The organism is Nocardia sp. NPDC050793 (assembly GCF_040654065.1).
GTDB lineage: Bacteria > Actinomycetota > Actinomycetes > Mycobacteriales > Mycobacteriaceae > Nocardia.
Genome location: NZ_JBFAHG010000001.1, coordinates 230686 through 344622 on the forward strand (window position 1 = coordinate 230686; position 113937 = coordinate 344622).

Genomic DNA, 113937 nt, shown 5'->3' on the forward strand with positions numbered 1-113937 from the left:
TCGCGGTTCTCGACGAGCACGGACACGGGGCCCGGGTCTACGAACTGCACGGCGACCTGTTGTTCGCGGGCGCGGAGAGCGCGGTACGGGCGATCGAGGCCAGGGCCGGGGAGCTGGACGCGCTGGTGATCGACCTGCGCAGAGTCGGTGAGGTCAGCACTATCGCGGTGACCATGCTCGACGATCTGCACCGCGAGCTCGCCGCGACCGCGTGCCGGGTCGCACTGGTGGACCCGGACGCCAAGCTCGGGCGCCTGGCGTCGAGCCTGGACCCGGCGGACCCGCGCGGGCGGATCTTCATCGACCGCGACACCGCCACCGAGTGGTGCGAGGACATCGTGCTGGCCCGGCACCGGCCGGCAGGCGAACCGGCGTGCACATCGATCTCGATCGAGGAGCACCCCGTGCTGGCCGCGCTCACCCCCGAGGACAGAGCCCGGCTGGCGAAGGAGTTCGAGGGGCGCACCATCGCCCGCGGCGAGGTGATCGCCCGCCACGGCAGCAGCCGTTCCGGGCTGTATCTGATCTTGGAGGGGCGGGTGCGGCTCACCTTCTACGGCGCCGACGGACGCGCCCACCGGTTGATCACGCTGTCGGCGGGGATGTCGTTCGGGGAGATGCCGATGCTGGTCGACGCGCCGTTCGTGAACGAGGTGCGCGCCGAGACCGGCGTCAGGGTCGCGGTGCTCGACCCCGAGCGCTTCGACATGCTCGCCGATCGCGCGCCACAACTGAAGATGGCGCTGCTGAAACGGCTCGCGGCGAGCGCGTACGCGCAGGTGGACACCGCCGTGCGCACCATCGTGGTACGTGGCGGGGACGAGTGAGCCGTGGCATCCATCCCGCCGACGACGAGGATCGACAATCGAACGAGGAGTGCAGCGACGTGAGCAAGAAGAACTCCGGCACAGGCACGGTAACCACCTTCGGCCAAGGCAGCGTGCGCGCGACTCCGGATCTGATGCGGGTGACCCTCTCCGTCGAGATCAGGGCGAGCAAGGTCGCGCTGGCCTACGGGCAGGCGGGTGAGCGCGTCTCGGCGGTCACCTCGGCGCTGCGCGGCAACGGCGTCGCCGACGCCGACATCGCTACCAGCGGGCTGTCGGTGCGCACCGAGACCGTATGGACCGAGGGACAGGGCAACCGCATCACGGGTTATCTCGCGACCGCCGACCTCACCGTCGCGCTGCGCGACATCGACGCCGACGCTTTCCCCGGCCCCGCCACGATCATCGCCGACGCGGTCGAGGCGGGCGGCGACGACGTCCGCCTGGGCGGGCTCGTCCTCACCTTCGCCGACCAGGCCGGCCTGCTCGCGCGGGCCCGCGACGCGGCGTGGGACAACGCGCTGGCCAAGGCCGAGCAGTACGCCGCACGCGCGGGCCGCTCGCTGGGCGCGGTGTTGGAGATCACCGAGAACGCCGCGTCCGCACCGCCTTTCGCGCCGAAGATGCGCGCGATGTCGGCGCCGGTGGGTGAGGTGGCGTTCGCCGCCGCGGTTCCGGTGGAACTCGGCGAATCGGAGATCTCGGCGAGCGTGCGCGCCACCTGGACATTGGACTGACGGGGCGCGGATTTCGCCGCGATCGGCGCGCGGGCAACCCTATAGTGAAGGCGCGCGGCGGACCCGGCGCCGCGGGTCAGGAGTCGCCATGTCCTTCGTGCTGATCGATCGACCGCGGCCGCAGATCGCGCTGGTGACGCTGAACCGGCCGGAGCGGATGAACGCCATGGCCTTCGACGTGATGATCCCGCTGCGCGAGGCGCTGGAGCAGGTGAGCGCCGACAACGACGTCCGCGTGGTGGTGCTGACCGGCGCCGGGCACGGATTCTGTTCCGGCGCCGACCTCCAGGGCGCGGGACGGGTGCCGAACACGACGGGGCTCACCACCACCACGGTGGCGCGGCGTTCGATGGACCTGCTCAACGACGTGATGATCACGCTGCGCCGCATGCACCAACCGGTGATCGCCGCCATCAACGGCGCGGCCATCGGCGGCGGGTTCTGTCTGGCCGTTGGCGCCGACATCCGCATCGCGGGCGAGGACGCCTACTTCCGCGCCGCGGGCATCAACAACGGGCTCACCTCGACCGAACTCGGCATGAGCTTCCTGCTGCCGCGCGCCATCGGCTCGGCGCGCGCCTTCGAGATCATGCTCTCCGGACGCGACGTCGACGCGGTCGAGGCCGAGCGGATCGGCCTGGTCTCCCGCACCGTGCCCACCGCGAAGCTCCTCGACACCTGCTACGACCTGGCGGAACGCATCATCGGCTTCAGCAGGGTCGGCACCGAGCTCACCAAGCGCATGCTGTGGAGCGGACTGGAGGCGAGCAGCTTCGAATCGCACCTGCAGCAGGAGGGCCTCGCCCAGCTCTACGTCCGCCTCACCACCGACAACTTCGACGAAGCCATCCGCGCCCGGCGCGACCGCCGCCCGCCGCACTACGAACACTGATCGCGCCCACCGGACTTCAGTGCCGTTGTGCCGGTCGGCGGCCGTCCGGCGCGCGGCGCATGCGCATCAGCTCGGGCGGTGGTCGAGGCCCTTCGCCAGCAGGATCACGCCGTCGGCGCCCGCCTGCCGGTCCTTCGAGATCTCCTGGTACTCAGGGGATTGCGACCACGCGGTGACCGCGGCCTCCCGGCTCTCACCGTTCCAGCAGCGCCAGGCACTCCACGTGGTGCGTCGCCGGGAAGGCGTCGAAAGCGCGCAGGCCGGTGAGGCGATAGCCGTGCGACCGGTAGAGACCGAGATCGCGGGCGAAAGCGGCCGGGTCGCAACCGATGTGGACGATGCGGGACGGATTCGCCGTCGCCACCGCCGCGACGACGTCCTTTCCTGCGCCCGCGCGCGGCGGATCCAGCACCACCGCCCGCGGCGGGGCGCCACCGACGTGCTCGGCCACCCAGCGCTCGACGCGTTCGGCGCGCAACTCCACCCACGGCAGGTCGCGCAGCGCGGCCTGGCCGTCGGCCACCGCGGAACGCGCGGATTCCACCGCGAGCACCACGCCCTCCGCTCCGACCCGATCGGCGAGCCGCGCCGCGAAGACTCCAGCACCGCTGTACAAGTCCCAGGCCAGATCGCCGGCGGCGAGGTCGGACCATTCCGCGACGACATCCGAATAACACTGCGCCGCAAGGCGATGCGCCTGCCAGAAGCCGGTCGCGGCGATCTCCCAGCGTCGTCCGGCCACGTATTCCACGGCCCGCCCGCTGCCGTCGATCACCCATTCGTCGCGCGCGGCGCGCGTCGCCGCCCGTCGTGCGGCCGCCGCGCGGCGAGCTTCCGCGGGATCCTCGGTGCCGTGCCATCCCGGTGTGCCTTCGGCCGACGGCCCGCCACCCTCCGGCCCTCGGCCCCGGCGATCCTCGCTGTCACGGCCGCGCCGTCCCCGTGGTCCGCCGCCGTGGTGCCTGCCGCGCCGCGGCGGGGCCTGCTCGGCGGGCGGCAGTTCCACGAGGTGCCGCACCCCGTCGCCGTCCACCGTGACGACCAGATCGGCGCCGGGCGCCCAGATGCGGTCGGCGATGCCGTCCATCGCGCCCGGAACCGGTTGCGGGCAGCGCAGATCCGCGATCACCTCGGTGCTGCGATAGCGGTGCACGCCTGCCCGCCCCTCCGGATCGACCGGCAGCCGGATCCTGGTGCGCCAGCCGCCGGACGCGTCGTCCGGGTATCCGGCGATCGGTTCGACGGTCACCTCGCGCTCGATGCCCGCCAGCCTGCGCAGCTGCTCGGCGACCACCGCGGCCTTCAGCCCGCGCTGGGCGGCGGGGGTGGCGTGCGAGAAATCGCAGCAGCCGGCGCCGCCCGGCCCGGAGACCGGGCAGGTGGCGGGGACCCGATCCGGCGAAGGCTCCAGGATTCGCACGGCGTCGGCGCGGCAGAACGAACCGCCGCGATCCTCGGTGACCGTGGCGCGCACCAGCTCACCGGGCAGCCCGTGCCGCACGAACACGACCCGGCCCTCGTGCCTGCCGACGCAGAACCCGCCGTGCCCTGGCGGGCCGAGCCGCAGGTCGAAGGTCCGGCCGAACCAGTCGGTCATCGCGGGGTCCCGCTCACGGCGCGCCGATGCCGCGCGTTCATACCCGGTCCTCGTAGCCGCGCCGCACCGCGCCGGGCGCGTTGATCTCGCCCGCCTGCTTGGCCCGCGTCGTCGACGAGCTCAACTGCCACGGCACCGAGGTCACCATGACGCCCGGCTCGAACAGCAGTCTGCCCTTGAGCCGCAGCGCGCTCTGGTTGTGCAGCACCGTCTCCCACCAGTGGCCGACCACGTACTCGGGGATGAACACCGTCACCACGTCGCGCGGCGCGTCGCGACGCACCCGCTTGACATAGTCCAGCACCGGCTTGGTGATCTCGCGGTAGGGCGATTCGATCACCTTCAGCGGCACGCTGATGTCGCTGTTCTCCCACTCCCGCACCAGCCCCCTGGTGTCGGCCTCGTCGACGTTCACCGTGATCGCCTCCAGTGTGTCCGGCCGGGTGGCGCGGGCGTAGGCCAGCGCCCGGCGGGTGGGCAGGTGCAGCCGCGAGACCAGCACGATCGAATGCGAGCGGCTCGGCAGCACGCCGTCCCACTCGTGCTCGTCGAGCTCCCTGGCGACCGAGTCGTAGTGGCGGCGGATCATCTTCATCACCACGAAGATCGACACCATGGTCAGGATCGCGATCCACGCGCCCGCGAAGAACTTGGTGATGAGCACGATGATCAGCACCGCGCCGGTGGCGGTGAGGCCGATCGCGTTGATCACCCGGGAACGGTGCATCCTTGACCGCTGCGCCGGGTCGGTCTCGGTGCGCAGCAACCGCGTCCAGTGCCGAAGCATGCCGGTCTGGCTGAGCACGAACGAGACGAACACACCGACGATGTAGAGCTGGATTAGCTTGGTGACCTCGGCGCCGAAGACGACGACGAACGCGATCGCGGCCCCGGAAAGGAACAGGATGCCGTTGCTGAAGGCCAGCCGGTCGCCGCGGGTGTGCAGCTGGCGCGGCAGGTAACGGTCCTGGGCCAGAATCGAACCAAGCACGGGGAAGCCGTTGAAGGCCGTGTTGGCGGCCAGCACCAGGATCAGCGCGGTGACGGTGGTGATGAAGAAGAATCCGATCGGGAAGCCCTGGAACACCGTCTGGGCGATCTGGGCGATCAGCGTCTTCTGCTGATAGTCGTCGGGCGCGCCGATCAGGTGGCCGGTGTCGTGGGCGTACACGATGCCGATCTTCTGCGCCAGGATGATGATGCCCATCAGCAGCACGATGGCGATGCCGCCCAGCATCAGCAGCGTGGTCGCGGCGTTTCGCGACTTGGGCTTACGGAACGCGGGCACGCCGTTGCTGATCGCCTCGACACCGGTCAGCGCGGCGCAGCCCGAGGAGAACGCGCGCGCGATCAGGAAGGCGAAGGCCAGGCCGTACAGGTGCTCGTCCTCGGCTTCGAGCTGGAACCCGGCGGACTCGGCTTGCAGGTCCTCACCGAGCACCACGACGCGGAACAGGCCCCAGACCAGCATGACGCCCATGCCGAAGATGAACGCGTAGGTCGGAACCGCGAAGGCCTTGCCCGATTCCCGCACGCCGCGCAGGTTCATCGCGGTGAGCAGCGCGATCGCCACCACCGCGAACAGCACCTTGTGGGTGGCCACGAACGGGATGGCCGAGCCGATGTTGGAGGCGGCCGAGGACATCGACACCGCGACGGTGAGCACGTAGTCCACCAGCAGGGCGCTGCCGACCGTGAGTCCCGCGGTGGGCCCCAGATTGGTGGTCGCCACTTCGTAGTCGCCGCCGCCGGACGGGTAGGCGTGCACGTTCTGGCGGTAACTGGCCACCACGACGGCCATGACGAAGGCGACCGCGAGACCCACCCACGGCGCGTACACGTAGGCCGAGACGCCCGCCACCGAGAGCACGAGGAAGATTTCCTCCGGCGCGTAGGCGACCGACGACATGGCGTCGGAGGCGAAAACCGGCAGCGCGATTCGCTTCGGCAGCAGAGTGTGCCCCAGCGAATCGCTACGGAAGGGCCTACCCAGCAGCATCCGCTTGGCTGCCGTCGTCAACTTGGACACTGGAGCGAGCATAGATCCCCCGGCCGCTGATCGCTTGGGGGGTGTGCCTGCGCGTCTGTGCAGGCACACGTGTCACAAACAGGTTTGCCCGCCCACCGGACGGGGAAAGTGGGCCATGGACACATCCGGCGGGTACGGTTCTGCGGACAGGCAAACAGACCGAACGTCAGTGGTCCAGGAGCGAGGTTGCACGGTGTACGTAGTGATCATGGGATGCGGACGCGTCGGTTCGTCGCTGGCCCGCGCCCTGGTCCGGGTTGGCCACGAGGTCACCGTGATCGACCGGGATCCGAGCGCGTTCCTGCGACTCGGTGACGACTTCCCCGGCGAGCGCTTGGTCGGCGTCGGATTCGACCGGGATGTGCTGACGCGCGCCGGAATCGAGCGGGCCGACGCGTTCGCCGCGGTCTCCTCCGGCGACAACTCCAACATCATCTCGGCCAGGGTGGCCCGCGAGACCTTCGGCGTCGAGCGCGTGGTGGCCCGGATCTACGACGCCAAGCGCGCCGCGGTCTACGAGCGGCTCGGCATCCCGACCATCGCCACCGTGCCGTGGACCACCGACCGCTTCATGCGCACTCTCGTCGGCGATTCCAGCACCACCACGTGGCGCGACCCCACCGGAACGGTCGCGGTGACCCAGCTGACGCTGCACGAGGAGTGGTACGGGCGCACCGTGCGCGATCTGGAACGCGAGGTCGCCGTCCGGGTGGCGTTCATCATCCGGTTCGGGCAGGGTCTGCTTCCCGACAACAAGACCATCGTCCAGGCCGACGACGTCGTCTACGTCGCCGCGAACTCCGGCAACGTCGGCGAGGCCGTCGCGCTGGCCGGCAAGCCCCCTGCTAGCGAGGACTGATCATGAAGGTGGCCATCGCCGGGGCAGGCGCCGTCGGCCGATCGATTGCCCGGGAACTGCTACGCAGCGGACATACGGTGATGCTGCTCGAGCGTCAACTCGACCACATCGACCGGGACGCCATTCCGGGCGCGATCTGGGTGCACGCCGACGCGTGTGAGCTGGCGCTGCTGGAGGACGCCGGGCTGGAGACCTACGAGGTGGTCATCGCCGCCACCGGCGACGACAAGGCGAACCTGGTGCACAGCCTGCTCGCCAAGACCGAGTTCGGCGTCCGCCGGGTGGTCGCCAGGGTCAACGACCCGCGCAACGAATGGCTCTTCGACGGGTCCTGGGGCGTCGACGTGGCGGTCTCGACCCCGCGCCTGCTCGCCTCCCTCGTCGAGGAAGCGGTCTCGGTCGGCGACCTGGTGCGGCTGATGACGCTGCGGCAGGGACAGGCGAACCTGGTCGAGATCACCCTGCCCGCCGACACCGGGCTGGCGGGCAAGCCGGTGCGCACACTGACCCTGCCGCGCGATGCCGCGCTGGTGACGATCCTGCGCGGCGGGCGGGTGATCGTGCCGCAAGGCGACGATCCTTTCGAGGGCGAGGACGAGTTGCTCTTCGTGACCTCGTCGGAGGCCGAGGAAAATCTGCGGGTGGTGCTGGCCCACCACGGCATCAAGCCATAACTCCCCGATACGGTTTGCTGCCGCGGATCGGGCTCAGGAGGCCATTTCGAGCCGCGCCCGCAGCTTGCTGAGGGCGCGATGCTGCATCACCCTGACCACGCCGGGGCTGGTGCCGATGGCCTCGGCGGTCTGCGCGGCCGACCAGCCGAGCACGATCCGCATGACCAGCACCTCGCGGTGCGCGGGGGCCAGTACCTTCATCAATTCCCTTGTGGCCGCGCGGCGTTCGAGCGCGAGCGCCCATTCCTCCGGTCCCGCCGCCGACGACGGGGAGTCCGGCACGTCGGCCACCGGGTAGGTCGGGTGCATCTGCGAGCGCCGGTACGCGTCGGCGATCTTGTTGGACGCGATGCCGTAGACGAAGGCCAGGAAGGACTTGCCCTGATCCTTGTAGCGTGGGATGGCGTTCACGGTGGCCAGCAGGATCTCCTGCACGACGTCGTCGGCGGTGACCTGGAGGTGGGCGGTGTTGCCGAGGCGCGCACCGCAATAGCGGCGGACCAGCGGATGCACCACCCGCACGATCTCCGACACCGCGTTCTTGTCGCCCGCGGCGGCGGGGCCGATCAGCTTGTCCAGTTCGCCCGCCACCCGGCGGCTTTCCGACAGCGCGGGGCTGGTGTGGGCGTGGGTCTTGGTGGTCGAAACCATGTGCTCGGTAGCCACTGTCCGAGTCCTCTCTAGCCGATCGTTGCGTTTTCCGTCTCGCAAACGATCGTCTGACGAACTCGGCGCACCGGCCAGGCACCCCAGGGTGGAGAGTGGCCCACCTCTGCGGTGGGACGGGCCCCACCCTGTTCTGCGTCAGGCGGTTTCGGCGGAGGTGCGCGGCAGATGACCGGCCCGGCGCACGGCCCAGATGGTGACCGCGAAGGCGACGGCGGTCAGCGGCCAGCCCATCCCGATCCGGGCGACGGCGAGCCACCCGGTGCGGTCGGTGTCGTAGAGCTGGGACTGGACCAGGTACCTGGCCGCGAAGACCACCACGAAGGTGGCGGTCGCCAGGTCGTAGAGGCGCACAGCCCTGCGATCGGAACGCCAGTCGGAGCCGTGACCGTTGAGCACGCCCCAGATCACGCCGACCAGCGGACGGCGCACCAGGATCGAGGCGAGGAAGACTCCCGCGTAGATGAGGCTGGTGTAGATGCCGAAGAGGAAGAAGCCCTTGGCCTCACCGACCCGGTAGGCGATCAACGCGCAGACACCGACGCCGAGGAAGCCGGAGATCGCGGGCTGCACCGGGCTGCGCCGCACCAGCCGCCACACCAGCACGGCGGCCGCGACGCCGAGCGCCGTCCAGATCGCGGCGGTGAGCCCGGCGAGGGTATTCACGGGAACGAAGACGAGCACCGGCAGCGTGGAGTAGATCAGGCCGCTGAAGCCGCCCAGCTGCTCGAGCAGCGACGGCCCGGCGGGTTCCTTACGTTCGGACGTCGCCCGGTCGGCCTCGGCGTATCCGCGGCCGGGAACCGCGGCGTCGATCGGTCGCTCGATATCGGTCGGCGTGCCGAGGTCGGCACCGTGGTCGTTGCTCGATGGCATACGTGTCAGCTGTTCCCGCGCAATTCGTAGTAGGGGTTGAAGATCACCTTACGGCCATCGCGGTCGCCGACCCGGCCACGGACCAGGATGCGCCGCCCCGGTTCGATGCCGGGGATGCGCCTGCGGCCGATCCAGACGAGGGTGATGGCGTCGGTGCCGTCGAAGAATTCTGCCTGAACACTGGCGCCCGAGGACTTGGGGCAGGCCTCGACACTCCGTAGCCGACCCAACATCGTCGCCTCGTCACCGCGGCGACACTCGGACGCCCGGCATGCGCCCGACGCCTCGGCGGTCTCGGCCAGCTCCTCGGCATCGAGTTGGTCGATGTCCTCGGTCAGCCTGCGGCCCAGACGTCGAAAATACCCTGAGGCTGCGGATGGCATTGCACGCTCTCCTGCTAGCACAACTGGCGCGGATCACACGCCATCGTGGTTGTTCTGTGACGACCGGCTGTGGCCGTACACCCGCCACTGTAGATGCCCACGGCCGCCCCCGCTACGCTCGACCCGGTGTTCGACACCCCACCTGTCACGAGGGCCACACGACCTGTGGTTCCCCTCGTCGTCGCACTGCCGGGCACCGGCTCGGACGCCGATTTCGCCAGGCGCGCATTCGGTCCCGCGAGCGCGGCCCGCGGGTTCGAGCTGATCGCGGTCGAGCCCGACCCGCGGGCGGTCGTCGCGAGCTGCCACGCCGCGCTGGACGCGGCCGCCGCGCGCGGACCGGTGCTGGCGGCGGGCATCTCGCTGGGCGCGGCGGTCGCGCTCGAATGGGCGGGCGCGCACCCGGAGTCCACCGCAGGCGTGGTCGCCGCGCTGCCCGCGTGGACGGGTTCGGACACCGCCCGCTGTCCTGCCGCACTCTCTGCCGCCGTGACCGCCGAACAACTGCGCGCCGACGGCTTGGAGACGGTCATCGCGCGGATGCGGGCCAGCAGCCCGCGCTGGCTGGCCGACGCGCTGACCCAGTCCTGGCGCTCCCAGTGGCCGCACCTACCGCGGGCGCTGGAGGAGGCCGCCGACTACAAATGGCCGAGCACCGACCGGCTCGCCACCGTGGACGTTCCGGTCGCGGTGGTCACCGCGGTGGACGACCCGGTCCATCCGCTCGCGGTGGCCGAGGAATGGGCGCGGCTGATCCCGCACGCGCGACTGTTCCACACCACACTGGGCGAACTCGGCGCCGATCCGGCGATCCTCGGCCACACCGGATTCACCGCCTTCGACCGACCGGACCCGGGCCTCTGACCGAAAACCGCACTCGCGGCCAACCGCCGCGCCGACCTCTACCCGCCCCGCTTCGAGCGGGACAGCCATCACGAGGCGGGTGAAGCGTCCGCACTGTGTCCGCCGCATGTGCGGCGGACGTCAGTTCAGGCCGAGCTGTTGCATCGCGGAGCCGTCGGCGCCGCGCCGCGGTTGCGGCGGCAGGGTCTGCGGTTGCGCGCGCACCGGAGTCTGGGCCGCGGCGGCCTGCGCGGCCATCTGCTGTTGCTGCGCCTCGACCTGCGCCTGGTGCGCGGCGGCCAGCTGTTCGGCCAGCTGCTGTGGCAGCACGACCGGCAGCGGGTCGCGCACGGGAAGCGGGTCGGAGCCACGCCGGATGACCGTCTCGCTGAGGATCGCGCGTGCCGCGGCCACCAGCGGCGCGCCATCGTTGGCCGCGCCCGAAGGGCCCGCAGCGACCAGGCGCACCATCCAGCGGTAGCCGTCCACGCCGATGAAGCGCAGGTCCGCGCCCTCGGTGATGGCCAAGATCTCGCGGCCCCACGGACCGGTCTCCACCGCGACCCGCGCACCCTCCTTGCGCAACGAGTCGGCCAGGTCGGCCGCCACCGCGCGCCACTGGCCCGGCGATTTGGGCGCCGCGTAGGCGGCCACGGTGATGCGGCCGTGCTCGGTGGCCAGGTGCACCGCCTGCGGGGTGCCGTCGGGGCTCATCTCCACCTGTAGCTGGCCGCCGGGTGGCACCGGCAGAATGACCGAACCCAGGTCGAGACGCTGCTCGACCACCGCGTCCAGCAGCTCGGACACGTCGTCGTAGTCGTAGGGGCCGGTCTGCTCGCCCGCTGGGCGGTCGTCGAAACCGGCTGCGTCCTCGGCGGATTCGACGACGGGCAGCTCGTCGGTGTCGTAATCCTCGTCGTCGTACTCGCCGTACTCGTCGTACTGGTCCTCGGTGAACCGGTCCGACCGCTTGTTTTTCTTTCCGAACATCGTCGCCTCACGCCTCCCGGCCGGTCGCCCGGCCCACCGCGTCGGTCTCCGCGCCCAGGCTGGCGTGACCGCCGCTGGACCCGTAGCCGCCCGCACCCCGCGTCGTCTCGTCGAGCCGGTCGACCTCGACGAAGTCCACCAGCTCCACCCGCTGCACAAGCAGCTGCGCGATCCGGTCGCCACGACGCAGTTCGATGCGCGTGCGCGGATCGTGATTGATCAGGCACACCTTGATCTCGCCCCGGTACCCGGCGTCGACGGTGCCCGGCGTGTTCACCACCGACAGCCCCGTCTTGGCGGCAAGCCCGGACCGGGGATGGATCAGCCCGACCGTGCCGACCGGCAGCGCTACGGCGACACCGGTGCCGACCAGCAGCCGCTCCCCCGGCTCCAGGATGACGTCCTCGGTGGTGCACAGGTCCACGCCCGCGTCGCCCGCATGGGCGCGCGTCGGCACGGGAATGCCAGGATCCAGCCGCAGCAGGGGTATCGGTGAAAGTGCGCTCACGTTGGTCGAGCCTACGCGTACCTCGGCGTTCGCCTGGCGGGACGGTGGCCTACTGTTGAGTCGTGTCGGACAGGCCCAACCCTTCGGTGACGGACAACGAGAAGCGGACTCGCGAGCCAGATCAGGCGCAGCCGGACGGAGTCCGCCGAGAGCCGAGCGAAGGAGAGGCAGCCGCCTACCGTGAGCGCCTCTGGGTTCCGCTGTGGTGGTGGCCGGTCGCGTTCGGCATCGCCGGGCTGCTCGCCGCCGAGATTCACATGGGCGCACCGGGAATCCGGGCCTGGCTGCCCTATGTTCTGCTGTTCCCGATCCCCGCGTGGGTGCTGTTGTGGTTGAGCCGCCATCGCGTGGCGGTGGCCGAGGACGCCAACGGGACGCCGGAGCTGCGCGCCGACCGCGCCCATCTGCCGGTGAATTTCGTCGCTCGTGCCGCGGTGGTCGCTCCCACCGCGAAGAGTGCGGCCCTGGGCCGCCAGCTCGATCCCGCCGCGTATGTGCAACACCGTCCGTGGATCGGCCCGATGGTGTTGCTGGTTCTCGATGATCCGGATGATCCGACGCCTTACTGGTTGATCAGTACCCGCAGGCCGGAAAAGGTCCTTGCCGCGCTCGGGCTGCCGAGCGCGGGCTGACAGTCGTCCTCGGCCGAACCCGGTGGTCCGGCCGCATTCCGAACTCCGCGGACGATCAGGCCGCGCAATCCATGCAGATCATCTGACCGCCGGACTCACTGGCCAGCCTGCTGCGGTGGTGAACAAGGAAGCAGCTGGAACAGGTGAACTCGTCGGCCTGCTTCGGGATCACCCGAACCGAGAGCACTTCCTCGGACAGATCCGCGCCGGGAAGCTCGAACGACTCCGCGGTATCGGATTCGTCGATATCCACGACGGCGGACTGCGCCTCGTTGCGGCGAGCCTTCAGCTCCTCCAGCGAATCTTCCGACACATCGTCGGATTCGGTGCGCCGCGGTGCGTCATAGTCGGTTGCCATGTCGTCTTCCCCTCGTCCTTACTCCGTATATCCCGGACCGGCTGCCGACACTCCGATTCCTCGCAGGAATCGAGCGCCCGCACCGCCCCGCCGGTGGTGCACATCACACGTGCACCGGTCACCTATCAGGGAGGATCACTGAGATCCATACCCCGTAGCGCTCGGTAAACGCAGGACATGCCCTACTTGTTCCCGCGACCGACCACCGATTTCGCCGCTGGTGATTCGATCTGGGCCGCCAGACAATAGCGGACCACGCGACAAAAGTCGCAATCAAAACACAGCCGAGTCGAAACTGTCGGGGAATCGACACCAACGGTCGAACTCGCCGAGACCTTCCGCACCGTCACCGCGACATTTTCGTAGAGTGTGGCTCGTGGTTTCACTGATCACCGAAGGCAGCGCGACGGATTCACAGGGACGACCCTACGCGCGGCGCCACCCCCAGCCCTGGCTCATCATGCTCGGCGTCATGGCGCTGATCTGCGCGATCGTGTGGATCAAGGCGCTGACGACGCAGGACACCGACACCACCGCGATGGCCTGCAACGCGCCGAGCCCGGCCAGCGATACGGGCGCGACGCAAGCGGCTCCCGCCCCGAAACTGGGCCAGCGGGTCGGCCCGTCGCGCTTGGAGGACGTGGAACCCGCGCCGCTCGCGGCCAGCAAGGTGCGCGTGCTCAACGCGAACAACCAGCGTGGCCAGGCCGCGCACGTCGCCGCGCAGCTCGGCGACCTCGGCTTCGCGAGCGCGCCGGGCACGCAGTACGGCAACGATTCCGTATACGTCAACGGCGACCTGGAATGCACCGGCCAGATCCGCTTCGGCGTGAACGGCAGGCCCGCGGCGGCGTCGGTGCAGCTGGTCGCGCCCTGCGCCGAGCTGATCGAGGATCAGCGCGAGGACGACAGCGTCGACCTGGTGCTCGGTTCGCTGTTCCGGGACCTGCGGCCGAGCAACGACGCCGAAGAGGTGCTGCGTTCGCTGAAGAACCCGGCGCCGGGCTCCAGCCCCGCGATCGACACCGACCTGCTCGACGCCGCGCGCACCGCGCACTGCTGACGCCGAACAGCTCGACCATTCGCCCCCGGCGCGTCACCGAGGGTTGACCGTGGCGAGCCGCGCCACCCCGCGGTGGCGCGGCTCGGGATCAGCGATCCGGAATCGGCTCGGTCGCGCCGACGTCCGTCAGCAGCGTGCCGAGCTCCCGTGCGATGCCAGGCGCCGCGGCGACGACGAGATCGCCCGCCGTTCCGCTGGCTGTCGCGGGCGGAAGCGTCAGGCGCGCGCCTGCTTCCGCCGCGATCAACGCGCCCGCACCCCAGTCCCAGGCGTGCAGTCCGTGCTCGTAGTACGCGTCGACCCGTCCGGCGGCCACATGGCACAGATCGAGCGCGGCTGCGCCGAAGCGGCGGATGTCGCGTACCCGCGGCAGCACCAGCGCGACCAGCTCGGCCTGCCGGGCGCGCCGGTGCGTGCCGTAACCGAATCCGGTGGCCACCAACGACATCGAGACGTCCTCGATCGGATTGCAGCGCAGCTGTTCGACCGTGCCGTCGGCCGCCGTGGCCGTCGCTCCGAGGCCGCGCGCGGCGCTGTAGGTCACCGCACGCGCGACGTCGACCACCGCGCCGGCGACGGACCGTCCGTTGCGCATCGCGGCCACCGAGACGGCGTAACCGGGAATGCCGTAGAGAAAGTTGACGGTCCCGTCGATCGGATCGACCACCCAGTGCACCGCGTCGTCGTCGGCGGCCAGACTGCCGCCGCCTTCCTCGCCGACGATCGGGTCGCCGGGCCTGCGTTCGGCGAGCAGCCCGCGGATCAGCTCCTCGCTCTCGGTGTCCACCACGGTCACCGGATCGGTGGCGTGACCTTTGGTCTGCACGGCCCCGTCGGCGGCGACGCCCGCAGGGCCGAACACTTCGGGGCGGCGGGCGCGCACGTGCGCGGCGGCTCGCTCGGCGAGCTCGACCGCGATGCGGCGCAGTTCGGACGCGGTTTCGCGCGGGTCGGCGGCGGAGTCTTCGGCTAAGGGGGTAGTGGATTGCGGCACGCCGCCCATCGCATCACAGATCCTCGGAGGCGCGCAGCATCGATCGCGCATTACTCTTGTCGTGCACGACACAGCGCCGTCGTCGGGCACCCCACCGCATCCGCTCCTGCGGCGTCGTGGGCCCGGTGCGGCGGGCGCTGTCATCTCACCGGCCAGCTACGGGAACGAGGGGTTAGCCATGTCCGCTCGGGGGCACGCATTCGGTATCGACATCGGCGGCAGCGGCGTCAAGGGCGCTGTGGTCGATCTAGCCACCGGCGAGCTGGTGCACGAGCGGATCAAGATCACCACCCCGCATCCTTCGACCCCGGAGGCCGTCGCCGACGCGGTGGCCAAGCTCGTCGCCGAGGCGGACTGGTCAGGTCCGGTCGGCATCACACTGCCTTCCGTGGTGCTCGAGGGCGTGGCGCGCACCGCCGCCAATATCGACAAGACCTGGATCGGCACCGACGCTCGCGGCCTGTTCTCGGCGGCGCTCGGCGGCAGGCCGGTGACGGTGCTCAACGACGCGGACGCGGCCGGACTCGCCGAGGACCGCTACGGCGCGGCGAAGAGCTACGACGGGCTGGTGCTGCTGCTGACCTTCGGCACCGGCATCGGCTCGGCGCTGCTGTACGACGGCACGCTGGTGCCCAACAGCGAACTCGGTCACCTCGAGATCGGCGGCATGGAGACCGAGCACCGCGCCGCGGCATCGATCAAGGATCGCGACGGACTCAGTTACGAGCAGTGGGCCACCGAGGTCAGCACCGTGCTGATCGGTCTGGAGAACCTGTTCTGGCCGCGGGTGTTCGTCGCGGGCGGCGGTATCAGCCGCGACGCCGATCAGTGGATTCCGTTGCTGACCAACCGAACTCCGGTGGTTCCCGCCCATCTGCGGAACACCGCGGGCATCGTCGGCGCGGCCATGGCGATCGATGCGGGCATCCTCCCGTGACCGGCGCGGCGGCGGAGCGCGACGGCGCGCAAAACGCGCCAGGCGGGCGTGCGACAACTGGCATCGTGCCGTGAGTACCCTGGTTGGATCGTTACAATGGAACATGCCCGGCGGTGAGCCGGAGAAACCCGACCGGCCCTCCGCCGGTGAAACCCGACAGACCGCTCCGCCGGAAAACAACTCTGGCGTGACGCCGCACGAGACCGTCACGAAAGGGCGTACGTGGTAGCCACGACCCGTCAGACCGCCGAATCGGCCGATGCCGACTCCACAGATGTAACCGCAGCACGGCCGGTCCGCAAGGCTGCCGCCAAGAAGGCACCGGCCAAGAAGGCCGCTGCCAAGAAGGCGCCCGCGAAGAAGGCCGCGGCCAAGAAGGCCCCCGCGAAGAAGGCCGCCACCAAGAAGGCGGGCCCCGACGGCGAGCCCGCCGCCGAGGAGGCGCTGGAGGACGAGGCTCTCGATCTCGAGGATCTGGACGACCTGGAGGTCGACGAAGGCGAGCTCGCCGACGACGCGGACTTGGCGGACGACACGGCCGAGGACGCCGCCGAGGAGGAAGAGGAAGCCGAGGGCGCCGAGGAGCCGTCGGAGAAGGACAAGGCTTCCGGCGATTTCGTCTGGGACGAGGAGGAGTCCGAGGCGCTGCGGCAGGCCCGCAAGGACGCCGAGCTCACCGCCTCCGCCGACTCGGTGCGCGCCTACCTCAAGCAGATCGGCAAGGTCGCGCTGCTCAACGCCGAGGAGGAGGTCGAGCTCGCCAAGCGGATCGAGGCCGGTCTCTACGCGGCGGAGAAGGTGCGCGAGTTCGCCGAGGCGGGCGAGAAGCTGCCCGTCGCGATGCGCCGCGACTTCAACTGGATCGTGCGCGACGGCAACCGGGCCAAGAACCATCTGCTCGAGGCCAACCTGCGACTGGTCGTGTCGCTGGCCAAGCGATACACCGGCCGCGGCATGGCGTTCCTGGACCTGATCCAGGAGGGCAACCTCGGTCTGATCCGCGCGGTGGAGAAGTTCGACTACACCAAGGGCTACAAGTTCTCCACGTACGCCACCTGGTGGATCCGGCAGGCCATCACCCGCGCCATGGCCGACCAGGCCCGCACCATCCGCATTCCGGTGCACATGGTCGAGGTCATCAACAAGCTCGGGCGCATCCAGCGCGAGCTACTCCAGGATCTGGGACGCGAGCCCACCCCGGAGGAGCTGGCCAAGGAAATGGACATCACGCCGGAGAAGGTGCTGGAGATCCAGCAGTACGCGCGTGAACCGATCTCGCTGGACCAGACCATCGGCGACGAGGGCGACAGCCAGCTCGGCGACTTCATCGAGGACTCCGAGGCCGTGGTCGCGGTCGACGCGGTGAGCTTCACCCTGCTGCAGGATCAGCTGCAGTCGGTGCTGGAGACGCTGTCCGAGCGCGAGGCGGGCGTGGTCCGGCTGCGCTTCGGCCTCACAGACGGCCAGCCGCGCACCCTCGACGAGATCGGTCAGGTGTACGGGGTCACCCGTGAGCGCATCCGTCAGATCGAGTCCAAGACCATGAGCAAGCTGCGCCATCCCAGCCGCTCCCAGGTGCTGCGCGACTACCTGGACTGACACCGAACCGACCTACGGGCCCGCACCCCTTGTACCGCTTGCCTTTTCGGCGACGGAACGGGATGCGGGCCCGTTGTCGTCTCTGGCCTTTCGCCGAAAGGCCCTGCGCCATACCACTTTCCAAATGGAAACAAACCAGAAAGTGATCCAAAACACGGAAAGGCGCACGGCTCAGCGGGCTCAGCTGCCGTACAGTCTGACGCACAAGATTTTCGACGCCGGGCGCTCTCGGCCCAGCCATGGGGATTCACGTGCTCGACATTCACCACTTCAGTTACGGGTGGTTGACACCGATGCTGGCTTACATCATGTCCTTCACGGGGTCGCTGCTCGGTTTGCAGTGCGCCGCGCGGGCCAGGGCGGCCGAGGGCAGGGCGGGCTGGCTGGTGCTCGCCGCGTTCGCCATCGGCGGCACCGGGATCTGGGTCATGCATTTCATTGCGATGCTGGGCTTTTCGATCCGCGGCGCGGAGATTCGCTACGACGTCCCGCTCACCCTGCTCAGCGCGGTGACCGCGATCGTGGTGGTCGGCATCGGGCTGTTCGTCGTGGTGACGCCGCGGCCCACGCTGGTCGCGCTGTTCGCGGGCGGCGCCGTCACCGGTATCGGCGTGGCGGCCATGCATTACGTCGGCATGTTCGCGATGAAGTCGAGCGCGACCATCAGCTACGACCTGCCGATGGTGGCGCTCTCGGTCGTGGTCGCGGTGGTCGCCGCGACCGTGGCGCTGTGGTTCACGTTGCGGGTCAACGGTTTTCTGGCGACCACCGGCGCGGCCGGGATCATGGGCTTGGCCGTGTGCGGCATGCACTACACCGGCATGGCCTCGATGCACGCGCACAACGCCGGGCACGGCGGTCACGGCGAGCCGGTCGCGGGCACGGGGGCGATGCAGTTGCTCGCACCACTGATCGTCGGCATCAGCATCGTGACGATGGTGCTGCTGATCGCGGTGAGCCTCACCTCGATCGAGCGCGACATCGATCTGCCGCCGCTGCGCGCCGCCTCCGTCCGCCCGGCCGCCGACGACCTCGCGCCGACGCCGCCTCCGCGCCGTGCACCCGCCCGCCCCATCGCCGAGAAATTCACGCCCGCACCCCCGGTAATCATGCGACCCGCCGCCGAGAACCTCGCGCCCACACCGCCGACCCCCGCGCGACCGACCGCCGAAGATTTCGCGCCTGCCCCGGCGTCCAGCGCGCGACCAGCTGCCGAGAACCTCGCGCCCACACCGCCGCCGACAACCGCGCGACCCACTGCCGAGAATTTCGCGGCCACACCGCCGCCGACAACCGCGCGACCAGCTGTTCAGGACCTCGCGCCGACGCCACCACCGGGCGGGGTCACCAAGTGGCCCACCGTGGAGGATGTCGCGCCGACACCACCACCTCGATCGGAGTCGACTCCGGCCGCCGTCCCACCGGTCAACGGGACGCCCTACTGGCCGACGACCCGCGACGTGCCGCGCCGGAAGCAATAGCCGCCAGGGCCGAGCCGCACAACACCCGATCGAGACGACGCGCGGCGCACATCGGGCCGAGCGGCCACTCCGGAGGCCCCTGGCCTGCGCGGAAGCAGAAGGGTCATCGCGGACCAACGCAAGCACGGCAATCACCAGCCGATCCACGCACGGCCATCACATCGCGCACGCCCGATCATCATGAGCCGACCTGCCCACGACGTTTCGCGCCGAAAGTAGTACGGCGCTCACCTCGAATGCGCCGCACAACCTCGGGACAGAGGCGCGGCGTGCATCGGGCCGAGCGGCCCACGTCGGAGGACTCCCACCGGCTTCGGCGGAAGCATGCCGTCGCGGGCCGCCGCTCGCACGACCATCGCGAGCCGATCCAGGCACAGGGATCGCGTGTCGGCCCACTCGTACGACCACCGCCAGCCCACCCATGCATGACCGATTCGGGCCGACCCACGATGTCGCACCGGAAGGCGTCCGGCTGTCCCGAGACGAACCGGAAGCCCACCTTGTTCGAGACGGGGGCGCGTCAGCCCTCGCAGCCGAAGGCCGACTGCGGCGGTGCGCGTCGTGCTCATCCGACGGCCGGGTACCCCGGCAGACTGCTTGTGTGGCAGCCACTCCGATCAGCGCGCCGTGGGTCCGGACCGTCGACCTCGGCGACGAATTGCGGAAGGGCGTCGAAAGACTCCGCCGCCCGGACCTGCCGCGCCGCGTCCTGCCTGCGATCCGGCGGCACCTTGGGGCGGCGCCCGCCAGCACCGCGTACGCCTTCACGCTCTTCGTCACCTGGTGGACGCTGCGCGGCGTCGGTGAGGCGGTCCAGCACCGGCTGATCCTGTCCGCGTCCACGAATCTCGCCAATATGCGGCGTGATCCGGTGCAGGTGCTGGTGGCGTCCGCGTTCTGGACCGAGGGCGATTTCCCGTGGCTCACCATCCTCGGGTTCCTCGTGGTGATGGCGGCGGCTGAGCGTTGGCTCGGCACCGGCCGCTGGATTCTGTTGTTCGCCACCGGGCACATCGGCGCCACGCTGCTCACCGTCACCGGCATCTCCCGCGCCATCGATCGCGGCCTCATTCCGCTGCGCGTGGCGATCGCCCCTGACGTCGGCGCCAGCTATGGGTTCACCGCCGTGCTGGCCGCGATGGCGTTCCGGTTCCGCGGCATCGTCCGGGTGCTCTGGGCGACGACGCTCGTGATCGTGCTCGCCGCGGCGATCTGGCTCGGGCCGACCTTCACCGATTACGGCCACCTGTGCGCGGCCCTGATCGGCCTCACGGTCGGCGCCATCGCCGCCGCGTTCTGGACCCGCGTCGAACGCCGCCGCGCCGCGGCGTCGACCGCCGAGGCGAGCTAAGCGGCGACCGCGGGGCCAGGCTCGGGTCGCACCAAACTCACCAGCGGCTCCACCACTCGCGCCGCGATCGGGCCGAGCACCGCCATCAGCAGCACGTAGGCCGAGGCCAGCGGGGCCAGCTCGCTCGCGACCGCGCCCACGCTCACCGCCAATCCCGCGATGACGATCGAGAATTCGCCGCGCGGCACCAGCGCCGCCCCCGCCCTGGCCCGGCCCATCCGCCGGATGCCCTGCCTGCGCGCGGCCCACCATCCGGTCGCGACCTTGGTCGCCGTGGTCACCACGGCCAGCAGCACCGCCCAGCCGAGCACCGGCGGGATCGCGCGCGGGTCGGTGCTCAATCCGAAGGCGACGAAGAAGATGGCCGCGAACAGATCCCGCAGCGGCTCCAGCAGTTTCGCGGCCTGGTGCGCGGTCGATCCGGAGATCGCGATGCCGAGCAGGAACGCGCCGACCACCGCCGAGACGTTCAGCGCCGAGGCGGCGCCCGCCACCAGCAGCGCCGCACCGAGCAACTTGAGCAGAAACACCTCGTTGTCCGAGCTGTCCACGATCGACGAGACGTGACGTCCGAACCGCAGCGCCACGAGCAGCACCAGAGTGACCGTCACCAGCGCGAGACCGAGCGACCGCAGCCCACTCATGAAGCTCAGTCCCGCCAGCATGGTGGTGAGGATCGGCAGGTATATCGCCATAGCCAGGTCCTCGAACACCAGAATCGAGAGCACGACCGGAGTTTCGCGGTTGCCGAGCCGCCCGAGATCGTTGAGCACCTTGGCGACGATGCCCGAGGAGGAGATGTAGGTGACACCGCCCATGGTGATCGCGCCGATGACGCCCCAGCCGAGCAGCAGCGCCACCACCACGCCGGGGATCGCGTTGACGACGATGTCGACCAAGCCCGCGGGCCATGACCGCCGCAGACCGGTCATCAGCTCGGCGGCGGTGTATTCCAGGCCGAGCAGCAGGAGCAGCAGCACCACACCGATCTCGCCCGCGACATGGCCGAATTCATTGGCTTCGGCGAGCTCGATGAACCCGCCCGACCCGAACGCCAAGCCCCCCAGCAGATAGAGCGGGATCGGCGACATGCCGAACCGTCCCGCCACTCGCCCCAGCATGCCTAGAGCGAAGAACACCGCTCCGAGCTCGAGGAAAGCGAGCGCGGTCGTGCTCACAGGTCAACCGTGCGAGAGGATCTTCGCGGCGGCGTCCAAGCCGTCGGGAGTGCCCACGACTACGAGCAGATCATCTGCGGCGAAGGTGAAATCGGGTCCTGGCGAGGGGTGCAGCTGACCGGCGCGCATCACCGCGACGATCGAGACCTTGGTGCGGGTGCGCATCGCCGTTTCGCCGAGAGTGCGGCCCTCGTACGGCGAATCGTCGGCGATCGGCAGCTGCCGGGTGGTGATGCCGGGCAGGTCGCGATGGTCCTCGCGGAGTTCGGCCACCAGTTGCGGAGCGCCGAGCAGGTTGGCGAGCACCGCGGCCTCGTCGCTCGTCAGCGGCACCTGCGCGGCGCACGCGTCCGGGTCGTCGAGCTTGGAGACGATCAGATCGATGCCTCCGTCGCGGTGGTCGACCACGCCGATCCGGCGGCCCGACCGGGCCTCGAAGTCTTTGCGTACCCCGATACCGGGCAATGCGGTGACGTCGACGTTCACTCGTTCAGAGTAGCCCCAGCCAGGCGAAGTCCGTCCGAAGGATCGCGCACGGGTCCGTGGCCGCGGCCACCCGTCATCACTTCGGCGGACCCGCATGCGCTCGCGCGTGTGCTGTGATGAGGCGGTGAAGCAGTGGCACGCGTTGTCGGCGACCGCGCAGGACGTGCTGGTCGCGATCTTCGCGTTCGCCTTCGGGGCGTTCCTGTACCTGGCCGGCCTGTACCCGATGGCCGACGGAAGCGCCGACCAGCCGCTGCGCGTCCGGTTCGGTGTGCTCGCGCTGCTGTGCGCGACGACGCTGCTGCGCCGGCGAGCGCCGCTGGCGACACTGCTGGCGGGTTCGGTCCCGCTCGGAATCGATCTGGCACTGGGCGCGACGGTGCCGGTGTGGCTCATCTACTCGGATTCGATCTACGCGGCCGTCCTGTACGGCTCGCGCGCATTGTCGCGCTGGGTGGCGATCGGCTGCGCCGCGCTGACGACGGTGATCACGCTGGCGGTGTTCGCCGCGACCGGTGACTGGCGGGCGCTGGTGCTCTCGGTCGCCGCGGCGGCGGCCTTCGTCGGCACGCCGATCTGGTGGGGGCTGTCGGTGCGGACGCACAAGGAGATCGCCGAGGCCGAACGCGCGCGGGCCCAGGCGATGGCGCTGGTGGCCGAACTGGACCGGCGCGCGGCCATCACCGACGAGCGCAAGACGATGGCACGCGACCTGCACGACGTCATCGCGGGGCACCTCTCGGCCATCGCGATCCAGTCCGAGGCGGCGCTCGGCGAGCTGACCCGCCGGAATACCGATCCTGCGATGGCCGGGATCCTCGGATCGATCCGCGCCAACAGCGTCGGCGCGCTGCAGGAGATGCGCACCATGATCGGTCTGCTGCGCCGCGACGACGGAACAGAGGACGAGCCCGTCGCCCCGCGCACGCTGGCCCAGCTGCCGATCCTGGTGGACGCCGCCCGATCGGCGGGAACCGCGGTGCGCGTTGCCGATTCGCTCGACGGCACGGCGCTGCCCAGCGCGGTGGACCAGGCCGCCTACCGGATCATCCAGGAGGCCTTGACGAATGCGATGAAGCACGCGCCGGGCCAGCCGGTCGACATCGCAGTACGGGCCGATCCGGCGGCACTCGACGTCACGGTGCGCAATCCGGCATGCGCCGAGGCGGTTTCGTCCGAGCTCGCGAATTCCGCGGCACCGCACCGCGGCGTGATGAACATGCGCGAACGCGCCGCCGCACTGGGCGGAAGCTTCACCGCCGGACCGGAAGCGGGAGACTGGACGGTCCGTGCCCGGCTTCCCCTCGGCATGCCGATGCCGAGCGCCAGTGAGGCGCGGGCATGAGCGAACGCAGTGAGCGAATCATGTGGCAGGCCCCTCGGGGCATGTTGATGCCGAGCGCTGGCGAGGCTTCGGCATGACTCGAACAACGGAGGCGGCATGACGATTCGAGTGCTGATCGCCGACGATCACGGCGCGATTCGCGCGGGGTTGCGGATGATCCTGGACAGCGCAGAAGGCATCGAGGTGATCGGCGAGGCCGCCGACGGTGACATCGCGGTGGCCCAGGCCAGGGCACTGCGGCCCGATGTGGTGCTGATGGATGTGCGGATGCCGGGCGTGGACGGCCTCACCGCCACCGAACGCATCACCGCCGACGCGTTGGCGCGCGTGCTCGTCCTCACCACATTCGACTTGGACGAGTACGTCTTTCGCGCCTTGCGCGCGGGCGCGTCCGGGTTCGTGCTGAAATCCACGTCGGGACAAGCACTCGTCGACGCGGTGCGCGCGGTCGACGCGGGCGACGGGGTGCTGGCGCCGGAGGTCACCCGTGCCGTGATCGCCGCGTTCGCGTCCTCCGTCGCCGACGCCGAACCCGCCGCGCCGGACGGCTTCGCCGATCTCACCGAACGCGAACGCGAGGTGCTCGACTGCCTCGGCGATGGTCTGTCGAACGCGCAGATCGCGGCGCGGCTGTTCATCGGGGAGACCACCGTGAAGACCCACGTCTCGCGCGTGCTCACCAAACTCGGTGTGCGGTCCCGTGTTCAGGCCGCCATACTCGCGCGGCAGGCGCGCGAGCGCTGATCGGCGGGCTCACTCCGCCAGCGGCTCGAAGACGCCGTCCTGACCCGGCAGGTACTCCCCCACCGATGTGACGGCACTCACAGGAAGCGGTCCGTACAGGTGCGGGAAGAGCATCGACTCCGGATCCGTCGGCACGCCCGGCTCCCATTTCACCGGATCCACGAGCAGATTCGCGTCGATGCGCAACAGCACCAGGTCGCGCCGCCCGGCGAAGAGCCGGTTGGCGGGCAGGTGCACCTGCCACGTAGTGGAAAGGTGAACGAAGCCGACCTCAGCCAACGACGGTGGCCGGTGCTCGCCGGTTTGCCGAGCGTTGCGCCACTCAGGCAAAGTACACAGGTGAACCAGCGTGTGAGTGTCACAGGTCACGGGTAATCTCCCAACAGACCAACTGGATAGGCGTGTTCGTGGGGTGATCGAGTGCGATTCGATCCCCGACCTGGAATGTTCGCCATGAGCGAAATCCCAGGTCGTGTTAGAGAAAACACACAGAATCACTTGCGGGAACAATGCCCCCGTCCCGAACGTCTGACAGAGTAGTCATACCACTGCTGGGAAGTAGCGGTAGCGAGCTCGTGGTGAGTGACCACGGGCCCCACACCAGGTGAACGGACTGTAGTGCCGGGAGCCAGGACGGAGGAGTCATGCCAGGAACCCTGACAAGCACCCCACTGACCGCGGTCGATCGTTGCGACCGTTGCGGGGCGGCTGCCCGAGTGCGTGCCGTTCTGCCCGCAGGTGGAGAGTTGCTCTTCTGCCAGCATCACGCGAACGAACACATGGATCGGCTGCGTGAGCTCGAGGCCGTGATCGACACGGAGTCGGCTCCCGCCCTCTGACCTGTTTTCGCTTCCCGACACAACAGCATCGAACAACAGAACATGCCTTACCCGCAGCGGACGACGAATTGTCGCCCGCTGCGGGCATGTTCGAGAACATACGCGGCGAGCATCACTGCGCCCTAGGTCACATCAGTCGCCGTCGCGCTCCGTCAGAATCCCATCCAGCAGCCGGTCCACCCCGAACTCGAAAGCGCCGTCCGGATCCGCGGGCGCCTGGTACCGCTCCCCCACCGCCGCGCCGACCCGCGCCGCCAGGGGGAACTCCTCGACCGGCATGATCCGCGTCAGCTCCGGACCGTAGCGCTCCCACCATTGCGCGTCGGTGAGCTCCGCGGCGCCGCGGGCCGCGGCCACCGCCATCCGCGCGTTCCCGGTGGCGAACTCGGTCAGCACCGCGATCGCCCGGTCCATCGCCAGGTCCGTGAGCCCGATCCCCTCCAGGGCGGCCAGCTGACGTTCGTAACGCCGCATCCGCCCTGGACCGAGCACCGCCCGCCAGGGCGACACCTCCAGCAGCCACGGATGCGCGAGCACCTCGGCGCGCACCTGTCGCGCGATCGCGGCGATCCGCTCCCGCATGGGAAGCTCGGCGGGGATGGGCGCGTCCTCGGCGGCGACGGCGTCGACCATCAGCACGGCCAGAGCCTCCTTGCTCGGCACGTAGGTGTACAGACTCATCGGCCGCAGACCGAGCTCGGCCGCGACCGCGCGGATCGACACCTTCTCGTATCCGTCCCGATCGGCCAGCGCTATGGCGGCCGCTACGACGGCGTCGACGCTCACCGTCTGCTTCGGACCGCGCCCGCCCGCGCGCGGCGGCAGCGCCTGGCGCCAGAGCAGGTGCAGCAGCTGTTTCGCCTGATCGTGGTCGCTCTCCTGGGACAAGGGACTCCTCGGAACAAACCCGGTACGGTGTACGTTGTCACGATACTCCGTACGCCATACGATGATCTAGGGGTTCGCTCTGCCCAGCACACAGGCCACCTACCTGCCCGACCGCCATCTCTTCGCGCTGTGGACCTGGACGGGTCACGGCATCGGACGCGCTCCCACCGGTCTCGGCGACCGCGAGACACTCGCGCTGGCGGTGCCGACCGGCGCGCGCGGAGCGATCGAGATCACCGAGGTCGACTGCGCGATGATCCCGCCCGCCGAACTCGCCGCACTCGACTTGGCCTCGATCTCGGGGACGCCGGCGGGAACCGCGAACGCGATCGGCCCCGCCGAGGGCGGCGCCCCGACGACATCTAGGCGCCACACCGAGTCGGGTCCGTCGGAGACGTCGGAGGCGACGGAGGCGACGGAGGCGACGGAGGCGACGGAGGCGATCCTGGCGGAGACGCTCGACGCGCGGCGAATGCCCGACGCGGGCGCGTCCCTGCGGGCCTGGCACAACCTTCTGCGAGGCGGCGAACCTGTCGCACTGCCCGCGGCGGCCCACGCCGTACCGGACGCCTCGGGTACCGCGATCGTGTCCGACGCCCGCGCGTTGCGCACCCTGCTCGACACCGAGGCGGTGGCCGCGCACCTGGCGAAAACGCTGCACGCCGACCTGCGACCCTATCAAGCGCGGGGGGTCGGCTGGCTGACCGAGACCACCGCGGCCTTCGGCGGCGCGGTGCTCGCCGACGAGATGGGCCTCGGAAAGACCGTGCAGGCCATCGGTTTTCTGCTCGGCCGCGCGACCGAGGGCCCGCAACTCGTGGTCTGCCCGACCTCGCTGGTCGGGAACTGGGCACACGAGATCACTCGTTTCGCACCGGATCTGCGCCCGATCACCTGGCGCGGCGGTGAGCTGGCCGTGGGTCCCGGTGACGTTGTCGTGACGAGTTACCCGATCCTGCGGCTGCACGGCCACGTCCTCGCCGAACGCGACTGGGCGAGCGCGGTGTTCGACGAGGCGCAGGCGCTGAAGAATCCGCGCACCCAGGTCGCCAAGGCCGCCCGCGCACTCGCCAGCCCGGCGAAAGTCGCGCTGACCGGCACACCGGTGGAGAACCATCTGGAAGAACTGTGGGCGCTGCTGCATCTGGTCGCGCCGCGCCTGTTCGCCCATCGCGGGCAGTTCCGCCGCCGCTTCGTCCGGCCGATCCAGGAGGGTTCGGCCGCGGCCGCCGCCCGGCTGCGCGACACCATCGAACCGGTCGTGCTGGCGCGCAAGAAGTTCCAGGTCGCGGCCGCGCTGCCCGCGAAGATCCACACCGATCTGCTCTGCGATCTGACCGCCGAACAGGAACAGCTCTACGACCGGCTGCTGGATCGAGCCATCGACGACGGGTTCGGTTCCGGCGCGCAACGGCAGAGCCGAGTGCTCGCCGCGCTCACCGCGCTGAAGCAGGTGTGCAACCACCCCGGGTTGGTGAACGGTGACCTCGCCGAACTGCCCGGCCGCTCGGGCAAGCTGGATCTGTGCGCCGACATCGTGGCCACCAACCTCGAGACCGATTCGCCGACACTGATTTTCACCCAATACCGGCAGACCGGTGAACTGCTGGTCCGCCATCTGGCCGAACAGTTCGGCGTCACCGCGCCGTTCTTCCACGGCGGGCTGAACCAGGCCGAGCGCGCCGCGATCGTGCGCGACTTCCAGGCCGCGGACGGGCCGCCGGTGCTGGTGCTGAGCCTGCGGGCGGCGGGCACCGGCCTCACCCTGACCCGCGCCGCCGACGTCGTCCACTTCGACCGCTGGTGGAATCCGGCGGTGGAGGCGCAGGCCTCCGACCGGGCGCACCGCATCGGCCAGACCCGCACGGTCACCGTCACCACGCTCACCTCCGGCACCACCGTCGAGGAGCACATCGCGGGCATGCACGACCGCAAATCCGCGCTGACCGACCTCTCGGACTCGGCGGGCATCGCGGCGCTGGCCCGCCTCGACGACGACCAGCTCGTCGAGATCCTGCGGCGGAAGCGAGAGAACTGATGGCGGACAACGAATTCGGCTACACCGCCTGGGGCATGGACTGGGTGCGGCTCGCCGAGCCGCTGCGCCAGACCCGGCCGGAACCGCTGCTGCCCCGCGCCCGCAGCATCGCCCGCAATCACGGCGTCCAGGCGACCGTGGAGGGCCGCGTCGTGCGTGCCCACATCCATCGCGGCGGCCAGGCCTCGGTGGCCCACCTGGAGGTCGCGCCGCTGGCTCGTCGGACGGTGGCCGCGATCGCCGAGGTGGTCCCTGATCCGACGCTGCTGACCGACGAGACGCATCGTGAGCTCGTCGCGGCCGGTGTGCGTCCGGCGCCGGAGCTCGCGGCCGTCGACTGCTCGTGCTCCGCACGCGCGGATCGCTGCGTCCACGTGCTGGCGACGCTCTACGACATGGCGCGCCGGGTCGACGAGAACCCGCGGCTGGCACTGGAGGTCCGGGGGTATTTCGAAGCGGCGCACGGCGATTCGGAGATCAGCACCGAACAGCCGCGCTGGACGCCGATCAACACCCTCGACCCCGCCCGCTACTTCGAACCGGGCTGAGACCCGGTCACCTACACCGCGCCGACCACGGTGCGGGTGACGAGCGCCTATGTCGCGGCCTTCGGCGAAAGGCCGGGCTCGCCGGGCCGCTACTTCACCGGCTGAGCATCAGGCGTTGGTGCCGCTGTCCACGGTGAGAAACGCGCCGGTGATGCTGCGGCCCGCGGGTCCCGCCAGGAACGCGACGGCGGCGGCGACATCGTCGGCGGTCCCGAAGCGGCCGAGCGCGGTGAAACCGACCTGGGTCGGGGCGTGTTCGCCATCGGCCGGATTCATGTCGGTGTCGGTCGAACCCGGCTGCACCAGGTTCACGGTGATCGAGCGCGGTCCGAGTTCGCGCGCCAGCGCCTTGGTGAATCCGTTGAGCGCCGACTTGCTCAGGTTGTAGAGCGCGAGGCCGCCGAACGGGGCGTGATCGGTGAGATTGGTGCCGATGCTGATGATCCGGCCGCCCTCGGTCATGTACCCGACGGCGGCCTGGGCGGCGACGAACGCCGCGCGGGCGTGCACGTGCAGCGCCCGGTCGATCTCCTCGACCGTGAACTCCTCGAAGGGCTTGGCCGGGAAGATCCCGGCGTTGTTCACCAGCACGTCGAGTCTGCCCAGTTCCGCGGCGGCGCGGTGCACCGAGTCCGCCACCTCACCCGCGTCCGCGCTGTCGGCGCGCACGGCGATCGCGCGCCTGCCCAGCGCCTCGACCTCGGCGACCACGGATTTCGCGGCGATTTCCGCGCTCTGGTAGGTCAGCGCGACGTCCGCGCCCGCGGCGGCCAGCCGCCGGGCGATGGCCGCCCCGATCCCCCTGCTGCCGCCGGTCACCAGTGCCACCTTGCCTGTCAGGTCGCCCATCGGTACTCCTTCAATTTTTGTGTCGATCAGTACATAAATAGCTAAGCCGACGGTCCCCGCGCCGTCAAGGGCTATATTTAGCGATCGACACAGAAAGGAGTCCGCCGTGGCCGAACGGGGTCGTCCCCGGGCGTTCGACCGCTCGATCGCGCTGCGCCGGGCCATGGAGGTGTTCTGGGAGCACGGCTACGAGGGCGCGTCGATGAGCGATCTCACCGCCGCAATGGGCATCAACTCGCCCAGCCTCTACGCGGCCTTCAGTAGCAAGGAGGCGTTGTTCCTGGAGGCCATCGAGCTGTACGGCCGCACCGACGGCGGCCACACCGAGCGCGCCCTGCGCGAGGAGCCCACCGCCCGCGCCGCCATCGAGACGATGCTGCGCGACAATGCCGCGGCCTACACGGTCGAGGACAAACCGCACGGCTGCATGGTGGTACTGGCGGGCGGGACCTACACGCCCCGCAATACCGGCGTGCGCGACTTCCTCGCCGAAAAACGCAGGAAGGCCACCGACGACATCCACGCGCGCCTGCGCCGCGGGGTCGCCGAGGGCGATCTACCCGCGCGGACCGACACCGCGGCGCTGGCCGCGTTCTACACGACAGTGCTCTACGGACTATCCATCCAGGCCAGAGACGGCGCTGCACTGGACGAGCTCACCCAATCCATCGACTGCGCGATGGCGGCGTGGCCCGCGAACGAGCGCTGACGCACGGATTCAGCGCTGAGATCGCCGCGCGCGCAAACGCAATGCCGACGGCGTAATGCCCTACCGGCGACGCAAGGCGGCGATGCGGTCGCCGAGCTGTTCGGCGGTGGCCAGCGCGGTCGGCGGCCCGCCGCACTCGCGACGCAGCTCGCCGTGGATCACCCCGTGCGGTTTACCGGTGCGATGGTGGTGCATGGCCACCAGGCTGTTGAGTTCCTTGCGCAGCTCGCCGAGCCGGTCCGAGGTGGCCACCCGCTCGGCGGCGGCCGTGACCTGCGGCGCCGGCGTCGCGGGCTTCGCCTCACCGCGGTCGGCCAGCTGACGGGTCTGGCGATCACGCAGCAGCGCGCGCATCTGGTCGGCGTCGAGCAGGCCGGGAATACCCAGGTAGTCGGCCTCCTCGTCGCTGCCGGCGAACGTCGCGGTGCCGAACGAGGAGCCGTCGTAGATCACCTGGTCGAGTTCGGCGTCCGCGGCCAGCGCGATGAACTTCTTCTCGTCCTCGCCGGGCTCGTCCTTCTGCTTGGCCGCATCGACGAGCAGCTCGTCGTCCAAGCCGTTCTTCTCCCGGTGCGGCTTGCCGATGACGTGATCGCGCTGCACCTCCAGCTGCGCGGCCAGATCGAGCAGCACAGGCACCGAGGGCAGGAACACGCTGGCCGTCTCGCCCGCGCGGCGCGCACGCACGAAACGACCGATGGCCTGGGCGAAATAGAGCGGCGTCGAGGCGCTGGTCGCGTAGACGCCGACGGCGAGGCGCGGCACGTCGACGCCCTCGGACACCATGCGGACCGCGACCATCCAGGGCTGGGTGTTGTTGCTGAACTCGGCGATCCGGTTCGAGGACGCGGGATCGTCGGAGAGCACAAGCGCCGGCCGCTCGCCCGAGATGTGTTCGAGCAGTTCGGCGTAGTCGCGGGCACGCTCTTGATCGGTGGCGATCACCAGACCGCCCGCGTCGGGCATGCCGGAGGCGCGCTTCTGGCGCAGCCGGATGTCGGCGGCACGCAGCACCGCGGAGATCCAGTCGCCCGCGGGGTCCAGCGCGGTGCGCCAGGCGCGCGCGGTCTGTTCCGCGCTCAGCGGCTCGCCGAGGCGGGCGGAGTGCTCCTCGCCCGCGCTGTCGCGCCAGTGCGCGTCACCGGAGTAGGCCAGGAAGACCACGGGACGCACGACGCCGTCGGCCAGCGCCTCGGCGTAACCGTAGGCGTGGTCGGCGCGCGACTTCGGGAAACCGGATTCGTCGGGCTCGTAGGTGACGAACGGGATCTGGCTGTCGTCGGACCGGAACGGCGTACCGGTCAGCGCCAGCCTGCGGGTCGCGTCGCCGAACGCCTCGGCCGCCGCGTCGCCCCAGCTCTTGGCGTCGCCCGCATGGTGGATCTCGTCGAGAACGACGAGCGTCCTGCGGTTTTCGGTGCGCACCCGGTGCCGGGACGGATGCGAGGCGACCTGCGCGTAGGTGACGACCACGCCGTGGTAATCGCCGGAGGTGCCACCGGTGGCGTTGGAGAAACGCGAGTCCAGCTGGATGCCGTTGCGGGCCGCCGAGGACGCCCACTGGTGCTTGAGGTGTTCGGTGGGCGCGACCACGGTGATCTGGTCCACGGTGCGATCGGCGAGCAGCTCGGCCGCCACTCGCAGCGCGAAGGTGGTCTTACCCGCGCCTGGCGTCGCCACGGCGAGGAAGTCGCGGGGCTTCGTGGCCAGGTACTTCGTGAGTGCGCGCCGCTGCCACGCGCGTAGCGAACCACCCCCGGATGCCGGCTTTCCCGAATCGCCCGGCGTCGCTCCATCTCCCGCCGCAGCGCCATCCGACCCAGTCACGCAGAAGACAGTAGCGGCCGGGGACGGCGTGTCGCCAAACCGACGCGACGGTCGCGATCCGCATCACACAATCACCGCGCATTGCCCCGTGTTCACCTGATGCCCGCCGACACGATGCGGGGACGGACCGGTGCGCGAGCACCGAGTGCGCGATGCTGTAGTCACGATGACCGACGACAGACTCCTACCCGCGAGCGGGCCCGAGCCGATCCACAGCGGTGGTGCGGGCGCGCCCCCGCGCGGCGCTGGTGTCGTCGTCCGGCGGATCCGGCACGCCGGGCGGCAGAGTCGCAGGCTCGTCGTCCGGGTCGCCACGAAGGCATGGGACGATTCGATCTTCGCCAAGTCGGCGGCGGCCGCGTTCTGGCAGACCTTGTCGCTGGCCCCGCTGCTGCTGGGGGTGCTCGGCAGTCTCGGTTACGTCGGCGGCTGGTTCGGGCCCGACACCGTCGAGATCGTGGAATCCAAGATCATCACGTTCAGTCGCGAGCTGTTCAGCGAGGCCGTGGTGACCGACCTGATCGAACCGACCGTCGGCGACGTGCTCGGCCGCGGGCGCGGCGCGGTGGTGTCGATCGGCTTCGTGCTCTCCCTGTGGGCCGGATCCTCTGCCATGGCGACGTTCGTCGACGCGATCGTGGAGGCGCACGACCAGCAAGACGCCAGGCACCCGGTGTGGCAGCGGATCTTCGCGCTGCTGCTCTACGTGCTGTTCCTGGTGGCGGCAGTCTTCATCCTCCCGCTCGTCGCGCTCGGGCCCGCGATGATCGGCCGGGTACTGCCCGACGCGTGGCGGGAGACGGGCTTGCGGCTGCTGGACAGCTTCTACTATCCCGGCGTCGGTCTGCTGCTCATCGTGGGCCTGACCACGCTGTACAAACTGGCGCTACACCGCACGCTGCCCTGGCACCGGCTGTTCGGCGGGGCGCTGGTGGCGGGCGTGTTCTTCATGGCGGCCAGCGAGGGACTGCGCCGGTATCTGTCCTGGATCACCGCGACCGGCGTGAGCTACGGCGCGCTGGCGACGCCGATCGCGTTCCTGCTGTTCACGTTTTTCCTCGGCTTCGCGGTGATCCTCGGCGCCGAATTCAACGCCGCGGTGCAGGAGTTCTGGCCCGCCCGCGCGACGCGCATCGAGCAGATGAAGGAATGGATCTCCAACCAGGTGCGCGGCGAGACGCCGGACGAGGAGGCCGAGGCCGACGCCGCGAGCCGCACGGAATCGGCGCGTGGGATCACCCCGGCCACGCGGGACGCGGTGCGCAGCTCGAGGTGATCACTGCGCAGCTCAGGTAGTCATGCGCAGCTCGGGGTAGTCGCGCGGTGCGACGCGGCGGACTCAGTCGCCCTTGCGCAGGGTCTCGTATACCTTCTTGCACTCCGGGCAGACCGGCGAACCGGGCTTGGGCGATCGGGTCACCGGGAACACCTCGCCGCACAGGGCAACCACCACAGTGCCCATGACGGCGCTCTCGGCGATCTTTTCCTTCTTCACGTAGTGGAAGAACTTCGGGGTGTCGTCGCCCGTCGTCTCGTCGGTGGTCGTATCCGGGCGAACCAGGGTGTCGGTACTCACGGATTCCATGATGCCGTATGACGACCTCTTGGCGCGCCCGCGCCCGGCTGCGGTGACGAATAGACCTCGGTGTATGCGCCGGGAACACCGGAGTGGAAGACTCGGGGTATGCAGCAGCACGGCGACTCCCCCGACGCCGACGACATCGGCCGCGGTGTTCGCCCGGACGTCACACCCCCCGCTCCGCCACCCTCGCGGGGTTACTTCCCCGGCAGCGACGAGAAGCACCCGGTGCTCATCACCGAAGCAGCGCCCTCGCTGGAGGATCAGCATCGCGCGCGGGTGCGCAGGTACACGATCCTGATGGCGTTCCGCATTCCCGCGCTGGTGCTGGCCGCGGTCGCCTACAGCGCGTGGGGCAGCGCCCTGATCTCGCTGCTCATCATCGGCGCGTCCATTCCGCTGCCATGGATCGCGGTGCTCATCGCCAACGACCGCCCGCCGCGGCGCAAGGACGAACCAAGCCGCTGGGACCGCCCGCGCAGGGCTATCGAATCCCAGCCGCACAACGCCATCGACGGGTGATTCCGATCAGGCGACCGGCCTGCGGATGACGATCGACATCAGCGCCGCCAGCCCGCACAGCGTGCCCGCCACATACCAGGCCGTGTCGTAGCTGCCCTGGAGGTCGCGAAGCAGACCCGCGCCGGTCGCCGCGATCGCCGAACCGATCTGGTGCGAGGCGAAGACCCAGCCGAAGGCCACCGGACCGTCCGCACCGAACAGCTCACGGCACAGCGCGACCGTCGGCGGCACGGTCGCGATCCAGTCCAGTCCGTAGAAGATCACGAAGACCCACATGCTCGGCTCGGTGTGCGGCGCGAACAGCGAGGGCAGGATGAGCAGCGACGCGCCGCGCAGGGTGTAGTAGGCCAGCAGCAGATAGCGCGGGTCGACACGATCGGTCAGCCACCCGGAGGCGATGGTGCCCGCCACGTCGAACACCCCGACCAACGCGAGCAGTCCGGCCGCCGTGGTCGACGGCATCCCGTGATCGTGCGCCGCACTGACGAAATGGGTGCCGACCAGGCCGTTGGTCGACGCGCCGCACACCGCGAAACCGCCCGCGAGCAACCAGAATCCGCGCGTGCGCGCGATCCGCGCCAGCACGGTGAGCGCCCGCGTCGCGCCGCCGCTCGCGGTCGTGCGCATCCCGACCGCCGATCCCTGTTCCGCGCCGTACGCCGAAACGCCCATGTCACTGGGGAAATCGCGGATGAACAAGAGCACCAGCGGCGCCACCGCCAGCGCCGCACCGGCCACCACCAGCGCGGGCAGCCGCCAGCCGTGCTCGTGCGCCAGCGCCGAGACCAGCGGAAGAAAGATCAGCTGGCCGGTCGCGCCCGCAGCCGTCAGCACGCCGGTGACCAGGCCGCGGTGCCGCACGAACCAGCGCCCGGTGATCGTCGCCACGAACGGCATCGACATCGAGCCGACACCGACGCCGACCAGCAACCCCCAGGTGGCGACCAGTTGCCAGGCCTGCGTCATGAAGACGGTCAACCCGCTGCCCGCCGCGACAAGCACCAGCGCGCAGGCCACCACCCTGCGGATGCCGAACTTGTCCATCAGCGCCGCCGCGAACGGCGAAATGAGCCCGTACAGCAGCAGATTCAGCGAGACCGCCAGCCCGATGGTGCCGTGCGACCAGCCGAACTCCGCGTGCAGCGGATCCATCAGCACGCTCGGCACCGAGCGGAACGCGGCCGCGCCGAGCAGCGCGACGAAACCGACCGCCGCGACGCCCCACGCGGGATGCCACCGCGGCGGCACCGGATCGATGGGCTCGGCGGGGGCGATGCGCAGTTCGGTCACCCGCTGAGACTGCCGGAAAACCGCACACCGAACGAGTGGCACGAATGCCACAGAACGTCGAGATACCGCCAAATCGGTTCGACAGCCCACCGGCCGCGCCCTACTGTGTCCGGGGCACGGCAGCGCGATCGCGTGCGCCGTCGCCAGATATCACGTCGGCGGTCGCGGGCACGTCCCGCGCGGCACAGGAGACAACATGATTCGCTGGGTCTGGGCGTTCCTCGACCGTCCCGCACAACGTTTCGACGACTGCGCGGCCTTCTGGTCGACCGTCACCGGCACCCAGCTCTCGCCGCGCCGCGGCGACGACGACCAATTCCTCACGCTGCTGCCCGATCCCGCGCTCTTCGCCGCGGCCGGGGTCAAGATGCAGTCGGTGCAGGGCCTGGCCGGCGTGCACTTGGATTTCGACGTCGACGACATCGCGTCCGCGGTGCGCACCGCGCTGGACCTGAACGCCGAGCTGGTCGCCAACCACCCGGATTACGCGGTGCTCCGCTCGCCGTCCGGCCAGATCTTCTGCTTCACCCCGAGCGGCCGTGCCAAGGGCCGCCCCGCCCCCGCCTTCCGCGCCCCCGACGGCACGCTGACTCGCCTCGACCAGGTCTGCCTGGATATCGGCGGCGCCGATCACGCAGTGGAGACGCGTTTTTGGGCCGATCTCACCGGATGGCGGCACACCCCGGGTCGCCTGGCCGAGTTCTCTCGCCTGCGCGCCGAGGAGACGCTGCCGGTCCAGCTGCTGCTGCAACGCCTCGGCGAGGATCGCCCGGCGAGCGCCCACATCGATCTGGCCTCTTCCGATATCGAGGCCACCGCCGCCTGGCACCAGTCGCTCGGCGCCGGCCTGGTGCAGCGCCACGAGCACTGGATCGTGATGACCGATCCGGCCGACGCGGTGTACTGCATCACCGGCCGCGATCCGAACGGCGTGTGATCCGCACCCGAGTTCGACCCGCACCGCCCTCCGGTGACACGGGCGACAGGGTGCGGATGCCCGCCGGTAGCGGTGGCAGAGTACCGGTGTGCCTACGAACCAGACGACCACCGGATCCCTGCTCACCGCCCTGTGCCCGGAGCTGCGGACGGCGCTGACCCGCGTCGGCTACGACGCCGACACCCTGCTGTCGGCGCTGGGTCCGGACGTGCACGCCGCGCTTGGCCGTTCCGAGCCGGTGCCGGTGCGGCGGGCCGCGCGCGCTGCCGGTGAACTCGGCACGCTGATCCGGCTGCTGCTGCTCGGCGACGCCATGCCCGAGCGGGAGGTGGCGGCGGCGCTGGCGCCGGTGGACGTCGACCGGGCTGTCACGGCAGGCCTGTTGGCGCGCGACGGCGACGAGGTCCGCGCGGCGCTCGACCTCCGTCCGCTGGACGCGGGCGAGGGCAACCGCTGGATCCTGTCGGATCTGGACGACTCCATGCGCAGGCGCACCCTCACCGAGGAGCACGTGCTCGGCGTCGGTCACGCGTCGCTGTCGCTGCTGCGCGCCACACCCACCCGGCCCGTCGGCTCGGTCCTCGACCTCGGCACCGGCTGCGGTGTGCAGGCGGTGCACGCCGCGTCCTATGGGCGCACCGTCACCGCGACCGACGTGAACCCGCGTGCGCTGTGGCTCGCCGAGGCGACCGCCGCGCTGAACGGCATCGACATCGAACTGCTCGAGGGTTCCTGGTTCGAACCGGTGGCCGGGCGGCGCTTCGACCAGGTGGTCGCGAATCCCCCCTTCGTCGTCGGGCCCGCGCGTATCGAGCACACCTACCGTGATTCGGGACTCGCGCTGGACGGGGCCAGCGAACTGGTCGTCTCCCGTGCGCCGGAGCTGCTCGCGCCCGGCGGCACCGCGGCCATGCTGGCGGCCTGGGTGCACGTCGACGGCGAGGACTGGCGCCAGCGCGTCTCCTCCTGGTTACCCGCCGAGGGCGTCGACGCCTGGGTGGTGCAGCGTGACGTCGCCGATCCCGCGCTCTACGTCGGCACCTGGCTGCGCGACGCGGGCCTCGACCCGCGCGATCCTGCGGCGCAGGCCCGCGCCGAACAGTGGCTGGACGCCTTCGCGGCCGCCGATGTGGCGGGCATCGGCTTCGGCTTCGTCTATCTGCGCGCCATCGACGGCCCCACCGAACTGCTCGCCGAGGACTTGGCGCACGGCTTCGACGACCCGCTCGGCGCCGAGGCGAGCGCCTATTTCGAGCGCTCGGCCTGGCTGCGCGCGGTGGCCGGGAACGAAAACCTCGCCTGGTCCGCACGTTTCGCGGTCGGGGAGGCGACCGCGCTGGAGCGGGTGTTCCTCGCGGGAGCCGAGGGCTGGGAGGAACGCGTCGCGCGGCTGCACCGCGGCGACGGTCCGCGCTGGCAGCACGAGGTGGATGAGACGACGATCTCGCTGGTCGCGGGAATGCGGCCGGACGGGCTGCCGTTGTACGAGCTGATCGAACTGCTGGCGCTTGCCCACGGATTCGAGGAGGTGACGCCGGAGTTCGCGGCCGACGCGCTGACCGTGGTCGCCGGACTGGTCCGGCACGGGTTGATCGCGCCCGTGTAAGCACGGGGCAACCGGGTACGCGTCGGCGGAGGCATCGGACAGGGAGCCGTTCCCACCCGCGGGGGTTCTCAGGAACTTCTCAGACGTAGGTGCCCGAAACCGCAGTTCAGATGCGGTTTATCGGGGTGCGAGCGGGGAACTTTCTCTCTGTCGGGTCCGTTGATCGGAGTGAGACACCACCGACAGGAGGCAAGTCATGACCAGCCCCGCCACCACTCGAGTGCGCACCAGCGAATCGGACCTCGACGCCCAGAGCCCTGCCGCCGACTTGGTACGCGTGTACCTGAACGGAATCGGCCGCACTGCGCTGCTCACGGCTGCCGACGAGGTCGAGCTGGCCAAGCGCATCGAGGCGGGCCTCTACGCCCAGCATCTGCTGGAAACGGGCAAGCGGCTTTCCGCCGGCCGGAAGAAGGATCTCGCCATCGTCGTGCGCGACGGTCAGTCCGCACGGGCGCACCTGCTCGAAGCCAACCTGCGCCTCGTGGTCTCGCTCGCCAAGCGCTACACCGGCCGCGGCATGCCGCTGCTCGACCTCATCCAGGAGGGCAATCTCGGCCTGATCCGGGCCATGGAGAAGTTCGACTACGCCAAGGGCTTCAAGTTCTCGACGTACGCCACCTGGTGGATCCGGCAGGCGATCACCCGCGGCATGGCCGATCAGAGCCGCACCATCCGGCTGCCCGTCCACCTCGTGGAGCAGGTGAACAAGCTGGCCAGGATCAAGCGCGAGCTGCACCAGCAGCTGGGCCGCGAAGCGACCGACGAAGAGCTGGCCAACGAGTCGGGCATCCCGGTCGACAAGATCTCCGATCTGCTCGACCACAGCCGCGACCCTGTGAGCCTGGACATGCCGGTCGGCAACGACGAAGAGGCGCCGCTGGGCGACTTCATCGAGGACTCCGAGGCCACCTCGGCCGAGTCCGCGGTGATCGCCGGACTGCTGCACCACGACGTGCGCAGTGTGCTCGCCACCCTGGACGAGCGGGAACAGCAGGTCATCCGCCTGCGCTTCGGCCTCGACGACGGTCAGCCCCGCACCCTGGATCAGATCGGCAAGCTCTTCGGTCTGTCCCGCGAGCGGGTGCGTCAGATCGAGCGTGAGGTCATGGCGAAGCTGCGCAAGGGCGAGCGGGCCGACCGCCTGCGGGCCTACGCCAGCTGACCCATCGACGCCGGGTGTTTCCGAGGCGCCCCGGCGTCCGACTTGGTGGCCGACGCGTCACCGCACAGACGCCGGCCGGTGTCCGCGCGACCCGCCCCCTCCGGGTCCCGCGCGAACCGGTCGGCGAACTCTTGCTCAGGCCGGATCGACGGCGACGTCGTAGTCGACAGTGTCGCCTTCCACCGAGGTCACCGTGACGGTAAGACCGAGCGTGTCACCGCCCGCCGTCAAGGTGCAGCGCATGGTCGTGCCGACCTTGCCCGCCAAATCGCCCGGGCAATCGATCGCGTCGGGCGTCTGCCCGACCTGCTCGGTCAATGTCTGCTTCACCGACTTCTCCAGCTCGCTCTCCTTCACCTCGGGCGTGGTGGAACCGATCTCCACCGAGCAACCCGCGGCCAAGAACGCGATGAACAACCCGGCAAGGGCAATGGCTTTCATGTCGACACGAACCTCTCTGGTCGAATCCTTCGGATCTTCACCAGATCGGGTGCCGCACAACGGCCGTTAACGACGAGGGCCCTCAACTCCGATCGCCAGCGGACCCGCGCGGCGCGACGCTCACGCCAACCGCCGCGGACCGACGTCGAACCGGCTCGGCTCGGGACCGATGCGGCCGCGCGCATAGAGGATCTCCGCCGAGGCCGGTGACGCCAATACCGGATCGAAGGACAGCTCGCGCATTTCCGGGATGTCGTCGAACAGCGCCGAAATGCGTTGGGCCAGTTCGGCGAGCGTGGCCTTGTCCACCCGCGGGCTAGCGGGCGTACCGGACAGCAGCGGGGCAGCGCGCGGCGCGTCGATCAGGGCCGCCGCCTCGTCGCTGGTCAGCGGGAGCGCACGATAGGCACGGTCGCCGAGCATTTCGATGATCATGCCGGACAAGCCGAATTCGATCACCGATCCGAACGACGGGTCGTCCTGGACGCGCAGGATGCAGCCGACGCCTTTGGTCGCCATCTTCTGAATGTGCAGCACCGGATCACCGCAGACCTCCACCAGGTCGGTGTAGGCCTGCCGCACCGCCTCCGGTCGCCACAGGTCCAGGCGCACGCCGGTCAGATCCGGTCTGCGCCGCCACATCTCCCCGGTGGCCTTCGCCGCCACCGGATATCCCAGTTCTTCGGCCGCGGCCACCGCCTGCTCGGCGTCGCGCACCTCACGGAACTCGACCACCTGGATGCCATAACAGGTGAGCAGTTCGGCGGCCTCCAGATCGGTCAACCAGCGACCGCCGGAATCACCCATCCACCGCGCCACCAGTCCCCTGGCCCGCTCGGTGTCGATCCCGTCCGGTCGTACCACCGCCGAGGCCGGTTTGTCGCGCCACTCCGCGTAGCGGCGGACCCTGGCCAGCGCCCGCGCCGCCCGTTCGGGATCCGGATACGACGGAATTGATCCGCGCAACGCCATTCCGCCCTGGCCGCGCACCGCGAGCAGATGCGGGATGCCCTGCTCGGCGATGAAGGTGGTGAGAATCGGCTTTGCCGCCTCGGGCACCGCCGCCGCGGCGGACCGGATAGCGTCGGCGAACCCGGCCATCGGGAGCGGCACCGGCGGCGCGAAAACCACGATGACGGAATCGATCTCGGTGGAGCGCAGGGCCTCGACCACGGCGTCGAGGTAGGCGCCCGGCGTCGCCTGCGGACCCAGATTCACCGGTTCGGCCACGTCAAGGCCCTCGCCACGGGCCGCGTCGACGGCCAGCCAGCTCAGCGCGGTGCTGTTGCTGATCACCGCCAGCCGCGACCCGCCGGGCAACGGCTGATAGCCGAGCAGCGCGGCACAGTCGAACAACTCCGAGATCGAGTCCACCTGCACGATGCCCGCCTGCGCGAACAGATCTCGCACGATCGAGCGATCCATGTCGCGCGGCGGCTGGCTGCGCCCCGCCTGACGCCCGCTGCTCACCGCGACGATCGGTTTGCTGCGCGCCACGCGGCGCGCGATCCGCGAGAACTTGCGCGGGTTACCGAAACTCTCCAGGTACAACAGGATCACGTCGGTGTCGGGCGCGGTGTCCCAGTACTGGAGCAGGTCGTTGCCTGAGACGTCGGCGCGGTTGCCCGCCGAGACGAACGTGGAGAGCCCCAGGTTCCGCGCGGCGGCCTCGCCGAGAATGGCGGCGCCCAACGGGCCGGACTGACAGAAGAACCCGATCCGCCCGCGCGCGGGCAGCACCGGCGCCAGCGTCGCGTTCAACGACACCGCCGGATCGGTGTTCGCGATGCCGAGCGCGCTGGGGCCGACCACCCGCATGCCGTGCACCCTGGCGGCCGCCACCAGGTCGCGTTCGGCGGCGAGGCCCTCCGGACCGGTCTCGCCGAAACCGGCGGTGAGTACCACCAGGCCCTTGACGCCCTTGGCCATACAGTCGTCGAGAACCGAGTCGATCGCCGCGGCGGGCACCGCGACCACCGCAAGGTCCACTTCGTCGGGAATCTCGCGCACGGTGGCGTAGGCGCGAACCCCGCGCACCGACTTGCGCGTGGGGTTGACCGGGTACACCGGCCCCTGGAACACACCCGACAGCAGGTTCGCCAGCACCACCCCGCCGACCCGGCCTGCGGCGGGCGTGGCGCCGATCACCGCGACCGAACCGGGCGCGAGCAGATTCCCGACGCTGCGCGCCTCGGACGCGCGTTCGCGCGAATCCCGCACGGACACCAAGGCTTCGGTGGGATCGATGGCGAACTCCAGGTGCAGCACCGAGCCGTCTCTGCTGCGCTCGACCTGATAGCCCGCCTCCCGGAACACGGTGACCATCACGGTGTTCTCGGCGAGCACCTCGGCGACGAAGGTCTCGATCTTGCTCTCCGCCGCGGCGCCGGCCAGGTGCTCGAGCAGGATGGAGCCGAGTCCGCGACCCTGGTGCTCGTCGGCCACCACGAAGGCGACCTCGGCCGAGCGGGGGCCGGTGCGGTCCAGCAGTTCGTAGCGGCCCACCGCGATGATCTGCTCACCGAGCTCCACCACCAACCCGACCCGGTTGTGATAGTCGAGGTGGGTGGTCCGGTACAGGTCTTTGGGCGAGATGCGCGGGTAGGGGCCGAAATACCGCAGGTATCTGGTGCGGTCGGAGAGCGCGGCGTGGAAGTCCTGGAGCTGGTCGCCATCCTCGGGGGTCACCGGCCGCAGCCGCACCACCCCGCCGTCGGAGGCCAGCACGTCGGCGAACCAGTGCTGCGGCGGCGGGGGCGGCGTCGCGGGGGTGGACGGAGAGTCCGGGACGGGGATCTGCTCAGTCACGGGGGTCCTCCGGATCCAAGCCGAGCAATCCGAAGCTGGCTCGGCGCGTTGCCAATACGGCCGTGTCGACGGCCCGCTGCGCCCGATCGGCGCGCGCGTCTCCAGTCTCCCCGGTTCCGCCGGGCCCGTCCCACGGACGGTATGTGATGTCGCCCCCTTCCCCCATGGTGCGCGGCGGCTCCGTGTTCGGCGCCACGGCGCGAACCATATCGATCCACGCCTGCGGCACCGCGGTTTCCGGCGCGATGTCACGGTCCAGCGCGGTGGCCAGCAGGTGGGTCCAGGATCGTGGCACCACCCGGACCAGGCCGTAACCGCCACCGCCGAGCGCGAGCCAGCGCCCTTCCGCGTATCGGTCGGCGAGATCGCGCATGGCGCGGAACGCCGCGCGCTGCCCATCCACGGTGAGTTCCATATCGGCGAGCGGGTCCTCGCGGTGGGTGTCGACACCGCACTGACTCACCACGATCTGCGGCCGGAAAGCCGCCACCGCGCCGGGCACCACAGCGTGGAAACCGCGCAGCCACTGGGCATCCCGGGTGCCGGGCAGCAGCGCGAGGTTGATCGCGGTGCCGTCGGCCGCGCCGACGCCGGTCTCCTCGGGCCAGCCGGTGTTGGGCCACAGGGTCGCCGGGTGCTGATGAATCGAGACGGTCAGCACCCGCGGGTCCGTGTAGAAGACGCGCTGCACCCCGTCGGCATGGTGCACGTCGACATCGAGGTAGGCGATGCGGTCGAAACCGTGCTCGAGCAACCAGGAGATCGCCACGGCCGCATCGTTGTATATGCAGAAGCCCGACGCGGTCGAGGCCATCGCGTGGTGCATGCCGCCGCCGATGCTGACCGCCCGCCGGGTGCGGCCCTCGGCGATCTCCCGCGCCGCGGCGAGCGTGCCGCCGACGATGATCGAGGCCGCCTGGTGCATGCGCGGGAACACCGGGTTGTCCGGCGAGCCGAGACCGTAAGGCGGGGCGAGTGGCTCGTCAGGGGGCGCGACCGCGTGCTCGACCGCCTCGATGTAGTCGGCTGTGTGGACGCGCAGCAGATCGCCGCGGTCCGCGGGCGCCGGCTCGAGCCGCTCGACACCATCGAGCAATCCCAGGCTTTCGGCCAGCGCCATGGTGAACTTCAGGCGCGCCGGTTTCATGGGGTGCTCCGGCGTCCAGCTGTAGTCGAGGAAGCGATCGCTCCACACGACGGTGCCCGAACTCCGGTGCGCCCCTGGTTCGCGGGACGATGCCGAGGGTGCAGTGGCCATGCTCGCAACGGTACGCGGGAAGCTACGCGCCCCGTCGGGCGTTTGTATGCAGTAGAAATAGAGCAAGTACGAACACGGCGACAGGCCGTGCGCCCACAGGTTTCCGATGGCGGGACGCGAACCGACACGGCACACGGCGCTGTCGCCGTGCGTGGGTAGAATTCGTGCCGACGAAGGGGTAACAGGTGAAGGATCTGGTCGACACCACGGAGATGTACCTCCGTACCATCTACGACCTCGAGGAGGAGGGCGTGGTGCCCCTGCGCGCCCGGATCGCCGAGCGCCTCGAGCAGAGCGGCCCGACCGTGAGCCAGACGGTCGCGCGCATGGAGCGCGACGGGCTGCTGCTCGTCGCGGGCGATCGCCATCTGGAGCTCACCGAGAAGGGCCGCAGCATGGCCGTCGCGGTGATGCGCAAGCATCGGCTCGCCGAGCGGCTCCTGGTCGACATCATCGGCCTGGACTGGCAGAACGTGCACGCCGAGGCGTGCCGCTGGGAGCACGTGATGAGCGAGGACGTCGAGCGGCGTCTCGTCGAGGTGCTCAATCACCCCACCACCTCGCCGTACGGCAACCCCATCCCCGGTCTGGACGAGCTGGGCATCACCGCGCCCACCGCGGTCGAGGAGACGCTTGTGCGGCTCTCCGACCTGCCGCACGGTCAGCTGCATGCGGTCGTCGTGCGTCGCCTCGCCGAGCACATCCAGACCGACCCGGAGGTCATCGGCCAGCTGCGCGAGGCCGGCGTGGTGCCCGACGCGCGCGTGACGGTCGAGACCAAGCCCGGATCCGTGATCATCAGCGTGCCCGGCCACGACAGCGGCTTCGAGCTGTCGGACGAAATGGCCCACGCCGTCCAGGTGAAGCTGGTCTGATCCGTGAAACTTCTGGTCACGGGTGGCGCGGGGTACGTCGGAGGCGTCTGCGCGCAGGTGCTGCTGGAGGACGGCCACGAGGTCGTCGTCGTCGACGATCTGTCCACCGGTAACGCCGACGGCGTCCCTGCGGACGCGCGCTTCGTCGAGGGCGATATCGCCGTTCTCGCGCCCGCGCTGTTGCGCGACGAAACCTTCGACGGTGTGCTGCATTTCGCGGCCCAGTCGCTGGTCGGCGAGTCGGTGCAGCAGCCGGAGAAGTACTGGCACGGCAATGTCGTCAAGACGCTGGAGCTGCTCGAGGCCATGCGGCTGACGGGCACGCCGCGCCTGGTGTTCTCCTCGACCGCCGCGGTGTACGGCGAACCCGAGCAGGTGCCGATCACCGAGGACGCGCCGACCCGGCCGACCAACCCCTACGGCGCGTCGAAGCTCGCCATCGACCACGCGATCACCTCCTACGCGATCGCCCACGGCCTGGCCGCGACCAGCCTGCGGTACTTCAACGTCGCTGGCGCCTACGGCGGCCTCGGCGAAAACCGCGTGGTGGAAACACATCTCATCCCGCTCGTCCTCCAGGTCGCGCTCGGCCACCGCAAGGCCATCTCGGTCTTCGGCACCGACTGGCCGACTCCCGACGGCACCGCGGTGCGCGACTACATCCACATCCGCGATCTCGCCCAGGCCCACCTGCTTGCGCTGAGCTCGGCCGAGGCGGGCGTGCATCGCGTCTACAACCTCGGCAGCGGCGCGGGATTCTCGGTGCGCGAGGTGATCTCGGCGTGCGAGCGGGTCACCGGCCTGCCCATCGCCGCCCAGGACGCGCCGCGCCGCCCCGGCGACCCGGCCACGCTGATCGCCTCCAGCGAACGGGCGATCGCCGAACTCGGCTGGCGGCCCGAGCACAACGATCTCGACGAGATCGTCGCCGACGCTTGGGAGTTCCTGCGCTCGCTGGGTTCGCGCGCGCACAGCGCACCGTAGCCGCGCACCGAACCGTCCGCGCCGCCGCGCCGGATCCTTCTGGCGCCACCTCATCGGATCATCGGTCCGAGGTCGACGCCAAGCCACTCGGCGGTGGCGTAGCCGCTGCGGGCAAGCCTGCGCAGTTGTTCCGGGCGCATGCCCGCGCGCAGCGCGGTCTCCAGCAGGGTCGCCATCGCGTTGGACGGGTCGGCGTCCAGCGCCGCCTCCAGCGCGATTCCCGCGAACGGCCCGTCGCCGCGCAGATAAGCGCTGTAGCCGAGCAGTGCCGCGAACTCCGCGCGATCCGCCCCGGAGGAACCGCGGGTAAGTGTGAGCCAGAGCCGTTCGGCGGCGGCCGCGTGGTCGCCTGCGGCCAGCGCGAACATCGCGTCGCGGACCACCCGATCACGCAGGGCGGCAACGATTTCCGCGATCTCCGGAGCGGCGAGCGGAGCGCCGGACTCGATATTGGCGACCTGCCACAGCACGTGTTCCAGCAACCGCCTGCGATATCCGGGCAGCTCGTCGTGCCGTACCGCCCTGGCGAACCGGTCCCTGGCCACCGCCACCGCGCTGTCGAGCTGCGCGCCGACCTCGGCGCACAGTGCCGCGTCCACGGCCACGCGGTCGGTGAGCTCCGAGCGGGAGCGCAGGATCGGCCGCCCGTCCAGCACATGCGCCAGCGCCACCGTGGACGCGCTCGGATCCGGCACCGTGCCGCCGTCGGACCGGTCGAGCAGGCTCCACCACGGCCGCCCCTCCTCGATCGCCGCCACCGCCCACGCTCCGCCGATCCGGATGCCGCCGGAGCCGAGCCGTTCGGCCAGCGCGGCGATCAACGCCCGGCCTGCCGCGCCGGATCGCGCGCCACGCCGGGCCTTGCGCACGGGTCGGCCCGCTCGGTCGTCGACGATCACCGCCAGCACCTCGGTCGCGCGCTCGGCGGCGCAGATCTGGCCGATCAGCGCCCCGAACGACGCGGCGAGACCGCGACGCCCACCCTCCGGCTCCAGGTCGAACCGCAGTATCGCGGCGATGGCCGGGCTCGCGCCGGGCTCGGCGGGTACGAGCACCGCGACGACGAGTGAGCGAGTCGGATAGAACCCGACCATCGCGGGCACCGCGGCGATCAGTTCGCCCGGATCGTCGACCCGAAGTGGCCGCGCCGAGTATCCGCCGCGATACACCGGCGACGGCTGTCCGCACAGCACACCCGCTCGGGGATCGTCCTCCTCGTCCGTCCTGCGGGTCCGTGAGCCGACAAACGAGGGACGGAGGCACAACCGCGGCCGTGCACCTTCCGGCCGCCGGTCGGTGTGCGCCGAGTCGCGCTGCCTTTCGGGCGGGCAAGCTGGTTCGCCGCTCTCGCCGCCGCGCCGGGCCCCGGCGTCGCGGGGCGGGTTCGCTGGAGTCGTCATGCCGCCATCCTGCGCGCCGACCGCACCGCCGCCGACCGCCCGACCTGCGGAAACAACACCCCTGTGGATAACAGCCGTACTGTGGACGAATCGTGGCGAGGCCTACGTCCTGCGGTGCGCGGTGTCGGCCCCCGCGAGTATCGGACAGCGGCTCGGCCGGCCAAACCGGCCAAGGGCCCCGCGCGCTGAGCCTCAGGCCTCGCGCACCTTCCGCACGGACGTCGTGAACAGCTCGTCCAGCGCCGCGCTGTCCGCGGTTTCCTCGCCGAATGTCATGTAGGTCACCGCGATTCGCACATCGCCCAGCTGCCCGATCAGGGTCCGCATGTGCTGAGTCAGGCCGGGTCCGCCGACGTCGGGTGCCACGGTGCGGCGCAGCGCCAGTGTGTCGTCGGCATCGACGGGCGGCGCCGGAACCAACTCGGTCGACACGGTCGTGGTCGCGCCGGCCCGGGAGACGCGCACCGCAGCGCAGCGCCGGACCTGTTCGCGCAGTGTCGACAGCGGCTGCCGGGTCCGGGTGAGTTCCACGGTCAGCGTGGCGCGGGAGACCTCGTCGGTGCCGACCGCGATGGCTGTGTGGTCGGGGCCGAACTGCTGTTCGGCGGGCGCGCACCAGTCCGGCCGCACGGTCGCGCCGCGGGTCACGCCGTTCAGATCACCCGCCGCCTGGGCCGCCGCCTCCGGGGGCAGCACCACCGCCGGGTAGCGCCCGGGGAACTGCGGCGGGTCGGGCAGCAACGTGGTCAGTCCGGCGGCGATATGCCGGACGGTCGTCTGCTGCGCCGCGACCGGGCTTCCGCCGACGATCGATCCGCAGCCCGCGAGCGCCAGCGTGCACGCGGCCAGCGCGCAGGCGCTCAGCACGCGCGTGCGTCCCGTCCACACCGGCACAGTCACACCGCCCACTGTGCCAAACGCGGGTTTCCGCTTTCACGCCGCCACGCCGACGGCCCCGCCCCGAGCAGGGCGCATCGCTTGCGCGCTGTGCCGGTGTAACCCGCCACGACAAGGAAATACCGGTATCGAACCGGGCGGGAATGCCTGGGGGTCGGGCGCTGTTGGCTCGTTCTATGGGTCGGTGTCCGCACCGTGCGCGGTACGTGTCATCGCCATGGGGGACAATGGACATGGGTTCCCTGCCGTGCTGCCCTCGACCGGCGGCCGCGGTGGACCGCGCAGGAAGGAGTACGCGATGGACTACGAGTCGCGAATGTACGAGCTGGAGTTCCCCGCTCCGCAGTTGTCGTCCGCCGACGGCGCGGGTCCGGTCCTCGTACACGGGCTGGAAGGCTTCACCGACGCCGGGCACGCTGTCCGCTTGGCCACGACGCACCTGCGCGAGAGCCTGGAAAGCGAACTGGTCGCCTCGTTCGACGTGGACGAACTGCTGGACTACCGCTCGCGCCGTCCGCTGATGACGTTCAAGACCGATCATTTCGCCGACTACGCCGACCCCGAGCTGAACCTGTGGGCGCTACGCGACACCGCGGGCACCCCGTTCCTGTTGCTCTCCGGTATAGAGCCGGACCTGCGCTGGGAGAAGTTCACGTCGGCAGTGCGGCTGCTCGCCGAACAACTCGGCGTGCGCCGCAGCATCGGCCTGAGCGCCATTCCGATGGCCATTCCGCACACCCGCCCGCTCGGCGTCACCGCGCACTCCTCGAATCGCGACTTGATCTCCGATCACCAGCGCTGGCCTGGGGAGTTGCAGGTGCCGGGCAGCGCGTCCTCGCTGCTGGAGTTCCGGATGGGCCAGCACGGCCACGAGTCGGTCGGTTTCTCCGTGCACGTGCCGCACTATCTCGCGCAGACCGCGTACCCGGAGGCCGCGCAGACGCTGCTGGAGAACGTCGCCGAGAACGCGGGTCTGGAGCTGCCGCTCGCGGCGCTCGGCGAGGCCGCCGCGCGGGTCCGCGAGCAGGTCAACGAGCACATCGCGGGCAACTCCGAGGTCGAGACGGTGGTCAGCGCTCTGGAGCGCCAGTACGACAGCTTCGTCACCTCCCAAGAGCGCCAGTCCAGCCTGTTGGCGGGTGACGGCGAGCTGCCCAGCGGTGACGAACTGGGCGCCGAGTTCGAGCGTTTCCTCGCCGAGCAGGGCGGCTACGACGGCGACAACATCTGACGCGGGCGGCTCGGTGGCCCGATCGCGGTGACGGCCCCCGACGACGCCTGCCCTAAGCTGGTCGGAGTGGATCTGACCGAACTGCTCGACATTCCAGGAACCGACGCCGACGCGCTCTACGAGTCGTTCGGCATGTGGGCCGCCGAGCAGGGCACTCCGCTGTATCCCGCGCAGGACGAGGCGCTGCTGGAGCTGGCGTCCGGATCTCACGTCATCCTGGCCACGCCCACCGGCTCCGGTAAGTCCTTGGTGGCGGTCGGCGCGCATCTGTTCGCGCTGACCCGGGGCCAGCGCACCTACTACACCGCCCCGATCAAGGCGCTGGTCAGCGAGAAGTTCTTCGCGCTGTGCGAGGTGTTCGGCGCGGACAAGGTCGGCATGGTCACCGGCGACGCCGCGGTGAACGCCGACGCCCCGATCATCTGCGCCACCGCCGAGATCCTGGCCAACCTGGCGCTGCGCGAGGGCGCGGACGCCGACGTCGGCCAAGTGGTCATGGACGAGTTCCACTTCTACGCCGATCCGGACCGCGGCTGGGCCTGGCAGGTGCCGCTGCTGGAGCTGCCGCGCGCGCAGTTCCTGCTGATGTCGGCGACGCTGGGCGAGGTCGACTTCTTCGCCCGCGACCTGGAGCGGCGTACCGGCCGCGGCACCGCGGTCGTGGCGGGCTCCGAACGACCCGTGCCCCTGAGCTTTTCGTATGTGCGCACGCCGATTACCGAGACGCTCGAGGAACTGGTCACCACCCACCAGGCCCCGGTCTACGTGGTGCACTTCACCCAGGCCGCGGCACTGGAGCGGGCGCAGGCGCTGACCAGCGTGAACTTCGCCACCCGCGCGGAGAAGGACGCCATCGCGGCGGCGATCGGCGACTTCCGCTTCGCGGCGGGCTTCGGCAAGACGCTGTCGCGGCTGATCCGGCACGGCATCGGCGTGCACCACGCGGGCATGCTGCCGAAATACCGCAGGCTGGTGGAGCGGCTGGCGCAGGACGGGCTGCTGAAAGTGGTGTGCGGCACCGACACTCTCGGCGTCGGCATCAACGTCCCCATCCGCACCGTGCTGCTGACCGGACTCACCAAGTTCGACGGCGTGCGCACCCGCAGGCTCAAGGCCCGCGAGTTCCATCAGATCGCGGGCCGGGCCGGACGCGCGGGCTTCGACACCATGGGCACCGTCGTGGTGCAGGCCCCCGAGCACGAGGTGGAGAACGCCCGGCTGCTCGCCAAGGCAGGCGACGATCCCAAGAAACAGCGCAAGGTCCAGCGTCGCAAACCGCCGGAGGGCTTCGTCTCCTGGAGCGAGGAGACCTTCGACCGTTTGGTCGCGGCGCAGCCGGAGCCGATGGTGTCGCGGTTCAACGTCACCAACGCGATGCTGCTCAACGTGATCGCGCGGCCCGGCAACTGTTTTCAGGCCATGCGGCATCTGCTCGAGGACAACCACGAGCCGCGCCCCGCGCAGCGCAGACACATCCTGCGCGCGATCCGCCTGTACCGCGCGCTTCGCGACGCCGGGGTGGTCCAGCAGCTGCCCGAACCCGACGCGACCGGCCGCTACGCTCGCCTGACCGTCGATCTGCAACGCGATTTCGCCCTCGACCAGCCGCTCTCGCCGTTCGCGCTGGCCGCGCTCGACCTGTTGGATCGCGACTCCCCCGGCTACACCCTCGACGTGGTCTCGCTCATCGAGTCGACACTCGAGGATCCGCGCCAGCTGCTGATGGCCCAGCAGCACAAGGCGCGCGGCGAGGCCGTCGCCGAGATGAAGGCCGACGGCATCGACTACGACGAGCGCATGGAACTGCTCGAGGAGGTCACCTGGCCCAAGCCGCTGACCGAGCTGATCGAGCCCGCCTACGAGACCTATCGCGCCGGCCATCCGTGGGTCTCGGAGTTCGCGCCCTCCCCCAAGTCCGTGGTGCGCGACATGATCGAACGCTCGATGACCTTCGCCGAGCTCATCTCGCACTACGAGCTGGCTCGCTCGGAAGGCGTGGTGCTGCGCTACCTGGCCGACGCCTACCGCGCGCTGCGCCGCACCGTGCCCGACGCGGCACGCACCGAGGAGCTCGACGACCTCACCGAATGGCTGGGCGAGCTTGTCCGGCAGGTGGATTCGAGCCTGCTCGACGAATGGGAGCAGCTCACCGGTCCCGGCGCGGAGAGCGACGCCCAGCAGGTGGCCTTCGGCGCGGAGACCATCCGTCCCATCTCCGCGAACGAGCGTGCCTTCCGCGTCATGGTGCGCAATGCCATGTTCCGCCGCGTCGAACTGGCCTCGCTGCGCCGCTGGGAGGCGCTCGCCGACCTCGGCAACGGCCCGGACTGGGCCGAGGAGCTGGCTCCCTACTTCGCCGAATACGAGCGCATCGGCACCGGCCCTGACGCGCGCGGCCCCCAGCTGTTCCGGATCGAGCAGCGTCCCGGTTTCTGGCATGTGCGCCAGGTCCTCGACGACCCCGCGGGCGACCACGGCTGGGCCGTCGAGGCGGTGGTCGATCTCGCCGAGTCCGATGCCGCGGGCGAGGTGGTGTTCGACGAGGTCACGGTGTCCGAAGGGTAGGGCCGCCGCCCCAGCTCGGATACGGGTTTCGACGGATTCGTATCTGGGTAGGGGCCGCTGATACTCTCTCCGCTGCTGCCCACGCGAAAGATCAACTATGCCCGAATCCCCGTATCTTGTCATCCACTCCGAGCGAGTTCGCGAAAATTACCGTGCGCTCGATGCCGCCGTAGCGGTCCGAGGGGACAAGGCCCGCATTCGTTTCGCAGTGAAGGCGAGCCCGGTGCCGGAGCTGATCACCCTGCTCGACGCCGAGGGCGCGGAGTTCGACGTGGCGAGCATCGGGGAGATCGACCTGTGCCTCGACCTCGGGGTGGCGCCGGACAAACTCTGTTACGGCAACCCCATCAAGAAGGCCGCTGACATCGCCCGCGCCTACGCCAAGGGTGTGCGCCGTTTCGCCTTCGACACCGAGGACGATCTGCTGCGCATCGTCGAGCACGCCCCCGGTTCGGAGGTCGAGTGCCGGTTCCTGGCCTCGGCTCCGGAATCGCGTACCCCGTTCGGCACCAAGTTCGGCTGCGCGCCCGCCGAGGCGTTGCGACTGCTGGTGCGCGCCCGCGATCTCGGGCTGGTCGTGGCAGGGCCCTACTTCCACGTCGGCTCCCAGCAGCTGGATCCCGCGGCATGGCGGATCGGCATCCAGCAGGCCGGTGAGATCGCGGAAGCGTTGGCCGCCAAGGACATTCACATCACCTCGGTGAACATCGGCGGTGGGCTGCCGATCTCCTACGCCGAGGCCGCCCCCGCGCTCGGCGAGATCGCCGCGGTCGTGAACGCCGCCGCCGCCGAATTCCTGCCCGAGACCGCCGGACTGGTCGTCGAACCCGGTCGCGCGCTGGTCGGCAACGCGGGCACCATTCACGCCGAGGTCGTCGGCGTCCGGATCGCGCCGGACGGACGGCGCTGGGTGTATCTCGACATCGGCCGCTACAACGGAATGGCCGAGACCGAGAACGAGTACATCGCCTACCGGTTCGTCACCGAACGCGACGGAGACCCCGTCGACGAGGCGGTGGTCGCCGGTCCAACCTGCGACGGCGACGATGTACTGTATCAACGCACACGGGTCCTTCTGCCGACCACGTTGCGAGCCGGTGATCGCATCACCATCCTCGACACCGGCGCCTATACCGCGAGCTATTCGTCGGTGTCCTTCAATGGTTTTCCGCCCTTGACCGTTCATGTCTCGGGCGCTGAGCGAGAGTGAGTTTGCCTATGACGGCGGAATTCACCGGCTGGCATGTGCTGGCCGAGTTCGGTGGTGTCGACGCAGATCTCTGCGACGATCTCGAACGACTCGAATCGGCGTTGCGTGAGTCTCTGATCGCGGCGGGCGTCACCATCTGCGATGTCGTTCACAAGAAGTTCGATCCGCAGGGGGTGACCGTCCTCGCGCTGTTGTCGGAGTCCCACGCCTCGATTCACACTTATCCGGAGTCCGGCGACATCTTCGTCGACGTCTTCACCTGCGGCAGCATCGGTGCGGGCGCGACCAAGGCCGTCGAGATGTTGCGGGACAAGCTGTCTCCCGAAGACGTTCGCATGAAGGTCATCCAGCGGGGGCACGGTGCGCAGAAGATCGAGGAGCCGGTCGGCGCGGGCCTGACCCGGATCTGGGATCTGCACGACGTGATCGTCGACACCAACACGCCGTTCCAGCACATGGTCATCGCGCGCACCGAACAGGGCATCAGCCTGTTCTCCGACGACGACCGCCAGTCCACCGAGTTCTCCCAGCTGACCTACCACGAGGCGATGATGGTGCCCGCCTTCGTGCTGGCCGAGAAGCTGGACAACGTGCTGATCATCGGCTCCGGCGAGGGCGTCGCGAGCCAGATGTCGGTGGCCGCGGGCGCCACCCACGTCGACCATGTCGACATCGACCAGCTCGAGGTCGAGCTGTGCGCCGAGCACCTGCCCTACGGCTACACGACCGAGGAGCTCGCCGCGGCGGTCGCTGGCGAGGGTCCGATCACGGTGCACTACGCCGACGGCTGGGACTTCCTGGCGAACGCCCAGCAGGCGGGCACCCGCTACGACGTCATCGTGATCGATCTGCCGGACGAGCGGGTCGAGGACGCGCAGCACAACCGGCTCTACGAGGCGGAGTTCCTGTCCCGATGCCGAGCGCTGCTCGCGCCGGGCGGCGTGCTGAGCGCGCAGGCGGGCTGCGCGACGATGTGGCGCAACGAGACCCTGAAGCGGTCCTGGCAGCGCTTCCACGAGCAGTTCGGCACGGTCGTGCACTACGGCAGCGACGAGCACGAGTGGTCGTTCCTGTTCGGCCTCGTCGACGCGATCGAGGATGCGGTGCCCGGCATGGTCGATCGTCTGGCCACCCTGCCCTACCGCGCGGAGACCATCGACGGTCGCGCGCTGGTGCGCGGCGCCATCGAGCCGCACGCGCTGCGCGCGGACGCTCAGTAGGTCCCGGAATACGCCGGATCGCATCGGCGCCAAGGATTTTCGATCCTCGGTGCCGGTGCGATTCGTCTTTCAGGCTCCGGGTAGGAGCACCCGCTCAGATGGTGACCGTTGCGAGCCGGTGTTCCGCGTGTGCCGGTCGTCCGCTCAGGTGGTGACCGGCGCCGGTTCGCCGGAACGCTCCGGCTCCCCGCCCGCTTCCCTCCCTGTCGCCGCCGGCTTGGGCTGTTCACCGTCCGGACCGAAGACCAGACCGGCCTTCCACGCGCTGCGTTCGAAGATCCGCTGCACCGGCGTCGCCATGAACGTGGTGATGATCGTCATCAGCGCCAGGATCGTGTACAGCTCACCGGTGATGAGCCCGGCCCCCAGGCCGATGTTCAACAGGATCAGCTCCATCAGGCCGCGGGCGTTGGCCAGCGCGCCCATCGACGCGGCCTCCCGCTTGCTCATGCCCTGCCAGCGCGCCGCGAGCCCGACCGCGCCGAACTTGCCGACGAACGAGACGATCAGGACGATCGCCGTCACCAGCAGGACCTCCGGTTCGAAGATCAGGCTGAGCTCGGTGTTGAGACCGGAGTAGATGAAGAACGCGGGCAACAGCAGGTAGGCCACCAGCGGCTCGAATCGCTCACGGATACTGTCGAGCAGTCGGCCGCGCGGCATCACCGCGCCCGCCACGAACGCGCCGAACACCGAGTAGATGCCGCACCAATCGGTGAACCAGCTGGCGAGCAGCACCACCAGCAACACGACGGACAGCTGAGCGATCGGCAGGCCGCCTGCGCGTTCGGTGTCGCCGCGCTTGGGCTGCCAGGTCTCGAGCTTGGCCAGCCAGCGCCGTGCCACGAACATCATGAACAGCAGGTAGGCCAGCCCGCCACCGACGGCGAGGAACGCGCCGTTCATGCTGTCCTTGGTGGTCGCGACCACAGTGGCGAGCAGGATCCAGGCGCACGCATCGTCCACCGCGGCACACGCCAGCGACATCGTGCCGAGGCGAGTGTTCAGCAGACCGGAGTCGTAGATGATCCATGCCAGCATCGGGAACGCGGTGATCGCGACGGCCGCCGCCACGAAAAGCCCGCCCTGCCACGGCTCCACCTTGTCGGTGAAGTACCCGCCGCTGCCGACCATCCACCAGCCGAGCGCACCGCCGAGCGCCAGCGGCACGGCCACGCCCGCACTCGAGGTGGCGCCCGCCTTGCGCAGATGCGAGGACAGGATGTCGAGCTTGAACGAGGCGCCTACCAAGAACATGTACAGCACCAGGCCGAGCTGACCGACGACGTAGATCGCGGTCAGGTTCGGGTGCGTGATGCTCGCGCCTCCCACCGCGAGCTCGGTCGGGAACAGCCATTCCTGGGCCTCGGGCCAGATCCAGCCCAGAATCGAAGGCCCCAAGACGAATCCGGCGACCATGATGGCCACGACCTGAACCTGACCCAACCGGCGGAACACCGGCCAGAGCAGGCGGTAGGTGACCAGGATGACGGCGACCTGTAAGAAGAAATGAGTGGTGATTTCCAGAAGCGATGGCATCGCAGCTCCCCTCCGTCGAGCTGGATTGTGCACTGACACTGTGAGATCGCGGGGGCTCTCCGGAACGCAACGCCGTGCCGTAAACGGTACCCGAATCCCTTGCCGTGCGGCCGCTTTCCCGCCGCGCATAGCTGCGGCGAAGCACTGGAAACACCGACGCCCGGCGGCGCGAGGCCGGAACCGAAGTCCAGGCCGATCGCGTCCGCCGGGCGCCCGCGCTCAGGAATTCCGCGCGCGCCAGTCCGCCACGTTCATCCCGCCGACGCCCCAATCGGTCAGTGGCACTTCGTCGATCACCACGAAGGTGCTCGACGGATCCTTACTGAGCACATCCTGAAGCAGGTCGGTGACGCCCTTGATGAGCTGGGTCTTCTGCTCGACGGTGACGCCTTCGTCGGTGACCTTGATGTTGACGTACGGCATTACGCTGCCCTTCCGGAGATGAACCCGCCGTCGACGGGGAAGATGTGACCAGTGGTGAATTCGGCGTCCGCCAGATAGAGGACGGCCGCGGTGGTTTCGGCGACTTCGCCGATACGGTTGAGCAAAGCCAAACGGCCCGCGGCCTTTTCGTCGCTGTCTCCGTGCAGCGGAGTGCGAATGATGCCCGGCGCGACGAGGTTCACCCGGATGCCGTCGGCGGCGAGTTCGGCCGCCAGGCTGGTGGTGAGCGCGTGCACGCCGCCTTTGCTGACCAGCGCGGCGGAGGCGGGCAGCCCGGCGAGCGCGTGGTCGATCAGGACGGTGCCGATGTTCACGATGCTGCCGCCGCCGCCCTGCTCGCGCAGCCTGCGCACCACGGCCTGGGTGGTGAAGTAGGTGCCCTTGAGGTTGGCGTTCAGGTAGCTGTCCAGTTCCGCCTCGGTGATGTCGACGAATGGCTTGGCACCGAAGATGCCCGCGTTGTTCACGAGGACGTCCACCCGGCCGAACCGCTCGACCGCGGTCCGCACCAGCGCGGAACCCGTTGCGGCCGAGCCGATGTCGCCGACCACCTCGGCCACCCGCTCGGGCGCGCCGAGCTCGGCGGCGACCGCGGCGAGCTTGCCGGGGTCGCGCCCGTTGATCACCACGTTGTCGCCACGGGCCACCAGGGCCCTGGCGACATCGCGGCCGATCCCACTGGAGGATCCGGTCACGATGACCGTTTTCGCTGACATGTTGTTTCCCTTCTCATTGGATACGACCGGTCGTCTTGGAATGGGTACGAAACCGCCCGCCGTGGCGGGCAAGCGAATTCAGGGTCGGAAGTAGTCGTCCAGGAGACGCCGCAGGCACTTGTGCAGCGGTTCCATCGAGCGGTCGATCTTCATCCGGATGACCGCCCCTTCCCAGGACTCGATGAGCAGGTCGGCGAGCTCCTCGGCGGGGATGTCGCCGCGCACCAGGTCGCGCTCCTGCGCCTCAAGCAACGCCTTGGCGACGCCGTCGCGCCAGGCGCGGAACGCACCGGACAGCGATTCGCGCAGCGTCTCGCTGCCCTCCAGCTCGGCGCCCAGGTTGGCGATCAAACATCCACCGGTGTAATCGGATTCGACGAACTCGTCCATCTGCTTGGCGAAGAACACCCGCAGGCCGGTCACCGGATCCGGTGCGGGCCCGAGCGCCTCGGCCAGGTTCCGCTGGATGCAACGGGAGTGGTAGTCGATGACCGCCTGCCCGAAGCTCTCCTTGCTGTCGAAGTAGTTGTAGAACGAGCCTTTCGGCACGCCGACCGCGTCGAGCACCTGTTTGATGCCGGTGCCGTGGTAACCGTTGGCCAGAAAACCGGCGGCGCCTTCCTCCACCAGGAGCTGACGGGTGTCGTCACTGCGTCGCGGTCGTGCCATGCGAAGGACTATACGACCGGTCGTCTACAAATTGCAAACCGGGGGTCGAGCGTCCGCCGCCAGCCCGCGCAGCGCAGGGCGAACGCGCTCAGGTGCTCCGCGGCGAACGCGTCGGCCCGCCACTCCGCCGAGGTCGCCTCGGCGGTCCACACATACGTCCACACCGCACCCGGCGCGACACAGGCACCACCTCGAGAACTCTCCGGGTGCACGCGCAGTGGGTCGGGCCCACCGGTATCGACCCGTTCTCCGTCGAAAAGCACGGTGCGCAAGTCGTATTCGTCGTCCTCGAAGGCGTCCAGCACCGCCCACTCCCCCGCGCTCAAACCGGAGAGCAGCACGCCGCGCACCGTCGCTCGCCCGTCCGGCACCAAGCCCGGATACACCCGGCCGGGCAGCGCGGCCGCGCGCCATCCGGTCAGCTCGGCGGGTGACAACTCGGGGCACCGGCCGAGCAGCTCGCGCAAGACTTCGGGAAACTGCAAGGTGCCGTAGACGAAGAGCGCATGCTCGGCCGCGGACACCCACGCGAGGCGTCCAGCGGGATGACCACCGACAGCGTCCACAGCAGCTCCTCTCCGCCGTCCCCACCACTGTGCCGCATCGTCGGCGGCGGCGCGGACTCGGCTCCGCGACCGGTGCGGACGCGCGTCAGCCCCGTCCCGCCAGCCGGGCGAAGCCGTCGGGATCGTGCGAGGAGAACACCGTGATCTCGCCGCCGTGCGCCCGGTTCAGTTCGAGCAGCCGTTCGCGGTTCTCCCGGAAGTCGCGCGACCCCAGCGAACGCAGCTCCAAGAGCTGCCAGATCAACGGCGTCCTCGGGTGCACAGGATCGACCTCGCTGCCGACGTAGAAGGCGTCGCCCGCGTGCAGCAGCCAGCCGTCGCCGGTGTCGACCGCCACGCCGACGTGCCCCTCGGTGTGGCCGTACAACGGGACGACGAGGATCTCCGGCGGCAGGCCGGGCAGATCGCGGACCGCGCGGAAGCCGAACCATTCGGCGCCGCCGTCGATTTCGTTGGTCAGCCACTTCGGCCGGTGCGCCCACTGCGCCTGCTGGTAGCGCAACCGGTCGAACAAACCCTTCGCCGAGTTCGCCGCCCGCAGTTCCGGGCCGTGCACGTGCACGGTCGCGTCCGGGAAATCGACCAGCCCGCCCGCATGGTCCAGATCCAAGTGAGTGAGCACGATGTCGCGGACGTCGGCCGGGTCGTAGCCGAGCGCCTCGATCTGCCGGACAGCCGTCTCCCGTTCGAGCAGCTTGGCGCCCAGCGAGAATCGCGCAGGCCCCATCATCCGCCCTGGATCCCGCACACACTCCAGGCCGTACCCGGTGTCGACCAGGACCAGCCCGGTGTCCGTCTCGATCAACAGGCAGTGGTCGACCATGCCCAACGTCATCGACCCGCAGTTCAGGTGGTGAATCCGCACCAGCCGAGCGTCTCAGCCAGCACGCCCCCGGTCAATGCCCGCCCCGCCCGCAATCCCTCACATCGGCCGCTGCGCGCGGATGATCGCGGCGAGGTACTCGTAGTCTTCGCTACGGGCGCTGGAGGCGCGGAAGGCAAGGCCGATGGTGCGGCCGGGCGCCGGGTCGGCGAATCGGGCGGTTTCCAGTGTGCCCCTTGCCGTTTCGGCGGCGACGGCCATCTCCGGGATGAGCGTGACGCCGAGTCCGCCCGCCACGCACTGCACTACGGTGGCGAGCGAGGCGGCGCGAGTGTCGCCGACGGCGCCGGGATGGACGTCGACCGAGCGGCACAGGTCCAAGGTCTGGTCGCGCAGGCAGTGACCCTCGTCGAGCAGCAGAAGGGGCAGCGAGCCGAGCACCGCGGGCGCGATGTCCTTGCGGCCCGCGAGTTCGTGGCCGCGCGGGGTCACCAGCACGAATTCCTCGCTGTAGAGCGGAATCTCCACCAGCCCCGAATTCTCGGTCGGCAACGCGAGCAGCGCGACGTCGAGGACGCCGGTGCGCAGTCCCTCCAGCAAACGCGCGGTCTGATCCTCGACCACCTGCGGCACCAGCGCGGGCAACCGCTTGCGCAGCTCGGGCAGCAGTCCGGGCAGCACGTACGGCGCGACGGTGGGGATGATCCCCATCCGCAGCGTCCCACCGAGCCCGTCACCGGTGGCCGAGGCCAGGAAGCGGTCCGCCGCCTCCAGCGTCGCCATCGCCTTGGGCAGCAACCGCATCCCGGCCGCGGTGACCAGGACCCGCCGCGTGCTGCGCTCGATCAGTTGCAGCCCGAGTCCGTTTTCGAGCGCGGCCAATGCTTGCGATAACGTGGGCTGGCTCACAGAGAGCCGCGCGGCCGCGGTACCGAAGTGCCGGTATTCCGCGATCGCCACGAACGCACGCAGCTGCGAAAGTGTCGGCTGATAAGTCTGATCAGTCACGCCTATCAGTGTAGTGCGACTGATCACCTTTACCTTTCACTGCCCGTTGGGCAAGATCACAGAAGAGCTTTCGCACGCCCCAAACCCACGAAGGACGAGGAGACAAAGCATGGCCTTGCTGACCATCGGCGACCAGTTCCCGGCATACAACCTCACCGCGGTCATCGGCGGTGACCTGTCGAAGGTCGACGCTCAGCAGCCTGACGACTACTTCACCCAGATCACCAGCGACGATCACGCGGGCAAGTGGCGGATCGTCTTCTTCTGGCCGAAGGACTTCACCTTCGTCTGCCCGACCGAGATCGCCGCGTTCGGCAAGCTGAACGACGAGTTCGCCGACCGCGACGCTCAGGTGCTCGGCGCCTCGGTGGACAACGAGTTCGTCCACTTCCAGTGGCGCGCACAGCACGAGGACCTGAAGACCCTCCCGTTCCCGATGCTGTCGGATCTGAAGCGTGAGCTGGCCACCGCCACCGGCGTGCTCAACGCCGACGGCGTCGCCGACCGCGCGACCTTCATCATCGACCCGAACAACGAGATCCAGTTCGTCTCGGTCACCGCCGGTTCCGTGGGCCGCAACGTCGACGAGGTGCTGCGCGTGCTCGACGCACTGCAGTCCGACGAGCTGTGCGCCTGCAACTGGAAGAAGGGCGATCCCACCATCAACGCCGGCGAGCTCCTCGCCGCCAGCGTCTGATCGGAAACACCCGTCCCCCAACAGATCCCGCTCGCCGCGCCCGCGGGGAGCGTCATCGAGAACATCCCCGTGCGCGGGGCCCGATCCACAGAGGAAACGTCGAATGAGCATTGAGAACCTGAAGAACTCCCTCCCCGAGTACGCCAAGGACCTCAAGCTCAATCTGTCATCGATCTCGCGCACCACCGTGCTGAACGAACAGCAGCTGTGGGGCACCCTGCTCGCGTCGGCGGCCGCGACCCGGTCGGCGACCACGCTGCGCGAGATCGCCGAGGAAGCCGCCGACATCCTGTCGGCGGAGGCGTACAACGCCGCGCTCGGCGCCGCCTCGATCATGGGCATGAACAACGTGTTCTATCGGGGCAAGGCGTTCCTCGGCGGCCGCTACGACGACCTGCGGGCCGGACTGCGCATGCAGATCATCGGCGCCCCCGGCGTCGACAAGGCCGATTTCGAGCTGTGGTCCTTCGCGGTCTCCTCGATCAACGGCTGCGCCCACTGCCTGGAGGCGCACGAGCACACCCTGCGCGAGGCCGGTGTCTCCCGCGAGGTGATCTTCGAGTCGCTGCGCGCCGCGGCCATCGTGGCGGGCGTCGGCCAGGCCGTGCAGTCCACCGAGACGCTCGCCGCCGCGTCGGTCTGACGCGGCGACTACCCCGGCGGCCCCGTCCCCATCGGACGGGGCCGCTGTCGTTTCGCCACCTCGGCGGACCCGGCCCGAGAGTGACCAGGCTACATTTGCTGGCCGGTAGCCAGCTGTGCGAGCCGGTAGGCTCGCGTGCATGGGCACACAGGATGAACCGGAAGCCATGGGTACACGGGTCGAGGTGGTGCGCGTATTCACGGATGCGACCGGACGCCTCGGCAATCAACTGGGCATCGCCCGTGCGAAAGACGTCGGCGACGCCGATGCGCAGGCCCTCGCGGCACGGGCCGGGTACAGCGAGACGGTGGTCGTCGAGGATCCGGTCGACGAGATCGCCCGCGTGCGGATCTACACCCCGCTCGTCGAGCTCCCGTTCGCCGGGCATCCGTCGGTCGGCACCGCGTGGTGGTTCGCCGAGCAGGGCATCCCGGTGCGGGTGCTTGACCTGCCCGCCGGGCCGGTGGCCGTCGAGCTGGCCGACGGCCTGACCTGGATCAAGGCCCGCGGCGAATGGACGCCGGACTTCACCTTCCATCAGCTCGACAGCGTCGACGAACTGGCGGCGGTGCGGCCAGACGAGTTCCCCGGTGGACCGCACTACCTGTGGTGCTGGACCGAGGAGCACCGTGCCACGCTGCGTTCGCGAATGTTCGCCCCCACCATGGGCATCGCCGAGGACGAAGCCACCGGCGCGGCGGCTGTCGCACTGACCGCACTGCTGCGCCGCAGCCTGATCATCACGCAGGGCCAGGGTTCGCAGCTGTTCACCGAATGGGACTCCGACGGCTGGGTGCGCCTGGGCGGACGGGTCGTCGCCGATACCGTCGTCGAGCTCTGATCACGACCCGCAGGGCTCCGCCGAGCACCCCGTTTCAGCCGACCACTGCGTTTCAGCCGAGCGCCGCGTTTCAGGCAAGCGCCGCGTTTCAGGCGAGCACGGCGGCGACCAGCATGTACGCCGTGCCGAGATCCATCACCACGTGCGGCGCCACGGCCGCCGAGCCGCCGCCGACCGGGTGCGCGAGCCGGTGCCACCCGCCGCCGCGCCAGCACAGCACCGCGACCGCGTCCGCCAGGAAGAGCGCGGCGAGCGCGCAGGCCACGAGTGGCGCGGGCCCCGGGTGACCGCCTGCCGAGTGGCCGGACATCGCGTAGAGCATGGCCGCCGCCGCGATCGCGTGGTACCCGATCGCGAAGACCTGTCCCGCCGCCACCGCGCCCCTGGCCGAACGCCATTCCGCGATCCGGCTCACCAGCAGCGCGCCGAACGCGACCATCATGGCGATCAGCACGCCGCGCACCGCGTGCGGACTCGCACCGGCCGGAAAGATCAGCATCGCCAACATGATCAGGCACATGACCAGATGAGCGGCATCCGATTCCTGATGGTCCGCACGCATCGTCGGTGAAAGCGACTGGACCGGAGGCTGATTCGCGGACGAGGTCGACGCGGCGAGCCCGAGCGGCGCAAGCGGCGCGACGTCCGGCCCCACCGCGCCCGAGCACCGATCGACCGCTTGGACTCGGCCGAGAACCGATCCGGCCAACCGCAGCACCACTATCCCGGACGCCACCAGGAACGCTGTCACCACCGCCCACCGCAACGCGGCGTATTCCTGTACGAACTCGGCCACACCCCACCACCTTTCGCCGCGGCGATCGTGAGACAGCCCTTCCATGCTCGCATCTCACGCATGGTCAGGCTGGCCTTTCTCACGACCCGGCCTGGTGCGAACCTGGTGCGAAGCCCCCACCCGCGCCGCTCACCGCAGACGAAAAACCGGCCCGTTCGGACGGAACGGCAACGACGCGCCCGCGGGGACCAGGTAGGCGTGCTCACGACGCACCCGCAGCACATCGCAGGCACCGTCGGTGATGATCAGAATCGGCCCGTCGGCGGGAAAGTCGTCGGCGCGTTCGAGCAGCCGCACGCCCGGCTGTAACACGGTGCCGCCGCGGCCGCGCACCCGCACCCCACGCGCGATCTCCTCGACCGGCAGATATCCGGCGTCGTAGGCCGCGGCGTCGCAGTAGACCACCCTGGCGCGCGGCACGTCCCTGGCCAAGGCATAGGAAGCGATGGCGCCCAAGCCTTTTCCGAGCAGTGCCGCGTCCATCGATCCCGATGTGTCGAGGACGACGCCGAAGGTCGGCAGGCGCGTGGTCTCCTCCGGCCGCACCCAGGCCGGGCGCGGAATATCCGGCGTCGCCGCCTGTCTGCGGGAGGCGCGCGCGTAGCTGCGGCGTTTGTCGGCGGCGGGGACGTGCTCGTCGAACCAGTGCGCCAGCTGCGCGTCCCAGGGCAGCGGCGGCTGGTCCATGGCGCGGATCGCCTCCTCCAGCGCCGCGGGGACATAGCCGCGCCCGCTGTTCAGGTGATAGGCCAGGCCGGTGCTCAGCGCGTTGCGGTAATACTCGTCCAGATCGACGTAGCGCCCGGCGCCGCCGGGATGCGGGAGCGGTTCGCCGAGCACGTCACCGCGACCGCGCCCGCGCAACGTCGCCAGCTTGCGCAGCCGCCGCAGATCCACCGCGATGCGGTCGTACACCTCCTCGGCCGAACAGCCTTTCAGCTCGGGGTCGTAGAGCAGGCCCTCGGGCATGACCCCGACCCCGAGTTCCACCAGCCATCCGTTCACCACGTAGTCGCAGGCGATGTTGAACAGGTACGGGTCGCGCCATCCCGCGCGTTCACCGTGTCGCAGCGCGGCGTGCAGCATTTCGTGGGCGAGCACGAAACGCCACTCCTCCTGGGTCAACCCGGCCAGCGGGTTGACGTAGATCTCCGCCGCCTCGGCGTTGACCGCGGCGATGGCGATATCCCAGCCGCGCGCCAGATCCGCGTCGGCGACCACCGTCATCCCGGCGGCCAGCGCGCCGAGCAGCGGATAGGAGGACACGAACCAGCTCAGCGCCGCATCCCAGGCACGAAGCGGCCTGCGACCCTCCGGCGTCGTCTCCCCGCCCGCGACGGTCAGCGCGTCGCGCGCGGCCGCGGCGATGCCCGCCGCGAAGCGCCCCTGATGGTCGGCGTGCTCGGCCGCGACGGCGCCGCTGATCAGGAAGTCCGGCGGGTCGTCGCGCCGGTACTCGACGGGGACGGCGCTGCCGCGCCAGTGCGCGGCGGCCGCGCGCTCGTCGGACAGACTTGGCGCGGTGGGGAATTCGACGGGCCGACGCCCGATCTTCATGGTGCTCAGGTACTGGTCGACCACCGCGCAGCAGGCGGCGCGGTAGGCGGGGTGCGGTTCGGCCTCGTCGATGGAACGACTGTCGGACAGGTCGATTTCGGTGACGATGTCCGCGGGATCGACGCCGCGCGGATCCAGGTGCCCGAACCCGGCGTGCAGCAGGCAGTGCGCGAAAACCCAGGCCCACTCCTCGGATTCGGCGCGACGCTTCGGGTAGTAGGAGACGCCGGAACCGACGATGCGCGCCCACACCTCCGGCGGAGTCACGCGCGGATCGAGCTCGTAGAGCCGTACCGGCAGGTGGCCGAAGGCCCGGTGTCTGTTGACCATGCCCCAGCCGTCCAGCGCTGCCTGGCGCCAGGGGTCGACGATCGCGCGGCGCTTCCCGCGCGCGGCGCTCACGACTAACGCCGCGCGGCCAGGCGCGGCAGGTCGCGGGTCACCTCGACCAGGAACCAGGAGGGCAGCACGGGCGCGCCGTCGGCGTCCGACGCGATCACCAATTGCGCGCATTCGACCGAGATCTCGGCCAGCTCCACGAGCATCGTCTTGGCTCGCAACACGAAACGGTGCACCCCGCCGGAGACGTGTTCGCGCGAACCGGGCAGTTCCTTGATCAGCCGCGCGCGGAAGGTCTCGGACAGGAAGTACAGCAGGTCCCGGTCGCCGGGGTCGCGCGGCCAGCCCGCCTCGCCCTTGATCACGGCGTCCAGATCGTAGGCGTGGCGGATCGTCTTGACGAAGGCGCGGAACGCCGACGCGTGCGCGGGCGTCAGCGTGCCCGCGGCGAGCACGTCGAGCAGGGTGTCGTCGAGATCGTCACCGCAGGAGTGCAGTGCGTCGGAGAGCATGTGCCATCCGCGCGGGGTGGAGAAGGGCGCCTCGGACTTCGGCGCCGCCGACCACAGGTGATCGGGGCGCTGAGTCACGTAGCGCACCACCCAGGGGTGAATGTCGTTGTGCGCGGCCCACTTCAACCAGTTGTCCACATCGGCGCGCAGATGCAGGTGCACCATGCGGTTGACCAGCGCCGAGGCCATCGGCCGTGCCAGCGCGTTGTCGGTGGCGCGGTTGCCCGCGCCGATCACCACCGAACCGGCGGGCAGCTCGTAGGAGCCGATCCGGCGGTCCAGGATCAGCGAGTAGAACGATTTCTGCACCTCGGGCGCGGCGGCGTTCAACTCGTCCAGGAACAGGCAGTACGGCGTCGGCCTTGCGATGAATTCGGGCGGCGCGAACCGGCTGCGGTCGCCGACGATCTGCGGCACCCCGATCAGATCTTCCGGCGCCAGCTGGGTGCCGAGCAGCGTCACGCACTCCAGCCCGAGTGATTCGGCGAACGAGCGCACGAGCGAGCTCTTGCCGATACCCGGTGCGCCCCAGAGGAACACCGGCCGCACCACGGCGACGTGCAGCAGCAGTTCCGGCAGCTGGTCCGGGGTTACCGTGACCGTCGCCTCCATACCTTTCCTCCCCCGTCGAGCATCACGAGGGTCGAAGGTACAACCGCCGAGCCCGGCCGGGCCACCGGTTTTTCCGCGACGTCAGGCGATCGAGGGCGGGCCGTGCCGCTCGGCGGCGGCCCGGGCGAACCGCCCTGGCGAGATACCGCGCCACTGTTTGAACGCGTTCGAGAAGCTCGGCGCGCCCGAGTAACCCATGCGGTAGGCGACGTCCTCGACGGTCAGGCCGGTGGCCAGCAGCTCCTCGGCCAGATGGCCGTAGGTCTCGCTGTACAGCCTGCGGTAGGACGTGCCCTCGTCAGCCAGGCGGCGGCGCATGGTGCGCAGGCTCATGTGCAGCGCGGCGGCCACGTCCTCCTGCGAGACGCGCCCGCCCAGCCTGCGTAGCAAGACCTCGCGCACCGATCCGGCGATGCCCTGCGCCAGCCCGCGCCGCCGCAGCAGCTGCGCGCACTGCTGTTCGAACAACGCCGCGGTGAGCGGACTGGCCTGCGGCAGCGGGTCGTCGAAGCCGGCGGTATCGAACACGACCAGGTGCGGTCCCGCGCCGTCGGTGGCGGTGATGCCGTACTCGTCCAGCAGTGGCCGCAGCCGCGGACGCAGTCCCCACGCGACCTCGCCGCCGACGATCGGCGCGGGAGCGTGATAGACCACGGCCCAATTCGTCAGCAGCACAGCGGCATCGCGCTCCAGCAGGAAGCCGCGCAACCGTTCCGGCACCTCGCGATCGTCGGCGTAGAGCAGCAGCCGCCCGTCCCGATAGACGTGCCGGGTGCGGGCGAAGGTCGTGGTCATCCGGATGTAGCGCATCAGCAGATCCACCGCGGACCGCACCGTCGGACTGCTGAGCAGCGCCAGTCCGAGGGCACCGTAAGTGGTGACGTGCGTGCGCATTCCGGCCTCCAGACCGAGACCGGGGCGGTCGTCGAACCGGGTGACGAGATTGCCGATCAGGGCGAGTTCCTGCGCGGCGGTGACCTCCGTGCCCGGCGTCGTCAGCTGTCCGGGCTCGATCCCGGTGTCGCGCAGGCATTCCTCGAGCGGTACACCGTGGTCGCGCGCCAGCTCGACCAGGACAGCCGACAACGCCACCGAACGCCGCCACTCCCATGTGGACACCGCTCCATCGTCGTCCGAGATGGCCGGATTCCGCATGGGTTTGGCCGGACAGCGCAAGGACAGCCGCACGTCCGGTCCGTCCGACCGCGGACGCGGCGAACGTCGCGCAGCCGACCGAGAACTGGCCGATATGCGAAATGACCTGACCCGACATCGCATGGCACCACCACCGCGACGCGTCCTACCGTCGAGTAGAGGCGGAAGCGAGCGAAATCACATGTCGAAGAAGACACTTGTGGGCAAACGTGTAGCGATCACCGGCGGCGCGCACGGCGTCGGCAAGGAGACCGCGCTGGCCTTCCTGGCGGCGGGCGCGGACATCGCACTCGGGGACGCGGACACGGGGCGGGCGCGCGCGGTCGCCGAGCAGTTCGGACGGATGCACGGCGGCACCATCGTCGGGCTCGCGCTGGACACCACCGACAGCGCCAGGTTCGCCGAATTCCTGGCCCGCGCCGAACGCAAGCTGGGCGGGCTGGACGTGGTGGTGAACGCCGCCGACGCCGCGCCGACGGGCTCGTTCCTGAACGAGTCCGAGGCCGAATCGGATCTCCAAATCGACGTCAACCTGCGCGCCGTCGTCACCGGATCCCGGCTGGCCGGACGCCGTTTCGTCGAGCAGGGGCACGGCCACATCGTCAATATCGGCTCGGCGGTCGGCGTCACCGCGGCGCTCGGCGCGGCGGTGTACAGCGCGACCAAGCAGGCTGTTGTCGGGCTCGGCGCAGCGCTGCACCGCGGGCTCGCCCAGCAAGGCGTGCTGGTCAGCACTATCGCTCCCGGCTACGCGCCCACTCCCGAGATGGTCGCCGACGCCATCGTCGACTGCGTCGAGCACCGCAAGACCGGTCTGGTGGTGGTGCCGCCCGACGGCTGGTTCCGCAGCACCGTCCCCGATCCCGTCCAGTTGCGCCAGACCATGCGCCGCATGTTCGGGATGGCCTAACGCAGTTCGCGCAGTAGGCGTTTGAGCACCTTGCCGGTCGGGTTGCGGGGCAGGCTGTCGACGAAGAGCACGTCGCGCGGCACCTTGAATCGAGCCAGGTGCGCCTTCACGTGCTCGCGCACCTCGTCCTCGGTGAGCGCGTGCCCCGCACGGACCACGACCACCGCCCGCAGGCGCTGGCCGTAGCGCTCGTCGTCGACGCCGAATGCGCTCACCTCCGCGACCGCGGGGTGGGCGGCGAGCAGTTCCTCGACCTCGCCGGGAAAGACGTTCTCACCGCCGGAGACGATCATGTCGTCGTCCCGCCCGTCGATGAAAAGCCTTCCCGCGCTGTCGAAATGGCCGACATCGCCGGTGGACATCAGGCCGCCGATCCGTTCCTTGTCGCCACCGCCGGTGTAGCCCTCGAACTGGTAGTCGTTGCCGACGAAGATGCGCCCGGTGCGGCCCGGCGGCAGCTCGGCGGCGTCGTCGTCGAAGATCTTCACCGTGGTGCTCGGCACCGCGGTGCCGACGCAGCCGGGCTCGACCGCCAGGTCCGCGGGCGTGGCGATGGTCGCGTAGGCCACCTCGGTGGAGCCGTAGACGTTGTAGACCACGGGCCCGAACGCCTCGGTGACGCGCACGCACAGCTGCGCGCCCAGCTGCGAACCCGCGACGAAGATGATCCGCAGCCGCGAGAAGTCGTGTCCGGCACGGGCTTCGGGCCCGAGATCGACGAGCCGCCGCAGCATCACCGGCACCGCGATCAACGCGGTGGCGCGATGGCGGTGCAGGCTGTCGAGCACCGCTCGCGGATCGAAGCGGCGCCGGATCACCAGGGTCGAGCCGAAGCCGACGGCCATGACGGCGTGCGCGAAGCCGAGGGTGTGGAACAGCGGCGCAGGGCATTCGGTGATCTCTTTGGCGCGGAAAGGAACCCGGCCGAGGACGGCGCCCAGCGGAGCAAGCGACGTCGGCTCCCGGCGCGGCGCACCCTTCGGGGTTCCGGTGGTGCCGCTGGTCAGCAGGATGATCCTGGCGGCGGTGCTCGGCCTGCGCGGCGGTTTTCGCGAGCCGCCCGCGATCAGGTTCTCCAGCGAGTCGACCGCGGGCGCGTCGGTCCAGGCCCGGTAGCGCCCGCGCGGCGGCCGCAGATCGCCGAGAACGCCCGCGTATTCGTCGTCGTAGACCAGCAGGTCGGCGCCTTCTCTTGCGAGCACCTCGCGCAGCTGCGGCCCGGCGAAATCGGTGTTGAGCAGGATGATTCTCGCGCCGCATTTGGCCGCGGCGAACACCGCGTAGTGGAAGCCGCGGTGATTGCGCGCCAGCACCGCGACGCCTTCGCCGTCGCGCAGGCCGCGCGCCCGCCACGCGTTGGCCAACGCGGTGCTGCGCTCGTCGAGCTCGCGGAAGCTCACCGCGCCGAGTTCATCGATCAGCGCGGCCCGGTGCCGGTAGCGCAGCGCCGCGACCGTCACGAGTCCGCCGAGCATGCCCGAGCGCACCACCGCCATGCCCATGCGTGCCAGTCGGTCCGGCCGTTGCGGCGTGGCCAGGCCCGCGCGCACCGCCAGGCTCGCGTAGTAGGTCTCGTCGGCGACGCGGCGGGCCGCGCCGAGCGCGACGGAGCCGAGAGTGGTGACACGGTTCATGGATCCACCTGAGCTGGGGCACTCGAGTCTGAGCACTCGATATGAGGGCGGGTGTCCTCACAGTAAGGTGTCTCACACAGTCCCGTCGAGGGCTCGGCTCGCGACCATGATGGACGCCATGTCGAGTCGCACCGAGGAACCGCCGTCGCGCACCGGCTTGCGCATCGCCATCGACGACCTCACCGGCCCCGACATCGTCGATCTGCTGGCCGCCCATTTGGCCGAGATGCACGCCAACTCCCCCGCGGGCAGCATGCACGCGCTCGACCTCACCGAGCTCCGCAGGCCCGGCATCACCTTCTGGAGCGTGCGCGAGGGTGCCGAGCTGCTGGGTTGCGGGGCGCTCAAACGGCTCGACGCCGGCCACGGCGAGATCAAATCCATGCGCACCGCGGCCGAGCACACCGGCCGCGGCGTCGCGGCGGCACTGCTGCGGCACATCGTCGGCGAAGCACGCGCCCGCGGCTACCGCAGGCTCAGCTTGGAGACCGGCGCCGCACCCTATTACCTTCCCGCCCAACGTCTTTACGCGCGGCACGGCTTCCAGGTCTGTCCACCCTTCGGCGAATACACCGACGACCCGCACAGCGTTTTCATGACATTGGCGCTGTGAACCTGCGCGTCAGCCCAGCGCTCGGGCGAACGCCGCCACCAGCTCGTCGACCTGGGCGTCGGTCATCACGAAGGCCGGCGAGACCTGCATGGCTCCCTGGCCCACGACTCGGCTCGAAACCCCTTGGGCACGCAGCTCTTTGACGAAAGACAGCGCTTCGGACGGTTCGGCCAGCTGCACCGCGGCCACCGCGCCGAGTCCGCTGCGCACCTCGGCCACCCGCGGATGCGCCGCCAGCGACGCCAGCTTCTCGTGCAGGGCGCTCTCCAGCCGGGCGGCCTCGGCGAGCAGATTCTCGCGCTCGATGATGTCGAGGTTGACCAGCCCGGCGACGGCCGCGGCGGCGTGCCCGCCGTAGGTGTAGCCGTGCCGCCACCAGACGCCCCCGACGAAGAACGGCTCGGCCACATGTGGCGCGGCGAACACCGCGCCCATCGGTTGATAGCCGCTGGTGAGCCCCTTGGCGGTGGTCATGATGTCGGGTCGCAGATCGAATCGGGTCGAGGCGAACCAGCTTCCGCCGATGCGCCCGAATCCGGTGACCACCTCGTCGACGACGAACAGGATGTCGTGCTCGCGGCAAATGCGGCGCACCTCGCTCAGATAGCCCTGCGGCGGCAGGTACACCCCGCCGGCGCCGATGATCGGCTCGCAGAAGAAAGCGGCGATGTGTTCGGCGCCGACCTCGTCGACGAGGGCGAGCAGCGCTTTCGCGTCGTCCCACGCGATGATGCGCGCGTCGGGCATGAGTTCGCCGTAGCCGGCACGGTTGAGCGGCAGCCCCGCCAAAGCCGTTCCCGCGACGTGCATTCCGTGATAGGCGCGCTCCCTGCCCACCACGATCGTCTTCTCCGGCCTGCCCAGTTCGTGCCAGTAGCGCCTGGCCAGCTTGGCCGCGGTGTCGATCGCGTCGGAGCCGCCGGAGGTGAAGAAGATCTTGCTGCCGGATACCGGGGCGATCGCCGCGAGCCGCTCGGCGAGTTCCCTGGTGGCGGGTTCGGCCAGGTCGCCGAAGTTGGAGTAGTGCGCGATGGTGCGCAACTGGCCGGCGACCGCGTCGGCCATCTCGGCGCGCCCGTGCCCGATATTGGCGAACCACAACCCGGCCGTGGCGTCGAGATACCGGGCGCCCGCCTCGTCGTAGACGTAAGCGCCCTCACCACGAGCGATCACGAACGCGCCGTCCCGTTCGACGGCGCCCATATCGGCGAAGCCGTGCCACAACGCGCTCATGCCGCGTTCGCTCATGCCTGCACCTCGCTGGCGCTCGGCTCCGGCATGCGCGAAGCGCACTGGCACATGATTCGCTCACTGCGTTCGCTCATGCCTGCACCTCGCTGACGCTCGGCTCCGGCATGCGCGAAGCGCACTGGCACACGATTCGCTCACTGCGTTCGCTCATGTCACCACCTTGCCGGGTTCACGCCACCGCTCGGCGAGCCCGCCGAGAGCGGCGACGGATACCGCAAGCAGCGCGAACACCCCGGTCAGGACGATCAATCCGATGATCAGCGAGACATATCCTTGGCCGGTGGGGTCGAGGAAGGGATACGGGTACCAGTCCACGATCGGCCCCCGCGTGAGGGTGTAGATGCCGTAGGCCGCGGGATAGATCAGCCAGCCCGCGATGAGCCCGCCGGTGACGCCCAGGCTGACCGGCACCAGGATCCAGTCCAGCACCAGCACGATCGGCAGGATGCGGTGCAGGATGTCGTTGAGCAACTTGTCGGTGAGCATCACGTCGATATTCGCCAGCAGCACGGCGTACACCACGCCGGTGATCAACAGGTAGAGCGTCGCGGCGCCGCGAAGCACCTGCCAGCGGCGCGACACCGGGTCCCGCAGGCCGCCGATCAGCAGCACGAGCACGCCGAACACATTCGACTGGATGGTGAAGTAGCTGAAGTAGTTCGCGATGGAGAAGGTGTCCACATCCAGATTGCGCAGCGGGATCCAGGCCAGCGCCACGATGCCGAGTACACCGAAGGCAACACGAAGTCCTCTGACCACCCACGACGTGCCCGAGCCCGCGTCCATGGGCCGATCCTCGCACATCGTACGGCGCTCGACCGGCCGAATCACCGCCGCTGGCATACGTTCAGCTAACGGCAGTGAGCGCCGCGGCGGCCCGGCAGCGGCGGGCCGTGATGCCCGGCCCGGTAGGCTGGACGACGCAATGACCAGGACAGCTGACACCGGAACCCGCGCGCTCCGCACCCGCCTGGCGAATCTCTCCCTCCGCGACGAGTACCGGCTGCGGCGTCGGCTGGACCGGGCACGCGACACGGAGCTCGACGAGATCGCCGCCGACATCGCCGCCGCCGAACTACGCGTGGAAGCGCGCCGCGCGGCGGTGCCCCGGATCCGCTATCCCGAGCAGCTGCCCGTCACCATCCGGCGCGCCGACATCGCGAAGGCCATCGCCGACAACCAGGTGGTGATCGTCGCGGGCGAGACCGGCTCCGGCAAGACGACCCAGATCCCGAAGATCTGCCTGGAGCTCGGTCGCGGCATCCGCGGCGCCATCGGCCACACCCAGCCACGCAGGCTGGCCGCGCGCACCGTCGCCGAACGCATCGCCGAGGAGCTGGGCACCGAGCTCGGCGACGTGATCGGCTACACGGTGCGGTTCACCGACCAGGCCTCCGAGCGCACCCTGGTCAAGCTGATGACCGACGGCATTCTGCTCGCCGAGATCCAGCGCGATCGGCTGCTGCGCCGCTACGACACGATCATCATCGACGAGGCGCACGAGCGCAGCCTCAACATCGACTTCCTGCTCGGGTACCTCAAGCAGCTGCTGCCGCGCCGGCCCGACCTGAAGGTGATCATCACCTCGGCGACCATCGATCCGGAGCTGTTCGCCCGGCATTTCGCCGACGAAAAGGGCACGCCCGCACCGATTGTCGAGGTGTCCGGCCGGTCCTATCCGGTCGAGATCAGGTACCGGCCGCTGAGTCTCGAGCTGCCCGCCGCCGACGAGGACGACGAGGACACCCGCGTGGTGGACCGCGACCCGGTCGACGCCATCGGTGACGCGGTGCGCGAGCTGTTCGCCGCGGGCGACGGCGACGTGCTGGTCTTCCTCTCCGGCGAACGCGAGATCCGCGACACCGCCGACGCACTGCGCGACCTGAAACTGCCACGCACCGAGATCCTGCCGCTGTACGCGCGGTTGTCAGCCGCCGAGCAGCACCGGGTCTTCCAGTCGCACACCGGCCGCCGCGTGGTGCTGGCCACCAACGTCGCGGAGACCTCGCTGACCGTGCCCGGCATCCGCTACGTGATCGACCCCGGCACCGCGCGCATCTCCCGCTATTCGATGCGCACCAAGGTGCAGCGGCTGCCGATCGAACCGGTCTCCCAGGCGTCGGCCCGGCAGCGCTCCGGACGCTGCGGCCGCGTCGCCGACGGCATCGCGATCCGGCTGTACGCCGAGGACGATTTCGAATCCCGGCCCGCCTTCACCGAACCGGAGATCCTGCGCACCAACCTGGCCGCCGTCATCCTGCAGATGACCGCGCTCGGGCTGGGCGATATCGAGAACTTCCCGTTCGTGGAGGCGCCGGACAAACGCGCGATCCGCGACGGCATCGCGCTGCTGGAGGAGCTGGGCGCGCTGGCACGCGGCGCGGCGAGCCCCGATGCCGCGCTGGCGCTGACCCCGGTCGGCCGCGAGATGGCCCAGTTGCCGGTCGATCCGCGCATGGCGCGCATGCTGGTGCAGGCCAACGGCAACGGCTGCCTGACCGAAGTGTTGATCATCGTCGCGGCGCTGTCCATCCAGGACGTCCGCGAGCGGCCCGCCGAGTTCCAGCAGGCCGCCGACGCCAAGCACGCGCGGTTCGTCGTCGAAGGCTCGGATTTCCTGGCCTACCTGCGGCTCTGGGACTATCTCACCGAGCAGCGCAAATCGTTGTCGTCCAATCAGTTCCGGCGGATGTGCCGCGAGGAGTTCCTGCACTACCTGCGGATCAGGGAGTGGCAGGACCTGCACGGGCAGCTGCGCACGATCACCAAGAGTCTCGGCTGGTCGGCCGACGGCCGCGGCTCGCAACCTGCCCGTGCGACAACGGAATCCGCGCCCGCCGGTCGCGACGGCTCCCCCGCGTCGAACCGTTCCGGCAGGCGGCGCGGCGGCCGGGGAACGGACAAGCCCTCGGAGGTCCCCGTCGTCGCACCGGACAACGACGGCCTACCGTGGGATTCCACCGCGATCCACCAGTCGCTGCTGGCGGGCATGCTCTCGCACATCGGCGTGCGCGAGGCGGAGAGCAGGGAGTTCCTCGGCGCGCGCGGCGCCAAGTTCATGATCTTCCCCGGCTCGTCGCTGGCCAAGAAGCCGCCGCGCTGGGTGATGGCCGCCGAACTCGTGGAGACGTCTCGCTTGTTCGGTCGGATCGCGGCCCGGGTGGAACCCGAGTGGGCCGAGCGGCTCGCGGGCGATCTGGTGAAGCGCACCTACTCCGAACCGCACTGGTCGGCCAAACGCGGCGCGGCGCGCGCCTACGAGCGCGTCACGCTCTACGGCGTGCCGCTGGTGACGAGCCGCCCCGTGGACTACGGCCGGATCGATCCCGAGGTGTCTCGCGAGCTGTTCTTGCGGCACGCGCTGGTGCAGGGCGAGTGGCAGACGAAACACGAGTTCTTCCACCGCAACCGGGAACTGCTCGACGACGTGGCCGATCTCGAGCACCGGGCGCGCCGCCGCGACATCCTGGTCGACGACGAGGTGCTGTTCGAGTTCTACGACCAGCGAGTCCCCGCCGAGGTCGTCTCGGCGCGCCACTTCGACAGCTGGTGGCGCACGGCGAAGCGGAAAGATCCCGCGCTGCTGGACTTCTCGAAGTCCACCGTGGTCAACGCGAACGCGGCGGCCTTGGATCCAACGGACTTCCCGGACGCTTGGCGCCAGGGCGAGCTGAGCTTCCCGCTGACCTACCAGTTCGAGCCGGGTCAAGAGGACGACGGCGTCACCGCGCGCATCCCGGTCGAGCAGCTGGCGCACGTGCGCGCCGTCGGCTTCGACTGGCTGGTGCCCGGCATGCGCGAAGAGCTGGCGACGGCGCTGATCAAGACGCTGCCGAAGACGTTGCGGCGCAGCGTCGTTCCGGCCCCGGACTTCGCCGCCGCCGCGCTGGGCGCGCTCACCCCACGCGCCGAGCCGCTGCGCACCGGCCTGGCCAGGGAGTTGTCCCGGCTCGGCTCGGTGACCATCACACCGAACGACTTCGACCCCGCCGCGCTGCCCGAGCATCTGCGCATGACCTTCGCCGCGGTCGACGCCGGGGGCCGGGTACTCGCGAAGGGCAAGAGCCTCACCGCGCTGAAGACCCAACTCACCGAACAGGTGTCGGCATCGGTGGCGCGGGCGACCGCGGGCGCCGAGCGCGCCGCGGCCACGGTGTGGACCTCGGAGTCACTCGGCACCGTCGAACCGACGGTGCGCCGCCAGGTCGCCGGGCAGACCGTGACCGGTTATCCGGCGCTGGTGCCCGAGGGCGAGGGCGTCGCGGTGCGCGTCCTCAGCTCCCCCGCCGAGCAGGCCGCCGCGATGCGGGCAGGCACCCGCACTCTGGTGCTGCACGCGATACCGACCTCGGCGCGCACCGTCACCTCGGGCCTTTCGCCCACGGATCGCCTTGCGCTGAGCCAGAATCCGTCCGGTTCGCTGGAGGGTTTGGTCGAGGACTGCCGGGCCGCGGCCGCCGACGAGCTGATCGCGGCGGCGGGCGGTCCGGTGCACAGCCCCGACCGCTTCGAGGCGCTCGTCGCCGCGATCCGTCCCAGGCTGGCCACCGAGGTCGCCCGCATCGTCCGCCTGGTGGTGCCGGTGCTGGCCGAAGCGCACCGGGTGACCTCGGTGCTGGGTAGCGTCACTGAGCGCGACATCGCCGAGGATGTCCGGCACCAGCTCGACGATCTGGTCTTCCCCGGCTTCGTCTCCGAATGGGGCAGTGCCCGACTGCGGGAGCTTCCTCGCTACCTGCGCGCCGTGCTGGTCCGGCTCGAGTCCCTGCCCGGTTCCGCCGTCCGCGATCGGCAGGGCATGGCCGAGCTCGACCGCGTCCTCGCCGCGTACGACCGCTTGCTCGCCGCACTGCCCGAAGGGCGCAAGCAAGCGCCCGACGTCGTCGAAATCTGGTGGATGATCGAGGAATTCCGGGTGAGCCTGTTCGCTCAGAAGCTCGGCACGCCGTATCCGGTGTCCACCAAGCGGATCGAGAAAGCCATCGCCGCCATCCGCCGGTGAGTGAACGGCACCGCGCACGGACCAACGAGCCCGCCGGACGTTCCGGCGGGCTCGGACGCACCCGGGTCAGTCCGCGGCGACGCCCGCCGCGGCGCGTGCCTCGCGCATCTGCTGGATCTCGCGTTCGAAATCCTCGGCGGAGGTGAAGGACCGGTAGACCGAGGCGAAGCGCAGATAGGCGACCTCGTCGAGGTCGCGCAGCGGACCGAGGATGGCGAGGCCGACCTCGTGACTCGGCACCTCCGGCGAACCCGTCGCGCGCACGGCGTCCTCGACCTGCTGGGCCAGCAGGTTCAGGGCGTCGTCGTCGACCTCGCGGCCCTGGCAGGCGCGGCGCACGCCACGGATGACCTTCTCCCGGCTGAACGGTTCAGTGACGCCGCTGCGCTTGACCACGGACAGGATGGCGGTCTCGACCGTGGTGAAACGCCGCCCACAGTTCGGGCACGAACGTCGACGGCGGATGGCCGCGCCTTCCTCGGCCTCGCGCGAGTCGACCACCCGGGAGTCAGGGTGTCGGCAGTACGGGCAATGCATCCGAGAGATCCTTCGTCGATGGACCCGGCACGAGGTATACCCGCATTGACACGCCGTATACCTCCATAGCTCTTCGAGGATACCCGGGTAGTCACCGGGCGTTTCGCCCGGCGGGCAGCATCACTCGGCGAGCTGCCAGCGTGAGGTCAGGTCGGCGAGCAGTTCGGGCAGGCGCGGGACCAGCCTGCCGCGGGCGAGTTTGTGCCAGAACGACTCGCCGAGCACTGCCGCCGCGAGCACCGTGTCGGTCTCCATGTCGATATGGCGCGGCACCAGGTCGCCCATGATGTAGGTCCAGCGGTCTTCCCGGTCGGCCCAGTTGAAGGCGGGCAGCGCGGTGCGCAGCGCGACCTGCTGTCCGCCGAGACCGGTACGCACGGTGGCCGGGGCGAAGACGCCCGGAGCGCGAACACCGGGCACCGCGGGTTTGCCCGCGATGGTGCTGACATAGGTGAGCACCCGCCCCATGCCGTCGCGGCCCGCGGCGGTGACGTCCCACTGGTCGGCGACGATGTGGTTCTGCTCCCGGTCGGTCATCCGGATCAGCGCGTCGATGTAGCCGTCGCGGGTGCCCGTCGTGATCGACTGCCACGCGGCGCGGATGTCCGCGTCGATGATGCCCGCGGCGTACATCTCCTCGATGCCCGGCATGCCGAGCGCGGCAAAGGCTTCGTGCATCGGAACGAGGTCGGTGAAGATGTGCTTCTGCATGATCATCAGCCGGGTCTGGTACCAGGCGACGTCCTCGGCGGACAGGCGCGCGCCCTGGGTGGCCAGCAGCCCGATGTCGGCGGGCAGTTCGCCGATCAGTTCTTCGGGGGTCCCGCGCAGCAGGTCGGCGACGGTGTTGCCGAGCTGATGGACGCCCGGCACGTCGAGCACGACGCCGACGTCGCTCATGTCGAAGAAACCCGAAGCGAACGAGCCGCCCGCGATCCCCGCCAGACCGGCCCAGTAGAACTCCGGGTATGTCGTGGTGAGCCGCAGGTAGTTGACATAAACCTGATTGAAGGTTCGCTCGTTGGCTCGTGCGCCGCGGCTCGGATCCCAGCCCGCCAGATCGATCGCGGCGTTGCCGGTGGCCACCACTAGCCAGTACTGATGCAGCAGCGTCGCATAGCGTTCCGGCGCGATGCCGTCGGATCGCGCCTGGTCCAGCGCCGCGCGCAGGGTCGGTTCGTCCAGCGGCAGCGCGGGATTGAGTCCGCCGCCGCGCTCACCGTCGCCGTTGACCGACGGCAGATCGAGATAGTCGAGGTAGGCCGGAGCGGCGCCGGCGACGGGAATCGCGCCGAGCCCCAAGAGGAAACAGAAGAACAGCCCGGCGAAGGCACGGAGCGCGCCGCCTGCGGTGAATCGCTGCGTCATTGCATGAGTCCCGAAATCGTTCGAGGCAAAAATGTTGCCTGGGTCACGTTTTCAGCACAGTAGCAACGCGTTCTAGTTGCCGATCGAGATTTTCGGCCACGCCGAATGGCCGACTTGCCGCATCGTCCCCACACGAAGGAATGCGAGAACCACCCGCGAAACCTGCTCGGCCCCTGGCGAACCGGCGAGCCCAGCCGCCGGCCAATGCGAGCCCAGCGAATCAGCGCGGCTGATTACCGTAGACCGGCCGCTGTTCGATCTCCGCGGGAATCGAGGTCGAGGAATCGGGACCGACGACGGCGCCCGCGCGCCAGTGCGCCAATCCCAGCAGCCCGGCGACCACGAGCGCGCTCAGCAGCGCCGCGACCGCGAGCACCGCGAACCCCAGCTGCGCCTGCTCCACGGTCGGCACCGGATGCACCCCGCGCGGACGCCGGGCCGCGGGCGTGCGCACGCGACCGCGCCGGTACAGGTCGGCGGCGCCACCCGGCCTGCTCACGCGCGGACGGCGATCCGCCACTTCACGACCCGGCGCGGCCACGGCGCGCGGTCCGCCGCGGCGCACCCGCGGAGCGGAGTCGAAGCCCAGATCATCGACGGTGTCTTGCATTTCCGGAGCGGACGCGGTGGCGCGGATTTCGCGGGTCGCTGTGTTCATCGGACAGACCTCCATGTGGATGCAGGCGGGATGGCTCGAAGAGAGTCGCTTTCGATCACATGTTCGAAGAACTGATGTTCGAATTTCTACCACGCGCCGCCGCCGAAGTCAGCACGAAACGCCCGACATGCGTCGAACAGATGTTTGAAACCTCGGCAGTAGCGGACTAAATTCGAGAGGCGACATCAACGACGAGAAGGGCGGTTGCGGTGAGCCACACAGACGACACGGGCGACGAGAGCGGAGTCGGCGGCGACCCGTCGCCGACCGGGGCAGATCTCACCGTGCGTCAGCGCAAGGTGCTGGAGGTCATCCGAACCTCGGTGAGCGAGCGCGGCTACCCGCCGAGCATCCGCGAGATCGGCGACGCGGTCGGATTGACCTCTACCTCGTCGGTCGCCCATCAGCTCCGAGCACTGGAGCGCAAGGGCTATTTACGCCGCGACCCCAACCGCCCCCGCGCGGTCGACGTCCGCGGGCTCGACGAGGCGGTGCGCGCGGTGACCAGCCTGCCCGGCGCCGCGCTCGAGGACGCCGAATCGGCCGCGATCGATCCGAACCGTCCGACCCCGACTTTCGTTCCGGTACTGGGCCGGATCGCCGCCGGTGGGCCGATCCTCGCCGAGCAGGCCGTGGAGGACGTGTTCCCGCTGCCGCGCGAACTCGTCGGCGACGGTTCGCTGTTCCTGCTGAAGGTCGTCGGTCAGTCGATGGTCGACGCCGCCATCTGCGACGGCGACTGGGTGGTCGTCCGTCAGCAGAACGTCGCCGACAACGGCGACATCGTGGCCGCGATGATCGAGGGCGAGGCCACGGTGAAGACCTTCAAGCGCAGCGGCAAGGACGTCTGGCTGATGCCGCACAACCCGCTGTTCGAGCCGATTCCGGGTAACGACGCCCGCATCCTCGGCAAGGTCGTGACGGTGATCCGCAAGATCTAGCGGGCTCGGCGACGTCCGGCTACCGCCCGCGCACGGCGCGAGCGAGGACGGAGGCGCGCTCGAGCGGTTGCCCGGAATGCCCGCCGCGGGAACGGAATTCCCGCGGCGGGCAACCGCCCCAGCGGCGGAAGGCGCGGATGAACGAGGCCGATTCGGTGTAGCCGAACCGGGTGGCGATCTGTTCGATGGTCATGCGCGTGCGGCCGAGCAGTACTCGCGAATTCCCTTCGGAGGGAAGGGCAGCGACGCTACGCCGCGGTGCGCACGTGGGCGATCGCGGGCGGGATGTCGCGCAGCACCGGCACCCGCTCGAACAGCGGGAGCGTGGCGGGCAGCGGACCGTGCGCCGGACTGTACGACGAGACCGTCACCTCCGTCACCTTCCGGCTCCACGAGCGCACCAGGGCCGCGAGGTCGCTGCGCCGGACGCCCCACGGCATCGGCGGCGCCTCGTAGTGCGGCGTCTTGCGGAAGCCGCGCATCGTCTTGCGGGAGAACCAGGGCGGGATGGTGTCGAACATCAGCTCGACGCCGGGAAATCGGTCAAGGATCGCCGAGCACAGCTGCCGCACCTGCTCCGGCTCGAAGTACATGAAAAGCCCTTGCGCCGTGACGAATACGCCGCGCGACGGATCCACCTCGGCCAGCCAGGCGGTGTCCAGCGCGCTCACGGGCAGGTGCCTGCACCGCTCGCTGGGCGGCAGGAATCGTTCGCGCACCGCGATCGCGTCCGGCACGTCCACGCACAGCCATCGCACCCGCCCGTCGTCGCAGCGCTGGAACTGCGTCTCGAGCCCGGCCGCGAGTTCCACCACCGTGCCGCCGGGGTGCGCCGCGAGCCAGGGCCGCAGCACCGCGTCGAACTTCTTGGACCGCACCGCGTGCGTGCCGTCCGGCTTGCCGAAGGCCCGCTCGTAGTCGAAGGCGATCGCGTCGTAGATCCGCTCGCAGGCGGGATCGCGCAGGATCGCGTCGGGCCGTTTGGACTCGCTGGCCCGGTTGTGCAGGGTCCAGAGCATGGTCAGCGGGATACCGTCGAGTTCGACGTCGGCGCCCATGGTTCGTCCTCTCACTCGGTCGGCCGGCGTGACCCCGCACCCGGCCGCAGTAATGAAATCGATATTCAATAAGAGCTAAGGACAACCTAACTCAGGACCACTGCCCGCGCAACGGCTTCGATTCTCCTCCGGGCACCCGTCGGCGGCTCCCGACTCAGTCGAACGATTCGGTGCGTTCGGCGATCTCGGCCAGCAGCTTCGCCGGACCGGCGGGCGGAAAACGCGGGCGCCAGATCGCACGGAACTGCCTGGTCAACGCGGTGGCATCGGCCACAGGAACCTCGACGAGCGTCCCGCGCTCGAGCTCGGGCGCGGCGATCAATCTGCTGAGCACCGCGGGCGCGAGGGCCGTCCGCGCGGCAGCGATGATCGTGGCCGCCGAGCCCAGTTCCGCGGCCGGTCTGGCGGGCTCGCCATGGGCGCTGAGCACCTCCCAGACGGCGTCGCGGGTCCCCGATCCCGATTCCCGCCACAGCAGCGCGGTGGCGGCCAGCTCGCGCAGCGGCACCGGCCCGCGGCGGCGCGCCCACGGATGGGTGGGAGCGACCACGACCACGAGTTCGTCCGCGCCGAGCACCCGGCTGCCGAGGTCCGGGGGCGGGTGCGGACCCTCGACGAACCCGATGTCGGCGGCCTCGCGGCGGACCAGCTCCAGCACCTGACTGCTGTTGGCCACCTCCAAGGCGACCGCCACTTCGGGGTGGACAGCGCGCAGTGCCTGCAACCACTGCGGAATCCGATGGTCGGCAATGGTTTTGGAGGCAGCGACGCGCAATCGGGGGACGCTGCCCGCGCGCAGGGCGGACACCGCTGCGCCGAACGAGCGAGCCGCCTCGAGCACCGGGCGCGCGTGGTCGACCACCGCCCGGCCCGCCTCGGTCAAGGCCGAACCGGTCGGCCCGCGGTCGAGCAGCCGCAGGTGCAGCCTGCGTTCCAGCGCGCTGATGCGCATACTGGCGGCGGGCTGGCTGATGCCGTGGCGGCGGGCGGCGGCACCGAGGCTGCCGAGTTCGGCGACGGACACGAGCAGGTCGAGTACGTCCAGATCGGGCGTTCCCGGTGGCAGCGTCATGGGCGCGGATTTCGGTCCTGGCGACCCTGGGCACGATGGGCTGACATAAGCGGATCTTATGAGGTCGTCCGAAAGCGCTCTCTACCTGGGTGACGTCCGTGGCGCGAGGCTGAAAGCGTGTTCTGCTCCCCTCGCCATCTACCCGGGCTCGCGCTGGTCGCCGGGCTCGCCACCGTCGCGACGCTGATCGGCCGGGCCGTGCCCGTCGTCGGAGCGCCGGTGTTCGCGCTGGCCGTCGGTGCGCTGGTCGGCCTCGCGGGCAGGAGGGCCGTCGACGAGGACGGCGTGTTCGGCCCCGGACTGTCGGTGACCAGACAGCGCGTGCTCGGACTCGCCATCGTGCTGCTCGGGTTGGGACTGCCGTTCGGCGCGGTGCTGAGCGTGGGCAGGCAGACGTCGGTAGTGCTGGTCGGCACGGTGGTGGCGGGCGCGGTCGCCGCGGTCGTGGTCGGCAGGCTGCTGGCGCTCGATCGAGAGTCGGCGACGCTGGTCGCGGTAGGGACGACGATCTGCGGCGCATCCGCCATCGCGGCGGCGACCGCGGTCATCAAGCCGGACCGGGAACGGGTCGCCTACGCGCTCGGCACCATATTCGTCTTCAATGTCCTTGCCGTGCTGACCTTTCCGCCGCTGGGTCGGCTGCTCGGCATGTCCGAGGAGGCATTCGGGCTGTGGGCGGGCACGGCGATCAACGACACCTCCTCGGTGCTGGCGGCGGGCGCGATCTTCGGGCCCGCGGCGGCGCAGTTCGCGGTGATCGTGAAATTGGTGCGCAGCTTGCTGATCGTGCCGATGTGCGTGGGCCTGCATCTGGGGCGGCGCGGCGCTCGGAATTTCGGCGCTGGCCAACGCAACGCTGGGCGACACGACGCTGAGTGGCACGACGACAGGAAACCCGACAGCGGGCAACGCGGCATTGGACAACCCGACGCTAGGCGACACGACCACGGCAAACCCGACAGCGGGCAACGGGGCGCGCGGCAGCCCGACGCCGAGATCGACGACCGCCGCTCGGCGTGGCAGGTGGTACCCCTGTTCGTGGTGCTCTTCGTGGCGGCTTCGGTGATCGCCGGGTTCGGGCTGGTGCCCGAATCGTGGTCCAGGCCGCTGGGCGCGGTGAGCGCATGGCTGATCGCAGCGGTGCTGGCGGCGATCGGGACGTCGCTGTCGTGGCAACGGGTGCGCACCGCAGGTGTTCGGCCGCTGGTCTTCGGCGGGGCCCTCGGACTGGTGCTCGCGGTGTCGTGCCTGGCCTTGCAGCAGGCCACCGGGTGGCTCTGAGCTTTCAAGCGACGAGGCTGCGCCGTGCCGCGCTGGTTCCGCGGTGCTGGCGGCGATCGGGACGTCACTCTCGTGGCAGCGGGTGCGCGCGGCGGGTATCCGCCCCATGATGGAGCCCTCGATCTCGTACTCGCGGTGTCGCGCTTGGCTTTGCGGCAACTCACCGGCTGGCTCTGAGTATTCGGCGTGACGAGCCGTGGCCGACTGACGCATGTGCGCCGACCGTTGCCGTCCGGGCGACGCTCGCCGGAACGAGGGACAATGGCGGGGTGACGTGCCTCGTGTGGTACGCCGCCTACGGCTCCAACATGCATCACCGCCGCCTGCACTGTTATCTCGAGGGCGGCCGACCCGAGGGCGGCGCGATCGAACTTCCCGGGTGCCGCGACCATTCCGCGCCGCGGCAGTCCCGGCCGCTCACGCTGCCCGGCCTGCTCTACTTCGCTACCGAATCGCTCACCTGGACCGGCGGCCGCGGCTTCTACGCGCCGGACGCCGCGGGAGAGACCGCCGCCCGCGCCTACCTGCTGACGGCCGCGCAGTTCTCCGACATCGTCGCCCAGGAGATGTACCGCCCGCCGGGCGAGGACTTGGACTTGACCGAGGTGCTCGCCAACGGCCGCACCGCGCTCGGCCTCGGTCGCTACGAAACCCTGGTCCGCACAGGCACTCTCGATGGCCGCCCCATCCTCACCTGCACCGCCCCCTGGCGCTACACCGACCTCCCCGGCAACCCGCCATCCTCCGCCTACCTGCGCCATTTGGCGGCGGGCATCACCGAATCACACGGCTGGCCTCTCCCCCGCACCGCCGCCTACCTGGCCACCCGCCCCGGCGCCGACCTGCGCTGGACCCCCACTGCGGTCGCCAATCTCCTGCGGACCACCGATCCCCCGCCCCTACCCGCCCAGTGACGCCCACCCTCGCAAACGGTTCACACGCCTCGCAGAGCCTGTAAGCCCTGCGGGGCGTCGAAATGGTCTGCGTGGTCGTTCGCCATCCCCGAAAAGCGTCCGGCCGCACGGAAACCCGTGCGGCCGGAGGCGAAAAGGTAAGGATCAGGCCAGGTTCAGGGAGCGGCCGATGATCTCCTTCATGATTTCGGTGGTGCCGCCGTAGATGGTCTGGACGCGAGCATCCATGTAGGCCTTGGCGATCGGGTATTCCTTCATGTAGCCGTAGCCGCCGTGCAGCTGGAGGCAGCGGTCGATGAGGTCGAGCTGTTCCTCGGTGGTCCACCACTTGGCCATGGCGGCGTCCTCGGCGGAGAGCTTGCCCGCGTTGAGGTCCTCGATGAAGCGGTCGACCATGATGCGCACGGCGGTGGTCTTGGTGGCCAGTTCGGCGAGCACGAAACGGGTGTTCTGCTGCGCGCCGATCGGCTTGCCGAACGCCTTGCGGTCGCGCACGTACTGGCAGGTCATGTCCAGCGAGGCCTCCATGGCGGCAGCGGCCATGACGGCGATGGACATGCGCTCCTGGGGCAGGTTGTGCATCAGGTGGATGAAACCCATGCCCTCGGTGCCGAGCAGGTTCTTGCCGGGCACCCGGACGTCGGTGAAGCTGAGCTCGGCGGTGTCCTGGGCCTTGAGGCCGAGCTTGTCCAGGTTGCGGCCACGTTCGAAGCCCGCCATGCCGCGCTCGACCACCAGCAGGCTGAAGCCCATGGCGCCCTTCTCGGGGTCGGTCTGGGCGACCACGATGACGATGTCGGCGTTGATGCCGTTGGTGATGAAGGTCTTGGCGCCGTTGAGGATCCAGTCGTCGCCGTCGCGCACCGCGCGGGTCTTGATGCCCTGCAGGTCCGAGCCGGTGCCGGGCTCGGTCATCGCGATGGCGGTGATGATCTCGCCGGAACAGAACTTGGGCAGCCACCGCTGCTTCTGCTCGTCATTGGCCAGCTCCAGCAGGTACGGCGCGACGACGTCGTTGTGCAGCGAGAAGCCGAGGCCGGAGTACTGCCCCTTCACGCACTCCTCGGTGACGATCGCGTTGTAGCGGAAGTCGCGCACTCCGCCGCCGCCGAACTCCTCCGGGACGGCCATGCCGAGGAAGCCCTGCTTGCCCGCCTCGAGCCAGACCGCGCGATCGACGATGCCCTGCTCTTCCCACTTCGCGTGGTTCGGCGCGACGTGCTGATCGAGAAACTTGCGGAACGACTCCCGGAACAGATCGTGTTCGGGCTCGAACAGTGTGCGCTCCACACCAACCTCCTAGTGACCACACCGGGCGGTCCACACCGACCCGTCGTTACCGAATACGGTACCCGGATCACGAATGGCAGTTCACTTCACGTCCAGAATTCGTGGTTTCACCTGGTATGGGCGACGCATCCACGGGCACTTTCCGACCGATTCCCGACAAACCTGAACACGGATGAGTCGATAGCTTTCAGCTATTGAAATGAGTCAAGAGCGAAGGCCGAGCCCCTTGGCCAGCACCGGCCAGGACGCGACGAGCGCGTCCTCCCAATAGCCCCACGAGTGCGTGCCGACCGGCTGGAAATCGAAGGTCGCGGGTATGCCGAGCTCGGTCAGACGCTCCCGCATGTTGTACGTGCAGTAGTTCGATGCTGCCTCGAGTGCGCCGCCAATGGTGAGCTGATTGACCCATCCGCCCACGCCGGGCAGGGTATACGGGCAGTCGAGGGTATCCCACCGGCCAGGGATGCCGGTGCGGTATTCGCTCAGAAAGGAAGCAATCCGCGCACCCGGCCGACGAGGGTGCGGCCCGCGTCGCGGTCGCGCTCGGCGAACAGGAACTTCAACTCCTCTTCGAGCGCCTTGCGCACCACGTCGCGCAGGTCGGTGGCGGCAGTGTCGAGGTCGTCGGCGTCGCACCACGGCGCCGGATCGATCGGCGCGCCCGCGGAGAAGTAGAACCGTTCGGGACGCGGGATCGGTGTCGGGCCCAGACCGCGCAGCAGTGGCGGGGTGAGCTCGCGCTTGAGGCCGAGCGCCTCGACCGTCCAGCGCAGCGGGCGCATCACCGGATGGTCGCCGTCGAAGACGATGTCGTAGGCGTCGTCCACGCCGATCATCGCGACCGGCACGATCGGCGCGCCCGCCTCGATCGCCATGCGCGCGAACCCGCTGCGCCCCTCCCACTTGAGCAGGTACTTCTCGTTCTTGCGACGCACCGCCTCGCGCCCGCCGCCGGGGAAGACGATGACCGCCTCGCCCCGCGCGAGCAGCGCCATGCAGTTGTGCCGGTTACCGCGGACCGCGCCGTAGTAGTGCAGGAAGTGGCGCAAGCCCGGCACCGCGATGAGCACGTTCTCGGCGAGGCCCCGAATCAGCCTGCCGCGGCGGCGCAGCACCGCGGGCATGAGCAGCGGGGCGTCGATGCCGCCCATCAGGTTGTGATTGCCGACGAGCAGCACCGGGCCGTCGGCGGGAATGTTGTCCAGGCCGTAGAAGCGCGGACTCGTCCAGGCTCGCAGCGGCGCGAGCAGGGCTTCGATCAGCCGGATGTCGGTCTCGTCGAGACGCACCTCGAGCGGCGCCCCGTCGGTCAGCACCGCTGCGGTAGGCGAGGATTCAGGCATTGGTGGCTACCCCATCGCATGTCGGATCCCAGCACATCGTCGTACGGAATTTCACGTCCCCTGCGCCGCAATCGAATACGGCTTCGGGGGCCACCCTACCCGAAGGCTTTGGAACAGGTTGCAACATGGGCGGCGGTTTTGTGTGGCCGGTCACAACACCAGCCCGCGCCGGACCGGCGACCCGCGAGCGATTCGACGTCGAATTCCCTTGCGACCGAACGCGGTCCGAGGCGTAGCCGAACCACCGCGACACGAGAAACCGACACGCCACGTCCGCATCCGCGGATATCGAACGTGACGGTCGGTTCTATTTCCGTCCCTCGGCGGGCGCTACCCTTCGTCGGGCGCCGCGCCGTCGCCGCCCGCGTGGGCGTATTCCGAGAGCGCCGCGGCCAACGCGTGCGGCACTCGCGCCCTGACCCTGGTTCCCGACTCCTCGTGGGTGGAGGACAGGATCCGGCCGTCGGCGTGGATGCGGGCCAGCAGATCGCCGCGGGTATACGGCAGCAGCACGCCGACCTCGACATCCAGCCCGCCGAGCACCTCGGCCAGCCGGTCGAGCAGGCCTTCGATGCCCTCGCCTTGCCGCGCCGAGACGAACTCGGCGTCCGGCAGCAGGGCACGCAGCCTGGTCAGCTCCATCGGAGCGACGGCATCGATCTTGTTGAGCACCAGCAGTTCCGGCGGAGCGGCCGAACCCTGCTCCTTGATCACGTCGGTGATCACCTCGCGCACGGCCTTGATCTGATCCGCGGGCATCGCGTCGGAGCCGTCCACCACGTGCAGCAGCAGATCGGCGCCGGTGACCTCCTCCAGGGTCGAGCGGAACGCTTCGACCAACTGGGTCGGCAGGTGCCGCACGAACCCGACGGTGTCGGTGAACACGACCTCGCGGCCGTCGTCCAGATCGGCCCGCCGGGTGGTCGGATCCAGGGTGGCGAACAGCGCGTCCTGGACCAGGAGGCCCGCACCGGTGAGCGCGTTCATCAGGCTGGACTTGCCCGCGTTGGTGTAGCCGACGATGGCGACCTGCGGGATACCCGAGGACGCCCGCCGCGCCCGCTTCGTCTCCCGCGCGGTCTTCATCTCGCGGATCTCGCGCCGGAGCTTGGCCATGCGCTCGCGGATGCGGCGGCGGTCGGTTTCGATCTTGGTCTCACCGGGACCGCGCAGACCGACGCCGCCGTTGCTGCCCGCACGACCACCGGCCTGCCGGGACATCGACTCACCCCAGCCACGCAGCCTCGGCAGCATGTACTCCATCTGGGCCAGGGCGACCTGCGCCTTGCCCTCGCTGGAGGTGGCGTGCTGGGCGAAGATGTCCAGGATCAGGGCGGTCCGGTCGATCACCTTCACCTTGACCACCTTCTCCAGCGCGGTCAGCTGGGCCGGTGTCAGTTCACCGTCGCAGATGACGGTGTCGGCGCCGGTCTCCAGCACCACCGAGCGGAGCTCGTCGGCCTTGCCGGAACCGATGTAGGTGGCCGGGTCGGGACGGTCGCGACGCTGGATCAGCGCCTCGAGCACCTCCGAACCGGCGGTCTCGGCGAGCGCGGCCAGCTCGGCCATGCTCGCCTCGGCCTGAGCCACCGAGCCCGAGGTCCACACGCCGACCAGCACCACCCGTTCCAGGCGCAGCTGCCGGTACTCGACCTCGGTGATGTCGGCGAGTTCGGTGGACAGACCGGCGACGCGGCGCAGCGAGCTGCGTTCGTCCAGCTGCAGTTCACCGACCGTCGGCTCCATCGTCCAGCCGTTGCGCTTCATCCGGGCGGCATGTTCGGCCACCACGTCACCGGAGCGCTCGGTGTCCTCGGCCGAGTCGACGAAATCGTCATCGGCCGGATTGATGTCATACGTCTCTGAATTCCTCATACACCATCCATGCTGCCACGGTGGGACCACCGGGCGCATTCCGTTATCGCCGAGCGCGCTCAGCGCCCGTTCCACCATCGTTCGGCGAGCGTGCCGGTGGCGACCAGCACCGAAGGCCCGCGCAGCCAGGCCGACCCGCCTTCGAGGCGCACCGTGACCGCTCCGCCGGGCACCCGGACCGTGACCTGGCCGGAGTCCTGCGCGATGCGGAAGCCGTCGGCGGCCAGCGCCGCCGCGGCCGCCGCCACGGTTCCCGTTCCGCACGAACGGGTTTCGCCGACGCCACGCTCGTAGACGCGCATGTCGACCGCGCGGTCCGCGTCCAGCCGGGTCAGGATCTCGACGTTCACCCCGTGCGGGAAGAGGTCGGGGTCGTAGCCGGGCGAGACGGTCAGGTCGAGCTTGCCGAGCGCCTCGGCCGACAGCCCGGAGTCGACGCAAGCCAGATGCGGGTTGCCGACATCGATGCCGATCCCCGGGTAAGGCCAACCCCCGATGGTCGCGGTCGATTCCCCGAGTTCCTTCACCCGGCCCATCGTGACGGTCACCTCGCCATCGACCGGACCGCCCGCGTGTACGGTGACCGGCCGGGCGCCCGCCCTGCTGCCCACCACGTACTCCGCGCGCGGCTCGCGACCGGTCGCGGCCAGGTAGTGCGCGAACACTCGCACACCGTTGCCGCACATCTCGGCCAGGGAGCCGTCGGCGTTGCGGTAGTCCATGAACCAGTCGTCCGCGCCGACGCCCTCGGGCAGGTCAGCGAGCACGCCTGCGTCCCGCAGCGCACCGGCCCGCGCGACGCGCAGCACGCCGTCGGCCCCGAGACCGCGCTGCCGGTCGCAGAGCGCGCCGACGCGGTCCGGAGTCAGGTCGAGCCGGACATCCTCGTCGGGCAGCACCACGAAGTCGTTCTGGGTGCCGTGCCCCTTCGTGAATTCGATGTCCGTCACGCGTGTGCTCTCCTCATGGTCGTCATTTGGCAAACGTCCGGCGCTGCCGGGAAATTTCGTACAGTGCCACCGCGGCGGCCGAAGGCGCGCCGAGCGAGCTCGCGGTGCCGCCCATCGGGATGGACACCAAGTCGTCGCACGCGTCTTGCCAGGCGGCGCTCATCCCGCTGGTCTCGTTGCCGATGACCACGATGGTGGCCTCGGTGAAATCGTGGTCGAACACCGCGTGCGAGCCGTGCTCGTCGGTGCCAACGATCCGGGTCGGAATGCCGCGCGCGACCTGCCGCTCGCGCAATTCCAGCACCTGTGCGGGCCCGGCGGCGCGGTAGACGGGGACCGCGAACAGCGAGCCGGTGGAGGCGCGCACCGATTGCGGGTCGTACTGGTCGGCGCCGTGCCCGGTGACGATGACCGCGCACGCGCCGAAGGCGTCCGCCGACCGGATCAGGGTGCCCAGATTGCCCGGCGAGCTCGGCCGGTCGAACACCACGACGACCGGCGGGTCCTCGCCGGGTTCGCCAGGCTCGAAGGTCGCCAGCTGGGGCTGACGCGAGATCGCGACGGCCACCAATTCCGGTACCCCGCTTGTCTTTTCGCCCAGCTCCGCGATCAGCTCCGGCACCAGGCCGACCTGCGGAACGTCGGTGCTGTCGAGCACCTCCCTCGCCCAGCCGGAGAGGTCGGGCGCGCCGAGCCGGTAGAGCAGCGTCTCCAGCGGCCACCCGTTGGCGAGCGCCTGGGTGATCGGGCGCACGCCCTGCACCAGGAACCGGCTGTCGCGGTGGCGCTTGGTGCGATTGTTCAGGTATGCCTGCCACACCTGCACGGAAGCGTTGCGGGTGCTGACACGTCTGGTCACTGAGGGGTCCGTTCTGTGCTGTCGATGGAACCCGCGCTGTCGATCGCACCCGGCCTCTCGGTCGCACCATGGCCTTCGCTCGCACCAGTGCTTTCGATGGCCCCCGAGCTTTCAACGGCACGCAGCGCGGAGTCGAGCAGGTTCGGATCCGCGCCGTCCACCCAGCGCACCCGGGGATCGCGGCGGAACCAGGAGCGCTGCCTGCGCACGTAGCGGCGGGTGCCGATGAACGTGCGTTCCTCGGCGTGGTTCAGGTCGTATTCGTTGTCGAGGTAGGCGAGGACTTGCGCGTAGCCGATGGCCCGGCGCGCGGTGACGCCCGCGCGCAGGCCCTGGTCGATCAGTCCGCGCACCTCGTCGACCAGCCCGGTCTGGAACATCAGCGCGGTGCGTCGCTCGATGCGCGCGTCCAGTTCGGCGGTGTCGCGGTCGACACCGAGGATGACGGTGTTCCAGCGCGGCGCGCCGATGGTGGGCGCCGAGGCCGCGAACGGCTGCCCGGTGAGCTCGACGACCTCGAGCGCCCGCACCATGCGGCGGCCGTCGGTGGGCAGGATGGTGGCGGCCGCGACCGGATCCGCCGCGCGCAGCGCCGCGTGCACGGCGGCCACGCCCTGCTCGGCCAGGACTTGCTCCCAGCGGGCGCGCACCGCCGGATCGGTGGCCGGGAACTCCCACTCGTCCAGCAGCGCCTGCACGTACATCATCGAGCCGCCCACGATGATCGGGGTGCGGCCGCGAGCCATGATGTCCTCGACGTCGGCGGCAGCCGACCGCTGGTAGGTCGCCACGCTCGCGGTCTCGGTCACCGCGAGCACATCGAGCTGGTGGTGCGGGATGCCGCGCCGTTGTGCCACGGGCAGCTTGGCGGTGCCGATGTCCATGCCGCGATAGAGCTGCATCGCATCGATGTTCACGATCTCCCCGTCGAGGCGGGCCGCGAGATCCAGTCCGAGATCGGACTTGCCGGTGGCGGTGGGACCGACCACCGCGATCGGCACTGTCATCGCACCTCCCTTTCCGGTCGCCAGACGCTCACGTGATAGCCAACTCCGAAAGGCGCGTCACGGTAGTGGGTTTCGACGGATGGATCCGACGGATCCGCGGCGAACAGACCGCCCAGCACTTGATAGGCGGCCCGCCCCGACAGGGCCAGCTCGGCGCACAGCGCGGGATCGAGCGCGCGCAGGGCCGACCGGTCGCCCGCGCTCAGCGCGCGGTCGAGCTCGGCTTGCAGCGGAGCGGCGCGCTCGTCGAGATAGCCGGGCGATTTGACGGTCAGGGTGGCGGCGCCGTCGGCGACGACGAGGACCCCGCGCGGCTCGTCGCCGGCGTCGAGTTCGGCGCGCAGCGCCGCGCCGAGTTCCAGGCATCGCGCCGGGTCGGTATCGGCCGCGATCAGGCGCGCTGTGGCGCGGGCGTCCGGCGCGACGCGTCCCCGCAACCATCCGGCGATCAGGGCGGGCAGCGGAAGCCGCGGATCCGGAGCAAACCCGGGCGCGTCGGCGAGCGCCACCCGCACGTCCGCGCCGAATCCGCAGAAAGTTCCCGCGGATTCCGGGCCGAGCTCACCGTCGGCGGCCCCGACGCCGAGCACCGTCCACCGCTGCGTCACGGCCGCCAGCTCCCTTGCGGCGTCGAGCGCGGCCGCGCGCAGCACGGCGGGCGGGTCGGCCGGATCCGCCCCCGCTCCGACCGCCGCACCACCGCCTAGTTCGGGCACCAGGATCGGCGGCGACGGGACCAGGGCCGCAATACTGAACACGCGCTAAACCGTATCTGTTCGGCCCGCGGGCCCGGTGCACGGTGGTACCGAGACGCCCGCCGGTCGGCTTCGAGTGTCTGTAGCGTCAATTGGCCCCGAGATTGATAGTGTCGACATGCGACGACCCAGGTCACCACGGGTTGTCCGCCCGGAGCTCTATTCCGGGGAGAGCGTAGAGCAATGGTCTCGAGAGCTCGGACCGGGTTCAATGGGATGAGCTAGGGCGTAACCAGGCAGCCGTGACGCGCGGCAGGGACGGAGAATGATGACCGACAGCAACGGAACCGCGAAGGCCACTCCCGGCACGACACCGCGCCCCTCCGGTGCCCCGAAGCCCGGTGGCCAGAAAACTCATCCCAAGCCCCACGCGGTCAAGCCCGCGCCGGGCCCGGCCGATCAGCAGCACCCGCACGCGGTGGTCGTACCCACCGTCACCGACCCCAGCCGCTGGGGCCGGGTCGACGAAGACGGCACCGCCTGGGTGAAGACGGCAGAGGGCGAACGGATCGTCGGATCCTGGCAGGCAGGCGACGCCGCCGAGGGCCTCGCGCACTTCGGCCGCCGCTTCGACGACCTCGCCACCGAGGTCGCGCTGCTCGAAGCGCGGCTCGCGGCAGGCGCCGACGCCCGCAAGACCAAGGCCGCCGCGCTGACGCTGGCCGAATCGCTGCCCACCGCCGCCGTCATCGGCGACATCGACGGGCTGGCCAAGCGGCTACAGGCGATCACCGAGCACTCCGAGGAAGCGGCCGCGCACGCCAAGGAGGAGAAGGAGCGCGCCCGCCACGAGCACACCGAGCGCAAGGAAGCGCTCTGCGCCGAGGCCGAGCAGATCGCCGCCGAATCCACCCAGTGGAAGGCCGCGGGCGACCGGCTGCGCGAGATCCTCGACGAGTGGAAGTCCATCCGCGGCGTCGACCGCAAGGTCGACGACGCGCTGTGGAAGCGCTACTCGAAGGCCCGCGAGTCCTTCAACCGCCGCCGCGGCGCGCACTTCGCCGAACTCGACCGCGAGCGGGCCGCCGCCAAGGGGCGCAAGGAAGAGCTGTGTGTGCGCGCCGAGGAACTGTCCGGTTCCACCGACTGGGTCGGCACCGCCGCCGTCTTCCGCGACCTGCTCGCCGAGTGGAAGGCCGCGGGCCGCGCGCCGCGCGAGGCCGACGAGGCGCTGTGGCGGCGCTTCAAGAGCGCACAGGACGTGTTCTTCGCGGCGCGCAACGCCGCGGTCTCCGAACGCGACGCCGAGTTCGAGGCGAACGCGTCCGCCAAAGAGGAGCTGCTGCACGCCTACGAGCACATCGACCCGGCGAGCGGACTGGACACCGCCAGGGCGCAGCTGCGCGAGCTACAGGACAAATGGGACGCCATCGGCAAGGTGCCGCGGGAACGCATCCAGGAGCTCGAGGGCAAGCTGCGCTCCATCGAGAAGCGGGTCCGCGACGCGGTGGACGCTCAGTGGCGGCGCACCGACCCCGAGGCCGTGGCGCGCGCTGCTCAGTTCCGCGAGAAGGTCGCTCAGTTCGAGGAGCAGGCGGCCAAGGCTCAGGCGGCGGGCAAGCAGCGCGACGCCGAGAAGGCGCTCGAGCAGGCCAAGCAGTGGCGCGAGTGGGCCGAGGCCGCGGAGGGCGCCGTCAGCAACCGCTGACCCGCGACTTCGATTGGCGGCCAACGTCTTTCGGCGCGTCGGTAGCGTTGACCCGTGCGACTGGTATGGGACGCGTGGGGCCACGTGCTGATGGTGTGGGCGTGCGCGGTGCCCGCGCTGGTCGCGGCGATCGTCTCGATGACGCGGTGGCGGGTGCGCCACGGGCTGACTCCGGAGCTGGCGCTGCGATACACGGCGGCCGAGGTGGGGCTGGTCGCGGGAACACTGCCCTGGGTGTGGATGATCCTGACGCCGGTCGCGGCCGAAGGCGCGGTCAGTGCCGTACCGCTGCGGGACCTCGTGGCGACGATCAGTGATTCACCGTCGAGCGCGGTCGTCCAAATCGGAGCGAACACACTGCTGTTCGTGCCGCTGGGGTTCTTCCTTCCGCTGCGCTTCCCCCAATTCGCGGGCGTCGCGCGGATGACGGCGCTCGGCGCGGCGGTGTCGGCGACGCTGGAAATCGCGCAGTACGTGTTCGATCTCGGCCGCGTGTCCTCCGTCGACGACGTGCTGATGAACGCCGCGGGCGCGGGCTTGGGCGCGCTGCTGGCGCAGATCCATGTCGCGCGGCGGGATGCCGGTCGCTCACGCAGCGCGCGCGTGCTCGCGCACTTCGGCTGGGCTGCTTGACGCTGCCCTGCTCCAGGTGACGCCGCTGCGGGCGGGGGTGCTCAGGAGTCGCCGAGCAGCCTGCGGCGGTCGCGCTCCTCGGCGGCGGCCGCGGCGTTGCGGCGCTGTTCCTCGGCGGCCAGGTGCATGGTGGTCCGGCTCCACACCACGCGGATCCAGTGGAAGGTCAGCACCATGACGGCCAGCGTGCCGATGATCAGGCCGATGCCGGGGCCCGCCCCGATGTAGTTGCCGAGGCCGGGGGTCTGGCGGTGCCAGATGGAGAAGACGCCGAACACGCTGGCGATGGCCGAACCCGCGACCGCGATCCAGGCCAGCACCCAGCGCCGGGTCATCAAGGCCAGCAACGAGAAGCCGATGCCGAACACCACGACGAACCAGACGAAGATGCGCGAGGGCAGCCCGATGTGCTCGATGCGGGTGGTGTCGGTGGCGAGCAGTACGTCGAAGCCGCGCGCGCTGCCCGCGTGCGACAGCACCAGCGAGAACAGCAGCACGAACACCGCGCCGGCCACCACCATGGCGCGGATGCCGGGATCGATCTCGCCGGCCAGGCGTCGCTCGACAGCGTCGAGCTCGTCACGGAACTGCTCGAAATCCTTGCTGCTCTCGACCGAGCTCACGGCGCTGTCGTCTCCTTCGACTGGATGATCGGCGTGGGACTTGTCCGAGTCCACTGTGCCAGCACCGTCGGCCGCCACGTCATCCGACCCACTACGCGCGGTAGTACCGGATTCGGGTTCGCGCGCGTTCGCGGCGGCGTCGGCCGCACCCCGCGCGGAATCGTCGTGGCCCCGGCGTGGGGTCTCGTCGTCTCCCGCGGCGGGGCGCTCGCTCATGCCTGCGCCTCGCTGGCGCTCGGCTCCGGCATGCGCGAGGCGCACTGGCACATGATTCGCTCGCTACGCTCGCTCATGCCTGCGCCTCGCTGACGCTCGGCACCGGCATGCGCGAGGCGCACTCACACATGATTCGCTCGCTCATACGTCGCAGCCCGTCGCGCAACCGGAGGCGATCGGCTCCTGGGCTGGCGCGCCAATCGTGGGCAGCCCGAGACCGACGCCGATGGGCGCGGTCTTCGGCGTGACGCCGCGCTCGTGCGCGTCGCCCGCCCGTGTCCTGCGGTGGGTCTTGATCGGGGCGTCCGCGATCAAGTGGTGCGGCGCGGCTTCGGTGATGTCGACAGTGATCACGTCGCCGGGACGCACGGTCTCGGCGGTGCCGCCGGGCCGGAAGTGCACCAGCCTGCCGTCGCGGGCCCGCCCGCTCATTCGCGCGGTCGCGGCGTTCTTCTTGCCCGCGCCCTCCGCGACGAGCAGCTCCACCTCGGTGCCGAGCAGCGCGCGGTTGGCCTCCAGCGAGACCTCCTCCTGCAGCGCGATCAGCCGGTCGTAGCGTTCCTGGACCACCTGCTTGGGCAGCTGGTCGGGCATGTCGGCGGCGGGCGTGCCTGGCCGCTTCGAGTACTGGAAGGTGAACGCGCTGGTGAAGCGGGCCTGGCGCACCACGTCCAGCGTCTCCTGGAAGTCCTCCTCGGTCTCGCCGGGGAAGCCGACGATGATGTCGGTGGTGATGGCGGCGTGCGGCATGGCCGCGCGAACCTTCTCGATGATGCCCAGGTAGCGCGCCTTGCGATAGGAGCGCCGCATGGCCTTGAGCACCCGGTCCGACCCGGACTGCAACGGCATGTGCAGCTGCGGGCAGATGTTCGGCGTCTCGGCCATCGCCTCGATGACGTCGTCGGTGAACTCGGCCGGGTGCGGCGAGGTGAACCGGACGCGCTCGAGACCGTCGATGCCGCCGCAGGCGCGCAGCAGCTTCGCGAACGCGCTGCGGTCGCGCGGCTCGGCCGGGTCGACGAAGTTGACGCCGTAGGAGTTCACGTTCTGGCCGAGCAGCGTCACCTCGAGCACGCCCTGATCGACCAGCGCCTGCACCTCGGCGAGCACGTCGCCGGGACGGCGGTCCACCTCCTTGCCGCGCAGCGACGGCACGATGCAGAACGTGCAGGTGTTGTTGCAGCCCACCGAGATCGACACCCAGCCCGCGTAGGCGGACTCGCGCTTGGCGGGCAGCGTCGACGGGAAAGCCTCCAGCGATTCGAGGATCTCGACTTGCGCCTCTTCGTTGTGCCGCGCCCGCTCCAGCAGCACCGGCAGCGAGCCGAGGTTGTGCGTGCCGAACACCACGTCCACCCACGGCGCCTTGCGCACGACGGTGTCGCGGTCCTTCTGCGCCAGGCAGCCGCCGACGGCGATCTGCATGCCCGGCCTGTCCGCCTTGATCGGGGCCAGGTGGCCGAGCGTGCCGTAGAGCTTGTTGTCGGCGTTCTCGCGCACCGCGCACGTGTTGAAGACCACGAGGTCCGCCGTCGCCCCCGGCGCGGCCTTCACGTAGCCCGCGTCCTCCAGCAGGCCGGACAAGCGTTCGGAATCGTGCACGTTCATCTGGCACCCGAAGGTGCGGACCTCGTAACTGCGCACTCCCGCCACAATCTGTCCGATCGAATCCACCCATCCAGGGTACGGGGGCCCGTCGAGCGGGTTTCGAGCGCATCGCCGCAGGCTCGGGGGCTCGCCGAGGCCCCGAGCCGGAAGCGGCCGAGACGTTACAGAACTGTGACGTTTCGGCGTGGCGGATCGGTGTGTCGCCGAAACCGGGGCAAATTCGGTTTTTCCCCTTAAGGTCAAGGACCATGACCGACGCCGCCGCCGCGCCCGACACGACCGGGGACGCCACGAGCTTGGACAAGGGCCCCGCCACCAGCGCGCCGCCGATGATCTCGATGCGCAATGTGGACAAACACTTCGGTGACCTGCACGTGTTGCGCGATATCAATCTCGAGGTCCCCAAGGGACAGGTCGTCATCGTCCTCGGCCCCTCGGGTTCCGGGAAATCGACCCTGTGCCGCACCATCAACAGGCTCGAGCCGATCGACTCCGGCGACATCGCCGTCGACGGCGTGCCGCTACCTGCCGAGGGCAAGGCGCTTGCCGCGCTGCGCGCCGACGTCGGCATGGTGTTCCAATCGTTCAACCTGTTCGCGCACAAGACCATCATCGAGAACGTGATGCTCGCGCCGACCAAGGTGCGCAAGATCAAGAAGGACGCGGCGCGAACCCGCGCCATGGAACTGCTCGAGCGGGTCGGCATCGCCAACCAGGCCGACAAGTACCCGGCTCAGCTGTCCGGCGGACAGCAGCAGCGCGTGGCCATCGCCCGCGCGCTGGCGATGAACCCGAAGGTGATGCTGTTCGACGAGCCGACGTCGGCGCTGGACCCGGAGATGGTCAACGAGGTGCTCGAGGTGATGGTCTCGCTGGCCAAGGACGGCATGACGATGCTGGTGGTCACCCATGAGATGGGCTTCGCGCGCCGCGCGGGCAATCGAGTGCTTTTCATGGCCGACGGTCAGGTGGTCGAGGACACCGAGCCGGAAACCTTCTTCACCGCACCGAAATCCGAGCGCGCCAAAGACTTCCTGGGCAAGATTCTCAGTCACTGACCCACCCGGTACAGACGACGGCATCGACAGTCACACAAAAAGTTAGGAACTCGATGAGGATCAATCGTGCACTTCGACTCGGAGTCGGGGCGCTCGCCCTGGCTTTGGCCGCCACCGCCTGCGGCGGCGGTGACGAGGGCAGCGCCCTCGACCACGCCAAGGAAGGCAAACTCACCATCGGCATCAAGTTCGACCAGCCGGGTCTGGGTCTGCGCACCAAGGACGGCTCCTACACCGGCTTCGACGTCGAGGTCGCCAAGTACGTCGCCGGAAAGCTCGGCGTGCAGCCGGATTCCATCACCTTCAAGGAAGCGCCGACGCCGCAGCGCGAGACGCTGATCGAGAACGGTCAGGTCGACTTCGTCGTCGGCACCTACTCGATCACCGACAAGCGCAAGGACAAAGTGGATTTCGCGGGCCCGTACTACGTGGCGGGCCAGTCACTGCTGGTGAAGGCGGACAACACCGAGATCACCGGCGTCGAATCCCTCACCGGCAACAAGAAGCTCTGCTCGGTGAAGGGCTCCACCCCCGCGCAGAACGTCAAGGAGAAGTACGCCAAGGACGTTCAGCTGCAGGAGTTCGACACCTACTCGCTGTGCGTCGAGGCGCTGCGCAACGGCTCGGTCGACGCGGTGACCACCGACGACATCATCCTCGCCGGTTTCGCCGCGCAGTCGCCCGGCCAGCTGAAAGTGGTCGGCAAGGCCTTCACCACCGAGAACTACGGCATCGGTCTGAAGAAGGGTGATCAGGAGACCCGCGACAAGATCAACGACGCGATCGAGGCGATGATCGCCGACGGCTCGTGGGCCAAGGCGCTCGAGCAGAACGTCGGCGGCTCCGGCTTCACCCCCTCGCCCGCTCCGCAGGTGAACCGCTACTGAGATTCGTCACGCGGGTGGTCCGGGGCGATCCTCCGGGCCACCCGCTCGGCTCACCGATGAACCATGCCACACCGATGGGAGGGACGCGCCGGCCGTGTTCGATCTGATCTCGGAATACGACGCCAAGATCCTGGAAGCCTTCTGGGTCACGATCAAATTGACCGCGTTCTCCGCGGTCGGGGCGCTGATACTCGGCACAATCGTCGCCGCGATGCGGGTGTCCCCCGTGCCGGTGGCCCGCTGGGTGGGCACCGCCTACGTCACGATCTTTCGCAACACCCCGCTCACGCTGATCATCATCTTCTGCTCGCTGGGTCTGTACTCGACGCTGGGCTGGACGATCGCGGGCGATTCGATCACCGACAACAACTACCGCTGGGCCATCGTCGGCTTGAGCGTCTATACCGCCTCGTTCGTCTGTGAGTCGCTGCGCGCGGGCATCAACACGGTGCCGCTCGGCCAGTCCGAGGCGGGTCGCTCCCTCGGCTTCGGCTTCACCCAGAATCTGCGGCTCGTGGTTCTTCCGCAAGCCTTCCGGTCCGTGATCGCGCCGCTGGGCAGCGTGCTCATCGCGTTGACCAAGAACTCCACCATCGCCGCGGCGATCGGTGTCGCCGAGGCCGCCAACCTGATGGCGGAGATGATCGAGACCGAGGCCGCGCTGCTCGCCATCGGCGCGATCTTCGCGCTCGGGTTCGTCATCATCACCCTGCCCACGGGCCTGCTGTTCGGCTGGCTCGCCAAGCGATACGAGGTCGCCCGATGAGTGCCGGCGCTTCCGTACTTTTCGACGCGCCGGGGCCAAAGGCTCGGCTGCGCAACATTGTCTATTCGTTGGTGGTGGTCGCCCTCGTGGTGGCGGCCGGGATCCTGCTCTTCCGCGCGTTCGCTGAAAAGGGTCAGCTCGAGGCGGCGAAGTGGGAGCCGTTCCTCGACAGCGACATCTGGTCGACCTACCTCTTGCCGGGTCTGCGGGGCACCATCGTCGCGGCGCTCCTCTCCATCGTCTTCGCGATGGTGATCGGCATGATCTTCGGCATCCTGCGCCTGTCCGACCATCGTCCGGTGCGGCTCGTCGCGGGCGCGATCGTCGAATTCGCCAGGGCCATCCCCGTGCTGATCCTGATGATCTTCCTGTTCGCCCTCTACAGCGAATACAACCTGTTCAAGTCCGACGACCTCGCGCTGGCCGCGGTGGTGACGGCGCTGACGATCTACAACGGCTCGGTGATCGCCGAGATCGTGCGCGCGGGCATTCGTTCGCTGCCGAAGGGCCAGACGGAGGCCGCGTTCGCGCTCGGGATGCGCAAGAACCAGCTGATGCGACTGATCCTGCTGCCGCAGGCCATCACCGCGATGCTGCCGGCGCTGGTCTCGCAAATGGTTGTCGCGCTGAAGGATACGGCGCTGGGTTACCAGATCACCTACGTCGAGATCGTCCGCTCGGGCCAGCAGCTGGGTGCGGCGGAGCAGAACCCGCTGCCTGCGCTGATCGTCGTGGCGATCATCATGATCGCGCTGAACAGCACGCTGACGATGGTGGCGACCAGGCTGGAGCGCAGGCTGCGGTCGCGCAAGCGCGCCAAGGGCGGGACCGTCCTCGCCGCGGATTCGATCATCACGGATGCCGCCCCCGGCGTCGACGTGGTGAAGACGCCGTAGACCTGCGCGCGTAAGGCGTTAGCGGACAAGGAAGTTCGGGAGAGAAACGGGAGCGCGCCGATCTCGGTGGGCTACCGTTTCTCTCCCGTCGCGCCCGGGGGCTGCGTCTGCGGGATCGGTGCTACGCGGAGTACCGGTAGAAACCCTCGCCGGTCGCGATGCCGAGTTTGCCCTTGTCGATGTAGTTGTCCTTGAGCCAGGCCGCCAGGCGCTGAGCGTCCTCGTCGCCGTGCACGAGGATGTTGTAGGGGGTCGTGAGGCCGATGACGTCGAGGATCTGGAACGGGCCCATCGGCGCGCCGGTGGCGATCCGCCACGTCTTGTCAACGGCCTCCGGGTCGGCGTAGCCGCCCGCGCCGAGCGCCATGGCCGAGTTCAGGAACGGCACGAGCAGCGAGTTGAGCACGTAACCCGCCTTCTCCTTGTGCACTTCGATCGGGACCATGCCGATCGCCTCGGCGAAGTCGACGAGGGCACGGAACACCGCGGGGTCGGTGTCCGCCGTGCCCATGATCTCGGCGGTGTTGAACTTCCACACCTGGTTCGCGAAGTGCAGCGCGAGGAACTTGTCCGGCCGGCCGGTGGAGTCCTTGATGTCGCTCGGTAGCAGGGTCGAGGAGTTCGTCGCGAAGATGGTCCGCTCAGGGGAAACCTCGCCGAGGTGTCGGTAGATCTCCTGTTTGAGGGTCAGCACCTCGGGCACCGCCTCGATCACCAGGTCGGCGTCCTTCACCGCTTCGGCGAGGTCGATGGTGAGCGCGATGCCCGACGCGGTCAGCTCCGCCTTGCCTCCCGCGGCGCCAGGCACCTCGGCGACATAGATCGCGGCGAGTTTGGCGAACCGCTCCCGCGCGGCCTCGAGCGCGGGTTCGTTGATGTCGTAGGCGGTGACGTCGAAGCCGCGGAACGCGGTCTGGTAGGCGATCTGCGAACCGAGCACCCCGGTCCCCAGGACTGTCACGTTACGGATGTCGATGGCCATACTCGTTCTCCTCCCTCGTCACGGGGCACGGTCCGCCGTGCACGGCAGCGAGACGAAATCCCTCATCTGCGCCGGAGCCACGGCGCGCGGTCCCCGCGCGGTACGACCCCACTCTCCGTGGACTCCCTACCCCCATCATGGTCCGGCGTGCGCCGGTGCGCGGACGAACGACCGACCGGCATCGGACATATCGACCGCACACGAGTTACGATTCGGCAAACCTTCGGGGCGGGCCGCGGAGGTTCAGCGACGGGACCGTGATGGCCTCGCCCGCCTGCCACACGCGCACGCGCGGACGCGGATGCAGGATCGGTCGGGATCCCGGTAGCAATCGAATGGGCGAGCACCGACCACACCCCCGCGAGCACCGACCGACTTCCTCGATCGGCTGCCGGTACGGCGGTGAAATGGGCCACACCCCGTCACGTCGGCTGGTGCTGTCTTGTCTCTTGATCGAAGACACCCACTCAGCCATGGAGAAAGTCATGCGATTCAGAGTCTGGTTCCGCCGCCTGGCCCTCGGGCTCACCGCCGTCGTGGCCACCGTGTTCGCGATCGCCTTGCCGGTCGCGTACGCCGGTGAGCCGCCGAACTCGGACCTGCCCTCCCGCTATCTCACCCGCGTCGAATCCCGTTACGTCGAGACCGATCTCGCCCGCTTCCACTACACCGTGTCCGGGAGCGGATCGCCGGTGGTGCTGATCGCCGGCGGTGGTCTGTGGGGCTACTCCTGGCGCGATGTGGCCCCCGCGCTGGCTCAGCAGCACACCGTCTACGCGGTCGACCTGCCCAGTCAGGGTTACACCGAATTGCGCAGCGCCGGTTTCGCTTTCGATCTGCCTGCTATGGCGGAGGCCATTGCGGTCTTCCTCGACGCCGTGGGCCTGGACCGTACCGCGCTGGTCGGGCACTCGTGGGGTGGGGCGTGGAGCCTGTACTTCGCCGAGCAGCATCCGGAACGGGTCGAGCGGCTCGTGCTGCTGGATTCCCCTGGGCTGGACGCGGAAAAGGCGCCGATCACACCGCTTTTCCAGACGCCGGTGGTCGGTGAGCTGCTCAACGATCTCACGACCCGGTCGTTCTACACCGACAGCATTCGCGGCACGTTCGTGCACAAGGATCTGGTCACCGACGAACTGATCGACGAGTTCTACTCGCCGTTTGCTCGCCCCGCCAACCGCGCCGGATTCCTGGCGCTGTGGCGCAATCTCGACTACCGCCTCACCGACGCGGGTCTCGACCAGGTGAGCGCACCCACTCTGGTGCTGTGGGGCGGAGACGACGAATGGCTGCCGCCCTCGCAGGCGACCCGATTGGCCGACCGCATCCCCGACGCCGACGCGGTCATCGTGCCCGGCTGCGGCCACACCGTCCATGAAGACTGCCCCGCCGCGGTGATCCCGCGGATCACCGCGTTCCTGAGCTGATCTCTCGTGGTGCTCGCGGGCGAACCCGAGCGCCTCCGATTTCTACCGGAACCCTCAGTCCGGCGGATCGCCCGCCTCGTCGGTTTGCTCCGCACTCCAGTCGGCCTCGGCGAGTTCGGCTTTCACCACGGTGAAGGCCGTGGACTGGCTGTAGCCGCGGCGGGCGAGCATGCCGACGAGGCGGCGCATGGCCTTGTCGCGGTCCAGATCCCGAGGCAATGTGCGGAGCTTGCGGCGCACCAATTCGGTGGCGCGGGACTGCTCGTCGTCGGAGCTGATCGCCTCCAGAGCGGGCGCGGCGTCGGCGAGCGCGACGCCCTTGCGGCGCAGCTCCTGGGCGAGCGCCTGTCTGCCCTTGCCGGAGAAGGTGTGCCGGGAGTGGACCCATTGCTCGGCGAAGGCGGCGTCGTCGACGAGGCCGACCTCGGCGAGGCGGTCGAGGGCGCGCTCGGTGATCTCGGCGGTGAAACCCTTGGCGGCCATTCGCTGCGCCAGTTCGGCGCGGCTGCGGGCGCGGACGGCGAGCAGACGAAGACACGCCTCCTTCGCCTGCTCGACCGTCCCGCCTTCGGGGGTGCGTTCCGACGTCGACCGGCCAGCGCCCGCCTCCGCCTCCCGCGCATCCCCTGCGGATCCGGCCGCCACCGGATCCACCCGTCGGCCGGTGTTCCGACCGGTCTCGACCGTCCGGGAGTCGTTGCGGCGTGAACTGTTCCGCCGCGCGCGCCGGGACGAGTGGGAGGACCCGGTCGAGCCCGCCCGCTGCGGATCGGGCGTGCTCGACCGGGCTCCCAGGATGTCCGCGTCGGCCGAACCACCATCGGCCGACCGGACCGGTCCCGGCTCCCGTGCGCCGGGGCGGGATCCGTGGCTTTCCACGGATCGCCCGTCGGCGGACAGGAGTTCGTGCAGTCGGCGCCGCATGTCGTGCACCGGATCGGGCCGCTCGGCGGCGGCTCGATCACGGCGCGGCGGCCGACCGGAGATGGACTCAGAAATCGGCGGGCACCTCGCCCGCGGCATCCGCGGTCACGTCGGCGCCGATACCGAGCTTCTCCTTGATCTTCTTCTCGATCTCGTCGCGCACGTCGGTGTTCTCCAGCAGGAACTTGCGGGCGTTCTCCTTGCCCTGGCCCAGCTGGTCGCCCTCGTAGGTGTACCAGGAGCCGGACTTGCGGATGAAGCCCTGCTCGACACCCATGTCGATGAGCGAGCCTTCCTTGGAGATGCCGTGCCCGTACAGGATGTCGAACTCGGCCTGCTTGAACGGCGGCGAGACCTTGTTCTTGACGACCTTGACGCGGGTGCGGTTGCCGACCGCGTCGCTGCCGTCCTTGAGGGTCTCGATGCGGCGCACGTCCAGGCGCACCGAGGCGTAGAACTTCAGCGCCTTACCACCGGTGGTGGTCTCGGGCGAACCGAACATGACGCCGATCTTCTCGCGCAGCTGGTTGATGAAGATGGCGGTGGTGCCGGAGTTGTTCAGCGCGCTGGTCATCTTGCGCAGCGCCTGGCTCATCAGGCGAGCCTGCAGACCGACGTGGCTGTCGCCCATCTCGCCCTCGATCTCGGCGCGCGGCACCAGCGCGGCGACGGAGTCGATGACGATGATGTCGATGGCGCCCGAGCGCACCAGCATGTCGGCGATCTCCAGCGCCTGTTCACCGGTGTCGGGCTGGGAGACGAGCAGCGCGTCGGTGTCGACGCCGAGCTTGCGGGCGTAGTCCGGGTCGAGGGCGTGCTCGGCGTCGATAAACGCCGCGACGCCGCCCGCCGCCTGCGCGTTGGCTACCGCGTGCAGCGCGACGGTGGTCTTACCCGAGGACTCCGGGCCGTAGATCTCGACGACGCGGCCCCGCGGCAGACCGCCGATGCCGAGGGCGACGTCCAGCGCGATGGACCCGGTCGGAATCACCGAGATGGGCTGGCGCGCCTCCTCACCGAGCCGCATCACCGCGCCCTTGCCGAAGCTCTTCTCCACCTGGGCGAGGGCGAGCTCGAGCGCCTTGTCGCGGTCGTACGCCTGTGGTGCCATGTCGTTGGTCCCCTTTTCGACGGGTAAGTCTCTCGATCTGTGGTTGGCGCCCACATTAGAGGGCGGCACCGACAAGTTCTGACGACAAGACTAGACGAACAAGTGTTCGAGTCAAGCGACGCGCCCCGCGACACGCGCCGCTTCTTCCGCGACCAGCAATTTCCGCGCTATTCCCGGGCGAGCAGCGCCCGCTACTAGCGCTGCGGCAGCACGGCGTCGTCCTCCTCCGAGCCGCGCGGACCGAAGATGCGGCGTTCCGATTCGGCGATGGGGACGTCGTTGATGCTGGCCTCACGCCGCGACATCCGCCCGTCCGGCGCGAACTCCCACTGTTCGTTGCCGTAGCTGCGCCACCACCGGCCGGATTCGTCGTGCCATTCGTACTGGAAGCGCACGGCGATGCGGTTGCCGTCGAACGCCCACAGGTCCTTGCGCAGCGCGTACCCGTTCTCCTTGGCCCACTTCCTGGTCAGGAAGTCGACGATGGCCGCGCGCCCGGTGAAGAACTCGTCGCGGTTGCGCCACACGGAATCCTCGGTGTAGGCGGCCGCGACGCGTTCGGGGTCGCGGGTGTTCCAAGCATGCTCGGCGGCACGCACTTTGGCCTCGGCGGAGGCACGGTCGAACGGCGGCAGTGGAGGTCGCATGGATGCGTCCTTTCGATACAGGGATCAGGGATTGAGGGGTGACAGTTCCGGCGGGCTCCAGCGCAGCGGGCCAACGGCCCGCCACACCACCTCGGTGATGGTGAAATCGATCGAGCACTGCGCACCGGCGGCGTAGGTGCCCGCATCCCAGTTGAGTTCGGCCGTGCCGGTGAGCTGGAGCCCGCCACCGGTCGCCCAGTCCGGGATCAGCAGTCCGCAACGCGGCCGCACCGCGAGATTGCCGAGCGTCATGAACATCGAGTTGCCGCGATAGTCGGGCCAGCGCAGCCGGTTCGGCGAGAGGATTCGCAGCACGCCGGGATTTCCGCCGCGATGCGAGGCGTCGGCGTGCCCCGCGCCATCGGCGCTGGCCACGAAGAAGGTGTCGGCGGACGCGACGACCTCCCGCTGCCTTGCGTCGAGTGCGACGCCTCGCCGCACGTCGCCCCCCGCGCCATCGGGGTCGTTGGCCGTCACCCACCGGCGCGAAATGTATTTAGGGCAATTCGAGTACACCTGGTCGGTGACGATCCGCAGCCCGTCGTCGTGCGGGCGCACGGTCCCGTTGATCCGCATGCGCCTGCGCCGCCCCGGCTCCAGCGCGATCATGCCGACCCGCGCCGGGCGGGTCAGCGCCTCGGCCAGCGGATCGCCCGCGTCAGGCCGCGCGCGGACGGCGATCGTCTCGGTGTCGACGGCGCGCACGAACCCGGGCCGCCCGATCAGCGGGCTCGCCCACAACCGCCCCGCGACGTCGGCGGCAGCGAGCACCACCATCGGCTGCGCGGCGAGGAAATCCGCGGCGACCGGGGGAATGTCGCGGCGAACCATGCGGCCGACCTTCGCCGCGATGTCCGCCTGCCCCATGCGCCGCTGCACGGCGAGTTCGCCGGAGTGGTAGAGCGCCATCTCGAAGCCTCGGCGGGCTCAGAAGAATCCGCACGTGGGGGCCGTGCCGCTGGGCGCGGGCGCGGATTCCGCCCCGTTCGGCGCGTAGACCTCGAGCCGGATGCCGTCGGGATCGGTGAAGAAGATGCCGCCGGAGGCCACTCCTTCGCCGTGCGCGACCACGCCGTCGTGCACGAAACGCACGGACAACTCGCGCAGCACGGATTCCACCGCGCGCACCTGCTCGATGTCCTCGACCTGGAACGAAAGATGGTGCAGCCCCGGCGTTTCGGTAGAGAACACGCCGTCCGACTGCTCCCACAGGGTGATCACCAGCTTGCCGTCCGCGCCGAGGAACGCCCACCGGCGCTCCGTCGCACCCCCCGCGGCGAGTTGCTCGAAACCGAGCGCGCGCCGGTAGAAGTCCACCGAGCGGTCCAGATCCGAGACGTTCAGCCCGATGTGCCCGGTCGCGAGCCGAGGTGTGGTCACCGTGGTCATGATGCGTTCCTCCTGGAATTGCCAACCTTTGTTCATTGTTTGAACGGTTAGAACATATCCGGCGCAATCCCATGCGTCAACCACTAATCTTGTGTTCATCGGTTAGAACGGCGGTGGTTCTTCTGACTCCACGAGACGGCTCGTTACCCTCAGGCATGCTCGATCCACGCCCCCACGTCGGTGAACCACTGGCGCTCGACCTGCTGAACACGCGGTGGATCCAGAACGGACCGCAGGACCTGCTCACCGACGTGGCCGGCCTACGCGTCTGGCTGACCGCGGCGAACCTGGCCGATCGAGCGCCGGCCGACGAGCGGACGCTGGCCGCGGTGCTGACCGCGCGCAGCGCGATCTACGACACCGTCCAGCATCGCGCGCACAGGGCGCTCAACGATGTGCTCGAGCACGGCAGGATCAAACGCCGCCTCACCGACGACGGCCCGGACGACGTGCCCGACGTCGCCGATCCGGCCTGGCTGCCCGGCTGGCTGGCGGCGGAGAACCTGCTGCGACTGATCGCCAAGGCGCCGGACCGGATTCGCCAGTGCGCGCACCCACAGTGCGTGCTGTTCTTCTACGACACGTCCAAGAACGGCACCCGCCGCTGGCACTCCATGGCCACCTGCGGCAACCGCACCAAGGCAGCCAGGCACTACGGCAAGAAGACCTGAGCGGGCCGAGGACGCCGAAAGGCCCGGCTCAGAAGAGTTCGTCGAGCAGCCGGTAGTAGTCCAGCCGCCGCCGATCCGGCGCGTCGAGCCCGTAGGCGGCGAAGAAGGCGCGCACCTCGCCGTCGCCGAAATCCTCGCGCAGATCGCGCTCGGCGAGGGCCAGGTCGCGGTAGCGATCCGCGACGCCGAGGTCGCCGACATCCAGCAGGATGCCGTTCACCAGCACGTTCGGCGGCGTGAAATCGCCGTGCGCCACTACCAGGTCCTCGGTCTCCGGTCGTTCGGCGAGCAACCGATCCAGGACCTGTTCGGGGCCGAGGTGCGCGTGGTCGTCGTCGAAATCGTCCGGATCGACCAGCCCCTCGAGCACGTGCCTGCGGGCCTGCGCCAGCACGGTGTCGAGCCTGCCGTCGAACGGGCATTCCGCGACGGGCAGCGCGTGCAGCCGCCGCAGCAACTCACCCATGACCGTGCCGATCGATGGCGATGTCGCGGCGGCGTTCTCGCGCGCGGCCAGACTCGGCGCGCCCGCGTCGCCGAGCACGAGGACGTCCTCGGCGAAGGCGGCCACCTCCGGCACCCGGATTCCCCTGGCGCGCAACCAGTTCAGGCGCTCGTGTTCGGCGGTCGCACGCGGGCCTCGTTTGACCCAGTAGGCGCCGTTCACCAGGGCGACGCCCCCGCTGAGCCCCTCGTGCTCGTCCGAGAACCGCGGGTTCGCGCCGACCACCGCCACCACGGCGGGCGGCAGCGGGATCGGCAACTCCGCGAGACCGTCCAGCGCGGTGCTGGTGGATTCGATCAGCTCGATGTCGCCGTCGGCGACCCGCAGTCGCAGCGCCTCGGTCAGCAGCTCGCGGGCCTCGTCGAGGCGACCCTGTTCGGCCAATGTCTTGCCCAGGTGCTGGGCGGCAAATGACAGGGCCTCGGCGTCGGTGCCACGGGCGGCCTCGACGGCTCGGCGATAGAGGATTTCGGCGGTCGGCGCGTCGCCGCGATACCGGTACACGTCGGCCAGGTTGATCCAGACCGAGAGGTGCTGACGTGGCGCGCGAGCCAGCTCGAGCGCCCGATCCAGGTGATCGAGCGCCTCGTCGTGGCGGCCGAGCAGCATCAGTTCGAGACCGGTCTGCCGGAAGCTCGCGAAATCGTCCGGATGCGCCTGCGCCACGCGGGCAGCCAACGCCTCCGGGTCGACGGGGACCATGTGCAGTCGCTCGTCGAATCGGTACGGCCTGCGCGCGGCCACCGGATCGGGGGCGGTCACCACCGCACCTTCGGCACGTCGAAGTCGGCGCACAGCGCGCGCCACACATCCCGTGGATCGACCCCGGCCTCGATGGCGGCGGCGCCGGTCCGGCCGAGGGAGGGGATCACGTGGTCGGTGAGCAGCGCGTCACCGCGCGCCACTCCGAATTCGGTATGCAACAGCTCCTGGAACTCAGTCAACCGCACCGTGTTCAAGATACTCCGGTCCCCGCCGGTACGGATCCGGTGGGCGTAGCGAAGGCGGAGTACGCACAACAGACACAGCCGGACGAAGTCCGACCCAAGACCACGCACGGCCGGAGCGAAGGCGGAGTACGCACAACAGACACAGCCGGACGAAGTCCGACCCAAGACCACGCACGGCCGGAGCGAAGGCGGAGTACGCACAACAGGCGCAGCCGGACGAAGTCCGACCCAAGACCACGCACGGCCGGAGCGAAGGCGGAGTACGCACAACAGGCGCAGCCGGACGAAGTCCGACCGAAGACCGCGCATGGCCGGAGCGAAGGCGGAGGTACGCCTACGGGGCGTGCACGCCTTCGCGGACTTGATGGCACAGCTCCACCGAGTCGGCGACCTCCGCGATGCCCATGGACGCTTCCACGGCGGCGGCGGTGTAGCGCGGGTGGTCGAGCACGGCGAGCACCGCGTCGCGCACGGATGCGACGCTCAGCGGACGCACCGCGATCGAGCTGCCTTGGCGGGCCGCGCGATTGGCCAGTTCCCACTGGTCGCCGCCACCCGGCACGGTGACGACGGGGACACCGGCGAGCAGCGACTTGGCGAGCAATCCGTGCCCGCCGCCGCCGACCACGACGGCCGCGTGGCCGAGCAGCTCGTCCTGGCGGCCGAGTCCCGCGGTGGCCCAGGGCGGGAGCCCGGTCGGCGGGGTGTCGATCATGGAGACGGCGACGCGGACACCGGCGCCGTCGAGCGCCTCGAGCACGGTCTCGACCATGCCGGTGACGCCCGTGTGCGCGGTGGACGGCGCGACCATGACCAGCGGATCGTCGCCCGGCGGCGGCGCGAGGATGTCGTCGGTGGGCTCCCACAGCAGCGGGCCGACCAGGTGCGCGTTGTCCGGCCAGTCGGGTCGCGGGACCTCCAGTGCGGGCAGGGTGGCCAGCAGCCGAGCGGCCGGGCCGGGATCGGCGGCGGGCAGCCCCACGCTCGCGCGGGCCTTCTCTCGCTGCCGCAGGCCGTTGCGGATCGCCCGCGCCGTCATCGCGCGCAGCATCCGGTCGCGCAGTTCGCCGCGCAGGCCTTCTCCCACCGCGAGTCCGCTGCCGATCGGCGGCAAACCCTTCGACGGCAGGTAGAGCGGATGCGGCGAAAGCTCGACCCACGGCACGCCAAGCCGCTCGGCGGCCATGCCGCCGCCCGCGGTGAGCACGTCGGAGACCACCAGCTCCGGCAGCATCGCGCTCAGGTCGGGCAGGATCTCGGTCGAGATGTGCGCGGCGCGCTGGTGGATGCGCTGGCCCGCGTCGCCGTCGTCGTCGACGGCGCGCGGCGCCAGACCCTTGAGTCTGCGCACCGGGATGCCGGCGTCCTTCGCCGAGTCGAACCAGCGGGGCCCGGTGAACAGCACCGGCTCGTCGCCCGCGGCCAGGAACCGCTCGCACAGCGCCAACGCCGGAAAGGCATGTCCCGGATCGGGACCGGCAACGACGGCAACACGCATCTGCCCAGCCTGCCACACCGGCCTTCCGAACCGACGGCGCCCGCCCCGAGTTGGCGGGCGGGGCCTCGGTGTTCACCGCGCCGCCATCGGCGCGCAATCCGCGAGACCGATCCGGAAGACATTCTGGTCCAGACCATTTCGACGGTCCGGGGGCGGGACCGGACGCACGAAGGGAGCGCTGCGGTGCCTGTCACCAGCGTGGACGACCTGATGACCCTGCTGGCCGGGTGCGCCGACGCCTGGGACACTGCGGACCGCAGCGGCGACCCCGTCGCCATCCTCGACCACGACCTGCAATGCGCGGAACTTCTCCGCAGCGCCCATCCGCACGACGAGGAACTTCAGGTCGCGGGCCTGGTGCACGACATCGGCCACGCCCTGGTCCCCGGCGACGACGCGGGCCACGGCAAGCACGGCGCCGCGGCGGTGCGACCCCTGCTGGGAGATCGGGTCGCACGCCTGGTGGAACTGCACGTGGTCGCGAAACGCTATCTCGCGGCGACGGATTCGGCGCACACCGCAGCGCTCTCACCCGCCAGCCTGCGCACACTCGCGGCGCAAGGCGGCCCGATGACGGCGGACGAGATCGCCGAGTTCCGCGCCGATCCGGAGTTCGACGCGGCTCTCGCCCTGCGCCGCGCCGACGACGCGGGAAAGGTCGTGGGCCTGATCGTCGGGCCCCTCGACTCATGGCGGGCCGTGCTCGAGCGCGTCGCGACGCAGGCAGACCGACGCTGAGGGAACCGCCTCGCACCTGCTATCCCGCGCATCACCCAACGGCGACAGTCGAATTCGCTCAGCCGAAGTAGTACAGCTCGAATCCCACCGCGCGCTCGGCGGGAAAGCCTTCCTTGGGGCCGGTGGCCATGTCGACGATGGCTTTCACCTGGTCGGCGAGCGGCTCGGGGCTGAGCACCTCCAGGTAGCGGCGGTGTTCGGCCAGGGAGGCTGCGGCCTGCTCGACGGTGGCGGTGACGTCGACGGCGTGCGTCGCGACCGGCCCCGCGACCGCGGCCCAGCGCGGCGACCAGGGCGGCAGATCGGCCAGTTCCGGGAAGATCCATTCATTGCCCGCGTCGGAGACCGCGTCCAGTCCGGCCCGGCCGACGGCGCGGTGGTCGGCACTGTTGGCGTAGCCGGGCGCCCAGGTGTCGCCGAAGTTGAACAGCACCAGCATCTCCGGGCGATGCCTGCGGATCGCGGCGGCAATGTCGCGGCGCAGCTCGAGGCTCTCCTGCACCCGCCCGTCCGGGTAACCGAGGAACTCCACCTGCTCGACGCCCACCACCTTCGCCGAAGCGATCTCCTCGGCCTGACGCAGCGGTCCGGCCTCGGTGGGCGGCATGCCGGCGATGCCCGCTTCGCCGCTGGTGACGAGCACGTAACGAATGTCCTTGCCCTGCCCCGTCCATCGCGCGACGGCCGCCGCGGCGCCGTATTCGATGTCGTCGGGGTGCGCGACGATCACCAGGCCGCGCTGCCAGTCCTCGGGAACCTGCTCCATGGCACCCATTGAAACACCCGAGATCCGCACCGGCGCAAACGCGCGACCGCGCCCGAAAACGGCCAGGAACCGGGTCAGGGTAGCCAGCTCGATCGACATTGCGGTAGACAGTGTGGCCATGACGAAGCTCACACGCGCCGCCGCCGTCCTCGGTCTTGCGCTCATCGCACTCATCAGCCCCAGCCCGCTCACTGCGGCACCCGCCAAAGCCGAACCGCTACCCAGGGTGTTCTTCGACGTGTCCGTGGCGGGCATCCCCACCGGCCGCGTCGTCATCGAGCTGCGCTCGGACGTGGTGCCCGAGACCGCGGAGAACTTCCGGGCGCTGGCGACCGGCGAGCAGGGCTTCGGCTACAAGGGTTCGGCTTTCCACCGCGTGATCCCCGGCTTCATGGCTCAGGGCGGCGACTTCACCAACGGTGACGGCACCGGCGGCCAGAGCATCTACGGCCCGACGTTCCGCGACGAGAACTTCCAGCTGACGCACGCCGTCCCCGGCACGGTCAGCATGGCCAACCGCGGGCCGGGCACCAACGGCTCGCAGTTCTTCATCACCATGGCGGACACCCCCTGGCTGGACGGCAAGCACGTGGTGTTCGGCTCCGTCGTCGAGGGCATGGACGTGGTGCACGCGATCGAGCAGGTGGGCTCGCCCTCCGGCACGCCCGGCCGCAAGGTCGTGATCGACAACAGCGGGCAGCTCTGACCGCAGCACGACAGCGGGCCGTGCGTCGTCCTTCCGGATGACGCACGGCCCGTTCGCTTTTCGTGCTACAGCTTGCTGATCGTCGAGTTGTCCGATCCCGATACTGCCTTGTACAGCAGGTACAGGCCGAACACCACCGCGCTGATCACCAGAATCGGGAACAGCCCCTTGATCAGCGCACCGATGACGGCGAGCGCGATCCAGACGACCGCGACGACACCGATGATCTTCCACAGCATTTCCAGCCTCCCGGAGGTCTCACCCGAACCGCCGTCCGGCGATCCGATACCTCCATGCTGGCAGCCCCGGGACGAGAAATCACCAGGTCATCAGCGATATCCGGGTGCAAATCAGGGTTCACCCCGATCGGTTCGGGGTGCACCCAGGGGGCTATCGAGGCAGACCGTGCGGCGGCGGGGAGACCGCGGTGGCGGGGCGGTCGGCGACCTCGGTCAGCGCCTGCGCCCAGCCGTCGAGGCGATCCGCCGCGTGCCGCAATTCCGCGACGATGCCGTCGAATTGATGTGCCACGACGGTGGTTTCGGGCACCGCGAGAACACGGCTCGCGGCCGCGACGACCAGCTCGTATTCTGCGATACCGGATTCCAGCCTGGTCAGCGCGAACCGCACGTTGCCGGTGAGGGAGGCGGTGGCCTCGGGGTTGGTCCGGCCGACCACGTCGGCGGCGCGCTCCAGCTGCACGATGTCGGCGGCGAGGGCGTGCAGCGCGGCGGCTCCGGAGGCGGCCGTCTCGACCATTTCGGTGAGTTCCTCGTCGGGCAGCCGGTGCGAGGCGGCGATCTGCACGGCGAGCCCGTGCATCGCCCGTTCGGCCTGCATCAGCCGGGCGATCGGGGCGCGGGCGGCCGAGCGCAGCGGCGGCTGTTTGCGCGGCAGGAAGGCGGCCTGCGGCAACGGGGATCGGCGCAGCCGCAGATAGCGCCGCGCGCTCAGCGCGGTCCCGGTAACGAACGCGACCGCGCCGCCGCCGAGCACGACCACCGCCCAGGCAGGCGCGGAGACCACAACAAGACCGACGGCGCCCACGGTTGTCAGCCCGGAGACGGTACCGAGCTGATAGCTGCGCCGCCGAGCACGGCGGCGCTTACGGAGTTCCCGCTCGCGCGGGTCGGCCCAGCGGCGCACCGCGACGAGCGCGTGTTCGCCCATGTCGCGCAGCGTGTCCGGGCTCATGTCGCGCAGCGTGTTGGAGAGGGCGCCCTGCGGCGTGCCGAACGGGGACTGCGCGGGCACCGCCGGGACACCGGTTTTCGGGGGAATTCGCTTGCGGCTCATGCCTCCGCCTCGCTGACGCTCG

112 protein-coding genes (1 of these 112 only partly in view) are annotated in these 113937 nt (G+C 69.7%); 48 read left to right on the forward strand and 64 right to left on the reverse strand.

Features of this window, described 5'->3' with window-relative positions; genetic code table 11:
• From glsA to AB0H50_RS00915, 3 genes are all read left to right on the forward strand, one after another.
• Positions 1-827, forward strand: partial view of a glutaminase A gene (glsA, locus tag AB0H50_RS00905; RefSeq protein WP_357447140.1) — the end only. The gene continues 994 nt to the left of window position 1, outside the view; 827 of the gene's 1821 nt are visible here — the last part of the coding sequence; the start codon falls outside the window, past its left edge; the stop codon is at positions 825-827.
• Between the two features lie 59 nt (positions 828-886).
• The gene (locus tag AB0H50_RS00910) at positions 887-1564 is read left to right on the forward strand and encodes an SIMPL domain-containing protein (RefSeq protein WP_357444687.1); all 678 of its coding nucleotides are present in this window, start codon (positions 887-889) and stop codon (positions 1562-1564) included.
• A gap of 88 nt (positions 1565-1652) precedes the next feature.
• On the forward strand, positions 1653-2456 hold the full coding sequence (locus AB0H50_RS00915; RefSeq protein ID WP_357444690.1) for an enoyl-CoA hydratase: 804 nt from the start codon (positions 1653-1655) through the stop codon (positions 2454-2456).
• Between the two features lie 193 nt (positions 2457-2649).
• Here AB0H50_RS00915 and AB0H50_RS00920 read toward each other — a convergent pair whose 3' ends face one another.
• On the reverse strand, positions 2650-4053 hold the full coding sequence (locus tag AB0H50_RS00920) for a TRAM domain-containing protein (RefSeq protein ID WP_357444693.1): 1404 nt from the start codon (positions 4051-4053) through the stop codon (positions 2650-2652).
• A 37-nt stretch (positions 4054-4090) separates the two neighbouring features.
• The gene (locus AB0H50_RS00925; RefSeq protein ID WP_357444696.1) at positions 4091-6082 is read right to left on the reverse strand and encodes an APC family permease; all 1992 of its coding nucleotides are present in this window, start codon (positions 6080-6082) and stop codon (positions 4091-4093) included.
• Positions 6083-6275: 193 nt separating this feature from the next.
• Here AB0H50_RS00925 and AB0H50_RS00930 point away from each other — a divergent pair, with 193 nt between their 5' ends.
• Positions 6276-6941: a TrkA family potassium uptake protein gene (locus AB0H50_RS00930; RefSeq protein ID WP_357444699.1), complete on the forward strand. Its 666-nt coding sequence runs from the start codon at positions 6276-6278 to the stop codon at positions 6939-6941.
• 2 nt (positions 6942-6943) lie between these two features.
• The gene (locus tag AB0H50_RS00935; protein WP_357444702.1) at positions 6944-7615 is read left to right on the forward strand and encodes a TrkA family potassium uptake protein; all 672 of its coding nucleotides are present in this window, start codon (positions 6944-6946) and stop codon (positions 7613-7615) included.
• Positions 7616-7648: 33 nt separating this feature from the next.
• Here AB0H50_RS00935 and AB0H50_RS00940 read toward each other — a convergent pair whose 3' ends face one another.
• The 3 genes from AB0H50_RS00940 to AB0H50_RS00950 form a co-directional block, all read right to left on the reverse strand.
• On the reverse strand, positions 7649-8281 hold the full coding sequence (locus AB0H50_RS00940; protein ID WP_357444705.1) for a sigma-70 family RNA polymerase sigma factor: 633 nt from the start codon (positions 8279-8281) through the stop codon (positions 7649-7651).
• Between the two features lie 138 nt (positions 8282-8419).
• Positions 8420-9157, reverse strand: coding sequence for a DUF3159 domain-containing protein (locus tag AB0H50_RS00945; RefSeq protein WP_357444708.1), 738 nt, complete (start codon positions 9155-9157; stop codon positions 8420-8422).
• A 5-nt stretch (positions 9158-9162) separates the two neighbouring features.
• Positions 9163-9540 carry an OB-fold nucleic acid binding domain-containing protein gene (locus AB0H50_RS00950; RefSeq protein WP_067849155.1) on the reverse strand — a complete coding sequence of 126 codons (378 nt, stop codon included), beginning with the start codon at positions 9538-9540 and terminating at the stop codon, positions 9163-9165.
• Between the two features lie 126 nt (positions 9541-9666).
• Here AB0H50_RS00950 and AB0H50_RS00955 point away from each other — a divergent pair, with 126 nt between their 5' ends.
• On the forward strand, positions 9667-10404 hold the full coding sequence (locus tag AB0H50_RS00955; RefSeq protein ID WP_357444713.1) for an alpha/beta hydrolase: 738 nt from the start codon (positions 9667-9669) through the stop codon (positions 10402-10404).
• Positions 10405-10524: 120 nt separating this feature from the next.
• Here the strand turns inward: AB0H50_RS00955 and AB0H50_RS00960 are convergent, their stop codons facing one another.
• Positions 10525-11373, reverse strand: a complete 849-nt coding sequence (locus AB0H50_RS00960) for a DUF3710 domain-containing protein (RefSeq protein WP_357444716.1) — start codon at positions 11371-11373, stop codon at positions 10525-10527.
• Between the two features lie 7 nt (positions 11374-11380).
• Positions 11381-11881 carry a dUTP diphosphatase gene (gene dut, locus AB0H50_RS00965; protein ID WP_357444719.1) on the reverse strand — a complete coding sequence of 167 codons (501 nt, stop codon included), beginning with the start codon at positions 11879-11881 and terminating at the stop codon, positions 11381-11383.
• Between the two features lie 62 nt (positions 11882-11943).
• On the opposite strand from dut, the gene AB0H50_RS00970 reads away from it, so the two are divergent.
• A complete protein-coding gene (locus AB0H50_RS00970; protein WP_357444722.1) occupies positions 11944-12513 on the forward strand; it encodes a DUF3093 domain-containing protein in 570 nt (189 codons plus the stop codon).
• 55 nt (positions 12514-12568) lie between these two features.
• On the opposite strand, the gene AB0H50_RS00975 is transcribed toward AB0H50_RS00970, so the two are convergent.
• Positions 12569-12871: a DUF4193 domain-containing protein gene (locus AB0H50_RS00975; RefSeq protein ID WP_068063997.1), complete on the reverse strand. Its 303-nt coding sequence runs from the start codon at positions 12869-12871 to the stop codon at positions 12569-12571.
• Between the two features lie 376 nt (positions 12872-13247).
• Between AB0H50_RS00975 and cei the strand changes: the two genes are divergently transcribed.
• Entirely contained in the window at positions 13248-13934 is a 687-nt protein-coding gene (gene cei, locus AB0H50_RS00980; RefSeq protein WP_357444725.1) for an envelope integrity protein Cei, read from the forward strand.
• 88 nt (positions 13935-14022) lie between these two features.
• On the opposite strand, the gene AB0H50_RS00985 is transcribed toward cei, so the two are convergent.
• Complete coding sequence (locus AB0H50_RS00985; RefSeq protein WP_357444728.1) at positions 14023-14928, reverse strand: inositol monophosphatase family protein; 906 nt, start codon at positions 14926-14928, stop codon at positions 14023-14025.
• A 178-nt stretch (positions 14929-15106) separates the two neighbouring features.
• Here AB0H50_RS00985 and ppgK point away from each other — a divergent pair, with 178 nt between their 5' ends.
• The 4 genes from ppgK to AB0H50_RS01005 all read left to right on the forward strand — a co-directional run bounded on the left by ppgK (position 15107) and on the right by AB0H50_RS01005 (position 20296).
• On the forward strand, positions 15107-15865 hold the full coding sequence (ppgK, locus tag AB0H50_RS00990) for a polyphosphate--glucose phosphotransferase (RefSeq protein ID WP_357444732.1): 759 nt from the start codon (positions 15107-15109) through the stop codon (positions 15863-15865).
• Between the two features lie 222 nt (positions 15866-16087).
• Positions 16088-17464, forward strand: a complete 1377-nt coding sequence (locus AB0H50_RS00995) for an RNA polymerase sigma factor (RefSeq protein WP_357444735.1) — start codon at positions 16088-16090, stop codon at positions 17462-17464.
• 251 nt (positions 17465-17715) lie between these two features.
• Entirely contained in the window at positions 17716-18945 is a 1230-nt protein-coding gene (locus tag AB0H50_RS01000) for an MHYT domain-containing protein (protein ID WP_357444738.1), read from the forward strand.
• A 601-nt stretch (positions 18946-19546) separates the two neighbouring features.
• On the forward strand, positions 19547-20296 hold the full coding sequence (locus AB0H50_RS01005; protein ID WP_357444741.1) for a rhomboid-like protein: 750 nt from the start codon (positions 19547-19549) through the stop codon (positions 20294-20296).
• Here the strand turns inward: AB0H50_RS01005 and AB0H50_RS01010 are convergent.
• Complete coding sequence (locus AB0H50_RS01010; protein ID WP_357444744.1) at positions 20293-21474, reverse strand: cation:proton antiporter; 1182 nt, start codon at positions 21472-21474, stop codon at positions 20293-20295. The two genes, AB0H50_RS01005 and AB0H50_RS01010, sit on opposite strands and share 4 nt — an antisense overlap.
• 3 nt (positions 21475-21477) lie before the next feature.
• Entirely contained in the window at positions 21478-21960 is a 483-nt protein-coding gene (locus AB0H50_RS01015; RefSeq protein ID WP_357444747.1) for a cation:proton antiporter regulatory subunit, read from the reverse strand.
• A 124-nt stretch (positions 21961-22084) separates the two neighbouring features.
• Here AB0H50_RS01015 and AB0H50_RS01020 point away from each other — a divergent pair, with 124 nt between their 5' ends.
• Positions 22085-23305, forward strand: coding sequence for a histidine kinase (locus AB0H50_RS01020; protein ID WP_357444750.1), 1221 nt, complete (start codon positions 22085-22087; stop codon positions 23303-23305).
• 96 nt (positions 23306-23401) lie between these two features.
• Entirely contained in the window at positions 23402-24049 is a 648-nt protein-coding gene (locus AB0H50_RS01025) for a response regulator transcription factor (RefSeq protein ID WP_357444753.1), read from the forward strand.
• Positions 24050-24058: 9 nt separating this feature from the next.
• Here AB0H50_RS01025 and AB0H50_RS01030 read toward each other — a convergent pair whose 3' ends face one another.
• Positions 24059-24418: a DUF952 domain-containing protein gene (locus AB0H50_RS01030; RefSeq protein WP_357444756.1), complete on the reverse strand. Its 360-nt coding sequence runs from the start codon at positions 24416-24418 to the stop codon at positions 24059-24061.
• 275 nt (positions 24419-24693) lie between these two features.
• Here AB0H50_RS01030 and AB0H50_RS01035 point away from each other — a divergent pair, with 275 nt between their 5' ends.
• Positions 24694-24888, forward strand: coding sequence for a hypothetical protein (locus AB0H50_RS01035; RefSeq protein ID WP_029903635.1), 195 nt, complete (start codon positions 24694-24696; stop codon positions 24886-24888).
• Between the two features lie 132 nt (positions 24889-25020).
• On the opposite strand, the gene AB0H50_RS01040 is transcribed toward AB0H50_RS01035, so the two are convergent.
• On the reverse strand, positions 25021-25776 hold the full coding sequence (locus tag AB0H50_RS01040; RefSeq protein ID WP_357444758.1) for a TetR/AcrR family transcriptional regulator C-terminal domain-containing protein: 756 nt from the start codon (positions 25774-25776) through the stop codon (positions 25021-25023).
• 472 nt (positions 25777-26248) lie between these two features.
• Here AB0H50_RS01040 and AB0H50_RS01045 point away from each other — a divergent pair, with 472 nt between their 5' ends.
• Both AB0H50_RS01045 and AB0H50_RS01050 read left to right on the forward strand, forming a co-directional pair.
• Entirely contained in the window at positions 26249-27814 is a 1566-nt protein-coding gene (locus tag AB0H50_RS01045; RefSeq protein ID WP_357447143.1) for a DEAD/DEAH box helicase, read from the forward strand.
• Positions 27814-28362, forward strand: coding sequence for a hypothetical protein (locus AB0H50_RS01050; RefSeq protein ID WP_357444760.1), 549 nt, complete (start codon positions 27814-27816; stop codon positions 28360-28362). Before AB0H50_RS01045 ends, AB0H50_RS01050 begins: the two co-directional genes overlap by 1 nt.
• Positions 28363-28470: 108 nt before the next feature.
• On the opposite strand, the gene AB0H50_RS01055 is transcribed toward AB0H50_RS01050, so the two are convergent.
• Positions 28471-29211, reverse strand: coding sequence for an SDR family oxidoreductase (locus tag AB0H50_RS01055; RefSeq protein WP_357444762.1), 741 nt, complete (start codon positions 29209-29211; stop codon positions 28471-28473).
• A 106-nt stretch (positions 29212-29317) separates the two neighbouring features.
• Here AB0H50_RS01055 and AB0H50_RS01060 point away from each other — a divergent pair, with 106 nt between their 5' ends.
• Entirely contained in the window at positions 29318-29920 is a 603-nt protein-coding gene (locus tag AB0H50_RS01060) for a helix-turn-helix domain-containing protein (RefSeq protein WP_357444765.1), read from the forward strand.
• Between the two features lie 60 nt (positions 29921-29980).
• Here AB0H50_RS01060 and AB0H50_RS01065 read toward each other — a convergent pair whose 3' ends face one another.
• Positions 29981-31630: a DEAD/DEAH box helicase gene (locus AB0H50_RS01065; protein WP_357447146.1), complete on the reverse strand. Its 1650-nt coding sequence runs from the start codon at positions 31628-31630 to the stop codon at positions 29981-29983.
• 283 nt (positions 31631-31913) lie between these two features.
• Here AB0H50_RS01065 and AB0H50_RS01070 point away from each other — a divergent pair, with 283 nt between their 5' ends.
• The gene (locus AB0H50_RS01070) at positions 31914-33023 is read left to right on the forward strand and encodes a YihY/virulence factor BrkB family protein (protein WP_357444768.1); all 1110 of its coding nucleotides are present in this window, start codon (positions 31914-31916) and stop codon (positions 33021-33023) included.
• A 63-nt stretch (positions 33024-33086) separates the two neighbouring features.
• On the opposite strand, the gene AB0H50_RS01075 is transcribed toward AB0H50_RS01070, so the two are convergent.
• A complete protein-coding gene (locus tag AB0H50_RS01075; RefSeq protein WP_169812280.1) occupies positions 33087-33323 on the reverse strand; it encodes a DUF3039 domain-containing protein in 237 nt (78 codons plus the stop codon).
• Between the two features lie 108 nt (positions 33324-33431).
• Here AB0H50_RS01075 and AB0H50_RS01080 point away from each other — a divergent pair, with 108 nt between their 5' ends.
• The gene (locus tag AB0H50_RS01080; RefSeq protein WP_357444771.1) at positions 33432-33848 is read left to right on the forward strand and encodes a DUF3099 domain-containing protein; all 417 of its coding nucleotides are present in this window, start codon (positions 33432-33434) and stop codon (positions 33846-33848) included.
• A 6-nt stretch (positions 33849-33854) separates the two neighbouring features.
• On the opposite strand, the gene AB0H50_RS01085 is transcribed toward AB0H50_RS01080, so the two are convergent.
• A complete protein-coding gene (locus tag AB0H50_RS01085; RefSeq protein ID WP_357447149.1) occupies positions 33855-35129 on the reverse strand; it encodes an MFS transporter in 1275 nt (424 codons plus the stop codon).
• A 205-nt stretch (positions 35130-35334) separates the two neighbouring features.
• On the opposite strand from AB0H50_RS01085, the gene AB0H50_RS01090 reads away from it, so the two are divergent.
• The 3 genes from AB0H50_RS01090 (at position 35335) to AB0H50_RS01100 (ending at position 38846) form a co-directional block, all read left to right on the forward strand.
• The gene (locus tag AB0H50_RS01090; RefSeq protein ID WP_357444774.1) at positions 35335-36075 is read left to right on the forward strand and encodes a VOC family protein; all 741 of its coding nucleotides are present in this window, start codon (positions 35335-35337) and stop codon (positions 36073-36075) included.
• An 88-nt stretch (positions 36076-36163) separates the two neighbouring features.
• Positions 36164-37681 carry a methyltransferase gene (locus AB0H50_RS01095; RefSeq protein ID WP_357444777.1) on the forward strand — a complete coding sequence of 506 codons (1518 nt, stop codon included), beginning with the start codon at positions 36164-36166 and terminating at the stop codon, positions 37679-37681.
• 196 nt (positions 37682-37877) lie between these two features.
• Complete coding sequence (locus AB0H50_RS01100) at positions 37878-38846, forward strand: sigma-70 family RNA polymerase sigma factor (protein ID WP_357444780.1); 969 nt, start codon at positions 37878-37880, stop codon at positions 38844-38846.
• Positions 38847-38981: 135 nt separating this feature from the next.
• Here the strand turns inward: AB0H50_RS01100 and AB0H50_RS01105 are convergent, their stop codons facing one another.
• The 3 genes from AB0H50_RS01105 to AB0H50_RS01115 form a co-directional block, all read right to left on the reverse strand.
• Entirely contained in the window at positions 38982-39287 is a 306-nt protein-coding gene (locus AB0H50_RS01105) for a DUF4333 domain-containing protein (protein ID WP_357444783.1), read from the reverse strand.
• 120 nt (positions 39288-39407) lie between these two features.
• Positions 39408-42095, reverse strand: coding sequence for a GNAT family N-acetyltransferase (locus tag AB0H50_RS01110; protein ID WP_357444786.1), 2688 nt, complete (start codon positions 42093-42095; stop codon positions 39408-39410).
• A complete protein-coding gene (locus tag AB0H50_RS01115) occupies positions 42088-43353 on the reverse strand; it encodes an acetoin utilization protein AcuC (RefSeq protein ID WP_357444789.1) in 1266 nt (421 codons plus the stop codon). The genes AB0H50_RS01110 and AB0H50_RS01115 overlap by 8 nt, the downstream gene beginning before the upstream one ends.
• Positions 43354-43538: 185 nt before the next feature.
• Here AB0H50_RS01115 and AB0H50_RS01120 point away from each other — a divergent pair, with 185 nt between their 5' ends.
• Together AB0H50_RS01120 and galE are read left to right on the forward strand one after the other, a co-directional pair.
• The gene (locus tag AB0H50_RS01120; protein WP_357444792.1) at positions 43539-44228 is read left to right on the forward strand and encodes an iron dependent repressor, metal binding and dimerization domain protein; all 690 of its coding nucleotides are present in this window, start codon (positions 43539-43541) and stop codon (positions 44226-44228) included.
• Positions 44229-44231: 3 nt separating this feature from the next.
• Positions 44232-45212: a UDP-glucose 4-epimerase GalE gene (gene galE, locus AB0H50_RS01125; protein WP_357444795.1), complete on the forward strand. Its 981-nt coding sequence runs from the start codon at positions 44232-44234 to the stop codon at positions 45210-45212.
• A 50-nt stretch (positions 45213-45262) separates the two neighbouring features.
• Here galE and AB0H50_RS01130 read toward each other — a convergent pair whose 3' ends face one another.
• Both AB0H50_RS01130 and AB0H50_RS01135 read right to left on the reverse strand, forming a co-directional pair.
• On the reverse strand, positions 45263-46612 hold the full coding sequence (locus AB0H50_RS01130; protein WP_357444798.1) for a DUF4192 domain-containing protein: 1350 nt from the start codon (positions 46610-46612) through the stop codon (positions 45263-45265).
• A gap of 192 nt (positions 46613-46804) precedes the next feature.
• Positions 46805-47512 (reverse strand): DUF5642 family protein, encoded by a 708-nt coding sequence (locus AB0H50_RS01135; RefSeq protein WP_357444801.1) that lies wholly within the window; start codon positions 47510-47512, stop codon positions 46805-46807.
• 295 nt (positions 47513-47807) lie between these two features.
• On the opposite strand from AB0H50_RS01135, the gene AB0H50_RS01140 reads away from it, so the two are divergent.
• From AB0H50_RS01140 to speD, 4 genes are all read left to right on the forward strand, one after another.
• Positions 47808-48740 (forward strand): PAC2 family protein, encoded by a 933-nt coding sequence (locus AB0H50_RS01140; RefSeq protein ID WP_357444804.1) that lies wholly within the window; start codon positions 47808-47810, stop codon positions 48738-48740.
• A gap of 66 nt (positions 48741-48806) precedes the next feature.
• Entirely contained in the window at positions 48807-51305 is a 2499-nt protein-coding gene (locus AB0H50_RS01145; protein WP_357444807.1) for a DUF3516 domain-containing protein, read from the forward strand.
• 97 nt (positions 51306-51402) lie between these two features.
• Entirely contained in the window at positions 51403-52515 is a 1113-nt protein-coding gene (locus tag AB0H50_RS01150; RefSeq protein ID WP_357444809.1) for a type III PLP-dependent enzyme, read from the forward strand.
• A gap of 8 nt (positions 52516-52523) precedes the next feature.
• The gene (gene speD / locus AB0H50_RS01155) at positions 52524-53735 is read left to right on the forward strand and encodes an adenosylmethionine decarboxylase (protein WP_357444812.1); all 1212 of its coding nucleotides are present in this window, start codon (positions 52524-52526) and stop codon (positions 53733-53735) included.
• A gap of 144 nt (positions 53736-53879) precedes the next feature.
• Here speD and AB0H50_RS01160 read toward each other — a convergent pair whose 3' ends face one another.
• The 7 genes from AB0H50_RS01160 to AB0H50_RS01190 all read right to left on the reverse strand — a co-directional run bounded on the left by AB0H50_RS01160 (position 53880) and on the right by AB0H50_RS01190 (position 59500).
• Positions 53880-55274 carry a cation:proton antiporter gene (locus tag AB0H50_RS01160; RefSeq protein ID WP_357444815.1) on the reverse strand — a complete coding sequence of 465 codons (1395 nt, stop codon included), beginning with the start codon at positions 55272-55274 and terminating at the stop codon, positions 53880-53882.
• 219 nt (positions 55275-55493) lie between these two features.
• Positions 55494-55697: a 4-oxalocrotonate tautomerase family protein gene (locus tag AB0H50_RS01165; RefSeq protein ID WP_357444818.1), complete on the reverse strand. Its 204-nt coding sequence runs from the start codon at positions 55695-55697 to the stop codon at positions 55494-55496.
• The gene (locus tag AB0H50_RS01170; protein ID WP_357444822.1) at positions 55697-56434 is read right to left on the reverse strand and encodes an SDR family NAD(P)-dependent oxidoreductase; all 738 of its coding nucleotides are present in this window, start codon (positions 56432-56434) and stop codon (positions 55697-55699) included. Before AB0H50_RS01170 ends, AB0H50_RS01165 begins: the two co-directional genes overlap by 1 nt.
• Before the next feature lie 78 nt (positions 56435-56512).
• Positions 56513-57103: a TetR family transcriptional regulator C-terminal domain-containing protein gene (locus tag AB0H50_RS01175; protein ID WP_357444824.1), complete on the reverse strand. Its 591-nt coding sequence runs from the start codon at positions 57101-57103 to the stop codon at positions 56513-56515.
• A gap of 8 nt (positions 57104-57111) precedes the next feature.
• The gene (locus AB0H50_RS01180; protein WP_357444827.1) at positions 57112-57669 is read right to left on the reverse strand and encodes a gamma-glutamylcyclotransferase family protein; all 558 of its coding nucleotides are present in this window, start codon (positions 57667-57669) and stop codon (positions 57112-57114) included.
• An 85-nt stretch (positions 57670-57754) separates the two neighbouring features.
• Positions 57755-58534: an MBL fold metallo-hydrolase gene (locus tag AB0H50_RS01185; protein WP_357444830.1), complete on the reverse strand. Its 780-nt coding sequence runs from the start codon at positions 58532-58534 to the stop codon at positions 57755-57757.
• Between the two features lie 57 nt (positions 58535-58591).
• A complete protein-coding gene (locus AB0H50_RS01190) occupies positions 58592-59500 on the reverse strand; it encodes a hydrogen peroxide-inducible genes activator (protein ID WP_357444833.1) in 909 nt (302 codons plus the stop codon).
• A gap of 109 nt (positions 59501-59609) precedes the next feature.
• Here AB0H50_RS01190 and AB0H50_RS01195 point away from each other — a divergent pair, with 109 nt between their 5' ends.
• The 3 genes from AB0H50_RS01195 to AB0H50_RS01205 all read left to right on the forward strand — a co-directional run bounded on the left by AB0H50_RS01195 (position 59610) and on the right by AB0H50_RS01205 (position 61681).
• The gene (locus tag AB0H50_RS01195) at positions 59610-60197 is read left to right on the forward strand and encodes a peroxiredoxin (RefSeq protein WP_357444836.1); all 588 of its coding nucleotides are present in this window, start codon (positions 59610-59612) and stop codon (positions 60195-60197) included.
• Positions 60198-60300: 103 nt separating this feature from the next.
• Positions 60301-60840 (forward strand): carboxymuconolactone decarboxylase family protein, encoded by a 540-nt coding sequence (locus AB0H50_RS01200; RefSeq protein WP_357444839.1) that lies wholly within the window; start codon positions 60301-60303, stop codon positions 60838-60840.
• A gap of 166 nt (positions 60841-61006) precedes the next feature.
• Complete coding sequence (locus AB0H50_RS01205) at positions 61007-61681, forward strand: PhzF family phenazine biosynthesis protein (RefSeq protein WP_357447152.1); 675 nt, start codon at positions 61007-61009, stop codon at positions 61679-61681.
• 88 nt (positions 61682-61769) lie between these two features.
• Here AB0H50_RS01205 and AB0H50_RS01210 read toward each other — a convergent pair whose 3' ends face one another.
• The 4 genes from AB0H50_RS01210 to AB0H50_RS01225 form a co-directional block, all read right to left on the reverse strand.
• Complete coding sequence (locus AB0H50_RS01210; protein ID WP_357444842.1) at positions 61770-62477, reverse strand: DUF5134 domain-containing protein; 708 nt, start codon at positions 62475-62477, stop codon at positions 61770-61772.
• Between the two features lie 129 nt (positions 62478-62606).
• Entirely contained in the window at positions 62607-64436 is a 1830-nt protein-coding gene (locus tag AB0H50_RS01215) for a hypothetical protein (protein ID WP_357444845.1), read from the reverse strand.
• A 2-nt stretch (positions 64437-64438) separates the two neighbouring features.
• Complete coding sequence (locus AB0H50_RS01220) at positions 64439-65497, reverse strand: MoxR family ATPase (RefSeq protein ID WP_357444848.1); 1059 nt, start codon at positions 65495-65497, stop codon at positions 64439-64441.
• An 81-nt stretch (positions 65498-65578) separates the two neighbouring features.
• Positions 65579-66616: an AraC family transcriptional regulator ligand-binding domain-containing protein gene (locus AB0H50_RS01225; RefSeq protein ID WP_357444851.1), complete on the reverse strand. Its 1038-nt coding sequence runs from the start codon at positions 66614-66616 to the stop codon at positions 65579-65581.
• A gap of 235 nt (positions 66617-66851) precedes the next feature.
• Here AB0H50_RS01225 and AB0H50_RS01230 point away from each other — a divergent pair, with 235 nt between their 5' ends.
• Complete coding sequence (locus AB0H50_RS01230) at positions 66852-67562, forward strand: SDR family NAD(P)-dependent oxidoreductase (RefSeq protein ID WP_357444854.1); 711 nt, start codon at positions 66852-66854, stop codon at positions 67560-67562.
• Here the strand turns inward: AB0H50_RS01230 and AB0H50_RS01235 are convergent.
• Positions 67559-69196 carry an acyl-CoA synthetase gene (locus AB0H50_RS01235; RefSeq protein WP_357444857.1) on the reverse strand — a complete coding sequence of 546 codons (1638 nt, stop codon included), beginning with the start codon at positions 69194-69196 and terminating at the stop codon, positions 67559-67561. The two genes, AB0H50_RS01230 and AB0H50_RS01235, sit on opposite strands and share 4 nt — an antisense overlap.
• A 118-nt stretch (positions 69197-69314) precedes the next feature.
• Between AB0H50_RS01235 and AB0H50_RS01240 the strand changes: the two genes are divergently transcribed.
• Positions 69315-69809, forward strand: a complete 495-nt coding sequence (locus tag AB0H50_RS01240) for a GNAT family N-acetyltransferase (protein ID WP_357444860.1) — start codon at positions 69315-69317, stop codon at positions 69807-69809.
• Positions 69810-69818: 9 nt separating this feature from the next.
• Here the strand turns inward: AB0H50_RS01240 and AB0H50_RS01245 are convergent, their stop codons facing one another.
• Positions 69819-71042, reverse strand: coding sequence for an aminotransferase class III-fold pyridoxal phosphate-dependent enzyme (locus AB0H50_RS01245; RefSeq protein WP_357447155.1), 1224 nt, complete (start codon positions 71040-71042; stop codon positions 69819-69821).
• 165 nt (positions 71043-71207) lie between these two features.
• On the reverse strand, positions 71208-71846 hold the full coding sequence (locus tag AB0H50_RS01250) for a Pr6Pr family membrane protein (protein ID WP_357444863.1): 639 nt from the start codon (positions 71844-71846) through the stop codon (positions 71208-71210).
• Positions 71847-71985: 139 nt separating this feature from the next.
• Between AB0H50_RS01250 and hrpA the strand changes: the two genes are divergently transcribed.
• On the forward strand, positions 71986-76062 hold the full coding sequence (hrpA, locus tag AB0H50_RS01255; protein WP_357444866.1) for an ATP-dependent RNA helicase HrpA: 4077 nt from the start codon (positions 71986-71988) through the stop codon (positions 76060-76062).
• A gap of 66 nt (positions 76063-76128) precedes the next feature.
• Here the strand turns inward: hrpA and nrdR are convergent, their stop codons facing one another.
• The 3 genes from nrdR to AB0H50_RS01270 all read right to left on the reverse strand — a co-directional run bounded on the left by nrdR (position 76129) and on the right by AB0H50_RS01270 (position 78625).
• On the reverse strand, positions 76129-76599 hold the full coding sequence (nrdR, locus tag AB0H50_RS01260) for a transcriptional regulator NrdR (protein WP_068064096.1): 471 nt from the start codon (positions 76597-76599) through the stop codon (positions 76129-76131).
• A 120-nt stretch (positions 76600-76719) separates the two neighbouring features.
• Positions 76720-77967: a hypothetical protein gene (locus AB0H50_RS01265; RefSeq protein WP_357444869.1), complete on the reverse strand. Its 1248-nt coding sequence runs from the start codon at positions 77965-77967 to the stop codon at positions 76720-76722.
• Between the two features lie 220 nt (positions 77968-78187).
• The gene (locus AB0H50_RS01270) at positions 78188-78625 is read right to left on the reverse strand and encodes a hypothetical protein (protein WP_357444872.1); all 438 of its coding nucleotides are present in this window, start codon (positions 78623-78625) and stop codon (positions 78188-78190) included.
• Between the two features lie 209 nt (positions 78626-78834).
• On the opposite strand from AB0H50_RS01270, the gene lexA reads away from it, so the two are divergent.
• Positions 78835-79566, forward strand: a complete 732-nt coding sequence (lexA, locus tag AB0H50_RS01275) for a transcriptional repressor LexA (protein ID WP_357400551.1) — start codon at positions 78835-78837, stop codon at positions 79564-79566.
• A 19-nt stretch (positions 79567-79585) separates the two neighbouring features.
• On the opposite strand, the gene AB0H50_RS01280 is transcribed toward lexA, so the two are convergent.
• From AB0H50_RS01280 to AB0H50_RS01290, 3 genes are all read right to left on the reverse strand, one after another.
• Positions 79586-79777: a helix-turn-helix domain-containing protein gene (locus tag AB0H50_RS01280; protein ID WP_357447158.1), complete on the reverse strand. Its 192-nt coding sequence runs from the start codon at positions 79775-79777 to the stop codon at positions 79586-79588.
• 37 nt (positions 79778-79814) lie between these two features.
• Positions 79815-80624 (reverse strand): class I SAM-dependent methyltransferase, encoded by an 810-nt coding sequence (locus tag AB0H50_RS01285; RefSeq protein WP_357444875.1) that lies wholly within the window; start codon positions 80622-80624, stop codon positions 79815-79817.
• A gap of 154 nt (positions 80625-80778) precedes the next feature.
• On the reverse strand, positions 80779-81696 hold the full coding sequence (locus AB0H50_RS01290; protein ID WP_357444878.1) for a LysR substrate-binding domain-containing protein: 918 nt from the start codon (positions 81694-81696) through the stop codon (positions 80779-80781).
• 117 nt (positions 81697-81813) lie between these two features.
• Between AB0H50_RS01290 and AB0H50_RS01295 the strand changes: the two genes are divergently transcribed.
• On the forward strand, positions 81814-82977 hold the full coding sequence (locus tag AB0H50_RS01295; RefSeq protein WP_357444881.1) for a putative sulfate exporter family transporter: 1164 nt from the start codon (positions 81814-81816) through the stop codon (positions 82975-82977).
• 269 nt (positions 82978-83246) lie between these two features.
• A complete protein-coding gene (locus tag AB0H50_RS01300; RefSeq protein WP_357444884.1) occupies positions 83247-83891 on the forward strand; it encodes a histone deacetylase in 645 nt (214 codons plus the stop codon).
• 144 nt (positions 83892-84035) lie between these two features.
• Here AB0H50_RS01300 and AB0H50_RS01305 read toward each other — a convergent pair whose 3' ends face one another.
• The 8 genes from AB0H50_RS01305 to AB0H50_RS01340 all read right to left on the reverse strand — a co-directional run bounded on the left by AB0H50_RS01305 (position 84036) and on the right by AB0H50_RS01340 (position 91973).
• Positions 84036-85181, reverse strand: coding sequence for an acyl-CoA dehydrogenase family protein (locus AB0H50_RS01305; RefSeq protein ID WP_357444887.1), 1146 nt, complete (start codon positions 85179-85181; stop codon positions 84036-84038).
• Between the two features lie 204 nt (positions 85182-85385).
• Positions 85386-85598 (reverse strand): hypothetical protein, encoded by a 213-nt coding sequence (locus AB0H50_RS01310; RefSeq protein ID WP_357444891.1) that lies wholly within the window; start codon positions 85596-85598, stop codon positions 85386-85388.
• Positions 85599-85663: 65 nt separating this feature from the next.
• Complete coding sequence (locus AB0H50_RS01315) at positions 85664-86524, reverse strand: lysophospholipid acyltransferase family protein (RefSeq protein WP_357444894.1); 861 nt, start codon at positions 86522-86524, stop codon at positions 85664-85666.
• A gap of 330 nt (positions 86525-86854) precedes the next feature.
• Entirely contained in the window at positions 86855-88291 is a 1437-nt protein-coding gene (hflX, locus tag AB0H50_RS01320) for a GTPase HflX (RefSeq protein WP_357447161.1), read from the reverse strand.
• 167 nt (positions 88292-88458) lie between these two features.
• Complete coding sequence (gene dapF, locus AB0H50_RS01325) at positions 88459-89340, reverse strand: diaminopimelate epimerase (protein WP_357447164.1); 882 nt, start codon at positions 89338-89340, stop codon at positions 88459-88461.
• A gap of 31 nt (positions 89341-89371) precedes the next feature.
• On the reverse strand, positions 89372-90208 hold the full coding sequence (locus AB0H50_RS01330; RefSeq protein WP_357444897.1) for a TrmH family RNA methyltransferase: 837 nt from the start codon (positions 90206-90208) through the stop codon (positions 89372-89374).
• Positions 90205-91215, reverse strand: coding sequence for a tRNA (adenosine(37)-N6)-dimethylallyltransferase MiaA (miaA, locus tag AB0H50_RS01335; protein ID WP_357444900.1), 1011 nt, complete (start codon positions 91213-91215; stop codon positions 90205-90207). The genes AB0H50_RS01330 and miaA overlap by 4 nt, the downstream gene beginning before the upstream one ends.
• Positions 91212-91973, reverse strand: coding sequence for a hypothetical protein (locus AB0H50_RS01340; RefSeq protein WP_357444903.1), 762 nt, complete (start codon positions 91971-91973; stop codon positions 91212-91214). Before AB0H50_RS01340 ends, miaA begins: the two co-directional genes overlap by 4 nt.
• A 265-nt stretch (positions 91974-92238) precedes the next feature.
• Between AB0H50_RS01340 and AB0H50_RS01345 the strand changes: the two genes are divergently transcribed.
• Positions 92239-93618 carry a DUF349 domain-containing protein gene (locus AB0H50_RS01345; protein WP_357444906.1) on the forward strand — a complete coding sequence of 460 codons (1380 nt, stop codon included), beginning with the start codon at positions 92239-92241 and terminating at the stop codon, positions 93616-93618.
• A 54-nt stretch (positions 93619-93672) separates the two neighbouring features.
• Positions 93673-94251, forward strand: coding sequence for a VanZ family protein (locus AB0H50_RS01350; RefSeq protein ID WP_357444909.1), 579 nt, complete (start codon positions 93673-93675; stop codon positions 94249-94251).
• A gap of 41 nt (positions 94252-94292) precedes the next feature.
• Here the strand turns inward: AB0H50_RS01350 and AB0H50_RS01355 are convergent, their stop codons facing one another.
• A complete protein-coding gene (locus tag AB0H50_RS01355; RefSeq protein ID WP_357447167.1) occupies positions 94293-94874 on the reverse strand; it encodes a hypothetical protein in 582 nt (193 codons plus the stop codon).
• A 357-nt stretch (positions 94875-95231) separates the two neighbouring features.
• Complete coding sequence (gene miaB / locus AB0H50_RS01360) at positions 95232-96764, reverse strand: tRNA (N6-isopentenyl adenosine(37)-C2)-methylthiotransferase MiaB (RefSeq protein ID WP_357444912.1); 1533 nt, start codon at positions 96762-96764, stop codon at positions 95232-95234.
• A gap of 263 nt (positions 96765-97027) precedes the next feature.
• On the opposite strand from miaB, the gene AB0H50_RS01365 reads away from it, so the two are divergent.
• The 4 genes from AB0H50_RS01365 (at position 97028) to AB0H50_RS01380 (ending at position 100305) form a co-directional block, all read left to right on the forward strand.
• On the forward strand, positions 97028-97756 hold the full coding sequence (locus AB0H50_RS01365) for an amino acid ABC transporter ATP-binding protein (RefSeq protein WP_357447170.1): 729 nt from the start codon (positions 97028-97030) through the stop codon (positions 97754-97756).
• A gap of 53 nt (positions 97757-97809) precedes the next feature.
• Positions 97810-98643 carry a glutamate ABC transporter substrate-binding protein gene (locus AB0H50_RS01370; RefSeq protein ID WP_357444915.1) on the forward strand — a complete coding sequence of 278 codons (834 nt, stop codon included), beginning with the start codon at positions 97810-97812 and terminating at the stop codon, positions 98641-98643.
• Between the two features lie 94 nt (positions 98644-98737).
• Positions 98738-99409 carry an amino acid ABC transporter permease gene (locus tag AB0H50_RS01375; protein WP_357444918.1) on the forward strand — a complete coding sequence of 224 codons (672 nt, stop codon included), beginning with the start codon at positions 98738-98740 and terminating at the stop codon, positions 99407-99409.
• Positions 99406-100305: an amino acid ABC transporter permease gene (locus tag AB0H50_RS01380; RefSeq protein WP_357444921.1), complete on the forward strand. Its 900-nt coding sequence runs from the start codon at positions 99406-99408 to the stop codon at positions 100303-100305. The genes AB0H50_RS01375 and AB0H50_RS01380 overlap by 4 nt, the downstream gene beginning before the upstream one ends.
• A 121-nt stretch (positions 100306-100426) precedes the next feature.
• On the opposite strand, the gene AB0H50_RS01385 is transcribed toward AB0H50_RS01380, so the two are convergent.
• On the reverse strand, positions 100427-101287 hold the full coding sequence (locus AB0H50_RS01385) for a 3-hydroxyacyl-CoA dehydrogenase (protein WP_357444924.1): 861 nt from the start codon (positions 101285-101287) through the stop codon (positions 100427-100429).
• Positions 101288-101772: 485 nt separating this feature from the next.
• Between AB0H50_RS01385 and AB0H50_RS01390 the strand changes: the two genes are divergently transcribed.
• Positions 101773-102714: an alpha/beta hydrolase gene (locus AB0H50_RS01390; protein ID WP_357444927.1), complete on the forward strand. Its 942-nt coding sequence runs from the start codon at positions 101773-101775 to the stop codon at positions 102712-102714.
• A 54-nt stretch (positions 102715-102768) separates the two neighbouring features.
• Here the strand turns inward: AB0H50_RS01390 and recX are convergent, their stop codons facing one another.
• From recX to AB0H50_RS01415, 5 genes are all read right to left on the reverse strand, one after another.
• The gene (gene recX / locus AB0H50_RS01395; RefSeq protein WP_357444930.1) at positions 102769-103359 is read right to left on the reverse strand and encodes a recombination regulator RecX; all 591 of its coding nucleotides are present in this window, start codon (positions 103357-103359) and stop codon (positions 102769-102771) included.
• A 346-nt stretch (positions 103360-103705) separates the two neighbouring features.
• A complete protein-coding gene (recA, locus tag AB0H50_RS01400) occupies positions 103706-104749 on the reverse strand; it encodes a recombinase RecA (RefSeq protein WP_067782568.1) in 1044 nt (347 codons plus the stop codon).
• Positions 104750-104943: 194 nt separating this feature from the next.
• Entirely contained in the window at positions 104944-105396 is a 453-nt protein-coding gene (locus AB0H50_RS01405; protein ID WP_357444933.1) for a nuclear transport factor 2 family protein, read from the reverse strand.
• 24 nt (positions 105397-105420) lie between these two features.
• On the reverse strand, positions 105421-106305 hold the full coding sequence (locus AB0H50_RS01410) for a pyridoxamine 5'-phosphate oxidase family protein (RefSeq protein ID WP_357444936.1): 885 nt from the start codon (positions 106303-106305) through the stop codon (positions 105421-105423).
• A gap of 18 nt (positions 106306-106323) precedes the next feature.
• Complete coding sequence (locus AB0H50_RS01415) at positions 106324-106785, reverse strand: VOC family protein (protein WP_357447172.1); 462 nt, start codon at positions 106783-106785, stop codon at positions 106324-106326.
• A gap of 155 nt (positions 106786-106940) precedes the next feature.
• Here AB0H50_RS01415 and AB0H50_RS01420 point away from each other — a divergent pair, with 155 nt between their 5' ends.
• A complete protein-coding gene (locus AB0H50_RS01420; protein WP_357444939.1) occupies positions 106941-107456 on the forward strand; it encodes a CGNR zinc finger domain-containing protein in 516 nt (171 codons plus the stop codon).
• A gap of 28 nt (positions 107457-107484) precedes the next feature.
• Here the strand turns inward: AB0H50_RS01420 and AB0H50_RS01425 are convergent, their stop codons facing one another.
• The 3 genes from AB0H50_RS01425 to AB0H50_RS01435 form a co-directional block, all read right to left on the reverse strand.
• Positions 107485-108723, reverse strand: a complete 1239-nt coding sequence (locus tag AB0H50_RS01425; protein ID WP_357444942.1) for a phosphotransferase — start codon at positions 108721-108723, stop codon at positions 107485-107487.
• Positions 108720-108911, reverse strand: coding sequence for a DUF3046 domain-containing protein (locus AB0H50_RS01430; protein WP_357444946.1), 192 nt, complete (start codon positions 108909-108911; stop codon positions 108720-108722). The genes AB0H50_RS01425 and AB0H50_RS01430 overlap by 4 nt, the downstream gene beginning before the upstream one ends.
• 334 nt (positions 108912-109245) lie before the next feature.
• Entirely contained in the window at positions 109246-110409 is a 1164-nt protein-coding gene (locus tag AB0H50_RS01435) for a glycosyl transferase (protein WP_357444949.1), read from the reverse strand.
• A 183-nt stretch (positions 110410-110592) separates the two neighbouring features.
• Here AB0H50_RS01435 and AB0H50_RS01440 point away from each other — a divergent pair, with 183 nt between their 5' ends.
• Positions 110593-111147, forward strand: a complete 555-nt coding sequence (locus AB0H50_RS01440; protein WP_357444952.1) for an HD domain-containing protein — start codon at positions 110593-110595, stop codon at positions 111145-111147.
• 58 nt (positions 111148-111205) lie between these two features.
• Here AB0H50_RS01440 and AB0H50_RS01445 read toward each other — a convergent pair whose 3' ends face one another.
• Entirely contained in the window at positions 111206-111913 is a 708-nt protein-coding gene (locus AB0H50_RS01445) for a PIG-L deacetylase family protein (protein WP_357444955.1), read from the reverse strand.
• Positions 111914-112031: 118 nt separating this feature from the next.
• Here AB0H50_RS01445 and AB0H50_RS01450 point away from each other — a divergent pair, with 118 nt between their 5' ends.
• A complete protein-coding gene (locus tag AB0H50_RS01450; protein WP_357444958.1) occupies positions 112032-112619 on the forward strand; it encodes a peptidylprolyl isomerase in 588 nt (195 codons plus the stop codon).
• 65 nt (positions 112620-112684) lie between these two features.
• Here AB0H50_RS01450 and AB0H50_RS01455 read toward each other — a convergent pair whose 3' ends face one another.
• The gene (locus AB0H50_RS01455; RefSeq protein WP_357444961.1) at positions 112685-112858 is read right to left on the reverse strand and encodes a hypothetical protein; all 174 of its coding nucleotides are present in this window, start codon (positions 112856-112858) and stop codon (positions 112685-112687) included.
• A gap of 151 nt (positions 112859-113009) precedes the next feature.
• Positions 113010-113915, reverse strand: a complete 906-nt coding sequence (locus AB0H50_RS01460) for a hypothetical protein (protein ID WP_357444964.1) — start codon at positions 113913-113915, stop codon at positions 113010-113012.
• Positions 113916-113937: the final 22 nt, after the last annotated feature.

Bases quoted from the DNA above. Each gene is read 5' to 3' on its own strand.
- AB0H50_RS00915 (WP_357444690.1), top strand. From the start codon at position 1,653: ATGTCCTTCGTGCTGATCGATCGACCGCGGCCGCAGATCGCGCTGGTG.
- AB0H50_RS00920 (WP_357444693.1), bottom strand. From the start codon at position 4,053: ATGACCGACTGGTTCGGCCGGACCTTCGACCTGCGGCTCGGCCCGCCA.
- AB0H50_RS00935 (WP_357444702.1), top strand. From the start codon at position 6,944: ATGAAGGTGGCCATCGCCGGGGCAGGCGCCGTCGGCCGATCGATTGCC.
- AB0H50_RS00945 (WP_357444708.1), bottom strand. From the start codon at position 9,157: ATGCCATCGAGCAACGACCACGGTGCCGACCTCGGCACGCCGACCGAT.
- AB0H50_RS00950 (WP_067849155.1), bottom strand. From the start codon at position 9,540: ATGCCATCCGCAGCCTCAGGGTATTTTCGACGTCTGGGCCGCAGGCTG.
- AB0H50_RS00960 (WP_357444716.1), bottom strand. From the start codon at position 11,373: ATGTTCGGAAAGAAAAACAAGCGGTCGGACCGGTTCACCGAGGACCAG.
- AB0H50_RS00975 (WP_068063997.1), bottom strand. From the start codon at position 12,871: ATGGCAACCGACTATGACGCACCGCGGCGCACCGAATCCGACGATGTG.
- ppgK (WP_357444732.1), top strand. From the start codon at position 15,107: ATGTCCGCTCGGGGGCACGCATTCGGTATCGACATCGGCGGCAGCGGC.
- AB0H50_RS01025 (WP_357444753.1), top strand. From the start codon at position 23,402: ATGACGATTCGAGTGCTGATCGCCGACGATCACGGCGCGATTCGCGCG.
- AB0H50_RS01035 (WP_029903635.1), top strand. From the start codon at position 24,694: ATGCCAGGAACCCTGACAAGCACCCCACTGACCGCGGTCGATCGTTGC.
- AB0H50_RS01045 (WP_357447143.1), top strand. From the start codon at position 26,249: ATGCCCGACGCGGGCGCGTCCCTGCGGGCCTGGCACAACCTTCTGCGA.
- AB0H50_RS01050 (WP_357444760.1), top strand. From the start codon at position 27,814: ATGGCGGACAACGAATTCGGCTACACCGCCTGGGGCATGGACTGGGTG.
- AB0H50_RS01055 (WP_357444762.1), bottom strand. From the start codon at position 29,211: ATGGGCGACCTGACAGGCAAGGTGGCACTGGTGACCGGCGGCAGCAGG.
- AB0H50_RS01070 (WP_357444768.1), top strand. From the start codon at position 31,914: ATGACCGACGACAGACTCCTACCCGCGAGCGGGCCCGAGCCGATCCAC.
- AB0H50_RS01080 (WP_357444771.1), top strand. From the start codon at position 33,432: ATGCAGCAGCACGGCGACTCCCCCGACGCCGACGACATCGGCCGCGGT.
- AB0H50_RS01090 (WP_357444774.1), top strand. From the start codon at position 35,335: ATGATTCGCTGGGTCTGGGCGTTCCTCGACCGTCCCGCACAACGTTTC.
- AB0H50_RS01100 (WP_357444780.1), top strand. From the start codon at position 37,878: ATGACCAGCCCCGCCACCACTCGAGTGCGCACCAGCGAATCGGACCTC.
- AB0H50_RS01105 (WP_357444783.1), bottom strand. From the start codon at position 39,287: ATGAAAGCCATTGCCCTTGCCGGGTTGTTCATCGCGTTCTTGGCCGCG.
- AB0H50_RS01115 (WP_357444789.1), bottom strand. From the start codon at position 43,353: ATGGCCACTGCACCCTCGGCATCGTCCCGCGAACCAGGGGCGCACCGG.
- AB0H50_RS01130 (WP_357444798.1), bottom strand. From the start codon at position 46,612: ATGACGACTCCAGCGAACCCGCCCCGCGACGCCGGGGCCCGGCGCGGC.
- AB0H50_RS01140 (WP_357444804.1), top strand. From the start codon at position 47,808: ATGGACTACGAGTCGCGAATGTACGAGCTGGAGTTCCCCGCTCCGCAG.
- AB0H50_RS01150 (WP_357444809.1), top strand. From the start codon at position 51,403: ATGCCCGAATCCCCGTATCTTGTCATCCACTCCGAGCGAGTTCGCGAA.
- speD (WP_357444812.1), top strand. From the start codon at position 52,524: ATGACGGCGGAATTCACCGGCTGGCATGTGCTGGCCGAGTTCGGTGGT.
- AB0H50_RS01160 (WP_357444815.1), bottom strand. From the start codon at position 55,274: ATGCCATCGCTTCTGGAAATCACCACTCATTTCTTCTTACAGGTCGCC.
- AB0H50_RS01165 (WP_357444818.1), bottom strand. From the start codon at position 55,697: ATGCCGTACGTCAACATCAAGGTCACCGACGAAGGCGTCACCGTCGAG.
- AB0H50_RS01170 (WP_357444822.1), bottom strand. From the start codon at position 56,434: ATGTCAGCGAAAACGGTCATCGTGACCGGATCCTCCAGTGGGATCGGC.
- AB0H50_RS01175 (WP_357444824.1), bottom strand. From the start codon at position 57,103: ATGGCACGACCGCGACGCAGTGACGACACCCGTCAGCTCCTGGTGGAG.
- AB0H50_RS01195 (WP_357444836.1), top strand. From the start codon at position 59,610: ATGGCCTTGCTGACCATCGGCGACCAGTTCCCGGCATACAACCTCACC.
- AB0H50_RS01200 (WP_357444839.1), top strand. From the start codon at position 60,301: ATGAGCATTGAGAACCTGAAGAACTCCCTCCCCGAGTACGCCAAGGAC.
- AB0H50_RS01205 (WP_357447152.1), top strand. From the start codon at position 61,007: ATGGGTACACGGGTCGAGGTGGTGCGCGTATTCACGGATGCGACCGGA.
- AB0H50_RS01220 (WP_357444848.1), bottom strand. From the start codon at position 65,497: ATGGAGGCGACGGTCACGGTAACCCCGGACCAGCTGCCGGAACTGCTG.
- AB0H50_RS01235 (WP_357444857.1), bottom strand. From the start codon at position 69,196: ATGAACCGTGTCACCACTCTCGGCTCCGTCGCGCTCGGCGCGGCCCGC.
- AB0H50_RS01240 (WP_357444860.1), top strand. From the start codon at position 69,315: ATGTCGAGTCGCACCGAGGAACCGCCGTCGCGCACCGGCTTGCGCATC.
- AB0H50_RS01245 (WP_357447155.1), bottom strand. From the start codon at position 71,042: ATGAGCGCGTTGTGGCACGGCTTCGCCGATATGGGCGCCGTCGAACGG.
- AB0H50_RS01250 (WP_357444863.1), bottom strand. From the start codon at position 71,846: ATGGACGCGGGCTCGGGCACGTCGTGGGTGGTCAGAGGACTTCGTGTT.
- hrpA (WP_357444866.1), top strand. From the start codon at position 71,986: ATGACCAGGACAGCTGACACCGGAACCCGCGCGCTCCGCACCCGCCTG.
- nrdR (WP_068064096.1), bottom strand. From the start codon at position 76,599: ATGCATTGCCCGTACTGCCGACACCCTGACTCCCGGGTGGTCGACTCG.
- AB0H50_RS01265 (WP_357444869.1), bottom strand. From the start codon at position 77,967: ATGACGCAGCGATTCACCGCAGGCGGCGCGCTCCGTGCCTTCGCCGGG.
- AB0H50_RS01270 (WP_357444872.1), bottom strand. From the start codon at position 78,625: ATGAACACAGCGACCCGCGAAATCCGCGCCACCGCGTCCGCTCCGGAA.
- AB0H50_RS01285 (WP_357444875.1), bottom strand. From the start codon at position 80,624: ATGGGCGCCGACGTCGAACTCGACGGTATCCCGCTGACCATGCTCTGG.
- AB0H50_RS01290 (WP_357444878.1), bottom strand. From the start codon at position 81,696: ATGACGCTGCCACCGGGAACGCCCGATCTGGACGTACTCGACCTGCTC.
- AB0H50_RS01315 (WP_357444894.1), bottom strand. From the start codon at position 86,524: ATGCCTGAATCCTCGCCTACCGCAGCGGTGCTGACCGACGGGGCGCCG.
- hflX (WP_357447161.1), bottom strand. From the start codon at position 88,291: ATGAAGCGCAACGGCTGGACGATGGAGCCGACGGTCGGTGAACTGCAG.
- miaA (WP_357444900.1), bottom strand. From the start codon at position 91,215: ATGACAGTGCCGATCGCGGTGGTCGGTCCCACCGCCACCGGCAAGTCC.
- AB0H50_RS01345 (WP_357444906.1), top strand. From the start codon at position 92,239: ATGACCGACAGCAACGGAACCGCGAAGGCCACTCCCGGCACGACACCG.
- AB0H50_RS01365 (WP_357447170.1), top strand. From the start codon at position 97,028: ATGATCTCGATGCGCAATGTGGACAAACACTTCGGTGACCTGCACGTG.
- AB0H50_RS01370 (WP_357444915.1), top strand. From the start codon at position 97,810: ATGAGGATCAATCGTGCACTTCGACTCGGAGTCGGGGCGCTCGCCCTG.
- AB0H50_RS01380 (WP_357444921.1), top strand. From the start codon at position 99,406: ATGAGTGCCGGCGCTTCCGTACTTTTCGACGCGCCGGGGCCAAAGGCT.
- AB0H50_RS01385 (WP_357444924.1), bottom strand. From the start codon at position 101,287: ATGGCCATCGACATCCGTAACGTGACAGTCCTGGGGACCGGGGTGCTC.
- AB0H50_RS01390 (WP_357444927.1), top strand. From the start codon at position 101,773: ATGCGATTCAGAGTCTGGTTCCGCCGCCTGGCCCTCGGGCTCACCGCC.
- recA (WP_067782568.1), bottom strand. From the start codon at position 104,749: ATGGCACCACAGGCGTACGACCGCGACAAGGCGCTCGAGCTCGCCCTC.
- AB0H50_RS01405 (WP_357444933.1), bottom strand. From the start codon at position 105,396: ATGCGACCTCCACTGCCGCCGTTCGACCGTGCCTCCGCCGAGGCCAAA.
- AB0H50_RS01410 (WP_357444936.1), bottom strand. From the start codon at position 106,305: ATGGCGCTCTACCACTCCGGCGAACTCGCCGTGCAGCGGCGCATGGGG.
- AB0H50_RS01415 (WP_357447172.1), bottom strand. From the start codon at position 106,785: ATGACCACGGTGACCACACCTCGGCTCGCGACCGGGCACATCGGGCTG.
- AB0H50_RS01420 (WP_357444939.1), top strand. From the start codon at position 106,941: ATGCTCGATCCACGCCCCCACGTCGGTGAACCACTGGCGCTCGACCTG.
- AB0H50_RS01435 (WP_357444949.1), bottom strand. From the start codon at position 110,409: ATGCGTGTTGCCGTCGTTGCCGGTCCCGATCCGGGACATGCCTTTCCG.
- AB0H50_RS01445 (WP_357444955.1), bottom strand. From the start codon at position 111,913: ATGGAGCAGGTTCCCGAGGACTGGCAGCGCGGCCTGGTGATCGTCGCG.
- AB0H50_RS01450 (WP_357444958.1), top strand. From the start codon at position 112,032: ATGACGAAGCTCACACGCGCCGCCGCCGTCCTCGGTCTTGCGCTCATC.
- AB0H50_RS01455 (WP_357444961.1), bottom strand. From the start codon at position 112,858: ATGCTGTGGAAGATCATCGGTGTCGTCGCGGTCGTCTGGATCGCGCTC.
- AB0H50_RS01460 (WP_357444964.1), bottom strand. From the start codon at position 113,915: ATGAGCCGCAAGCGAATTCCCCCGAAAACCGGTGTCCCGGCGGTGCCC.